This is a genomic window from Bradyrhizobium sp. AUGA SZCCT0222, from assembly GCF_018130205.1.
Lineage (GTDB): Bacteria > Pseudomonadota > Alphaproteobacteria > Rhizobiales > Xanthobacteraceae > Bradyrhizobium.
Window position 1 is genome coordinate 57,672 of record NZ_JAFCLX010000014.1, and the last position, 115,343, is coordinate 173,014.

The following is a 115,343-nucleotide window of genomic DNA, read 5'->3' on the forward strand; positions in this document are numbered from 1 at the left end:
CCCTCGCCTTCCGGATTAGGCCCGCCGGCAAAGCGCTGCGCGTCGATGATGCCACCGAGGAAATTGCGCGGGCTGTGGCACTCCGCGCAATGACCGAGGCTGTTGACGAGATAGGCGCCGCGATTCCATTGCGCCGATTTGCTGGCGTCCGGCACGAACGGCTTGCCGTCCGTGAACAGGAATTTCCACACCCCGACATTGCGGCGGATGTTGAACGGAAACGGCACGTCATGGTCGCGCGTCTTGCCGGCCACCGGCGCCAGTGTCTTCAGATAGGCAAACAGGTCTCTGACGTCTTCGACCTTCGCATGTTCGTAAGACGCGTAGGGAAACGCCGGAAAATAATGGAAGCCCGACGGCGACGTGCCCTTGAGCACGGCGGTGACGAAATCGGCCTCGCTCCATCGCCCGATGCCGTCGTTCGGATCGGGCGAGATATTGGGAACGTTGAAGGTGCCGAACGGCGATGGGATCGGCAATCCACCGCCGAGCTTGAGCCGATCGGGCTGGTTCGGCACGGCGTGGCAGGACGAACATCCGCCGGCATTGAACGCTGTGAGACCGTTGGCGAGGTTAGGCTTGTAGGCTGGCAATGAACTCGCAGCGACCACCGCCGGTATGGTCAGCCACCAGAAAATGCCAAGCCCGGCGACGGCGGCCAAAACGGCCAGAAGGAACAGTCGTTTCAGCATTCACCAATCCGTCATCGGGCGTTTCAGTATGGCACCAGTATGTACGCAATTCCGGCTGGATGCTTCCACGAAATTACGACGACTCAATGCCTTTGCGGCAACAAATCCGCGCGGCACAATCCGCGGCGAGGTGGTGAGTTTCGTACGGCGATGAAGCGGCTTCGAGCTGATGCGCGGCGAAGCGTTCGCACCCGCAAATAAAAAAAGAGGCCAGACACGTCACGCGTCCCGCCCCTTCCTGTCTGGTCCAACCGAAAGCCTAGCTGTTCTTGACGCGGTAGGTCTCGTGGCAACCGCCGCATGCCTTGCCGATCCCGGGGAAGTTCGCCTTCAGCGTATCGGCATCCTTGATCTTGGCCTTGGCCTCGCTCACCGCCTTGGCAAAGTCTGCGATCTTGGCATCGAAGCCGGCCTTGTCTTCCCAGATCTTGGGCGAGGAGCTGTAGTCGCCGTCGGCCTTCAGGCCCTTGGTGCTCACCGGAAACATGGTCGGCAGGTTCTTTGCGGTATCTTCAAGCGTCTTGATCGCCCCATCGACGGCGGCCTGATCATAGGGCTTCTCGCCCTTGAACATCGGCGACAGCACGCCGCCCAGCGCCCGGCCGGTGGCCTTCATGACGTCCTGGTCCTTCTTGACCACGTCCTGCTGTGCCATAACGGCGCCGACACTGAGCAAAAGCGCTCCTGCAACCACCAAAACCCGTTTCATCGCCAGATCCCTTTTTCATGACACAGACCGGGCCGCGGTCTCCGCGGACCGCGCCCAAGCCTGATAACACCATAAACTTAGAATCATTCCAGCTGCGACAAAATATCAGAGGTTATGCCGGCGCTGTGCCTCCCGGATGGCGATCCAGACCCGTTCGGCCGTCGCCGGCATGTCGATGTGGTCGATCTTGTATTCGCGCCACAGCCCCTCGACGATCGCATTGACCACCGCCGGGCAGGAGCCGATCGCCCCGGCCTCACCCGCCCCCTTCACGCCGAGCGGATTGGTGGTGCAGGGAACGTTGTGGGTTTCGAAGTGGAAGGACGGGCCGTCGGCCGCGCGCGGCATCGCATAATCCATGAAGGTGCCGGTGACGAGCTGGCCGTCGCTGCCGAATACCGCCTGCTCCATCAGGGCCTGGCCGATCCCCTGCATCGCGCCGCCATGGACCTGCCCGGCCAGCAGCAGCGGATTGAGCGTCACGCCGAAATCATCGACGATCACGTAGTTGACGATCTTGATGATGCCGGTGGCCGGATCGATCTCGACTTCGGCCAGATGCGTGCCGTTCGGATAGGTGCCGTCGGCCTGGTTGAAGGTCGCGCTCGCATTCAGCTTTGACGGATCGACATCAGGACGTTTGGCCAGATCGGCGAAACTCACCGAACGGTCGGTGCCGGCGATCCGGATTCGGCCGTCGCTGATCTCGAGGTCGGCAGCGCTGGTTTCCAGTGCTTCGGCCGCGATCTCCTTCAGCTTGCCGCCAAGGTCGTGGGCCGCACGCTGCACGCTGACGCCCCCGGTCGGGATCGAGGCCGAACCGCCGGTGCCAAGGCCGGTGGCAACCCTATCGGTGTCGCCCTGCACGATGTGCACGCGCTCGGGCGGCAAGCCGAACTGTTCGGCGATCAACTGCGCGTAGGCGGTCTGATGGCCCTGCCCGCTCGACTGGGTGCCGATCAGGATGGTGACGTCGCCATTGGGATCGAGCGCCACATTGGCGGTCTCATCGCCCATGGTGCCGCAGATCTCGACATAGCTCGCAAGCCCAATGCCGCGCACCAGCCCGGCCTTCTTGGCGGCCTTGGCGCGCTTGGGGAACTCCTTCCAGTTGGCGACTTCCATCGCGCGCTTCATATGCGCAGTGAAATCGCCGGAGTCGTAGACCTTGCCGGTCACGGTCTTGTACGGCAGCGCCTTCGGCGGGATGAAATTCTTGCGCCTGATCGCATCGGGCGTCAGCCCAAGTTTGCGCGCGCAGGCATCCACCAGCCGTTCGATCACGTAAGCCGCCTCGGGGCGGCCCGCGCCGCGATAGGCATCGACCGGCACGGTGTTGGTGAACACGGTGCGGACGCGGCAGTGGAAGATCTGGATATCGTAGAGGCCGGGCAGCATGCCGGCGCCGCCATGCGGAATGTAGGGACCGAAGGTCGACAGATACGCGCCCATGTCGCCCATCAGGTCGACATCCATCGCCAAAAACTTGCCGTCCTCGGCCAGCGCCATCTTCGCCACAGTGACGTTGTCGCGCCCCTGCGCGTCACCCACGAAGTGATCGGAGCGGTCGGCGGTCCATTTGATGGTCTTCTTCAGCCGTTTCGCCGCGACCGAGATCAGCGCATATTCGCGGTACGGAAACAGTTTGGTGCCGAAGCCGCCGCCGACGTCGGGGCAGATCACCCGCATCTTTTCCAGCGGCATCTTGAGCACCATGCCGCCGATGATCTCGCGCAGGCGATGGCTGCCCTGGCTCCCGATCGTCAGCGTCAGATGATCCTTCTTGGCGTCGTATTCGGCGACCGCGGCGCGCGTTTCCATGAAGTTGGTGATGACGCGCGGATTGACGATCGACACTTCGGCGACCGCATGCGCTTTTGCAAACACCGCGTCGGTTGCCGCCTTGTCGCCGATCGGCACGTCGAACAGGACATTGCCGGCGTGATTGGGCCAGACCTGCGGCGCACCTTTCTTGACGGCGTTGACAAGGCCGACCACCGCGGGCAGCGGCGTCCAGTTGACCTCGATCGCCTCGATCGCGTCGCGCGCCTGGTCGATGGTGTCGGCGACCACGAAGGCGATGGAATCGCCGACGTGGCGCACTTCATCCCTGGCGAGGATCGGATACGGAGGTCCGGTGAACGGATCGACTTCGAAATTGAACAGGCACGGCAGGTCGCCGAGATCCTTGACGTCGTCGGCGATCAACACCGCGGCGACACCGGGCATGCCGCGGGCCTTGGTGACGTTGATGGTGAACTTCGCGTGCGCGTGCGGCGAGCGCAGCATCAACGCATGCAGGGAGGGAGACGGCGAGACGTCGTCGGTATAGCGGCCCTTGCCGCGAATGAGCGCATCGTCTTCCTTGCGCCGGACGCTATGACCGACGCCGAACTTGATGGGAGCTGCCATCGTATCTCCAATAGCCTGATTGTTTCGCGCCATATTGGCGTGGTTCGCCGGGAAGCGCAAACGGGTTTAGCCGCGGATCAGCGAGAAAATCCAACCTCTGCCGAACAGGACGAGGATCGAAACACCATAGACAAAGATGCCGCTCACCATAAGTAACAGCAATGCGAGCTCGTCGCGGAACGAGCTCATTTGCGCGAAATAAATGGTGGCGAAACGCGCGGTCAGCCAAAGGGCTATGGCAAGCACGATGCCGGATATCGCGAACTTGGCGAGCGATCTGAGCCACTCGCGGTCGAGCTCGAGAAATCCTCTTCGCACTGCAAAACCGAGTACCAGCAGCAGATTGACCCAGGCGCCGATCGCGGTGGCGAGCGCGAGGCCGATCTGGGCGAGCGTCCCCATCAGCGCGACTTTCAGGGCGACGTTGACGGCAACGCCGGTCAGCGCCGCCTTGACCGGCGTCGCGGTGTCCTTGCGGGCATAGAAGGTGGCGACCGCGCTGCGGATCATCACGAAGGGAATGAGGCCGACGGCATAGGCCGCCAGTGTCGCGCCCGCCGCCGCGGCGTCGGCCTTCGAGAACGCGCCGCGCGCAAACATGGCGCGCATGATCACGTCAGGCACCGTGAGGAACGCGGCGACGAACGGTATCGAAAACAACAGCGTGAAATTGAACGCCCGCCGCTGCGCCTTGGCGGCGCCGGCATGGTCCTGCGCCGTCAGCCGCCGCGACATTTCCGGCAGCAACACCGTGCCGATCGCGATCCCGATCACGCCGATCGGCAACTGGTTGAGGCGGTCGGCGTAATACAGCGCCGACAGCGCGCCGGCGGCGAGAAACGTCGCGATGATGGTGTCGGCGAACAGCGCCACCTGCGTTCCCATCGAGCCGATGGTCGCCGGCCCCAGCGCGCGAAAGAAGGCGCGGACATCGTTATCGAGCCGGGGCATGCTGAACTTCGGCAGGATGCCGTTCTTCGCCGCGTCACCCGCCAGCAGCAGGAATTCGAGGATGCCGGCGATCAGGACGCCCCATGCGGCGGCATAGCCGGCGCCCGGAAAGAACGCGGCCAGCGCCAATGTCGCCATCATCGACAGATTGAGAAAGATCGGCGCCGCCGCAGCAGTGGCAAAGCGATGCATGACGTTGAGCATGCCGCCGTAAAGCGTCACCAGCGTGATCAGCAGGAGATATGGAAAGGTGATCCGCGTCAGCGCAATCGCAAGTTCGCCGCGCGCCGGATCGTCGGAGAATCCCGGCGCCAGGAGGCCGATCACCTGCGGCATGAACAGCCACGCCACCACGAGCAGCACGACCTGGGCGCCGAACAGCAGCGTGAAGATGCGATCGGCGAACAATTTTGCCGAGGTCTGGTTCTGCCCGTGAAGGTGGGCATAGGCCGGCACGAACGCGGCGTTGAAGGCGCCTTCGGCGAAGATGGCGCGAAAATGATTGGGCAGGCGCAGCGCCACGAAGAACGCGTCCGCGACCGGCCCGGCACCGAGGATCGCCGCGAGCATGATGTCGCGCGCAAAACCGGTCACGCGCGAAAGAAGCGTATAGCCGCCGACGGTGAAGATGCGCCCAAGCATGGGCTAGCTTCTAGCGCATATTCGGTTCTGATTGCATCAGAACCGAGAGCTATATTTGTATGGACGCGCCCTCTTCACGTAAACGCTATCGGCTATTTGGACGCGTTTTCTTCGAAAACGCTATGGGCCGAAATCAGGCGGAAAGCGCGCCGCGCACCGCCTGGATGACGCGATCCTGTGTCGCCTCGTCGAGATAGGCGTGCATCGGCAGGCTGATGACGTCCTCCGAAAGGCTTTCGCTCACCGGCAGGCCGCCTTCCGCGACCGGGTAATTGCGATACGCGGTCTGCTGATGCATCGATTTGGTGTAGTAGACCGCGGTCGGAACGCCCTGCGCCATCAGCGCCGCAGCAAAACCGTCGCGGTCGGTGCCTTTGGGCAGGCGGATGGTGTACTGCGCCCACACCGAGGTGCAGCCGGAGGCGAGCCGCGGCACGGTCACGACATTGCCGAGGCCGCGCGCATAACGATCCGCGATCTTGTTGCGCGCCGCGATCTCATCCTCGAAGATCTTCAGCTTCTCGATCAGGACCGCCGCCTGCATGGTGTCGAGACGTCCGGTGAGGCCGAGGCGGACATTGTCGTATTTGTCCGCACCCTGGCCGTGCACGCGGATGCTGCGCAGCGTGTTGGCAAGCTCATCATCGTCGGTGAAGATCGCGCCGCCATCGCCATAGCAGCCGAGCGGCTTGGCCGGGAAGAAGCTGGTCGCGGTGGCGAGCCCGAAGGTGCCGAGCTTGCGGCCCTTGTAGCTGGCGCCAAAGCCCTGCGCGGCATCGTCAAGCACGAACAGCCCCTCGGCCTCCGTGACCGCGCCGATGGCGTCGTGGTCGGCGCTCTGCCCGAACAGATCGACCACGATCACGCCACGCGGTTTCAGCCCGCGCTGCCGGGCGGTCGCGATGCCGCGCTTGAGCGAGGCGGGATCCATGTTGAAGGTCGCTTCATCGACATCGACGAAAACCGGCGTAGCGCCGGTCAGCGCCACGGCTTCACCGGTCGCGCTGAACGTGAACGACGGACACAGCACGGCATCGCCGGGGCCGATGTTTTTGGCCATCAGCACCATCAGCAGCGCATCGGTGCCGCTGGCGCAGCTCACGACATGTTTGGCGCCGCTGAATGCCGCCAGCGCCTTCTCGAGCGCGGTCACTTCCGGACCGTTGATGAACTGGCAGTGGTTGAGCACGCGGGACACGGCATCATCGATCGACTTGCCAAGCCGGCGGCGCTGCGCGGCGATATCGATCAGGGGAATGGATTCTGGACGCATGTGCTGGTTCATGGAGCCTTGCTTCGAATGAGATGGACGGTAATCAGCCGGCGACGCGGCGTGGACCCTTGCGCGCGGAGGAAGCCGCGGGCCGGGCCGGCGCTTCGAGGCAGCGGATCGCGATTTCGAGGCTGGCCACGCCCTCGTCGCCGGTAACCGCCGGCACATTGCCTGACCTGACGGCATCGAGGAACGCGATCAATTCGGCGCGCAGCGGCTCGTCATGGCCGACCGGCAGATGACGCATCGAATAGCTGCCGTCGGGCTTGAAGCCGAAGCACTCCGTCACCTGACGCGTCAAGAGGTCGCCCATCACATATTTGCCGCGGGTCGCGACCGTGACGTTGCGCGCCTTGAACGGCGTCAGCCAGTTGGTGTTGATATGGGCGAGCACGCCCGAGGCGGTGCGGAACTGCAGCAGCGCGATGTCCTCGCGCTCGGCGATCGCGCTGGAGAGCTGCGGCTGCACTTCGACGATGTCGGATTCGGTGAACCAGCGGATCAGGTCGATATCGTGCACGGCCAGATCGATGACGACGCCGACATTCGACATCCGCGGCGGAAACGGCCCGACCCTTGTGATGCCGATGGAAAGGATGTCCTCGCCGGAGATCGCCTGCTTGATCGCCGCGACCGCCGGATTGAAGCGCTCGACATGGCCAACCATCAGCGTGACGCCGGCGCGCTGCGCGGCGTCGACGATATCGCGCCCTTCCTGCACGGTCGGCGCGATCGGCTTCTCGACCAGGATATGGATGTTGCGCGCGATGCAGGCGAGCGCGACCTCATGATGCAGATGGGTCGGAGCCGCGATCGTGACCGCGTCGACGCCCTCGGCCAGCAATTCTTCGAGGCCCTCGAAAGCGCGGCAGCCTGCGAGTTCGGTGGCGCGCGCGCGGTGTTCCGGCAGCGGATCGACGATACCGACCAGCGTGACGCCGGGCAGCCCCGCCAGCACGCGGGCATGGTTGCTGCCCATTACCCCGGCACCGATCACACCTACGCGCAGTTCACGCGCGGCGCCGCTCTTCGCGTCCGATCCGGACCCTATAAAACCCATGTTGTCGACCCCAACAGACTTTCGCCAGTCCCCGGCGGTTCTCTAGCACGCCGCCACAAATGTGGCGAACGCCATCCCCGCTATCCGGACACGTTTTGATTCAAAGAGTTACAGCCCAGGAGGCACTTGGAGAAGCGATCTGGCAGGGCTCATAGGGGGCTTAGGCCACCGCAATATGGAGGAATTAAGTGCTTGGCCGGGGGCTGTGGGAGCCCGTCCTGACTAGAGCCAGTTCCGTTCCGATGGGATCGGAACGGGGCTCTAGATTCTTGTTTTGACGCGTTTTCTTCACGCGAACCGGTGTCCACTTCGCTGGAAAACGCTCTAGCCGCCGGACAGGCTTTCCCGCAGCCGGATGACCTGGGGCCGCAGCTGCTCACAGGCCAGTTCGCGCTCGAATCGAACCACATCCTCGCGTGACTGGCTGGCGCGCAGCTTGGCCAGGGTGGCCCTCTCCTCGTCACAGCTTCGGACCTGAACAATCGGCGCGGGTTGCGCCGGCTTCGTCCCTGATGGCGCGGACTGAGCGGATTGAAGGGTTGGCGGATTGGCCGCAATCGACGGCTCGTCCGGCTTGGCCACTTCCTTCGCAATTTCCTTGGGCAGGCTCTCGCGCAAGCGCACGATTTGCGGGCGCAAGCGCTCGCAGCCGAGGTCACGCTCCAGCGCGGCCAGATCGGCGTGCGAGGGATTGGCGCGGATCCTGGCAAGCCTGGCTTCGTCCTTTTTGCATTCGGGTGCCGGTGCGACAGTCGCAACGGCAACCTTCGGCGGCTCGGGCGGCTTCGGGGCGGCTTCCTGTTTCGGCGCGGCCGGAGGCGGCGGCGCAGGCGCAATAACCAAGGCCGGCGGCGGGGCAATTTTTTCAACGACAGGCTTGATCTGGGCGGCGACGGCCGGCGCCGCATTGGCGACCGCAGAGAGGCTTTCCCGCAACCGCAGGACCTGGGCGCGCAATTTCTCGCAGCTCAGGCTCCGCTCCAATTCGGTGACCGCCTCGATCGACGGGTTGCTGCGCAACTGCGCCAGCATGGCGCTGTCTCGATCACAGGGATCGCCAGGCGCCGGCGCGGCCTCAGTCGGCGGCGGCAGCGTCCGGATGTCGGTCGATATGCCGGCAAGCGACGGACTGGTCGGCTCCTTCCGATCGATCGCGGCGATTTTGGTCCGCGCCTGCTCGGCCAGCAATTGCGCAGCCTCTTCACGCAGCTTGCGCTCCCGCTCGGCCGCGAGCTTCACACGTTGCTCTTCCTGGGCTTTTGCAGCTTCCCGCTCCTTGCGCTCCTTCTCGGCCACGAGCCGCAAGCGCTGCTCTTCCTGCGCCTGGGCAGCCTCGCGCTCCTTGCGGACTTTTTCAGCTGCCGCCTGCGCGCGAAGGGTCTCCTGCTTGCGCAACGCCTCTTCCTGCTCGGCCAGTTTGCGCAGCGCAGCTTCGCGTTCGGCCTTGCGCTGTTCTTCCGCAAGCCTTGCTGCTTCGCGCTGCCGGGCCTCCTGGTTCTGGCGTTCGCGAATGGCGGCCTCGATGCGCTGGATGCGGTTTTGCGCCTCCGGCACGTAGCTCGACGTCGAGAACTTGGCGATGAAGTCCTGCAGCACGGCGGGATCGGGCGAGTCCTTGATCTTGTCGAACGCGATCCGGTCGGTCTGGTTGAGATAGTAATTGCTCAGCAGCGACACGTAGGTTTCCGGGCGCTGGCGGCCGCCGGTCTGGGCGTTGACGTCGGCGGCGACGCGGCGGAACAGTTGTTCGATTTCGAGGCCGGGCTCCTTGAGCCGCTTCAGGAAGGCGCTGGTGAACGGGCTGTTGCGGCCGTCGCCGTCGGCGGCGACTTCATCCGCCGCGGTGGAATAGGCCACCACCATGCCCTGGGCCTTGTCGATCTTGGCGAGCCCGCCGCGCACGGCATCGATGGCGCGGCTGTCGCCGGACTTCTTCTTGCGGCGAAGCGCGTTGACGATCGGATTGTTGCGGCATGCATCGAGGATCACGATCTTGACGCCGTCGCCGCGGTCGAGCGCGGCGCGCACGTCGTCGAGCGGCGTCATCTGGTAGCGGAAGCTGATCTCGTCCTCGACTTCGGCGTCGGTCGGCATCAGGAAGTTGCGGCCCTGATACTGGACGGCATGACCGGCGTAATAGAACAGCGCGGCATCGGCGTCGATCGCAAGGCGCGCGAACTTCGCCATGTTCAAATCGAGATCGCGCTTGTTGGCGTCGATGACCTGCAGCACCTCGAAACCGACGCCGCGGAGTGCCGCGGCAACGTCTGTGGCATCGTTCTTCGGATTGGCCAGGAACAGGCTCGAATGGCTGTAGTTCGAGTTGCCGACAACCAGCGCAACGCGCCGGTCGGCCTTCGCAACGCTGATCGAACAGGTCAGCAGCACGAGACTATACAGAGCTGCAATCCAGATCGGACGACGTGTGCTCATATCAGGCTCCGGAACTGCCCCCCCTTTAGTAATAGCGACGATATTTGCGATACTTCTTTTTTGCAGGCGGACGGCCGCTGGCGGTGACCGTGACCGTGATCGGTTCCGACAACAACGGCGGATCGTGCGGGATGTGGAGCTCGTCGGCCAGCAGCAATCGCAGGGTATGCTTGCCGAGCGGCAGCGTGATCTTGGCTTCGGTCTGGCCGGCGCCGAAATGCAGATGATTGAAGTCGCTCGGTATCGGCAGGTCGAGATTCGGAACGTCGGTATCGATCAACAGATGGTGGTGACCGGTGTTGACCTTCTCGAAGCCGGCGGGTGCAACGCCCATGCCGATCAGGCCGAAACGGATGACCGGCGTCGGCGTGACATAGCCGCGATTCTTCGGAAAGACGAAATATACCTTGGCGCCATCAGGAGATTTTTTGCGGCCCGCGCTGGCGGGGCTTGTCGTGGCGGGCGCCGCCGCAGCAGCCGACGCCGCGGGCATCTGGGCGGCGGCAACCACGCGAATCTTGATCCGCTCGGAGATCAGCGGAATCGTATTGGGAATGTGGTCCTTGTCGCCCAGCACCAGCTGCAGCGTGTGCTCGCCTTCCGGCAAGGTCACTTCGGCCTCGGTTTGCCCGGCGCCAAAATGCAGATGATTGAAATCGCTCGGTATCGGCTGATCGAGCGGCGGCAACTCGGTGTCGATCAGCAAATGGTGGTGTCCGGCATTCGCCTTGTCGGAGCCGGCGGGCGCGACGCCCATGCCCTTGAGGCCGAAATTCACGGTGAAGGTGGTCGGAACGGTCTGACCATCCTTGAGACCAACGAAGTAAACGGCCGCTCCGGGGGGCGACGGATTGGGACCGCCAACCGGCTTTTGCTGTCCGTGGCTCGTTCCGATCGTTCCTGCCAGCATAAAAAGCGAAACAGCAATTCCGGTCGATACTTTCGAGAACACACACACCTCCTAAAATCACGACAGGCGGCTGCCAAAATCTCAAATAACTCAAGAACTGAAATGCGTCTGTGAAATAGTACACTGGATTTAACCCATTGAATATCGTCCCCTGCCGCGGGCGGACCGCACCCTGCGCCCAAGCTCTCGTCGATTTGATGCGATCTAGAGTATTATAATACCTCAAAACTAACTGACGATAGCGACACTGCGACTTTTGATTTTATGGAGTGTTGCGGGCACGATGGACCGACAGGCGGCGCGCGGGACGACCGGCGCAATTAAGGCCGAGGGTATGATGTTCAGATTTTTTGCTTTTTTGATATTTCTGCTTGCTGCCGGACCGGCCGCCGCCCAGTCGACCGCGCCGCCCGAACCCGGCGAGCTGTTCCGCGACTGTCCGGATTGCCCGGAAATGGTGGTGGTGCCCTCAGGCGAATTTGACATGGGCGGCAAGGACAGCCCGTACGAGGGACCGCCGCACCGCGTCTCCATCGCCAAGAACTTCGCAATCGAACGGCGCGAGACCAGTTTCGCCGAGTGGGATGCGTGCGTCTCGGACGGCAAATGCAGGCACCGGCCGGACGATCGCGGCTGGGGTCGCGGCGATCAGCCGGTCATCGACGTGAGCTGGGAGGACGCCAAGGCGTTTGTTCTGTGGCTGACGCAGAAGACCGGCCGTAACTACCGCCTGCCGAGCGAGGCCGAGTGGGAATATGCGGCGCGCGCCGGCACCACCACCACCTACTGGTGGGGCAAAGAGGTCGGCAAGTCGAACGCCAATTGTGACAATTGCGGCGACTCGCTGCGCCGGACGATGCGGACCGGATCATACAGGCCGAACGGCTTCGGGCTCTACGACACATCCGGAAACGTCTACGAATGGGTCGAGGACTGCTGGAACGACAATTACAAGAATGCGCCCAAGGACGGTTCCGCCTGGACGCAGGGACAATGCCGCCAGCGCGTGCTGCGCGGCGGATCGTTCGCCAACAAGGCCAATACGGTCACCTCGGCGGCGCGTTACCGGTACGATCTCGACGTGCGCTATTTCGCCAACGGTTTTCGCGTCGTGCGGGACGTTCAGTAGTCCCGCACCTGAGTCCCGTATTCGGCGTCTTCGAGCGAATAGCAAGCTTAGCTTCGGTTCTGATTCAATCAGAACCGAGATGGCTCACGTGCGCTGATAGTCATCCTCGATGCGGATGATGTCGTCCTCGCCGAAATAGCTGCCGGTCTGAACCTCGATCAGTTCGAGCTGGATCTTGCCGGGATTTTCCAGCCGGTGCACCGCGCCGATCGGGATGTAGATCGATTCGTTTTCGTGCACGGTCTTGACCAGTTCGTTGACGGTGACGCGGGCGGCGCCCCGCACCACGATCCAGTGCTCGGAACGGTGATGGTGCTTCTGCAGCGAGAGCCGGCCGCCCGGCTTGACGATGATGCGCTTGACCTGGTGACGCTCGCCATTGTCGACCGACTGATAGGAGCCCCAGGGCCGGTGCACCTTGATGTGATCCTCGGTCACCTGCGGCGCCACATTCTTCAATGTGGCGACCAGCCGCTTCAATCCGTTGGCGTCCTTTTGCCTGGATACCAGCACCGCGTCCTGCGTTGCGACCACCACGAGGTCATCGACGCCTTCGAGCGCGACCAGCGCGCGGTCGGTCGTCACGTTGCAATTGCGTGAATCCTCGAACACGGCCGCGCCGCGCGCGGCGTTGCCCTGCCCGTCCTTGTCGGACAATTCCCACACCGCATGCCAGGAGCCGACATCGGACCAGCCGCAGGCGACCGGCACCACGGCAGTACGCGAGGTCTTCTCCATCACCGCATAATCGATCGAGATCGACTTGGCGGCTGCGAACGTATCGGTATCGAGCTTGATAAAGCCGAGGTCGCTGCCTGCCTTGGCGACGGAGTCCGCCACCGTCTCAACGCTGCCGGCATCGACCTTGCGATATTCGTCGAGCAGCACCGCGGCGCGGAACATGAAGTTGCCGCTGTTCCAGAGATAGCCCGATTTGACATAGCCCGCCGCCGTTTCCGCGTCGGGCTTCTCGACGAATTTTGCGACCGCGCGAACTTGCCCCGAGATGACATCGCCGGGGCTGATGTAGCCGTATTCGGTGGCCGGACGCTCGGGCTGCACGCCAAAGGTCACGATGTGCCCGGCTTGCGCAGCGTTGAGTCCTTCACGGCAGGCGGCGACGAAGGCTGCGGTATCGCGCACCACGTGATCGGCCGCCAGCGCCAGAATGATCGCATCCTTGTCGCGCGTCTGCGCGAAGGCGGCGCCGGCCGCGATCGCAGGCCCGGAATCGCGCCGCATCGGCTCCAGCAGCACGTCGGCCTCCAGGCCGATCTCCGCCAATTGCTCGAGCACCATGAAGCGATAGGCATTATTGGTGATGATGACAGGACGCTCGAACAGCGCCGCGTCCGATACCCGGATCAGCGTATCCTGAAACGTCGAACGTACCCCGAACAAGGGCAGGAACTGCTTCGGATGGACCTCGCGCGAGGCCGGCCACAGCCGGGTTCCAGCGCCGCCGCACATGATCAATGGAATGATGCGCTTGTTCATTTAAGCCCTGCCGCTAAATCTTGTGATATTCACGATACCACCTGGCAAATCGCATAATACCATCTTCAATCCTGGTCGCAGGACGGAAGCCGATATCTCGCGCCAGGTCTTCGACGTCGGCGTATGTTGCCGGCACGTCACCCGGTTGCATGGGCAACATCTCCTTGGTGGCCGTCCGTCCAAACTCTTTCTCCAGAACCGAGATCACATGCATGAGATCTTCAGGGTTGTTGTTGCCAATGTTGTAGATCTTCCACGGCGCCGCGCTGCTCGAAGGATCGGGCCGGTCGCCGGACCAGTCCGGGTTACCTTGAGGTGGCCGGTCCACCAAGCGAACAATCGCCTCACTAACATCCTCAACAAAGGTGAAATCGCGGCGCATCTTGCCGTGATTGAACAGCTTGATCGGCGTCCCGCTCAGGATCGCTTTTGCGAAAATGAACATCGCCATGTCCGGACGCCCCCACGGACCGTAGACCGTGAAGAATCGCAAACCGGTGGCCGGCACGCGATAAAGATGGCTGTAGGTGTGCGCCATCAGCTCATTGGCCTTTTTCGACGCGGCATAGAGGCTGATGGGATGATCGACATTGTCGTTTACCGAAAACGGCAATTTGGTATTGGCGCCGTAGACCGAGGACGAAGAGGCGAACAGGAGATGCCCGCACCCATTATGCCGGCAACCTTCAAGCACATTGATAAAGCCTTCGATGTTCGCATCGATGTAGGCGTGCGGATTTTCAAGTGAATAGCGAACGCCCGCCTGTGCCGCGAGATGGATAACGGTAGGAAAGCGGTGCTGCGCAAACAGCGATTTGATCGCCGCGCGATCAGCCAGGTCGAGCTTCTCAAAAGCGAAATTTGGATCGCGCTTGAGAATTTCGAGACGAGCCTCCTTGAGTCTCGGATCGTAGTAGCTGTTGACGATATCGAGACCAACAACCTTGCGGCCAGCCGCCAGCAGGCGCTGCACCACGTGAAAGCCAATGAAGCCCGCGGCTCCGGTGACTAGTATCGTATCCGACATCTATCTCTCGACCTTATTCCTAGAGCCGCCACAACTCGATCCCGGCAGGCTGCGAGCCGCGGTCGAGCCTGGTCTTGACGTCGAGAACCAATCCCGCGCCGTCATTCAATAATTTCTGAATCAGCGGCCAACCTCCGTCAGTATAGAGATCATGCGCCACCGCCAATATGACGGCATCAGCCGGCCGAAGAGCGTCGGCATCGACCAGAGTTACACCGTATTCGTGGCGAGCGTCCGCGGCATCCGCCATCGGGTCATGAACCTGAACGGTCAGACCGAACGATTCCAGTTCGCGGATAATATCGATGACACGAGAGTTGCGCGTGTCCGGAACGTTTTCCTTGAAGGTCAGACCGAGCACCGTGACGATTCCGGCCTTGCCCTTTCGGCGCAGCAGCCCGCGAATACACTCGCGCGCAATGCGCTGCCCCATTCCATCATTGATCCGGCGCCCGGCAAGAATGACTTCCGGATGGTAACCTGCCTTTTCGGCCCGATGGGTCAGATAATAGGGATCAACCCCGATGCAGTGGCCGCCAACCAGCCCCGGCTGAAACGGCATGAAATTCCATTTCGTCCGCGCGGCCGCCAACACGTCGCCAGTGTCGATTCCGAGGGATTGGAAGATGAGTGAAAGTTCATTCATGAACGCGATGTTGAGGTCGCGCTGGGTATTCTCGATCACCTTCGCGGCTTCGGCCACTTTGATGGACGGGGCACGGTGGATACCGGCCGTCACAACCGACCCGTAGACGTCCGCAACGATATCCAGCGTTTTGTCGTCCTGCGCCGAGACGACCTTCATGATTGTTTCGAAGCGATGTTCCTTGTCGCCTGGATTGATCCGCTCGGGCGAATAGCCGACCGTAAAATCCACACCCGCCTTGAGGGATGACGCCTGCTCCAGAACGGGAATGCAATCTTCTTCCACCGCACCGGGATAGACCGTCGATTCATAGACGACGATATCATTCTTCTTGAGTACGCTTCCGATCGAACGCGATGCAGAAATCATCGCACCAAGGTCCGGCTTGTGCGCGTCGTCGATCGGTGTCGGTACGGTCACGATAAAGAAGTCAGAGTTTCTGATGTCCGCGAGTTCGTGGCTGAAGGCCAGCGAACCATGTCGGAGGTCATCGGCTTCGACCTCCCGCGTGCGATCATGGCCAGCCTGCAACTCGGAAACTCGGGTACGGTCCACGTCGAAACCCACGACCGGAACACCCGCCCGCGCAAAAGAGACGGCAACAGGCAGTCCCACATATCCCAAGCCGATAACTGCTATGCTACGCCTATGTGTCACTTATGGTTTTCCAGCTGCGTCATACCCCACGACGGGGCCTGTTTACCCGCAGTGCTGCGCCTTCAGCAATAGCCGAAAAGGTCCGTATTGCCTATTCGGCCGTAAACCCATAACAGGGCTAGATAACCCTTCACTTTCTGGTAAATAGCGGTCGGCGCGCAGGGCGTCTTTCACTCCAACTCGACGGCTCGGAATGCGCGGATTTCTGGTTCTTGCTGCTCGTATTCTGGTGTCCGGCGCTCTGCTCTATCTGGCGCTCCGCGGCGTGAATTTTGCCGCGATCCAGTCCCGCCTCAGCGAAAGCAGCCCTGCCTGGATTTTGGGCTGGATGGGACTTTCGGTGCTGGTGACCATCGTCCAGGTTTTCTGTGGCGCTTTGAGATGGCGGGAAATTTCCGGTCCCTGCGGGGCTCCGTTGCGTGCAACGCAAGCCTTCAAGTTCAACATGATCGGAACTTTCTTCAACCAAACGCTTCCGTCAACCATCGGCGGAGACGCCCTGCGTCTTTGGCTGGTCAACCGTACCGGCGCAGGTTGGCGAGCTGCCACCTATTCGGTGCTGGTCGACCGCGCAATCGGACTCATCGCGCTCGCGATCGTCGTGATTGTCAGCCTCCCCTGGAGTTATCAGCTGATCGGGGATTCGCGGGGACGCCTTGCTCTTGTGCTGATTGATCTAGCCGCCATCTCGGGCGGTCTGGGCTTCCTGCTCCTGGGGCGCCTGCCGTGGAAGTGGCTGCGGACGTGGTGGCCAACACACCACATCCACGCCTGCTCACTGATTGCAAATCGAACCCTCTTCGACCGTCACAGCGGACCCAGAATTGCAGTCCTTTCGCTGTGCGTGCACATCCTGACCGTCGTGATCGCATGGTGTGTCGTGCGCGCGATCTCTGCGCCCGCTGACTTCAGCCAGGTGTTCCTCCTCATACCACCGATCATGCTGGTCACGATGCTGCCGATTTCGATTGCCGGCTGGGGTGTGCGGGAGGCGACCATGATGGTCGCCTTCGGCTACGCCGGCCTGGTGCAGACAGATGGCACCATGGTGTCGCTGCTTTTCGGCGCATCCTCCTTCGTCGTAGGCGCCATTGGCGGACTGGTCTGGATCTTCAGCGCGGAGAAAGCTGCAAAGACTCCCGACGCGCTTCCAGAGGCAGGCTGAGGGCGCCGCAATTGGATCCGCTGGACGATGGTCAGGCAGATTTTTTCTGCAGCACGATCATGGTTCGAAACCCGAGCATGCGACCGAGCGCAGACTCGATGCGCTTCTCGAACGCCAGCACCCGCCGCCCCAACGACGCCGGCATCAGCGTCCAGCGCTTGAACCCGCCGGAAAGCGGATAGACCCAGAAAGAGAACCAGGACACCTCGACGAATTCGAGATTTGGAAAGAGCCTCTCGAATTGAAGACGGTCGCGCGTCGCCAGCAGCGTCGGGATCGCTTGATTGGAATCGTAGGGATCACGCTCGGGGTTCGGCAAACCTTCGACAAAAGGAGTTGCCCTCATTCGTACCGGCTCGGGATGAATCAACCGGTAGAAAACCGTGCTTCCGGGGGTGATCGCCGGCTCGATCATCACGCAACGGCCGCCAGCGCGCAAAACACGCTCGGCCTCCCGGAAGAACAGAACCGGGAACTCGATATGATGCAGCACGTCGAGCATGACGATGTTGCTGATGGCGCCGGAACCAAATGGCAAATTCTGTGCATCCGCGACTACGTCGACCATCGGGGAATGCTGGATGTCCGAAGATATGGCCGCGGGAATGAAGTTCTTGAGCTGCCCGATCCCCCCGCCGATCTCGATGGTTTCTCCGGCCACGCAGGCCGCGGCAATCCGGCGGTAATAGTCCTCGTAGACCAATCGCAGGATCGGCTTTGTGGACCAGACGCTGCGATAGGAAGCGTGAGGGTCGCTCTGGATGGTACTGGACATCAATCAACCACCAAATGAATGATCAGATCGCCTTGATCTTGAAGAAGGCAAACACGACCATCTTCAGGAGCAACACGCCGTGGCGGAAGCGCGATATCTGCGTTTCACCATACGATCTCGCGGCATACCGGATCGGCAGATCGACCGACTTCAGGTTCAGTTTCGAGGCACCAAAAATCAGATCGAAATCTCCGAACGGATCGAAATCGCCGAAATACGCCTTACCCTCGCGCAGGCGATAATAGTCGGTCCGCCGCATCACCTTGGTGCCGCACAGCGTGTCGGTATAGCGCTGATTGAGCAGCCACGAAAACAGATACGAAAAACTCTTGTTGGCGATCAGGTTCAGGAACCGCATGGCGTCATCTTCCAGCGGATAAACGAGGCGCGATCCGTTGATGAATTCACCTTTGCCGGACTTAATCGCATCCCAGAATTTCGGGAGCTGCTCTGGCGGCACCGTAAGATCGGCGTCGAGGATGATCAAGACATCGCCGCGCGCAACATCGTAGGCTGTGAACACGGCGTCCGCCTTGCCTTTGCCCGGCTGGACCATGGTCTTGATGTCTTTGTCCGGATAGGCAGCCTTGACCCTCTGCATCTCCTCAAAGGTGCCGTCCTTGCTGTGACCTTCAATGAAGATGATCTCCAGATCCTCGCAAAATTGCGGGATACGCTGGATGGCGGGCTCGATGTTGCCGCGCTCGTTGCGTGCCGGAATGACGACGGTGGCAGAGCGCAACGTATCGTCGGGTTTCAACAGCGAACGGCAGACCACGTAATGACGTAACGCGAACCAACGAAACACCGGAAGAATGCTGATAAAGCGGTTGATGAGACGTCCGATTCCAAACAGCGACATCGGGACGATCATGCGCTGTTCAGTTTTGACGGCGTCAAAGCTGCCTAGTCCGGCCAACGCCTGGACGTCTGCCGGCGACAGGACGTTCTGTGGCGGGTGGGGCATGCGCCCCCCGGCGAATTCAGCCAGCTTCAGCAACGGCATCCACAGATGCGAAAAGTAACCGACGACCAGCCGCGTCTCGCGTGTGCACAATGGATGCAGCCGCTCGAAAAACGCCTGAACGTCGTCGAGCGATCCGATCGTATCCAGCACAACGATGAAATCGAACGGCCCGGGAAGAGACGCAATCACCTCCGGATCTTCGGCATCGCCAACCAGAAATGTCAGACCGGAATGAAGCTTGCGCGCCTGTTCAACCATCGCCGGGCTGAAATCCAGGCCGACACCGAACGACGGTTCGAGGCCTGCAAGCGTATCGCCGGTGCCGCATCCGATTTCCAGAACGCGCGCACCTTTCGGGATCAAGAAGCGCAGATAGTTTTCGTCTTCACGATGAAAAAAATCGGCCTTCTCTCGCCAAGTGGCGCGAGCAGATGCATAGGCCTCTGAATGATTTAGAATAGCGGCTTTGCGCGATGGTCCTGCGACGACTGTCATGACTTCGTGAGCACTTTCGAATATCCCCTGGCGGCGCAGCTATCCGACACGCGTCCAGCGTGAATTTCGAGCTATAAATATCCGCTTTTGGCCATCCTTATGCGCTGGTTGCGTTGGCTTGCCAAGAAGGTATTTTTGGGTAAGAAGTGGTGAAATTCGCCGCAAATCCCCGCAATAACGGCTTCGAACAACGGAATATGGTGCTGGCTGGGATATGTGTGGCATAGCTGGCATCATCGACCCAAATCGGCGCATATCCCCGGACGATCTCACTGGTCTCGCAGATTCGATGGATCGCAGCCTCGAGCATCGCGGGCCGGACGGCCACGACGTCTGGCTTGACCATGATGCCGGGGTCGCGTTGGTCCACCGCCGCCTGGCCATCGTCGACTTGTCTCCCGCCGGGCGCCAGCCCATGCATTCGGCCGACGGGCGTTTCGTCATCAGCTACAATGGCGAAGTCTACAGCCACCTCGAGATTCGAAGGGAACTGGAGGCTGCCGGACAGGGTTTTCGCGGCCATTCCGACACCGAAGTCATTCTTGAATCGGTTGCCCGATACGGCGTCACCGGGACAGTACGCCGGCTGATCGGGATGTTCGCGATCGCAATCTGGGACCGCAGGGACCGCACCCTGACGCTGGTCCGCGACAGGCTCGGGATCAAACCGGTCTACTGGGCGAAGATCGACGGCGTCTTCATGTTCGCATCGGAACTGAAGGCGCTGCGCGAATACCGCGGATGGACACCGCGGATAAGGCCGGAGGCCGTCGCTTCCTACATGCGGCACAATTACATTCCAACACCGCATACCATCTATCAGGGCGTCCACAAGCTTGAGCCCGGAACGATTCTCACGCTGCCGTGGAACGGCGAACCCAGCAGTGAGAAATTCTGGAATGCACGCGAAATTGCTATCGACGGCATTCGCAATCCGCTTCGTGAAGACGATGCAGAGTTGACCGACCGTCTCGAGTCCCTGCTGCTCGATGCGGTGGGAAAACGCATGATGGCGGATGTGCCGCTCGGCGCGTTTCTCTCGGGCGGCATCGATTCATCTCTGGTTGTTGCCTTGATGAAGGCGACGAACTCAGGTCCGGTGAAGACGTTCTCGATCGGCTTCGAACAAAGGGAATTCAACGAAGCCCCCTATGCCGCGGCGATCGCAAAACACCTTGGAACCGAACACACCGAACTGATGGTCAGTTCGAGCGAAGCGCTGGATGTCGTGCCCAAGCTCGCAGAAATGTTCGACGAACCATTCGCCGATTCATCGCAAATTCCAACCTATCTGGTGTCGGCGATGACGCGAAAACACGTCACGGTCGCTCTATCCGGAGACGGCGGCGACGAACTGTTCGCAGGTTACAACCGGTATCAGCTGACTTCGAACATATGGCGGAAGCTGACGCTTCTGCCCGGCTTCATGCGCAAGGGCGCAGCTTCGGGATTGGCTTCCGTCGGCGCCGACCAATGGGACAATATTTTTGCTATTTTGCGAAGATATCGCCCGACGGCCCAACCCGGGCGTAGCCTCCACAAGCTTGCCAGCCTGCTTGAGGTCGACGACTCCACGCAAATTTATCGCCAGTTGGTGAGCCATTGGGATCCCGCCGCCCTGATGCCGGGTGTCTCAGAGACGGTCGGCGTCCTGCAGGACGACACGATTCAACACGACTTCCCCAACCTGCTCGACCGGATGCAGCTGCTCGATCTGACGACCTATCTGCCCGACGACATCCTCACAAAGGTCGATCGCACGAGCATGGCCGTAGCCCTCGAAGCACGCGTTCCCCTCTTGGATCATCGCGTGGTTGAACTCGCCTGGAGGATGCCCCGCTCGGTCAAGATCAGGAACGGAAAAACCAAATGGCTGCTTCGGCAAGTACTCAATCGGCACGTTCCCGCCGAACTCGTTGAGCGGCCCAAGATGGGATTCGGCGTGCCGCTGGCCGATTGGCTTCGCGGTCCGCTCCGGGACTGGGCGGAAAACCTGCTATCGGAAAAACGGCTTGGCGAAGCCGGCCTATTCGATACGGCTTTGGTGCGGCGGTATTGGGAACAGCACCTTTCCAGAAAGAACAACTGGGCGTATCTGCTGTGGGATGTATTGATGTTCGAAGCCTGGCGCGAGCGTTGGGGTTAAACCTCACTGCCAGCGTTGCTGGACGCGCGCACCTCTTCAATATCGCAAACTCGTTTGCCGCCGAGCAGCCCGCGATAAAGGCTCTCATATCCGGCAACGCAAGCATCCAGGGTGAAATTCGACTGCACGCGCGCCTGTGCAGCGCTTCCAAAGCGGGAACGCAAGGCTGGATCGCCGACCAATTGCACGATAGCTCGCGACAATGCGTCGACATCTCGCGGCGGCACGATCACGCCGGTCGTGCGATCGAGTATCGCCTCGGCATTTCCGCCTACGTCGGTCGCGATGACGCATAGGCCTGCCGCCATCTGTTCAATGACCGCGTTGGAAAATCCCTCTTCGTGCGATGGCAGAACACCAAGATCGCTCGCCGCAATCAGGTCCGGAACATCGCTGCGCGAGCCCAGGAACCTGATGTGGTCACCGATTCCCAGCTCCACAGCCAGCGATCCGATTGCAGCGCCTGCCCCGTCGTCTCGACCGACGATCAGAAGCTGCCAATCGCGGGGCAGTGAAGCTGCGGCGCCGCCGAGCGCGCTGATCAGATCCAGATGTCCCTTGTAGGGTATCAAGTTCGCGACGACGATCATGACCAGAGCGTCTGCTGAGATACCCAGCGCGCCGCGCGTCTCGTTACGATCTGCTTTTGAAGTAACACGCTTCAGATCGACGCCGTTGTAGATGAGGCCGAGGCGCCGCTCATCGACCCCTTCTTCCATAAGGTCCCCCAGCACGCGCCGCGAGTTGCCCAGGATTGCAGTCATATGGCCATGCAGACGCCGCTCCAGCATTCGCAGCAAGGGGTATTTCTCCTGGTAATGGTTGAGGCTCCGGCGGCTCATGACCCGGATTCGGATGCCGGCGAGAAATGCCAATGGCGCCGTTGTCAAATAGGCCATCGGAAGAAAGCAGTGCACGATCGCGGGCCGTCTTTGCACCAGCACTGTAAAGAGATGTCCGGACACGATCGAAAACCTGATGAAACGGACGATCATCGGAGCCGGCCGGCCGTCCCGCCTGATCGGTGGGCAAATGATATTCACCCCACTTTCCGTGAGGCTCCGGGCCAGCGGCCCCTCACCCGCCAGACTGTAGATCGAGACGTTCCAGCCTCGCGACACCAGCTCGGCTGCAACCGATGCCAGATGCAACTCGGTGCCCCCGATTTCCAACGTGCCAATGGTGAAGATGACGTCACCCTTGGCCGCATCCGGCTTCACATTCATCCGAAGTCCTGAACTCCGCAAATCGAAAGCGCTCGGAGCCGGCGCCTCATTTTGCAGGAATATCTACAGGTTGGGCGTCAGTCACAAGGAGCCAGTAGATGCTGTTCCCCTCAATCTTCGACCATTCGGCCGTGGTGAACTTCCACGCCTGAACATTCTTATCCAGCATGACATGGGCCGGCACGATGAACTGGTTGTCGCTGGTCCTTCCCGCCTCCATTCTCGGCGCAACAATAAAGCCGAAAGGCAATTGCGGTGTTCGATCTTTGAGAAGCGGCTGATAAATTTCGTTATTGCTCAGCGTGACTATCTTGGCGAACTCACTCAAGTGCAGGCTGGGCACCTCCTTTGGCAACGGCTTGTCATCGGCAACAACAAGAAAGCCGGACACCCGCCTCCCTCCAAATACCAATTGCTGATTCGGAACCACAGTCGCCGCTGCAGCGGGCGGAGCAATGCGGTGAGCGAACCAGGGGACCGACATAAAGAGCACCAGAGCGGTGGCGAGGCTCCCCCACCACTGCCACGCTGGTCGAACTATTTCGTTCACGGGCGGAATGTGCCGGGAAAAAAGTCCGGAGGCTGTGAGCGCTGCTATCAATGGATAGCTTCCCGTCATCACCCTCATTCCGTCGTCGTAATACACGAACGCCGAGGATACCAAAATCGCCAGCATGGTCATAACCCAGAACAACACCTCCGTGCCGCTGGGACGATTGATGGCCAGAATGATCAGGCCGATTACGGAAACCACGAAGAAGATCGAGGTCGGCAACCATTTTGACGCCGGCGCACGCAGGTACCCGTAAGTGATCGTCGGGGGAACGGCGCGGGCAAACAATTCAGCGCTTACAGCCAGTCGGCGAATAATCGTTGCTGGGTCCTTTGCAATATTTTCGATGCCTTTTGAATACAGGAAATCGGTTTGGGCTTTCTCGGTATTGTCTATCCGCTTCATTTCATCCGCATAGCGCACGGGACATGACGACCAGTCCTGTCCGATCGAAAGCCCGCAGAGCGTATAAGCAAAGTTGCTGCCCGAAAGATCGGCGCCCGTTCCATAAAGCTTTTGCAGAGCGAAATTGGCCGACAGGCCGACACCAACGATGCCGATCATGGCCACGAAAATATAGACTTTCTTGCGCCAGCTATCGCCAAAGCAACATACGATCCACAGCATCACGGCGGGCAGCAGAAACATCGCACCCATTCGGGTCATCAGGGCCATGAACGTCAACGCCAGACCCAGCAGCGCGAATTGTAGTGAGCGACGTCCGAACGATTCCATAAAAGCGGCGACGGAAAGGAAACTCCAGACAAATCCAAGCGGTTCGGTGAGAGTGGTCGCCAGAAAAGAGCGGCTGAACATCAAGGAGAGCGCGACAAACGCCAGACATGCCAGCGGACCGCGCCAGACAAGAATGGATCGCGCCGCGATCCAGACCGCGACCGAGACCAGGACAACCTGGATGACCAGCATTTGGGCATAGGCGAACCCGGCCGCCGTCATCAATACGGATCTGAACGCCGCTGCAAACGGCCTGCGCAGGGCCATGCCGTTCCAATAACCGTCCCTCGCCCCATCCTGAGCGGCGGAGAAATAGCCGTTTGCATCCGAGAACGGAATGAGGCCGCCAATGCTCGCACTATTGAAATCGCCGGGACGCGGCAAACCCGCCCATGTTCCGCTCATCGAGAATACAAACAGGCACAGCGTGAGCGGCAGTCCCCAGGTCTTCAGGAATTTATCGAGCGATTGCAGGTCCGGCTCGTACGAGTGAGATCCGGTCAATACGGATAGCCAAATGGCAACGGCGCACAGGCTGGTTATCACCAGCAGGAAATGCGCCGCGTAGTGATCATGCTGGCCCGCGGCGCGGAGCCAATCTGCCCAATGAAAGATGGCTGCGGTCGGAAGCGCGTAGCCGTTGAGAAGAGCCGCAAGGCTGGCGAGCACGTAAGCCAGTGACATCGCCAGTCCGAGCCACATCGCCGCCCGCAACAACAGAAAGGGTATTCTCAAGAGGGTAGGAGCTGTCATAGGGGTGATTTCCTGAAATTCAGCGCACGCCGCAGCCGCGCATGCCGCCGCCGTGCATCTCCGCACATAGCGGCTGATTTGTTCTATTGGCCACGCTCGAAGTCATGATGTTCTAGCTTCGAGCTCATAGACGCCCATGGTTGCCGCGACCATTCGCTCGACAGAGAATCTTTCCTGAACGAGGGCCGGGCCGAGAGACTTGATTCGAGCAAGCGCTTCGGGGCTATCGAGAAACCGCAGCACGGCCTCGGCAAATGCCTGCGGGTCCTCTCCAGCAACGGAAGCTCCCGTAACGCCCTCATTGATGGTTTCCGCACAACCTCCCACCGCGGCGACAACAGCGGGTATGCCGAAATGCTGCGCCTCGATCGATACGTTGGGCAATCCTTCGACGCGCGACGTCAACAGAAACACCGTCATCGACGGCCATACCGTGCTGATGTCGCTGACAAGGCCCAGCAGCGACAGATGCGCGCTGATCCCCAATTGCTCGGCGCGGCGCTCGACGTCTTTGCGCATCGGACCATCGCCCGCCCACACGAAATGGACATCCGGGCGTTTCTTCAGGATGTTGCTTGCAATCTCAAGCCAGAGATATGGACGCTTTTCCTCCGCAATGCGGCCCACAGTGCCGACAACAATTTTGCCCTCTAGCACACGGCTCCTGCCGGCATCCGACGCTGCAGACTTGCCACCTGACGAAAACTCCAGCCCGTTCGGTATCACCTTGATGCGTGCAATCGGCAGCTGGAGCCATTTGGCGTAGTCACGAGCGCCTGCGACACTATTGTTGAGAATGGTGACCTGGGGAAGCTTCGCCAGTTCGCGATAAGCCTGCCACATAAACGGTTGGTAGAACTGAAAATGGAGCGGCGACAACGATCTGCAGCCCAGCACGATTTTCGGAACGCCAGCTATCACCGCCCCTATTCCAGCTGCGATATTTGGTTCGTCCAGCCACGCATGAACGATCGCGGGACGCTCCGTCAAAAACTTGTTCGCGAAAAACAGGATGAGATCCACCAACTGCGGATTTCGACGAAACGCGGACCGTATCGACTGATCGTAGCTTGCAAGGGATTCACCCTGATTCAGCCTTTGCTGAACGCTGACCCGATCCTCGACAACGATGCCTGCGGCTTCGAGTTCGCTTGCAAAGAATCGGTTTCCGCCGGTCAGCGGCGACTGGCAAACAATCGAGACATGACGGCGAGTGCGGGAAGATATTCCCTTGGCAGTCAGCGAAAGCTGCCGTTCCGAGCCGCCCGCTCCAAGTGAGCCGGAGGCATAGACGATCGGACCATCGGCCTGGATGCGATTGACCGGAAAGCTCGACAGTTGCAGTCGGGAAATCGGAGCGCCGACGATTCTTTCAGCAAGCCTTCTAACACCGGCATTTCCGCTCTTCGCCAACAGCTGCAACAATCGGTCCGTAAGACGGAGACGACCGCGAACGTCCCGACCGATGAACTGGAGCGTGGATATTGACTCCGACTTCGGTGGATGGCGAGAAACCTTGACGATCCGAAGCGCGCCGCTTCGCAATACTGCGACGGCCCAGCGCAATCCCGCGAAATCCTCGGACCAGAAGATCAGTGCTGTTCGGAGCCGAAACGCAGAGCCTCCTAGTCTTCGGATGTCTTTTATACCCGGCGATGTCTGCGAAATCACCTGAGTGACACGGGGCTCTTGCTTCAAGCGCTGGAAGAGAGCGTCCGAGACCGAACCGGTCAGCACCAATACCACGGCCCCACTTCGCAACCGGCTGATCTCTTCCGACATACGATCGAGGATTGCCTGCTCCTCCGCGATCAGGGCGGGCGCCTCGCGCGCTTTGTCAGGTCGTGTGACTGGCTGTGCCATCTTCAGGCTGATGTCTGGTGAAATGTTCGGGAACAATGAACGCGTCAGGATGGAATTCCCGAGCGTTCCGCTCAATACCATCTCATCTGTCAGGAGGAAAGGTCAGCAGCCGAGGGCCCCATGGGACAACGGCCATTGCCAAATCGACTTCATGGACGTCGCACCGCGTCGAAAGACGCCTGATGGCCCCCGATGTCCGGCCGCAATTCCGTGCCGGGGCCTTTTGACAGGTTCAACCTCTGCGTGACGGCTTCACTTTGGCTGCAACAGCCTTGCAACGATGTGGTGGTTCGGATGATCGGCGCGCCCGAACTCGCGAAAGCCCTCCTGCCAGAGCCAGGTCTCGATCTCGTGCAGCGGATAGGTGTCGTTGATCCCCGGAGAAGCGGCATCGAACCAGCCTCCGGCGTCGGCGCCCTTGACCTTTTCAATGTAGTCGTACCGCTCTTTCAGATCCATGCCGGCGGTGGCGCGACGCAGCCGTTCGACTTCGACATAATAATCGAATCCACCTGGATCGTTCGAGTTCGGTTCCGCGTACAGCATCAGGAAGATGTAGCCGCCCGGTTTGACCAGCCGGGCAATGTTGCGGAACGATCCATAGGTATCACCGGTATGGTGCAGAACGCCGAACGACCAAACCAGGTCGAAGCTTCGATCAGCGAGGGGGAGAGGTTTGGTCAGATCGTGCTGGAACACCGTTACCTTGTTCGCGAACTCGGAACACGCGGCCTTTGTGTGTTGCACGCCCGCCATCGATTGATCGACGGAGGTAACCGTGCATCCGAGCGATGCCAGAGCCCAGGACCACCGGCCGGATCCGCAACCCGCATCGAGGGCTTGTTTTCCCTGGAACCATTCGTCCGGCAACCGGCTGAACGAGCGAACCGAATTCCGCTCGCGCTCCTTCAGTTCGGGCCGGCTCTTGGTCCAGTCGCCGTCAGGCGTATCGGACCATTGATAATCGAAGCTGTCCCTTGTGTCGCGTTCGATCGGAAATGTGTTGATGCGATCAGCCGCCAGGTGACGCACGATCGAGCGCAACCGGCTTACCTCGAACTGCAAATAATCAATTTCAGATCGGACAGTAGCCGGAACTTGTGCAGGTCCAGCAGGAGCTGCGTTGTCCTTGGCGCCCTGGAGAAGAGTTAATACCCGTCGGCCTATACCCATAACCGTACCAGCTCACCTTGGTTGTTACGATCGCCGCAGGCGATCCGCTCGTCACTCACGCGACCGAGACTATCATGCCGAAAGTAACCTGCTCAGCCGTGGGCAGCCACAGGTGATTGAGAACGACCAGAGCGGCCAGAATGAAACGTGCGGTCCCCAGCATCGGGTCAGAGCCATCGCTCGCGCCAGGCCTGGAACATCAGAATGCACCAGATCGGATATGCCCAGGTTTCCCCTGACAGATGGCGGTTCCACATGGCGCGCACGGCCTTGGCCGCGAAGACACCCTCCTGCTCGAGCCGCCTTTCATCGATGAGCGCCTCCGCCCAGTCGCGCAATGGCCCGCGCAGCCAGTGGTCGATGGGAATGCCAAATCCCATCTTCGGCCGGTCGATGATCCCGCGCGGAACATGTTTGTAAAGCACCTGGCGCAGCGCCCATTTTGCGTCGGCGCCTCGGACCTTCATGTGCTGCGGCAGCCTCCAGGCCATTTCGACGACGCGATGGTCAAGCAGCGGTGCACGGATTTCGAGACTGACGGCCATGCTGGCACGGTCGACCTTGGTCAAGATGTCGTCGGGCAGATACGTCATGAAGTCGATCATCTGGGCGCGCTGTACGGGATCCGCATATTGCGGCGCCAGCGACCCACCCCAGATCGGCGCGAGCTGCTCCTCCGGGCTGACCAGGAACTCCGAAGGCGGCCTGCCTTGAGACGCCAGCGGCAGGTAGCGATGTTCGAAGCTCATGGCGTCCTGGCGCGCCAGCCACGTTTCGCCTCGTGCGGCCCAATTTCCAATCCCCGCCCTTCGCAGCAGCGCGAATGCGCCTGATTGCAGCGTCCTCAAACCATCGGAGGCGGCAGCCCCCAGGAGCGGCGGCATCGGACGCGCCGTCGCCATGGCTTGCGCCTGTGCGTACCGGCCGTAGCCGGCGAAGCTCTCGTCGCCACCATCGCCGGATAGCGCCACGGTAACGTGCTGGCGCGCAAGTTTCGATACGATGTATGTCGGGATCTGCGAGCTGTCGGCGAAAGGCTCGTCGTAGATCTCGGGCAGTTTCGGCACGACCTCGAGCGCCTCTTCGGGAGAGACGTAGAATTCGCGATGCCGCGTACCAAGATGTGCGGCCACGGCCCGGGCGTGCGGTGCCTCGTCGTAGCCGTCGACATCAAAGCCAATCGAGAATGTGTTGACCGGCTCGGATGACTGCGCCTGCATCAGCGCGACGACGAGCGAGGAATCGATCCCACCCGAGAGGAACGCACCAAGCGGAACGTCCGAAACCATGCGCCGCTTGACCGCGTCAGCCAGCAACCGCTCAAGCGCGTCGATCGATTCCTCTTCCGTGGCGGAGCTTGCGGTCCGCATGGCGTCGGCGGCAACATCCTCGACGCGCCAGTAGAAGCCGGTCGTCAACTCGCCTTCGGCATCAAGTCGCGCCCAGCCGCCCGGGTCGAGTTGACGGACCTTGCGGTATATCGAAAGCGGATGGGGAATGTAGCCGAAGCGGGTGAATGCGGCGATCGCCTGTGGATTGAGTTCGGCCTGGAAGTCGGGATGGACGCGCAGCGATCGCAACTCGGAACCGAACATGCAGGTTCGTCCGAACTGTCCGATATAGAGCGGCTTTTTTCCAAGCCGGTCGCGCGCGAACCATGTCATGCGGGTTTGTCGATCATGGACGGCAAGCGCAAACATGCCGATTGCCCGCGAAAGCGTGGGCTCGACGCCAATTCTGGCGATACTCTCGATCAGCACTTCGGTATCGGAATGGCCGCGGAAATTCAGCCCGGGCCGTGCTACGTCCCGCCGCATGTCCTCGGCATTGTAGATTTCACCGTTGAAGACGATCACCCAGCGCCCGCAAGCCGATTGCATGGGCTGATGACCTGCCGGCGTCAGATCGATGATTGCGAGCCGTCGAAAAGCGAGGGCAATGCCGCTCTCCGGATCGGCAAAACAACCGTCATCGTCTGGTCCACGGTGGACCATCTGATCGGCCATCAAGCCTGCGATCCGTCCCAGTTCGTCAGCGCCCCGCGACCGCGAGACATCGACGAATCCAGTGATGCCACACATGTCTCCCCCCAACGACCACGCGACATCAGCGAAACGTCGCATCAAAACGAAGCGGTGCTTTAGCCACCTATTTTGGGCGATCCGATGTATATAGGATTGGGCGTTCCTGCCGCTTGGAACGAAATCGCAATCATGCCCCTGGAATTGAGCAGGTGTTGCGGACAGATAACGAAGTCATCAATATCGGTCAACCGGAACGATCCCGTTGGACGGAGCGGGAATGCCAGCTTTCGCTACCGAAGGCGTCGTTTGATGCCACCGTCCACGGCGTGCCGGAGCGGGGCTTGATCCGCCCTCGACACCTGTGACCGCGTATGATAGCGACCCTCCCTGCAGCAAAGGGGAACTGGCCCTGCAGGGACATCCTTGATGCTTTTGCATGGTTGGCTCGTTACTTGACCGGGACACGACCACGAGCATGAGAGTTAAAGTCATCAATGCCGGGCGACGGTCTTTGCTGCCATCGTTCTCCGAGGTGTACGCCCACCGGGAACTGATCGTCCTTTTCGTCGATCGCCATATCAAGAGCCGCTACCGCCAGATGGCCCTTGGCATAGCCTGGGCATTATTAGAGCCGTTGTTTCAGCTCCTGCTGATGTCGGTTGTTTTCGGCTTCCTGCTGCGCGTAAACACGAACGGCTATCCCTATCCTGTCTATGTCTTCGCCGCGTTGATTCCCTGGCAGCACTTCACGCGAACGGCGATGTCGGTGACCGGTTCGCTGCAGGATAACCTGACTCTGATTTCGAAGGTCTATTTTCCGCGGATTATTCTTCCGATCGCGGCCATGGCCCGCGAAATGTTCGACACCGCGATTCAGCTCGCGATCCTGCTGATCCTGGCAGCCTTCTACGGTTACTATCCATCGCTCAAGCTGGTGCTCCTGGCGCCCGTGGTGCTGATCCTTATCTCGCTTGCTGGCGCCGGCCTGGGTTTGTGGGCTGCCGCAATCGTGGTTCGCTTCCGGGACGTTCGCCCGGCTTTGTCAATCGCGCTGCAGGGCGGGCTCTATCTCACGCCGATTCTCTATGCTGCAAGCGTGGTGCCGCAGAACCTGCGCTTTCTGTACCAGCTAAATCCGATGTACTGGGGTGTGGAGACATTCCGCTGGCTGTTGATCGATCAGTCCCTGGTCTGGGATTGGACGCTTCCCGTCTCGCTGACGCTGACCGCGATCATGGCCGCACTCGGCATCGTCATATTCTCCGTCAACGAGAGAACGACCGTAGATGTCCTCTGAAATCGCAATCCGGTGTCAGGGGCTCGGCAAGCGCTATCTTGTCCCCGCACGTCGACGCGGAAGCACGATGGAAAATCTCGTCGGGCATTTCAAGGAATACACCTCACTGGTCGGGCGCGACGAGGCGGACTATTTCTGGGCTCTTCACGACGTTGGTTTCGAGGTCAAAGCCGGCGAGATTCTGGGCGTTATCGGCCGTAACGGGTCCGGCAAAAGCACGCTGCTGAAAATTCTATCGGGCGTAACTGATCCGACGGAAGGCCGCGCAGAATTACATGGTCGCGTGGGATCGCTGCTCGAGGTTGGCACCGGCTTTCATCCCGACCTGACGGGGCGCGAAAATATCTTCATGGCGGGAGCCTTGCTTGGCCTGAACCGGGCCGAAATCGTCAAACAGCTTGACGAGATCATCGATTTCGCCGGCATCGACCGGTTCATCGACGCTCCGGTGAAAAGGTACTCAAGCGGGATGTACGTGCGGCTCGCATTTTCCGTGGCCTCGCTGCTGCGCTCGGACATCCTGATTCTCGATGAGGTACTGGCCGTCGGTGACAGCGCGTTCAAAGAAAAAAGCGAAAAGAACATCAACAAGATCGCCAACGATGGGCGAACGGTGCTGCTCGTCAGTCACAGTATGCAGGCCATTCGTCACATGTGCGAGCGCGCCATCGTTCTGGACAAAGGACGGCTCGTCGTAGATCAACCAGCCGATGAAGCGGTAAGTCAGTACCTTCGCTCACTGCATCCCGACGAGGGAGCTGACCTGCGAAATTTGTCGCCGCTGGTCGATCTGACGGCGGTCGAGTCCGAGGATTGGCCACGCCCCTTCAAGACGATCAAATCAATTGAGACGGCTACGCCATCTGGACCGACGCGCACTTTCCAAACCGGCGAAACGATGTTGATCCGCATCCGCTACGAGATGCCGAAACTGATCGCACCGTGCTACTTCACTGTTTTCGTCGTAAACGACGTCGGCGAGCGCATGTTCGTCAGTTACAGCTATCATGATCAGGAAAAAACCGAGTTTCCTCAGAGCGGCGTGATCGAGTGCCGCATCGACGCATTGCCCCTGCTCGATGGCATCTTTCATATTGATCTCGATTTTGGCGCAGTTCAGACTCTGGGCGGCCTGCGGTATCTGGACTACATCGATCGCGCGACCACGTTCGCCGTCGAACAGGGGAATTACTTGGGCACCAGGCCGAATCTGAAGAACCAGGGTTTATTTGCCTTGCGCAGCCGGTGGAACGCGTCCGGCTAGCCAGAACTAGAGGTCGCAAAGGACACGTGCCCCTTACCGTCGTTTCAATTTCGGAGATCAAGCCCGGTGACTGGGACAGCGTTGTGCGCAGTTCGCCGGACGGTTGGGTTTTTGGCCTGCGTGGCTGGCAGCAGCTGGTCACCGAGGTCGAGCCCTGGGGATTTCAGGAACTCGGATTTGGATTGGTGGACGGGAACGAATTGGTCGCCGTCATGCCGCTGCACTTCCAGCCATCAAGTCGGATCGCAGCATCGAGCGGCTGGGGGGGAGCGGGCCCGATCGTCGCCGACGGCATAGCACCGGAAAGGTACGCATCCATCGTCGGTGAAGTCCTTGGCGAGGCGATCAAGCGCGCGACGGCCAACGGCGCGATCCGCCTCGACGTCGCATCGTCTCCCGTCACGCGCCGAGCCATCTCGGGAGACAGAGAGGCTGGGCCATACGTCGTCTCGGGATTCGTCGACCGGTCACTGAGATCGCAGATTATCGCGCTCGACCGTAGCGAGCAGGATGTATGGATGGGCCTGTCGAAAACCGCGCGCAATCTCGTCCGTCGGGCAGAAAAGGCAGGTTATCGCGTCGAACAGGTCGACTGGGAGGCCAATCTTGATGCCTACTACGACATGCACACCGAAACCTACATACGGACTGGCGCGACACCGCATCCAAAGGCATACTTCGCAGGCATCGCAAAGCATATCGCGACGGCCGGCTCGGCTCGGTTGTTTGCGATATTGACGCCGGCCGGTGAGCCCATTGCATTTCATAATATGGCAGTGCTGGGCCCGGGCGCCTATTATCACACGGGATGCTCGCGTGAGATCGCGGGAAGCGACGGCGCCGGCTATCTGTTGATGTTTGGAGCCATCAACGCTGCGCGGTCATCCGGTGTAACACGATACGACTGCGGCTGGATTTTTCCCGAAGCCAGCGAGCGAAAGCAAAAGGGCTTGACCTTGTTCAAAACCCGCTTTGGCGGTGAACCGCGCCAGTCGTTCCGGGCCGAATTGTCGTTGGCCCAGCAGAGCAGCGCCGTCCCGCACGATTCTGCACCGCCAAGTCCCATCCGGCGGCTCGGCTCCTGGGTTACGCGGCTGCGACGGAGAGCCGGATCATGAATACTGCGTCAACCGATAAAGCGATCAAGGAAGCTTACGAAGCTGGCAAGATCTATAAAACCAGCACGATTTGCGCACATGCGGACCGCAACTCGCCCGAATATGCGCGCCGGCAATTATGGGAAAAGATCGAGCTGGTGCGCAAACATGCCCGACCGGGCCGTCTGGTTGACCTGTGCTGCGCAACCGGCGTTCACCTGATCGAACTTGCCGACTTGTCGGAAGATGCTGTTGGCATCGATTTCACGGCTGCCTTCATTGAGAAGGCGAAGACGGATGCCGCCACCGCAGGTCTCCATAACCTCCGGTTCATGGAAGGCGACGCCAAGGCAATTCCGCTCGATGACGGCAGCGTCAGCACACTGTATTCGTTCTCCGCTCTCTACGTTATCCCCGATCTGAACAAGGTGATCTCGGAAGTCGGCCGCGTGCTCGAACCCTCGGGGCGCTGTGTTTTGGATCTAGGCAACTCGCGCTCGCTGAACACCTACTGCGTCAGCAAGTACACCGAGCTGCCACCGTCTTTTCACTTGCCGTTGCCGACCATCCTGAAAATGCTTTCCGACAACGGCCTGTCTGTCGTCGAACATCGTGCCTTTCAACTGTTGCCGCTTTGGGCGGACCGACCCGGCTGGCTTTGGCCGCTCCTTCATCCGAAGTGGAAAACGCTGATGGGTCATCGTGTGCGTGATCGAATGATCGATGAATGGATCAGCAATCTGCCGGGACTGAAGAACTTCGCGTTCCGCCACTTGATCGTAGCCGAAAAACGTTCCTAGCGTCGTTGCAATTCTGCGAGCGCCCTGACCTAATGAATAGCCAAGACTCCGTGAAGAGACTTCTCGTTATCGTTCCCGACCGCCTTTCCGACATAGCGGACAAGGGCGAGGTTCAAGCTGCCTATTACAATCCCGGCGAGTTGTTTGATGAAGTTCATATTCTCATGACGAACGACGATCGGCCACCGATCGAACCGCTACAATACATGGTTGGCCGGGCCAAGTTATACATCCACAACTACCCTGATGACCTCAATCTGGTCGCGAAGCACCATCGCCTGCTGACGCCCTTCCGGCTGAAGAAATGGGCCAAGGGCGGCATAGAGATCGCGCGCCGCATCGCACCTAGCATGATCCGGTGTCATGGCGTCGACTGGAACACGTATCTTGCGAGCCGCATCAACAAGGCGCTCGGAATCCCCTACGTCACCTCCATTCACATCAACCTGGACGAAAACCCCAATCGTCGCTTCAAGGGCGGCAATCTCACGCCGGCACAGGAACAACAGAACGCGTTCTATGAATATCTGGAGAGCGAGGCGCTGAAGCGGGCCCATCTGGTCATGCCGGTCTACAAGCCGATCCTGCCCTATCTCGCCCGCAAGGGAATCTCACGGGTCGAGGTTTGCTACAACATTCTCGATGGCGCGAACCTGAAGGAGAAAACCGACTACCGGATCAACGGCCCGGCGCGGCTGCTCTATGTCGGGCGCTTGTTTGCCGAGAAGGATCCCTCCAACATCATTCGTGCCGTCGCCGCGATGCCCGACGTGCACTACACGATCGTCGGCGACGGTCCGCTGCGGCCACAGCTGGAAGAGCTGGTCCGGCAACTGGGCGTCGGCGATCGCGTCACATTCCGGCCGGTCGTCTTCAACGCCGAGCTTTGCCGCATGCTTCCCGAATACGATCTGTTTGTGATCCATACGGAGTATTTCGAGATTGGCAAATCCCTGCTCGAGGGCTTGCTCGCGGGTCTCCCGGTCGTGATGAACGCAAGGCAGGGCCTGCCGGTGCCGGAACTCCAGAACGGCATTGTAAAACTCGTTGCCAACACGGTAGAGGACTACGGCAAGGCTATCCGGGAGCTTCTGGCGAGCGAAGAACGCAGGGCCGCGCTTGGGCGCGGGGCGTATCGCAAGGCACAGGAAGAATACGCGCCCGCGGTAACCGAGCGGAAAGTCGTTGGCATCTACAAATCGATCCTTGAACGCACATGAATGATCCGCTCCAGCGGTTGCGCTGTCCTCACTGCCGCGAAGGCAAGCTCGTTCCCACCGAGGGCGCGCTGCGGTGCGTCGCGTGCACGAAAATTTCCGCCCTCGAGAACGGCGTTGCCGCGCTGGTTGCCGATTTCGGCACACACGCGGCCGAACTCGAGCGCGCGCGAACCATCAACCCGCTCTGGTATGTCGAAGAGCAGCTGCCCGAAGCCACCAGCCCGTGGCGTCACCATTTGAAGAAGCGTCGGCTCTACGTCCAGAAACTGCTCAGCAACGAGCTGAAGCGGCGCGGAACGGACAAAGTACCGGCCCTGCTCGATCTGGGTTGTGGCGACGGCAATCATCTCAAATGGCTTTCGCCCTACGCCGAAGCCAGCTACGGCTGCGACTACAATATGGTGCGGCTTGCCCGCGCCCGCGCACAAAATCCGCAGGCAACGATCTTTCTCGCCGATATTCTGGACTTCCCCGCGTTCGACGGCTCGTTCGATATCATCTTCTTCAACCATGTCATCGAGCACATCAGGGACGACATACGGGCCCTGCAAACGGTAAAGCGGCTGCTTGCGCCCGGCGGCCTCCTCGTTCTCGGAACGCCGAACGAAGGCGCGTGGTGGTGGCAACTCGCCTACAGGCGGGATCCCCAATCGATGGAAACGACCGACCATGTGCACTTTTACACGGCAGAGACGTTGACGGAGCGGATGCGCGCGACCGGACTTGTGATCGAGGAAGTCCACCACATGGGATGGGGTCCGCCGGATTGGCGGCTCGACGGCCGGATTCGCAAATACAAGTTTGTCGACGACGCCTTCGAATGGTTTGGGCGCGCGCTGCTGCCAAGGCAGGCATCGTCACTCTACGTCGCAGCCCGCCCTGCGTCAGTCGCGTGATTGCGCCAAAGGGCGCGGCTAGCTAGAGTTCAATCTATTTCGAAACGCCGGGACCATACACGTGCAAGCCTACAAGAATGCGCAAGAAACGCCGGCTAATCTCGGCCTCGATCAACCGGTCAAGAATGTCCTGGTGATCATTCCCGGTTATGCCGCAGCGACCAGCCGCATTGGCGAGGGAAGCGCGTTGCTCTCGGCAGTCGGCTGGCTCTGGCGCGCCTTGACCACAGGGAATTACAAGTCGTTCGTGCAGCAGTACCGCGATTACTATGCGAACCCGCGCTCAAGCGCCTATATGGCCGGGGCCATCGGTGAACTGATCGGCAAGGCGCTGCCGGACGCGCGGGTGGTTCTGGCATGCCCTGCGCAAGACGATTGCCCCTCGTCCTGGGCGGCCCAGCGGCTCCCCCTCCCCGCCGCACGATCGGATTACAGCGACGTGGTCAAATCGCTTGGAACCGGGGTGACGTTCGATGCCGCTATCCTCGCCCATCATGATGCGTTGGGACTTGGACTCTACCCGGTTGAACAGGCGCTGCTGGCCCAGTTCAGGGACGTATTCGTCATCAACGGGCGACGACGGGTCTACCGGCTCGACCAGCCGGCACAGCAGGCCCATAAGCTCCGCCGCTTCCTGGCGCAGACTCGTTTAGCCGAACTTCTGATGAGCTATCGCATTGATTTATTGACATTTTTTCTGAAATGGAGCAATCAGCCCCGAAAGTCGTAGGGACGGTCACCGCCATTGCGCGAAAACCCAATCTCGCGCAGAAACCCAGTGACCTAGAACCCATCCATATCCGCGGTATCATGGAACAAACCGGCATCAAGGGCAGAATTCGCGACTGGTGGGCAAACGCGCCGATGACCTATGCCGAGCGGCATGGCGACGTTGAGTACACCCGGCCGGACGGCACCAAGGAAAAAGTCGCACTCGGCAGCCGGCGATTTTACGAAGTGGCTGATGAGCGCTTCTACTCCTGGAATACGCAGCTTCATTTGCCGGATCAGCCCTTTGGCCGGATGTTTCCCTACGACCGCTATCGCGGCAAGCGCGTGCTGGAAGTTGGATGCGGCATGGGATGCATGGCTATGAACTGGGCCAGGAACGGCGCGGACATGACCGCCGTCGATCTCAATCCGGTGGCGATCCAGCAGACGCGGCAGCGGTTCGAGCTTTTTGGCCTCAAGGGAGCCATCAACGAGGCCGATGGAGAACTGCTTCCATTTGAAGACGCGACATTCGATTACGTCTACTCATGGGGTGTGTTGCATCACTCGCCCAACACCAAACAATCGATTGCCGAACTGCTTCGGGTTCTGAAGCCCGGCGGACAGGCCGGCGTCATGCTGTACCACCGCAATTCGATCCTGTTCGACTACACGGTGCGCTGGGTCGAAGGCTACATCAACATGGAGAACGAGTTTCTCGACGAGACGGAGCTCGCGAGCCGGTATGGCGACGGCGGCCGCGAGGAAGGCAATCCACATACATGGCCCGTCACCGAAGCTGAGGTCCGCGGCGACCTGTTCGCGCCGTACCAGAACGTCAACATCACCGTTCTCGGTGCCGACGTTCCTCCGATCTTGAACACGTGGCGGCCGAACTTCGCTTCGCGGATGGATCAAGAGAAGCTGGACGCGCTTGCTTCGCGCAAGGGATGGAGCCTTTGGATCACGGGAGACAAACCGTCGTGAGCAGCACAGGCGCATCTGCCATCGGGCGTCTCATGCGGCGGGTGCGGCTCGCGGCTACGCAACCTTCATCCGCGGTCGCGCGACTGAAACAGATCGCTGGCAACGGCCGTACTTCAACGCCAAATGATCTCGCCTCCACGCCAAATGAGCTTGCGGTCTTTGAACGATATGCGAGCCATGCCGCGTCCCTCGGACTAAGCAAGCCGCTGCTGTTTCTGTCCTTCGATTGCGACACCGATCTCGATCCTCCGGCAACCATCGAAGTCATGAAGCTTCTGGACAGCCTTGGGATCAAGGCAACGTTCGCGGTTCCCGGCGTGCAGCTCGAACGTGGCATCGACATCTATCGCGAAGTCGCGGAGCGCGGTTGCGAATTCATGAACCACGGACACCTGCCGCACGCGGAGTGGCGGGACGACCGCTATGTCGGCATCACATTTTACGAGAACATGCCGATCAGCGCGGTCGAAGCCGACATTCGCAAGGGCCACGAAACGGTGACGCGCCTGACCGGTCGGCCGCCGCAAGGATTCAGGGCTCCGCATTTCGGCCATTTCAAGCTGCCAGATCAACTTGCGCTGGTTCATCGGCTGGCGCATGAGCTGGAGTATCGCTATTGCTCGACGACACTGCCCGAATATGCGTTGATCCACGGCCCCGCACCGCTCGTCGATCAGGTTGTCGAGCTGCCGGCATTCGGATCCGTCAGGGCGCCGACCTCCATCCTGGACTCATGGACGCATCTTTCCGACCGCAAGGACTATGCTCTGGCGCCAACCTACGCCGAGTTCATGATTGAAACGGTCGACAAACTACTCACCGAAAAAATGCCTGCGTTGCTGACCTGGTATGCGGACCCGGCGCACGTAGCCGGACAGGAGCCGTTCGAACGGGCGATGAAGCATGTCGCATCGAAGGGCATTCGAAGCCTTTCTGGCAGCGAGGCAGCTGCACTCGGCCGCGTCGGCTGATGACCAGCAAACGAGAATGACCCGCTGATGTGTGGAATCGCCGGCTGGTTCAGCACCACTGCATTGCCCGAGCCTGAAAGTCAGACACGTCTGAAGGCGATGTGCGACGCCATCGCGCATCGCGGCCCCGATGACGACGGCTATTTCGTCGAGGACCACGTCGCGCTCGGCATGCGGCGGCTCTCGATCGTCGATCTGCAGGGCGGACACCAGCCGATGACGAGCGCCGATGGCGCTATTCAGCTCGTCTTCAACGGCGAGATTTTCAACCACGCGCAGCTTCGCCTTTCCCTGCAGGCGCGCGGCGTTCGATTCCACACCAGCAGCGATACCGAGGTCATTCTCAGGCTCTATGAAGAGCGCGGAATGAAAGCCTTCGACGAGCTGAACGGAATGTTCGCCGTGGCCATTTTCGACGCGCGCGACCATTCGCTGCTGCTCGTGCGGGATCGCCTCGGCGTCAAGCCGCTGTACTATTCCTGGGACGGACGGCAATTGATCTTTGCTTCCGAAATCAAGGCGATCATCGCCGCGCTTGAAAAGCCGCCGGCCGTCAACCCTCAGGCAGTCTGGGACTACCTCACCTTCCGCTATGTGCCGGCGCCGCACACCATCTGGAGCGGCATCAGCAAATTGCTGCCGGCCCACCGCCTGAAGATAAGCCGGGGCGCGCCGCGACCATCGATCGAACGGTGGTGGTCGGTGCCGCGTCCGGCCAGGTCCGCGGCGGACGACGCAACGACCGTGGAACGTTTCGCCTCGCTGCTGCAGAATGCCGTGGATATCCGCATGCGAGCCGATGTGCCGGTCGGCATTCTCCTGAGCGGCGGCCTCGATTCAAGCGTCATCGCCGCAATGGCTGCGCCGTCGCATCCAAAGCTGTCGACGTTCTCCGTCGCCTTTGAAGGCGCAGACCACATCGACGAACGCAAGTGGGCCCATCTCGTCGCCACCCAGCTTCAAACCGACCATCAGGATATCGTCATCGGCAGAAAGGAGTTCACCGACTTCCTGCCAGACTTCGTGTATTACACCGACGAGCCTCTCGCCGATCTCGCCTCGATACCGCTCTATTACGTCTGCAAGCTGGCGCGCGGAAACGTCAAGGTCGTGCTGTCGGGTGAAGGAAGCGACGAAGTTCTGGGTGGCTACAGCTTCGATGTCTGGGCGCAGCGTTGGGACGAAGCCGCCAGCGCCAACAATCTCTATCAGCGCGCGCTGAGAGCCGTCGGCGCCCGGTCCAATCACACGTTCGATCAGGGCCTGCTCGATCTGCGACAAGCCGTGCAGCCACTGACCATGACGTCATACATGACCAGCGAAGCAAAGCGTCAGCTTTTGCTTGATCAGGGCGACATGCAGGATAGCCTGGACGGAACTCGGGCGTTGCTGCGCGATTTCGGCCAGGCCTCGCCGCTTTCACAGGCCTTGTTCACCTATTGCCAGGACTGGCTCGTGGAAGACCTCCTGATGAAGGCCGACAAGATGTCGATGGCGAATTCGCTCGAATTGCGGACGCCCTTCCTGGATTATCGCGTGGTGGAAATGGCCTCCCGCCTGCCCGACCATTGGCGCGTCGGCCGCGAATCCGACGGACGCTATTCGACCAAGCGCATCTTGCGGCACGCGGCGGCGAAACTTGTGCCTTCCGAGATCATCACCCGTCCCAAGATGGGCTTTCCGGTCCCGGTCTACGATTGGCTGAGTAACGAGCTCAAGCCTCTTGCGCATGACTGTCTCTGCTCGGAGAGCGCGAAATTGCGGACATGGTTCAAGGCCGATGCCCTTGCCGGGCTGGTAGCGCGTGGCACCGCCATCGATGCAGCAAACGATGATCGTCACAGATTGTGGAACGCCATGATCCTCGAGCTGTGGTTCAGGCGGTGGAAGGCATGAACTCGCTCCTTGCAGTCTCCTGGACGATGCCACCGATCGTGCTGCCCCGATCTATACAGATCGCGCGCACGCTAAAGGCGCTTGGCCCTCTCGGCTGGCAATCGGAAGTGATCAGCACGACCGTGGCCTCCAACGTCGGCGCGAACATCGACGAGGAATTTGCCAAGCTCTACCTCGGCGCCTATCGCCAACATTATATCGAGCACCGCGAGAGTGTGGCCGCCAGTTCAGCCTGGCGCCGGCTCCAAAGGCGCTATCGTCCACCCGCCAATTTGGACGAAGCGAACTGGATCGAGCGATCGACCAGATACATCATCCGGCAACTCAAGCAGCAGAAATGCGATGTCCTCGTCACCTTCGCCCAACCCTGGATCGATCACTCGATCGGGCTGGAGGTGCGGCGGCGCCGCCATGTACCCTGGCTCGCGCATTTCAGCGACCCCTGGGTCGACAGCCTGTACTACGACTCCAGCGTGCCCGAAATTGCCAGCAAACTGGAGGTCTGGCGGGAACAGGAACGCAAGATCATCGAGACGGCTGACATCGTGGTGTTCGTCACGCAGCAAACTGCTGATCTTGTGATGCGGAAATATCCACCGCTCTTGAGCCGCAAGGTACGCGTCGTTCCGCATGGATTCGACCGCGACACGCTGGCTTCTCCTGCTGTTGCCAACCGCTCGACCGAACTGCGGGTCATGTACACCGGCAATATCTATGCAGGTACCCGCCACCCGGTCTACCTGTTCGAGGCCGTGGCAGAAATGAACGCCAGGTCGCCGCTGGCCGGGCGCCTGCGTCTGGATTTCTACGGACACTGTCCGCCTGAGGTCGCCGCCAAGGTGACGGAATTAGGTATCGGATCCATCGTCACTTTTCACGGAACGGTTGGATATCTCGACAGTCTGCGCTACGCCGCCGAAGCTGACCTCCTGCTGTTGATCGACGCACCATCCGATTTGAGCGTCTTCCTGCCCAGCAAGATCGTCGACTATCTCATGCTGAAAAAGCCCATTCTCGCGCTGACGCCGTCCGAGGGCGCGTCAAGAGACGTGCTTTCGCCACTTGGACACTTTGTCGTTGCACCGACCGACAAATCTGCAATGATTGACACGCTGACAGGTATCATTGCCAGACATGACCAGGGCCAGCCGTTGGCAACACTCAAGGACGACGTCGATGCTTTCGATATCAAACAGACGACGCGGCTGTTTGACAAAGCCCTTCGCGACGCGATGGCTGTGAGCAAACAACGATGATAAATGCCCATATCGTCGTCGGGGCGAGACCCAACTTCATGAAAGTCGCGCCGCTTTTCCGCGCGATGTCGCACGAGAACTGGATCAAGCCGGCGCTGATCCACACCGGCCAACACTACTCCGAGAACATGTCGGACGCCTTTTTTTCCGACCTCGGCCTGCCACCGCCCGCCTTCAATCTCGCCGCACGCGGCGAAACCCATGCCCGGTCGACTGCCGCGATCATGGTTGCCTATGAAGACCTGCTCCTCGCCGGCAAACCCGACTGGGTGATCGTCGTGGGCGACGTCAATTCGACCCTGGCAGCCGCGCTTGCCGCAAAGAAGCTGAATCTTCCGGTCGCACATCTGGAAGCCGGGCTGCGCAATTTCGACCGGACGCTGCCGGAAGAGATCAACCGTATCGTCACCGACAGCATCAGCGACCTGTTGTGGGCGCCGTCCGAGGATGCCAGCGACAATCTCAAGCGGGAGGGCATCGACCCCTCCAAGATCGACCTCGTCGGCAATATCATGATCGACAGCTATCTCATGCTGAAAGAGACGATATCACGGGCGGCTTCCGCCAGGTGTATCGGCGTTACCGAAGAGAAATACGTCGTCGTCACGCTGCATCGTCCGGCCAACGTCGACGACACCGTTATGCTGACGCGGATAGCTGAGGCGCTTCAACAACTCGCGCCCTCGACCAATATTGTGTTTCCGGTGCACCCGCGCACCCGCGCGAAACTGGAAGCGGCAGATCTGATCGGGCGACTGCAGCACCCCAACATTCGCCTGATCGAACCCATGGGTTATGTCGACTTTATGAGTCTCGTCTTCAGTTCGGCACTGGTGATCACGGATTCCGGCGGCATCCAGGAAGAGACGTCATTCATCGGTATTCCCTGCCTGACGCTGAGGAGCAACACCGAACGCCCTGTCACGATCACCCACGGCACCAATCAGCTTGTGACTCCCGAGACCCTGCTGGGCGCAGCAACAGCTGCGATGGGCGCGGGGCCACGGCGTCCATCCAACATCCCGCTTTGGGATGGCCATACCGCGTCGCGCGTGGTTGCCAGCCTTGCCCGGCATTGCGGGGTAAAACCGTAGCCGGGGAACGGCGCATCCCGGATGCGACCGCCAGGATGATCTCGTTGGCGCCAGGATATGACTTCATCATCGAACTTGCCGAAAGCGCAAGAAGGGCTGCACAACACTTGAGTTTTCGTATCTCAAATAATTACTGAGACCGCTCCCCATGTTGGTCAACTACAATACACGCCGGTTTACGGAAGTGACGGCGGCAATTGTTACGACGGCGACATTCGCAAAAACGTTCATTCCGTTTTATCTGGTCGGCTCGACACCCATTTTTGCCGCAACATGCGCGATCGGTGCGACGCTCGTCGCCGCCCGCTGGCGCGCACTAGGCGATATGGCAGGTTCGGTCCGTGACCTTCTTCTGATTCTGATAACCTTCTATGGTCTGGTGACCATCAATTTCCTGGTTCAATCCCGGTCGGCCGTTCCGATAACCCACCTGATCGGGATCCTGAGTTTCCATGGACTATTCTTGATTTTTGGCTTCGCAGCCGCGCGCGCCCTGAACGCAGTTCTTTTGATGCTGCTTGGCGCCGCGGCGATATATTTGATGGTGATCGCCCAATACGCCATCCGATCCGGCGACCTCATGCAGGGCGGCGTCATTCATGACGTATTTGGTGTTGGCAGCGCGGATATTTATCTCGCCTTGCACCAGAACATTGGACAAGTACTCGGGGCGGCCGCGATTGCCGCGGTCGGACTGAGCCGTCATCGAACGATACGAATTGTCGCCGTGGTGGCGTTGCCATTTGCCTTGGCTTTCTTGTTTCACATCGCCGCCAGAGGCGCGCTCATTGCGCTCATTTGCAGTCTCGCTTTTCTCGCCGCTGCGGAGTTGTGGGTTCGTTCAAGAAAGCATGCGCTGGTCGGCTTGACGCTGGCGATGATCACCGTCGCGGCGGCATCGGGTTGGTTCTATCAGCGGGCATTTCAAGGCCAGAACGTCGACCCCAAGGCCGGCGACGCGATTTCCCGTACCATTCGGGAAATTCAGGATCCGAATCCGGGCTTCCGCACGCAGATCTGGACACGGACGGCAAACAGCATAGTGGCGGAACCTGATCGGCTGCTGTTCGGTCGCGGGATCGGCATGTTCCCGGTGAATGAAGGAATTGGCGCACCCGATTGGCTGCTGCGCAAGGCTGAAGGATCCAAGCATTACCCGCATAATGTGTACCTCGAAATGCTCTATGAAGCGGGGATTGCCGGCCTGCTGCTCTTCACCATTCTCACCCTGTTGCCGATCGGCATTTCCCTGAAGTTCTGGCGCGCGTTGTCGGTCTCGGAAAAGTCCGCTGTGTCCCTCTATATATTCTGCCTGGTAAGCGCCGCACTTTCCGGCGGCTTCGCGTTCTCCTACGCTTTTCAGTTTTTCCTCGCACTTGTGGTGGGAGTTATCGCCCTGAAACGCATGGACATGGCCTCGGTTTCAGATCGGCCGCCTCCCCGGCAGCAGGCCCATACCTCGGCAATCTGAACGCGTGCGTGGTCAGGGTTGTTCGACCAGCGACGCCTGCGTCATCGAAAATCGCCTGAATTTGTCGCGTCGCCTTCTATCCGATACCCCCTTGAAATTCATATTCTCCTGGCCCGGCTCACCTGCTAGGTCATCGATACCGAAAATCGGACAATCGCCAGTTATGCTCCTATGACCGTCCTTGCACTAACCACATCGCTGGCAATCGCGGCCACGGCCGCGGTGATATGTGCGATGCTGATTGTGGCGCTGCGTCCCCTGCTGCAGCGCTACGCGCTCGCAAGGCCGAATGCGCGATCGTCGCATGTAACGCCGACGCCCCAGGGCGGGGGCTGCGCCGTCATTGCCGCTACCGCCATCGGTGCGGCATTGACAGTTTTGTCTGGCTCGAACGCTTCCGGAACGGCCATTCTGATCGTGCTTGCTGCAGCTTTCTGCCTCGCTGCCGTAGGCATGGTCGACGATCTTCGCCCGATCCCGGTGATTCCCCGCCTGACGCTTCAACTGGCCGTGGTCGTGGTGCTGTTCACGGCCCTTCCGCCACAAATCCGGTTCTTCGAGATCATCCCCGTTGCGATCGAGCGGGCATTCATCGTGCTGGGGATGCTCTGGTTCATCAATCTCGTCAATTTCATGGACGGTCTTGACTGGATGACGGTTGCCGAGATGGCTCCGATCACCGTCGCGCTCGGTGCGATCGCGCTCCTGGGTGAGGCTCCTGCGGACATCCTGCCGATCGCGCTGGCGCTCGCAGGCGCCCTGTTGGGATTCGCGCCATTCAACCGGCCGGTGGCCAAACTGTTCCTCGGCGACGTCGGCAGCCTGCCGATCGGCCTGCTCACCGGCTGGTGCCTGCTTGAGCTGGCATCCCGTCAACACCTCGCCGCGGCCATTTTGCTTCCCCTCTATTATCTGTCCGATGCGACCATCACCTTGTTCTGGCGGCTGGCCAAAGGCGAACGGTTCTGGGACGCTCATCGATCGCACTTCTATCAGCGCGCGACGGATAACGGGTTCAGCGTCACGCAGGTCGTCGGCCGCGTGTTCCTGCTCAACCTCGCCTTGGCTGGCCTGGCGATGACGACGATCGCCGCCTCCTCAAGAAGCATCGATCTGACGATGCTGGCGCTTGGAGCTTTCGGTGTTGCGGCCGTCCTGTTTCAGTTTTCGCAGGCGCGCGTTGCGCAGACAGGCCAGCGCTAGCGGTCAAGCCGCGGTCGATCCGAATTCGGGCACCGCGTCCTTGAGCACCGCCCAGATGGTGGCACGATCATCCCTCGCGATCGCTTCGTCGAGTATTGCGAGCCACTTGCGCAGCACCTGCATCGGCGGCTCGTTGGGCTTGGCGGCCATGATGCCGGCCACACCGATCTCGATGGTCGGCTCCTCGCTGGCGAACAGGATTTCGTTCAGCCGTTCACCCGGCCGCATTCCGCTAAAGACGATTTCGATGTCGTAACCGGGCTGCAGGCCGGACAGCCTTATCATGCGCTCGGCGAGATCGACGATCTTCACCGGTTGTCCCATGTTGAGCACATAGACCGAAACATCGGGACGTGCCGGCGTCATCGCATGCGTCGCGGCCGTGAGCACCAGATCGCAGGCCTCGCGGATGGTCATGAAGTACCTGACCATGTCCGGATGGGTGACCGTGACCGGACCGCCCGCCTCGATCTGCGCCTTGAACTTCGGCACGACAGATCCGTTCGACGCCAGCACGTTGCCGAACCGCACGGAAATCAGCCGCATCCGCGGCTTGCCGTCCGACTGCGTCGCCAGGTCATGGTCCAGCGCCTGGCAGTACATTTCGGCAAAGCGCTTGGTCAGGCCCAGCATCGAGACCGGCTCGATCGCCTTGTCGGTCGAAATCATCACCATCGCCTTGGCGCCGGCGGCCAGCGCCGCGTCGGCAACATTGACCGAGCCGAAGATGTTGGTCTTGACCCCCTCGCTCCAGTCGCGTTCGAGGATCGGCACATGCTTGAGCGCGGCGGCGTGGAACACGATATCCGGCTTGAACTCGCTCATCAGGCGCATGATCCGCTCGCGATCCCGGATATCGGCGATCCGGCCGTCGATCTGCGCAGCGGTCCCGCTCTCGACCAGCGATTCGGTGATCGCATAGAGCGCCGGTTCCGAATGCTCGATCACCAGCAGCCGCGCGGCGCCGAACGTCGTCACGCGTTCGCAAATTTCCGAACCGATCGACCCGCCGCCACCGGTCACGATGACGGATTTGCCCTTCACCAGGGTTTCGAGACGCGCGTAGTCGATGGTCTCGCTCGGACGCAGCAGCAGGTCCTCGACGGCAACCGTGGTCAGCCGCGGCGTTTCTCCGCTTTCCAGCGACGGCAGCCGGCTGACGATCATGCCGAGCCGGCGGGCGCGCATCAGGACCGCCTCGGGCCTCGCTTCCGGCTCGAACGCCGATGGCGCCATCACGAGGCGGGCGATCGGCTTGCCGCGCGCCTCGAAATCGCGAATCACATCCTCGATGTCGTCGATGCCGCCGAGCACGGGAATGTTGCGGATCAACTGCCCGCGATCAGCCGGCGACGGCGACAACACGCCGACCGGCCAGATGCGTTTGACGGCGCCACTCTCGATAGCGCGCAGCAGAATCTCGGCGTCCGCAGCGCGGCCGACCAGAAGTGCCGGCGAAGCGTTCTCGGCCTTCGCATGAAGTCGCGCGCGCGTGTAACGAAAATACCGATAGGCGAACCGCAATCCGCTCAGGAAGAACACCTCGAGAAACCAGTAGAGGATGATGGTGATCTTGCCGATAAAGAACGCACCCGGCACGTTCGGCGCGACCGGCATGCCAAGGACGTTCGGCGCAACGAACACGTAGTCGAGCACCACGAGCGCGAGCGTCAGGATCGTCGCCGCGCGCAGGATGTTCAACGCATCCGGCAGCGAAATGAACCGCCATTTCGTCGTGGTGAGATGGGAGAAGTAGCAAACGACAACGCTGAATACGACGAAAAAAGGCAGTATGCGCAGCAGCAACGGCAGGCGATCGTAGAACATGTCGCCTTCGAACCGGAGATAGAAGCTGGCAAACAACGCTGCGCCGGTCGCAAGCGCATCATGCGTTGCGATCAGCAGGTTCCGCAGCGTTAATTTGGAAAGACGCATCATGCTCTTGATCAACTAAACCTGTCCCGCAACGTCAAACCCCGCTGATAGCTCATCTCGATCACCCAAACCAGCGTTTACGGCCGGTGCCCGATCCCTGAATCGCTGACCTGTCAGCCTGTGGACGCCGGCATCGCGCTTCCGCCCCTGGTATCGACCCTAAGTATCCTTGGCCCTCAGTATCATGCCGCCGGCCACTCCGACACCCAGCACGTACATCCAGCCCTCGTGGAAATCGAACAGATGCGAGTTGAACAATGAGCTGAAGAAGTTCTGCAGGACGACCATGAGGCCGATCCAGGCCACCAGGCCTTCGCCACGAAACAACAGCAGGTGCACCAGCCACATCGCATACAAGAGGACGACCCCGACGGAACCCCATTGGACCGCGACGTTAAGCGTCTGGTTATGCGGATTTCCGATTACCTCGCCCTGGGCAAGTCCCGCGGGACCGGTGGCGGCGGCCTCGAACAGCCTCCGCGTCGATCCGGTCCCGTGTCCAATGATCGGCGCCTCGGCAAAAAACCGCAGCGACTTCTCCCAGAATACCAGCCGCAAGCCGAGCGACGTCGGCTGGTTGAGTTCCTTGTACAACCGGTAATCTCGCGCGAACCTGTCCGTCGTCGCCTGCAACTGGGGCGACGCGATCCACGCCAGCCCGCCCAGCACGATCGTGGTCAGGAACAGGATGACGTTGGTCCGCCATTTCAGGTGCATCAGCGCGAATACCGCGAGCATGACCGGCATGGTGACGAGCGCGGTGCGCGACACGATGACGAACGCCATGTTGGCGAGCAGGCTTGCCGCAATCGAGATCAGCAGCAATGCCTGCCAGAACTTCTTGTCCCGCAACAGTGTGATGACGGGATAAGCGAGTACGACCGCGCACAGTGCAAATTCCTGGCTCTGGTCGATGTAGTTCTTGACGAAAATACCGCGGTCGGCCCCCTCCGGTTTGAGCGTCAGGCCGGGATATATCAGGACCAGCCAGGACATCACCATCAGCAGCGCGCAGGAGACCAGAAAGGCGACCAACACCCACATGCCGCGCGCCGAGCGTTCGAAATGATAGAACAGCAGCGGCAGCACAAGGAGCTTCGTTGCGGGACTGAGGGCGTACCTGCGCACGTCCCATGGCGCGTCGGACCAAAGCGTCCCGACCAGCGCCAGCAGAAACAGCGCGATCGGCAACGCGCAGATCGGCCGCTTCAGCGATTGCAGAAAAAGCCTCAAATCGAGCGTCGGCGCGACCGCCAGCAGCCAGATCACAGCAAAGATGCCGACCAGCGAGGTTGACCAGGGCAGCGAGAACGCGATCAGCACCGCGAAAATATCGGCAGCTTTCACCCACCAGGCGGGATCGCGCCAGACCGGCAGCGCCTGGCCTCCCGGCGAAGTGGCCGTCTTGGCGTTCACGCTGCGCCCCCGCGGGCGCGGTCGACCAGCGAGGTCGTAGAGTGTCCGGGCAGGATATCGATCAGCAGCACCTCGCCGCCGCAGGCCTCGACGACCTCGTAGCCGACGACCTGCTCGCGGGTATAGTCGCCGCCCTTGACCAGCACGCTCGGCTTCACGCGCGTGATCAGGTCGATCGGCGTGTCCTCCTCGAAGATCGCGACGAGATCCACCGCCTCCAGCGCCGCCAGCACTTCGGCGCGCGCGCGTTCGTCCTGCACCGGGCGCCCCTCGCCCTTCAGCCGCTTGACCGAGGCGTCGCTGTTCAGTCCGACGATCAGGCGGTCGCAGGCGCCGCGCGCCGCGGTCAGCACTTTCACGTGGCCGGGATGCAGAATGTCGAAACAGCCATTGGTGAAACCGACGCGCAGGCCCTGTTTGCGCCATTCCGCCAGATGAACATCGAGGTCGCCGCCGGCCGCCACGATTTTTTCCTCGGCCGCCAGCGACGCATGCGGCAGGATCTTTCGCCGCAGTTCGGCCGGGGTGACAGTGGCGGTGCCCTTCTTGCCGACCGCAACGGCGGCCGCGGCATTCGCCATCCGCAGCGCCGTTTCCCAATCGGCGTTGGCGGCGAGCGTCAGCGCCAATACGGCGGCGACCGTGTCGCCGGCGCCGGAGACGTCGCGCACCTTCACCGGAAGCGCCGGCACATGAATCGCCTCTCCGCCGCGAACGACCAGCGTCATGCCGTGTTCGCTTTGCGTCACCAGCATGGCTTCGCAATCGGCCAGGTACATCGCATCCTGGGCCGCAGCGGCAATGCCCTGTTCGGTGTCGGCGCGGCTGCGGGTCGCTTCGGCGAACTCCTTGCGATTGGGCGTCAGCAGCGTCGCACCGCGATAGATCGCCAGATTGGCGCTCTTGGGATCGACGATCACGCGCTTGCCGAGCTTCTTGGCGGCGTCGATGACATTGCGGATCACCCGCGCCGTCAGCACGCCCTTGGCGTAGTCGGACAGCAGCACGATGTCGGCACGGGCGAGCTGCGGCAGGATGGCGTCGATCAGCTTTTGCTCAATGTCGGGCGCCGCCGGCTGCGCCAGCTCCCAATCTGCGCGCAGCATATGGGTCGAAAAATGCTCGGAGACGAAACGCACTTTTCGCGTTGTCGGCCGGTTGGGATCGGACACCAGCACGGCCTCGATCCGGGTCTCACGCGAAAGCTCCGTCCGCAGTTTCGCGCCCGCTTCGTCTTCGCCGATCAATCCCGCAAAGATGCAGCGTGCACCGAGCGAGGCGATATTGCGCGCCACATTGCCGGCGCCGCCGACATTGGTCTCGCTGCGCTGGACCGCAATGACGGGCGCGGGCGCCTCAGGCGAAATCCGCGAGACCTCGCCATATATGAACTCGTCCAGCATGAGATCGCCGACGCACAGCACGGTCCGGCTGGCAATGGCATGCGACAGGGCGTCAAAATCAAACATATGGTCTTACCTGTGGCCCGTCAGCGGAAGCGGTCGGTGCGGTCGAGGAAACCCTTCACGTAGGCGTCGACCGCGTCCTCCAGCGCCGTGAAGCCGCCGTTATAGCCGGCGTGCTGCAGCCGATCGACTTCGCTCTGGGTGAAATATTGATAGCTGCCGCGAATCTGTTCGGGCATGTCGATATACTCAATGTTCGGTTTGGCGCCGAGCGCGGCGTAGGCCGCGAGCATCAGGTCGCGAAAGCTGCGCGCGGTGCCGGTTCCGACGTTGAACAGACCGCTGACACCGGGCGTCGCCAAGAGCCACATCATCACGCGAACGACGTCGTCGACATAGATGAAATCGCGGCGCTGATCGCCGTCCGCAATGCCTTCGCGGTGCGACTTGAACAATTGCACGGGGCGACCGGCCTTGACGTCGTCGAAGCGCCGCGCCAGCACGCTCATCATCGTGCCTTTATGATATTCATTGGGCCCGAACACGTTGAAGAATTTTAGCCCGGCCCATTGCGGCGGCAACCGCTCGCCGTGCGCGGCGCGTTCGGCCACCGCCATGTCGAACAGATGCTTGCTCCAGCCGTACAGATTCATCGGCCGAAGTTTTTTCAGGTTTTCCACGGACTGGTCATCGCGAAAGCCTCGCTCGCCGTCGCCATAGGTCGCCGCTGACGACGCATAGATCAGCGGCGTCGCATTCGCGGTGCACCAGTCGAGCAGCCGCATCGACAGCCGGAAATTGGTTTCGATGACGAGATCGCCGTCGGTCGCGGTCGTCTCGGAAATGGCCCCGAGATGGATCACGGCGTCAAGCCGCCGGCCCTTCAACCACTCCATCAGTTCCGCCGGCGGAACGAAGTCGGCAAGCTGGCGCTTGGCCAGATTACGCCATTTGCCGTCATGGCCGAGGATGTCGCACACGGCCACGTCGGTGCGGCCCGCGTCGTTCAACGCGGCCACGACGTTCGATCCGATAAAACCGGCGCCACCGGTCACCAGTAACATGCCGTCCCCTGCCGTGATTGTGCGGCGCCAGCTTTGCCTCAGACGCGCCCGGCAGGCAACTTGGGTTGTGGGCCTTGGTGAAGACCGCGGGGACGACTTTACCTGCCGGTTAGGAGCGGTTACCTCCGAAGCCGGAAAAAGGCCGGGCGTCAGACACAAGATATGAATATAGATTCACAAATCGGGATCGCGATGGAGGATGCGGCCGACACCAGGCCGATCCTGATCATCCCGTATATGTGGATCGGCGACTTCGTCCGAGGCCATACGGTGGTGCGCGTCCTCAAGCAGCGCTGGCCGAACCGGCCGGTCGATTTGCTGGTGACCTCCCTTTGCGCCCCCCTGGTCGATTACATGCCGGGGGTCCGCGCCGGGATTGTCTGGGACCTGCCGCGCAGCCGGCTGGCGGTGGCCAGGCAGCAGGGTCTGGCCAGGGAATTGCGGTCGCGGGGCTATGCGACCGCCCTGGTCCTGCCCCGGACCTGGAAGGCGGCGATCGCGCCGGCGCTGGCCGGTATCCCGGAACGGGTAGGCTTCTTCGGCGAAGCCCGGTTCGGGCTGATCAACCGGATGCGCTGGGGCGAAAAAGCCCTGCCCCGCTTTATCGACAAGAATGCCGCGCTGGCGCTGCCCGATGGCGCGCCATTGCCGCCGGAATGGCCGGTGCCGCAATTGGCCGTGCCGCCCGAGGATGCCAGCCATTGGCGGCAGGCTAATGGGCTGGGTACGGGGCCTGCGGTGGCGCTGGGGCCGGGTTCTGTCGGTGCGTCCAAGCGCTGGACCTATTTCCCGGAAGCGGCCCGGCTGCTGGCAGAACGCGGCTTTGAGGTCTGGGTGGTCGGCGGTCCCGGCGAAAAGGCGCTGGCGCAGGAGATCGTGGCCGTCGGCGGACCTCGAATCCGCGACCTCACCGGGTCAGACCTGCGCAACGGAATCCTGGCGATGGCGGCGGCCAGCGTCGCCATCTCAAATGATTCCGGCCTGATGCACATTGCGGCCGCGATCGGCACGCCGACCATGGGCATTTTCGGGCCGACCAGCCCCTATCTCTGGGCGCCGCTGAACGGCCTGGCTGCGACGGTCCTGCAAACCAGATCGCAGCTCAGCTGCCAGCCTTGCCAGCGCACGGTCTGCACCATGAACGAGCATCGCTGCATGCGCGACATCCCGGCATCCGACGTGGTCGAGATCGTGCAGCGCGTGCTCGGCGAAGCCCGCGCGCGTGCGCAGCTCCCCCCGTGACCTTGCGCATGGACCGCACGATCAGTACCAAGACTTCCAAGGTAGAACTTGCGCGTTGCAACCCTGACGGTGCATTTTGAGCCAGAATTCGAAAGACCTGATCGCCGCCCACCTGAAAGAGTCGCTCGTCGCGCTCGAACGCGCCAACAGCGACGCGGCACTGCTGGCCGTCGCGCACGCCATTGCAGCCGCGATCATTGCGGCGCTGCGCGCCGGCAACAAGCTTCTGATCATCGGCAATGGCGGCAGCGCCGGCGACGCCCAGCACATCGCCGCCGAAATCGTCGGCCGCTACAAGCAGGACCGGCCCGGCTACGCGGCGATTGCGCTCACGACAGACACGTCGGCGCTGACCTCGATCGGCAATGATTACGGCTATGAACAGATTTTCGCCCGCCAGGTTGAAGGCCTCGGCGTGCGCGGCGACGTGCTGCTCGCGCTCACCACGTCGGGGCGCTCGCCGAACATCCTGACGGCATTGCGCAAGGCGCGCGAGCGCGGTCTTGTCACGGTCGGCTTCACCGGAGGCAAGGGCGCGGCCATGGGCGCGGATTGCGATCATCTGCTGGTGGCGCCGACCGACGACACACCGGTGGTGCAGCAGATCCATCTCGCGATGGGTCACGGCATCTGCGACGAGATCGAGCAGGCCATGATGCGCGAGGCCTCTCCGAAATGAGCGGCGCCGACCTCGCCCGCGCCATCCAGAAGCCCGCCGCCTTCCTCGACCGCGACGGGGTCGTCAACCATGACGACGGCTATGTCGGAACGCGGGAACGGATTCGCTGGATGCCGAATGTGGCAAAGGCGATCCGGCGGCTGAACGATGCCGGCTATTTCGTGTTCTTCTTCACCAACCAGGCCGGTATCGCCCGCGGTTATTTCACCGAAGCCGAACTCAACACGCTGCATGACTGGATGCGCGCCGAGCTCGCGGCGCAAGGCGCCGTCATCGACGATATCAGGTACTGCCCGCACCATCCGGAAGGCACCGTCGCCGGCTATCTCGAGAATCATCATTGGCGCAAGCCAAGCCCCGGCATGATCCATGATCTGATGGCGCACTGGCCGGTGCGTCAGGAGGGCAGCTTTGTCATTGGCGACCGCCCGACCGATATCGAGGCCGGGGCAGCCGTCGGCCTGCCGGGTTTTCTTTTTGCAGGCGGCGACCTCGATGCGTATGTCGCAGATATTCTAAGGCAGGTGTGCGCTGCGTGACTTGCTACCTTCCGAGGCTCCCCTCAGCATCGGATCGTTTCTACGGTAGTACCAAGTGGTATAGGGTCCAAACGCTTCCGGGCGACTGGCCAGTCAACCCAAACGACCATCTCACCAAGTGAGGAGGGTTTCTTGATTCTGCCCTGGACACTAATGTCGAGCGAAATGGTCTTCGACCACCGTTGGTATAAGCTCCGGCGAGACACCGTTAAATTACCTGACGGGCGCGTTGTTGACGATTACTTTGTCTCGCAGCGGCCCAGTGTGGCTATTGCGGTCCCGATCACAACAGAAAACAAGCTTATCCTTGTTCGGCAGTATAAGCATGGCGTGCAGGCAATCACGCTGGAATTCCCGGCCGGCACCTTTCGGTCGGAATCACCGGTGACGGCAGCAGCGCGGGAGCTCGAAGAAGAGACCGGCTATTCGCCGAGCAGCATGATGGACTTGGGAACCTGCTTTGACGATTCAAGCAAGAATTCGAATCTAGTGCATATTTTCCTTGCGAGCGGATGTCAGCTGACAGGAAAGCAACGCCTTGACGAGTTGGAAGCGGCGTCAGGAGTCGAAGTTGTATTAATGTCGCTGCAGGAAGTGATCAAGGCGCTCGAAGACGGAGAAATAAAATCCATGTCTTCAGTTGCCGCGGGCTACAAGGCGCTCCGCGCAATCGGAGCGTAAAGTCACGAAGGCAAGTATCGGCCGCTTGTGGCTAAATGGCCCTTCGCGGCATATTCCGCACGAGCTTGGTCGCTAACGGGGCGAAGCGGACTAGCCTCGCGTCACGCGCAACGGATTTACAGCTACACGGCCTAGCCGAAGAGGAATCGAACATGGCCGATCAACCACGCGGCGTTGGGCCGGAAGAAGCGCGGACGAAAGGCGTCTCGATCGAACATAACGAAATGCCAAACGGCGAATTTCGATTTCGCCTGAAGCACGACGATGGCACGGCCTATATCCGGACCGAGGCGACCGACAGCGGCGGCTGGCAAAAGAGCCACTATCACCGCAACGTTCGCGAAACCTATATCGTCCAGCGGGGCAGAATGGCGCTCGCCGAACTGGTCGAAGGCGCTTTGAAGATCCGCATATTCGGACCGAACGAGATATGCACTACCGAGCCGAACGTTTCGCACAACGTTTACATGTATCGCAATTCGGTCATTCACACCGTCAAGCACGGCGAGGCCGGCGATAGCGCCGACTGGTACTCAAATCCTCTTCTTGATGAGAAAACAGCTCATCTGGATGAATCGGACATCACGCGTTTGGAGACGAAATAGAAAGACCGCGATAAACCTCGGCGATCGCATTGGCTTCAGCTTCGAGACTAAACTTCTCCAGCACGCGCGCTCGCGCCCGCACCCCCATCGCCGCCGCCGAGGCAGGATCGCGCATCAGCGGTTCCAGCGCCGCCACCAAGGCATCAGCGTCGCCGGGCGGCGTCAGCACGCCGGTGACGCCGTCCTCGACCACGAATTCGGCCGCGCCCGCCCGCGACGCCACCAGCGCCGCGCCGGACGACATCGCCTCGATCAGCGTCAATCCAAAGCCTTCGTTGCGCGAGGTGAAGGCGTAGATCGTCAGCCGCTGATACCAGCGCTGCACTTCCTCGATCGCGATCTCGCCGGTAATGATGATTCGTGACTGCAGGCCGGCGGCCTCGATCTGCTTTTTCAGGCCATTCGCAAAGACCTGCTGCTCGGGCACAACAGCACCGACGATGACAGCCGTGAAGTCCGGATAGCGCGGCAGCAGCCGGCACATCGCCTCCACGAAGACGTCGCTGCCCTTTTGCGCGCGGACGCGGCCGAAGCAGCCGACCGCATAACGGCCCGGCAATCCGCTTTGCGCAAACGCCGCCGCGCGATCGGCCGGCGGCGCATAGTTGATAGTATCGACGCCATGCATCACGACCGTTGATTCACGTTTAAGGAAAGAGGCCGAGAGCGCGCTGGTGGCGATGATCGCGTCCATGCGCCGGATCAGCCATCGCGTCAGCGATTTATGATGCCGCTGCGCCGCCGACGTGAACACGAGCTTCAGCGGCCAGCCGAGCGCGCGCAACAACACGCCGGCAATCATTTCGTCGTTGCGCCGCGCGTGCCAGATCAGCGGCGTGCGGCGGCGCCAGAGCTTTGGCAAATCGCCGAACCCCATCCGCGCAATGCCGTCGGGGGCGTGGGAACCGAGCCATGCCGCGCGAAACATCCGGGCGAGTTTCGGCGCCACCATCCGGTTGGTTGCGGTGACGCCGGAATAGCGCCTGTGCAGATTCGGCACGATCAGCTGCAGATCATCGGCTGAATTGTTCTCGATCGGCACGTCCGGCTCCGTTTACGAGGGTTCCTATACGCAACATTAAGCATAGTGGCCAGTTCGCTCATGACGAAACCCACTCTTCACCGCGCCCCGGCTAGCATCGGCGGCAACAACTGGGAGAGAGGGTAAGCCCATGACCGTGCTTGTCACCGGTGGCGCCGGCTATATCGGAAGTCATATGGTTCACGCGCTGGCGGACGCCGGCGAAAGCGTCGTGGTGATCGACAATCTCTCCACCGGATTCTCCGCCTTCCTGCCCGAGGGCGTGCCGCTGTTCATCGGCGACGCCGGCGACGAAAACCTCGTCGAGGGCGTGCTGTCCCAGCACGGCGTCGAGAGCATCATCCATTTCGCCGGCTCCGTGGTGGTGCCGGATTCGATGCGCGATCCCCTGGCTTATTACCGCAACAACACCATGACGACGCGCAGCCTGCTGAACGCGGCCGTCAAGGGCGGCGTCAACCGCTTCATCTTTTCGTCGACCGCCGCCGTCTATGGCAATCCGGATGCTGTGCCGGTGCCCGAGCATGCGCCGACCCGGCCGCTGTCGCCCTACGGTTCTTCCAAGCTGATGACCGAACTGATGCTGCACGACGTCGCCGCGGCGCACGATCTGAAATATGTCGCGCTGCGTTACTTCAATGTCGCCGGCGCCGATCCGAAGGGACGCGTCGGCCTTGCCACCGTCGGTGCGACGCATCTTCTGAAGATCGCCGTCGAAGCCGCCACCGGGCAGCGCGCCAAGATCGACGTGTTCGGGACCGATTATCCGACGCCGGACGGCAGCTGCATCCGCGATTTCATCCATGTCAGCGACCTCGCGCAGGCGCACCTCGCCGCGCTGTCGTACCTGCGCAGCGGCGGCAGTTCGGTCACGCTGAACTGCGGCTATGGCCGCGGCTATTCGGTGCTGGAGACCATCGAGGCGGTGCGCCGCGTCGCGATGCGCAATTTCGCGGTTCAATACGCGCCGCGCCGGCCCGGCGACATCATGACCATGGTCGCCGACACCAGCCGCATCCGCGCCACGCTGGACTGGACGCCGCAATATGATGATCTCGAGACCATCGCCACCCACGCGCTGGCCTGGGAAGAGCGGCTGTTCCACGAGCGCGGCGGCCTCGGCCGGCAAGCGGAATCGGCGTAAAATCAAGCTCTTATTTGGCTTGAAAAACCGTCATTTAGCGGGCAAGCAGTCACCGTAGCAGCCCTGACACGCGGGTAATTCATGCCCTGCGCCGTCAATGGAACGCGGATGACCGAGCTTCCAAGAGAAATTCCGAGAAAAATCACCGACGACCCCTATGGCGCGGCGATCCTGATTCGCCGCCTGGTGGCCGAACAGGGCCTCGCCTATTGGCGGCGCTATCTGCTTGCGTTCGCGCTGATGGGGGTTGCGGCGGCGACGACGGCCGGTTCCGCCTATCTGCTCGGCGAAGTCATCAACAAGGCCTATGTCGACAAGGATGTGCGCGGGATTGCGATCCTGTCGCTGGTCACCATCGTCATCTTCACGCTCAAGGGTGCGGCGACCTACGGCCACACCGTGATCCTGTCGCAGATCGGCAACGCTATCCTGGCCAACAACCAGCGCCAGCTGTTCGCCAAGCTGATGAGCGAAAACATCGCCTTCTTTTCCGAGCGGCATTCCTCGGAATTTCTGGCACGGCTGACCGCCGGCGCCACGTCGGTGACGCAGGTCCTCAATCTCCTGATCAACGCCATCGGCCGCGATCTGCTGTCGCTGATCGCGCTCGTCGTCGTCATGCTGATGACGGACCCGTACATGGCGCTGCTGGGTTTCGGCGTGGCCCCCCCGGCGATGCTGGTGCTGCGCAAGCTCGTCAAGCGCATCAAGGGCCTTGCGCACAACCAGTTTTCCGGCACCGCCGACATCATGGAAACCATGCAGGAATCGCTGCAGGGCATCCGCACCGTGAAAGCCTTCACGCTCGAGCAGGCGATGCGCGAGCGCATCGACGCCAGCATCACCGCCGTCGAGCGCAACGCCAACAAGATGGCGCGGGTCTCCAGCCGCTCGAGCCCCCTGATGGAAACGCTGGGCGGTTTCGCGATCGCCGCGGGGCTGATGTATGGCGGCTATCGCGTGGTCGCGATGGGCGCCTCGCCCGGCCAGTTCTTTTCATTCCTGACCGCGTTCCTCCTGGCCTATGAGCCGGCCAAGCGGCTGGCGCGGCTCAATATCGAGTTGAACAGCAATCTGATCGGCGCGCGCAAGCTGCTGGAAATCGTCGACAGCCCACCCACCGAGCCCGCCGACGACGACAAGCCTGCCCTGAAACTTTCGGACGCGCGGGTCGAGTTTCGCGACGTGACCTTCGGTTACCGGCCGAACGAGCCGGTGCTGCGCCGCATGAGCTTCATCGCCGAACCCGGCAAGACCACCGCTTTGGTCGGCCCGTCCGGCGGCGGCAAATCCACCGTGCTGGCGCTGCTGCTGCGGCTCTATGAGGTGGGCGACGGCGCCATCCTGATCGATGGGCAGGCGATCTCGGGCGTGTCGCGCCATTCGCTGCGCCAGCAGACCGGCTATGTCGGCCAGGACGTCTATCTGTTCCGCGACACCATCGGCGCCAACATCGCCTTCGGCAAGGTCGGCGCCACCAGGGACGAAATCGAGGCCGCCGCCAAGGCCGCCTGTGCCCACGACTTCATCATGGGTTTTCCGCTCGGCTACGACACCCCGGTCGGCGAGCACGGCACGCAACTGTCCGGCGGCCAGCGCCAGCGCATCGCGGTGGCCCGGGCGCTGATCAAGAACGCCCCGATCATCCTGCTGGACGAGGCCACCGCCGCGCTGGATTCGGAGTCCGAGAAAGCCGTACAGGAAGCCATCGAGCATCTGTGCCGGAACCGGACCACGATCGTGATCGCCCACCGCCTGCACACCATCATGCACGCCGACGCCATCCTGGTGGTCGAAGGCGGCGAGATCGTCGAGCGCGGCCAGCATGACGACCTGTTGCGGCGCGGCGGGCGCTACGCCTCGTTCTTCCGCCTGCAACAGCGCAGCCATCCCAGTCTGGCGCCGATCAGCGCAACCGCGTAAAGCTATCGCCGCCGTTCCACCCCAAAACCCGTCCAGAGACCCATTTCATGAACGCCGCATCCTACGTCATTCCCGCTCCCCCGCAGCCTTCGCTTCCCGTCGTCGGAGAGACAAAGTCCTATCCCGTGCGCCGCATCTGGTGCGTCGGGCGCAACTATCTCGAGCACATCCGCGAGATGGGCAATGACGAGCGCGCGCCGCCGTTCTTCTTCGCCAAGCACGCCGACATGCTGGTGGCCGATGGCGCCACCATCCCCTACCCGCCGCTGACCAAGGACCTGCATCACGAGGTCGAACTGGTCGTCGCGATGAAGGGCGGCGGCCTCAATATTCCCGCCGAGAAGGCGCTCGACCATGTCTACGGCTATGCCGTCGGCATCGACCTGACCCGTCGCGACCTGCAGATCGCCTCGCGCAAAAAGGAGCGCCCGTGGGAAGTCGGCAAGTCGTTCGACTATTCCGCGCCCTGCTCGGCGCTGCAGCCGGCCTCGAAGATCGGCCATCCCGCCAAGGGCAAGATCTGGCTTACCGTCAACGGCGCCGAAACCCAGAAGGGCGACCTCACCGAGCTGATCTGGAACGTGCCTGAAATCATCTGGCAGCTCTCGCAGCAGGTCGCGCTCGCCGCCGGCGACATCATCATGACGGGTACGCCGGCCGGCGTCTCCCAGCTCAAGCCGGGCGACAAGATTGAATGCGGCGTTGACGGCGTCGGCACGCTGAAGGTTGCGATCGGCAATCCGGAATAGACAGTCGCGAAACGCATACTGCAAAAAGCAGAGCCCCGGATCTGATCCGGGGCTTTTTCCGGGTGTCTTATGAAGCCGCGAAGCGTCGGATACGGAAAGCACTCTCGCGACTAGACCGTCGTGAGGCCGAACATATCCCAAGCGCTCCAACCGGTGCCATCGAAGGCCCGGACGTACATGGTTTCCGAGCCACCGGCCGTCCCGCCCCTTATCCAGACATTTGCAAGGTCGGAGGCAGCGACGGTAATTTCGGTTTCTGCATTGTTATGATAATTGTTGGGCGTCCAGATATAGGCACTGCTGGCACCGCTGCCGCCATCCCAGAACTGATACTGGGTTGCGGCATTGCCATCGACATCGGAATAATTGACCCAGCTTGATACCTGCGCCCACGTATTCGCATTCACACTGTGATCGTTGATCGTCGCCACCGGCGCCGTGTTCGGGATTGTGGTGAATACGAAGCTGTCCCAGGCGCTCCAACCGGTGCCATCGAAGGCCCGGACGAACATGGTTTCCGAGCCAGCGGCCGTCCCGCCCCTTATCCAGACATTTGCAAGGTCGGAGGCTGCGACGGTAATTTGGGTTCCTGCAGCGTGATGATTATTGTTGGGCGTCCAGAAATAGGCGCTGTTGGCACCGCTGCCGCCATCCCAGAACTGATACTGGGTTGCGGCATTGCCATCGGCATCGGAATAATTCACCCAGCTCGATACCTGCGCCCACGTATTCGCGGTCACACTGTGATCGTTGATCGTCGCCACCGGCGCCGTGTTCGGGATTGTGGTGAATACGAAGCTGTCCCAGGCGCTCCAACCGGTGCCATCGAAGGCCCGGACGAACATGGTTTCCGAGCCAGCGGCCGTCCCGCCCCTTATCCAGACATTTGCAAGGTCGGAGGCAGCGACGGTAATTTCGGCTCCTGCATCGTGATGATAATTGTTGGGCGTCCAGATATAGGCACTGTTGGCACCGCTGCCGCCATCCCAGAACTGATACTGGGTTGCGGCATTGCCATCGGCATCGGAATAATTGACCCAGCTCGATACCTGCACCCACGCGTTGGTCCGGATGCTGTGGTCGGAGGCGACGACCACCGGTGCATGATTTGGAAAATTCGAGCTTGCAAACGTGCCGTCTGCAAAACCGAAATATTCGATCCCACTCGCGGTCTCCGTGCCATCCGGCGTGCCACTGCGCTGATCCGCCAGCGTATAAACCTGCGTCGTAGCGTTGTAGCTGATCAGATAATCGCTTGAACTGCCTGAAAATATCGCCGTGTCGGTCCCGGTCCCGCCGATCAGCGTGTCGTTTCCACCGCCGCCAATCAGCGTATCGTTTCCACCGCCCCCCGTCAGGGTATTCGCGATCACATTGCCGGTGAGAGAGTCGTTACCCGAGCCGCCGATGGCGTTGTCGATATAGGACCGCGCATCATTGTTGTACAAATAGGCGTTGAAGATATTGCCCTGCGCGTAGTACCCGTTTCCGAGATAGGCTATTTGTGTCGTCGCGGTGATCGAAGACGCGCCGGGATTGAGATTGATCGTCACCCCGGTCCCGTAGTTTGACAGGTCGTAGGTATCGATGCCGTTGCCGTCCCATACCGTCTCGAACACGCGATTGGCCGAGCCGCCGACGCCATTGCCGGGCGCCAGCTGCGCGACCCCATTGATGTACTGCTGTCCGGTCGTCGCGTTCCAGGCGTAGACGGTGTTTCCGCTATTGGTCGAATAGTTGGCGCCATACATCGTCTGCAGGGCGAGAATATCGTTCGCCATGTAGGTTTGCGCGTAGCCGTAGGATTCGGCGGTGTAGCCCGTCAGCGGCGCGCCGACGTAGCTGCGGTAGCTCATGACCGTGAACTCGGAAGAGTCATGCGCGGTCGGCACCGCGACATTGGCGACGCCGCCGGTCTCCTGGCTGTGCTTGAGGCCGAGCGAGTGTCCCAGCTCGTGCAGTGCCGTCGCGAAATAATAGTTGCCCAGCTTGGCCTGCGCATAGGGGTAAGCGGTGCCGAACCAGATGTCGCCGCCGGCCGGCACGTTGGCCGGATAATAGGCGTAGGAGGTCGGATTGGCTTCCGGGGATTGCGCCACCATGATGTCGGCGCTGCCGTTTCCGGCATACTGGACCGTGATGTTGGTATAGCTCGAGATCAGTGCAAACGCGTAGACAATGGCTTGCTGCATCGCCGAGGGGGCGATGCCGAACCCTGACGCCGTCGGCTCACCGTAGCCGTAATAGTTGGCCGGATAGTCGCTGGGCGAATCCGGAAAGCTGTAGGTGATCGTGCCGGTCCATCTGGTGCCGCTGAGCAGACCATCGATCTCGGCATTGTTCGTTCGGGACGTAGATGTCGCAGTGGCCAACGCAGCTCTCCAGGCACTTCGCAAAACCTGATTCGGGACTGCTTCGATTCATAAACCACAAGTCGATACGCTTGCCTTAACCTTCGGCGAAAAATTATTGGAGAGCGGCAATACTACATTAACACAGGGTCAGTTCCCTAGCGGGAACGTCCGGCATCCGGGATCGGAAGAGGTACCCCGTATTTTTGCGGACAACTTGTCGTGACGCCAAGGTTCCGTTGCCGAGGGCGGTGGCTTCGTCCGGCAGGGATGGCGATCAGCTCCGCCCCATCGCCTGCAGGCCCTTGAAGGTCAGGCGCTTGGGGTCCGTGACGCCGGCCAGATAGAGCCTGCGGATAAAGGCAACGACCGCGTCGCGGTCGCAATCGGTCAATGCAACCACGGCATCGACGGCAATTCGCTGGGCATCCATGGGCTTCCTCGTGCTGTCAGTTAGCCTCAGGCCAGACAGCGTAGGCGGCACCGGTTAATCCGGTGTTAACCGTTGGGCAGGCTGAACGATTCGTACGGCCCCGCGTATACGCGAAATTACGCAGAAGGCTTTCCGGCTGGCGCCACGGACAGCCCGCGGCGAGGCCGTCACGAATACTGCATCACCCCATCGTCGATCTTGCCGTAGCGCAGCGTGACGATGTCGAGGGCGTAGTTCTGGTAGAGCCGCCACGGTCGCTTCGAGCCCTGCTTGGGCATCTGCGCGATCGCGCGCTGCACGTAGCCGGAGGAGAAATCCAGCGACGGCAGTTCCGATACCGACGGATCGAGGTTATGCGGCACGCATTGCTTGTAGCCGTGCCGGTCCATGTAGTTGATCAGGCGGCAGACATATTCGCAGGTGAGATCGCATTTCAGCGTCCACGACGCGTTGGTGTAGCCGAACGCTGACGCCATGTTCGGCACGTCCGAATACATCATGCCCTTGTAGTTCAGCGTCCGCGCGAAATCGACTTTCCGGCCGTCGACGCTGACTTCGAGGGCGCCGAGCACCTGCAGGTTAAGCCCGGTCGCGGTGACGATGATGTCGGCTTCGAGTTCGCTGCCGTCCTTCAGCTTGATGCCGCTTTTGGTGAAGGTGTCGATGTGATTGGTGACGACGGAGGCGCGCTTGTCCCTGATTGCCTTGAAGAGGTCGCCGTCCGGCACCAGGCACAGCCGCTGCTCCCAGGGATTGTAGCGCGGCGTGAAATGCGTGCCGATGTCGTAGTCGGGGCCGAGCGCCATTTTGACGCCGCCGAGGATCAGCGCCTTGGCGCGGTCCGGCTTGCGCCGGCAGAGCTGGAAGAAATACATGCCGAACAGCACGTTGCGCCAGCGGATCATGTGATAGGCGAGTTTTGCGGACAGATTGCGCCGCAGCTTGTTGGCGAGTGCGTCTTCCGCGGGACGCGCCACCACATAGGTCGGCGAGCGCTGCAGCATGGTGACGTGCGAAGCGGTCTTGGCCATCTCCGGCACCAGCGTTACTGCTGTCGCGCCGGAGCCGATCACCACGACGCGCTTGCCGGCATAGTCAATGTCTTCGGGCCATTTCTGCGGATGCACGATGCGGCCGGCGAAATCCGCTGATCCTGCAAACTCCGGCGTGTAGCCTTCCTCGTATTTGTAATAGCCCGAGCACATGAACAGGAAATTGCAGGTGAAGCGCACGGTCTCGGGTCCACCCTCGCCCGCCTTGCGTTCGGCCTCCACGGTCCAGCGCGCGTCCTGCGACGACCACGACGCGCGTTTGACGCTGTGGTTGAAGCGGATATTCCTGTCGATGCCGTTCTCGAGCGCCGTCTGCCGCACATAGTTGAGAATGTTCGGCCCGTCGGCGATCGCCTTCGGCTCGGTCCACGGCTTGAACGAATAGCCGAGCGTGAACATGTCGCTGTCGGAGCGGACGCCGGGATAGCGGAACAGATCCCAGGTGCCGCCGATGCAGTCGCGGCCCTCGAGGATGGCGTAGCTCTTGCCGGGGCATTTCTGCTGCAGGTGATATCCGGCGCCGATGCCGGAAAGACCGGCGCCGACGATGAGGACGTCGAAATGCTCTGATGTATCCGTCATCGCGCTCTCCCTGCCCACAGGTATGGGCAGGGCCGCGCCCAATTGCAACCGGCTTCAGGTGGCCGCGACGACGACGGCGGCAGAGTCGAAATACTCATAGAACTCGACCGCTTTGCCATCCTTGAAGCGCCAAAAATCCACCTTCGGTGTCTCCACGGCCTTGCCGGTCTTCTTGTTGGTCCACGCCGTCGAGCCACGGGCGCAAACAGCCTCACCCTGTGCGACGTATTCGTCGATCGTGTAGTGTATCATCGCCCAGTCGGCCAGGAGCCCGTCGAAGTAAGTCCGCAACCCCTCGCGGCCATCGTAATGCGTCGCGAATTGAAGCGGTGCCGCGCCCCGCGGCACCGACCCCCAGCTGATCTTTGGATCGGCGATGCTCAGGAACTGCTCGACGCTACCACCGCGCGTTTCGTGCCATTGGTGATAGACTTCTTTGAGGATTGCGACATTTGCTGCTTCGTTCGACATGACTTTCCCTCCGCAATGTTTTCGCGTCTGAAAGTGAAGTCTGGAAAGTGTGCCGCCCGCTTCAATAGTGGCGGGCTTGTCGTTCTTCCACCTCAGATCGTATCAGGGTTGTGCCATGAAAAAAGCCCCGGATCGCTCCGGGGCTCTTTTGTCGCGTAGGCGGATCGATCAATACCGGTAGTGATCCGCCTTGAACGGGCCTTCCGGCTTGACGCCGATGTACTCGGCCTGGTCGGGGCGCAGTTCGGTCAGCTTGACACCGATCTTGGCGAGATGCAGCCGGGCCACCTTCTCGTCCAGCGACTTCGGCAGCACGTAGACTTCCTTCTTGTACTTGCCGTCCTTGTTGTTGGCGAACAGTTCGATCTGCGCCAGCGTCTGGTTGGTGAAGGAGGCCGACATCACGAAGCTCGGATGGCCCATGGCGTTGCCGAGGTTCACCAGGCGGCCTTCCGACAGCAGGATGATGCGGTGGTTGTCGGGGAAGGTGATCTCGTCGACCTGCGGCTTGATGTTGTCCCACTTCAGGTTCTTCAGACCCGCGATCTGGATCTCGTTGTCGAAGTGGCCGATGTTGCAGACGATGGCGCGATCCTTCATCGCGCGCATGTGCTCGATGGTGATGATGTCCTTGTTGCCGGTGGCGGTGACGAAGATGTCGGCGCGGGGTGCCGCGTCTTCCATGGTCACGACCTCGTAGCCTTCCATCGCCGCCTGCAGCGCGCAGATCGGATCGACTTCCGACACCATCACGCGGCAGCCGGCCTGGCGCAATGACGCGGCCGATCCCTTGCCGACGTCGCCGAAGCCCGCGACCATCGCAATCTTGCCGGACATCATGACGTCGGTGCCGCGGCGGATGCCGTCGACCAGCGATTCACGGCAGCCATAGAGGTTGTCGAACTTCGATTTGGTCACGCTGTCGTTGACGTTGATCGCCGGCCACAACAGGGTGCCGGCCTTCTGCATGTCATAGAGACGATGCACGCCCGTGGTGGTCTCTTCGGAAACGCCGTTGATGCTCTTGGCGATCTCGGCGAAATAGCCCTTCGGCTTTTCCTTGAGCTGCTTCTTCAGCAGCGCGAAGAAGACTTCCTCTTCTTCCGAACCCGGCTTGTCCAGGAACTTGGTGTCGCCGTTCTCGGCGCGCAGACCGAGATGGACGTACATGGTGGCGTCGCCGCCGTCGTCAAGGATCATGTTCGGGTGACCGCCACCGTGCCAGTCGAACAGTTTGGCGGTGTAATCCCAGTATTCGGTGAGGCTCTCGCCCTTGACGGCAAACACCGGAATGCCGGCGGCTGCGATCGCCGCCGCCGCGTGATCCTGCGTCGAATAGATGTTGCAGGAGACCCAGCGGATGTCGGCGCCGAGCGCGGCCAGCGTCTCGATCAGCACGCCGGTCTGGATCGTCATGTGCAGGGAGCCCGCAATCCGCGCGCCCTTCAGTGGCTGCTTCGGGCCGTATTCCTCGCGCGTCGCCATCAGGCCGGGCATTTCGGTCTCGGCCAGCGAGAGTTCCTTGCGGCCGAATTCGGCGAGCGAGATGTCCTTGACGATGTAGTCGGTAAAGGCAGGCTTCTTGGCGGCGGCGGTCATGTGTTGATCCCTTGAAAAAGCTTATTCCGAAAAGCGCGAAAGGCTTTCCGGAACGAGCAGGACGATTACGGAGAAAATCAGAACGCACCCTTCAGCGCGGACACCAGATCGGTTTTTTCCCAGGAGAAGCCGCCATCCTTTTCCGGCGCGCGGCCGAAATGGCCATAGGACGCGGTGCGGCGATAGATCGGCCGGTTCAGTTTCAGCGTGCGGCGGATGTTGGTCGGGGTCAGCCGGAACAGTTGCGGCAGCACCTTTTCGAGCTTCTTTTCATCGACCTTGCCGGTGCCGTGGGTTTCCACCAGCAGCGACATCGGATCGGCCACGCCGATCGCATAGGCGACCTGGATGGTGCAGCGATCGGCAAAGCCGGCCGCGACAACGTTCTTGGCGAGATAGCGCGCGGCATAGGCAGCGGAACGATCGACCTTGGTCGGATCCTTGCCGGAGAAGGCGCCGCCGCCATGCGGCGCGTAGCCGCCATAGGTGTCGACGATGATCTTGCGGCCGGTCAGGCCGCAATCGCCGTCGGGGCCGCCGACCACGAAATTGCCGGTCGGGTTGACCAGGAAGTCCGACGACTTCTGCGGCATCCAGCCCTTCGGCAGTGCCGACTCGACTTCATGCGCGATCATGTCCTTGATCAGGCCGGGCGAATACTTCTTGCCGTTGCGGCTCTTCTCGTTGTGCTGGGTCGAGACCACGACCTTGGTGCAGCCGACCGCTTTGCCTTCGACATATTTCACCGTGACCTGGCTCTTGGCGTCGGGCTGCAGGTCAAACAGCTGACCGCTGCGGCGCTTGTCGGACAGCACTTTCAGGATGCGGTGCGCGAAGAAAATCGGCGCGGGCATGAAGCTGCCCTTTTCGTAGATTTCGCTCTCGTTGCAGGCATAGCCGAACATCATGCCCTGGTCGCCGGCGCCTTCTTCTTCGCCGCTCTTCTTTTTCTTGGCGTCGACGCCCATCGCGATGTCGGGCGATTGGCCATGCAGCAGCACCTCAATATCGGCGCCGTGATAGGAGAAGCCGTTCTGGTCGTAGCCGATGTCCTTGACTACGCCGCGGGCGATCTCGGAGATCAGTTCGCGATCGACCACCGAGACGCCGTGAATGTCGCGGAACAGCTGGCCGCGGCCTTCGCCCGCAATCACGATCTTGTTGGTCGTGCACAGCGTCTCGCAGCCGAGGCGGGTATTCACCGCGCTGTCGTCGGCAATGCCGAGCTTGACGTCCTTCTCGAGGAAGGCATCAAGGATCGCATCGGAGATTTGATCCGAAACCTTGTCCGGATGGCCTTCGGAAACCGACTCGCTGGTGAAAAGATAAGACGCGCGCATCAACAACCCCTTGTTTCCGCCGGACCCCGGCGGCTCTGTGTGTCATCAATCCCGGAATGTCAGTCGCGACGGCGCGAAATGACGTAGGATTCGTCGTAAAACCAAAGCCCGTTATGCTTGCGCAGAACCTCTCTGGTGGCATCGAGAGCTCGGCTGTTTCCAGTCATGTCCGCCAACCGGTCATCTTCGATCTGCGCGACATACACCGCCGCATTCCACGCTGCAAAGGCCGTCGAGGTTCCGATCGAGCCGGTGACCTCGTTGGGCAGCGCTTCCATATCATAACGGAAGATGGAACGGTTATCGGCGTAGGCATTAAAATTGAGGTCGCGCCCGGCCGCCCCCAACTCGTATTTCACCGTGCGCAATAGCTCATGACGGCTCACCGCGAAAGGATTTTCTCCGGGCCAAACCGCCTGGATGATTTCGAGGCCCGGATCCTGCCCGTGGGAGTGAATTCCGATCAAGCGGCCGCCAGCTCGCAGCGCCCGCGCCAGTGGCGCGATGATGCGCTTGGCGCGGAAATTCACAGAGGATTTGGCCCTGTATGGCTGGGATGCAATCACGAGGTCGAAATTGGCCTCGGTGCGGCCCGCCCGCGGGATGATCGAATCAAGCAAGAACCGGTGGTCCTCGCGATACACCACCAGCGCCACCGGCCGTTCATAGGTCGGCATGCCCGATTTGGGACCGATATTGGCCCGCCAATTCTGCTCAAGAAATGGGCCCAGCGCAGCGATCTGCGCCTCGAACTCTCCCGATGAGGCCCCCTGCAGCGGCACTTCATGCCAGATCATGCCGGCGGCTGCCGTCGGCGATGTCGGCGTCAGCCAGGGCGCCTCGGCGTAATGCATGTTGGTGAGGACGAAGACGGTCGCCGGATGCTCGAACAGCCGGTCCGGGATCTTGTCGAGCGTCAGCCGGACATCCTCCAGGCTGAGCTCCTTGCCGGCGATATAGAACGGCATATGGGGAAAGCGGCCGTGCATCGCGCGCATCACCCGCGCCAGCACCGTGCCGTCGCCGCTTCCTGCATCGAACACGCGCAGCGCCGGCGGCCGCGGATGCAGGCTCGACAGTTCCAGCGCCACCCGCTCGGCGATCACCCGCTTCTCGCTGCAGGTATGGACGAACAGCAGATATTTCTGTCGGTTCTCGAAGAAGCGGAAATTACCCCTGGGGTCGCGCTTCTCGGGCGGCACTTCGATCCCGCGCGGCGGGGGCAGCCCGCCCGGCGTGGAAGCGGCGATATAGGCCTGGATGCGGTCCAGCGTGTCGATGGTGATGCGCTTGCCCTCGCGCAGCCGGTGCACCAGCTTTCCGTCATTGACCGCCCGCCGCCCAAACGTCGTCTCCGCCATATCGGCCTGGCGGCAGAAGTCCGATATCTGGCTGAGAATGCGGTCGTTTTTCATGTTTGGATGTTGGGAAGGGTCGGTGGGCAGCAGCAGGTGACCAGAATAGCCTAACATCATCTGCCCAACGGGTATACCCCCTCCCCCCAGAAAAAGGCGGTCGGTGTCATTGGAACCCGTTGCACTTGCCAATATACAAGACGGCAAAGTGATACTTCGGGGTGCGGATGCTGAAACGATATTGCGCGGTTGCCTTGCTGCTGTTCGGAACCTCCCCGGCCGTTGCGGGCTATCTGGACGAAAATCCCGACGAAGTCTTTGCCGCAGTCTATGAGCGGCTTGGCGCGCTGCCGGTACGGGCTGCGCGTGATCCCTACGTCTGGCTTCGCCTCGAAGAACTCAAGCGCGAGCCATGCGACCAGAAAAGCATCGGCGATCTCTCGGTTGCGCTCGACAAGGCCGGCTATCGGCGAGAGGCGGCCAACGGTCTCTACAAGTTCGTCCTGAATTGCGGCGCGCCGGTTACGGCCCTGCACCGGTCGATCGACATCTATCTGAGGCTGACCGACTATCCAAAAGCCGTCGAAGTGGCCGACGAATTCATGCGGCGCGCACCATCCAATCGCGAGGCGCACTATCTGCGCGGGGTCGCCCTCGAAGGCACCGGCGACTACCAGCGGGCGCTCGTCGACTTCGCCAACGCCATCGAGTTGTACGGACCGGACAAGAAGACCATTTCAAGCCGGGTGTTCATGCGCATGGCGAGCGCCTACGCGGCGCTCAACCGGTTCTGCGAGGCGACCGCGCCGATCAACATGTGGGTCGCACTCGATCCCGCCGGCCGCGACAACAGCCAGACCCAGAAGATCATTGCCGACTATGAGGCAAAGGGAAATTGCGACACCTCAAAGGAGTTCAAGAAGGAAAGCTATCCGTTGCGCGGGCAAAACGTCGTCACGGTCAAAGCCGAAATCAACGGTGTGCGCGGACTGTTCATTCTCGACACCGGGGCGACCTTTGTCGCGATGAAATCGAACTTCGCTGATCGCGCCAAGATATCGCAAGCCGGAGCCGGCGAAATTACAGTGTCGACCGCCAACGGATTGACCAAGGCGAAGCTGGCGAAGGCCGACAAAGTGACGCTTGGCAAACTGGCCGCAACCAACGTGCCGGTCGCGATCCAGAACACGGACGGAAAGGGCTACGGAGCAGGCGTCGATGGATTGCTCGGGATGAGCTTCCTGTCCCGGTTCGAGGTCCAGTCGGCGAACGGATCGATCGAGGTCCGCACCCGCCAGCCCAGAAAATAGCTGGCATGATAGCCGACGCGGGCGCCTTGAACCGCCCGACCGGAGTTCGCGACAAAACAAGCGGATATTTGCCGCCCAATCGACGACAGTCACCGAGGCCCCATGCGCCGCGCGATCCTGACGCTGACCTTGCTCGCAGCCGCCTTGTGGTCGGCGCCCTCCCTCGCCCAGTCCCGCAAACAACTCGGGCCGCTTTGCACCACCGACACCACGCCGGCCGATCAGATGATCGATGCCTGCAACAAGATCATCGCGCTGAAGGTGTTTTCCGGCGAGAAGCTCGCGGGCATCTATTTCTGGCGCGCGGTCGGCTGGAACAAGAAGGGCGACTACGTCAAGGTCATCGCCGACACCAGCGAGGCGCTCAGGCTCAAGCCTGACATCGCGATCTACAATCTGCGCGGCTCGGCTTACTACGACAAAGGCGAATACGACATCGCGATATCGGACTTCAACGACGCCCTGCGGCTGGGACCACCGAGCGGCATCCTGTTTCACAACCGCGGCAACGCGTGGCGTGGCAAGGGCGAGTACGCCAAGGCGATCGCCGATTATGACGCATCGATCAACGCCGGACGGAAGTCTCCGTTCTCCTACCAGAACCGCGGCATCTCGAAACAGGCGCTCGGCGATCTCGACGGCGCGATGGCCGACATCAACGAAGCGATCCGGCTCGATGCGGCGCTGCCGCAGCCGCTGATCCACCGCGCCGTGCTTTGGCGCGCCAAGGGCGACTTCGAACGCGCCGTCGCCGACGGCACCGAGGCGATCCGCCTCGCCAAGGCGAAGGCGCCGGCCAACATCATGACGCCGCCCGGCAGCGTGCTGATCTCGGCCTACAGCCAGCGCGGCCTCGCCTATGAGGCGAAGGGCGATTTCACCAGCGCGAAGCTGGACTACGCCGCAACCCTCGAAGGCAAGGCGTCGGACGCCGGCAGCAAATCCAATCAGGCCACTGCGAAGGTACGGCTCTCGCTGTTGTCGGACGCAACAACTCCGGCGCCGAGAGATGCGACATCAAACACGACATCGACGCCGGCACCGGCCGGCGCGGCCAGCCCTGCCCCGCTTCCCGCCCCGGTCCAGGGCACCACGCGGCGCGTCGCGCTCTTGATCGGCAACGGCGCCTATACGCACGTCACGCCGCTGCCCAACCCGGTCAACGACGCCCGCTCGATCGCAAGGAGCCTGCGCGACATCGGCTTCGTCGTGAACGAAGGCATCGATCTCGATCGTGTGGCGATGCAGTCGACGATCGGCGAATTCCTGCGCGATGCGGCACGGGCGCAGGTCGCGGTGGTTTACTACGCCGGTCATGGCGTGCAGGTCGAGGGCCGCAACTACCTGGTGCCGATCGACGTGGCGCTGCAAGCCGGCGGCCGAATGACTGATACGATGGTGGAAATGGATACGATCATGGCCGGTCTCGACGATCAGGTGCGCACCAACATCCTGATCATGGACGCCTGCCGCAACAACCCCATGACTCCCCCCGTGGCGACGACGCAAGTGGCTTCCGCGGGCGCCAATCGCGGCATTCAGGCCGGACCGGGCCTCGCCGCACCCGCCAGCCTTGGCGCCGGCTCGACGCTGGGTGCGGGAACGCTGATCGCCTATGCAACCGCGCCCGGACAGGTGGCGCTCGACGGCGAAGGCGTCAACAGCCCTTTCTCGGCAGCGCTGTCGCGCCACATCGGCACGCCCGGGCTCGAAGTGCAGCAGATGCTGACGCGAGTCCGCGCCGAAGTCGTCGCCGCAACTAAATCCAAACAGGTGCCGTGGTCGAATTCATCACTGCTCGGCGAGGTTTACTTGACGGGGAAGTGAGCACGCCGCTCTCGCCCCGTCATTGCGAGCGAAGCGAAGCAATCCATATCGCAGCATAACGGATGGATGGATTGCTTCGTCGCTTCGCTCCCTTGCGCAAACGCTTCGCGTTTGTCGCAGGCAACGACGTGGGGAGGTGACGACGTGCTTGCACGCCCTCAGGCGCTTTACTCCTCCACCCGCTGCGCCACGAAGACGCCATTCGGCTGGTGAAAGACCACCTCGTCGATAACAGCCTCGCCGCGAAATTCGACGACAAATCCCTCCAGTTCGGCGATGCGAAACCTTCTGCCCTGCTCGGGCGCGAGGCGATAGGCCGGCTGGTAGTCGGGCTTCAGCACGAGCCGGTTTTCGCTATCCAGCGTGACGCGATGCGTTATCGAGCCGCTTTTGAAGTGGCCGACGCATCGGGCGCGGAACGCAGGATCCGTGCAATCGCCGGCCGCAAGGCGTGCAAAGACGATATCCTTCACCATTGGCTCCAGCGGCGCCGACAGGCTGACGATGTTGCCGTCGCGGTCGGTCAGGAAGGTAATGGCAAGCCGGTCCGGCTGCAGGCGGTGCGGCTCCTCGGGCAATTCGAACGTCTCGTAATGACGGTGCATCAAGGGCGCGGACATCCCGCGCCACGTCCAGTGCAGTGCGCCGTCCCTTGGCTTCACCGACATCACGCCATAGGCCGGATGCGCGTATTCACCGGCATACGCCGCCAGTTCGTGCGCCGGGCGCGTATCCTTGTGACGCGCCTTTTCACGCGCGTCCTTGTCGACCTGCATGTGGGCGATGAATTCGTCGCGATTCTTGAGGAGACGCGCGCGCCACGCGACCGGTTCGCGGCCGCGCAAACGGTCGATGATGTACCAGGTCAGCGTTGACGTCACAGCGCTCGGGCTGCGGTTGGTCAAGACGGCAATTCCGATGCCCAAATCCGGCATCAGCGTCATCAGCGTTCCCCAACCAACCCAGCCGCCACTATGAGATATCAGCCGGTCACCGCGATAGCTGTTGGTCTGGAAGCCAAGGCCATAATGCGCCTCGCCGAACTCGGCCTGGTCCGACGCCGCAATGAAAGTCCGCGATGCATGCAGTTCATTGATCAACGCCGCCGGCAGCAGGCGCTCGCCGTCGAATTCACCTTTGCCCAGATGCAGCCGCATCCAGTTCGCAAGGCCCGTGACCGACGTGTTGATCGCGCCGGCCGCAATGGTGCGGATCGGCAGGCGCATCGCCGGCAGCCGTGTATCCTCGTGCATCATGTACGGGCGCGCCGCTTCACTTGCGGCTTCAAGGTCGTCGAGGCTGAAGCTGACGGTCATGCCGAGCCGGTCGGTCAGCCGGGTCCGGATGAATGCCTCGAAACTCTGTCCGCTGAGAAGCTCGATCAGCAGACCCGCGACGTTGTAACAGAGGTTGTTATATTGCCAGGCGGTGCGGATATCGCGGCTCAATTCCAGATGTCGCATCAGATCGAGCATTTCGGCGGGCGCCCGATCGCCCGGCATGTGCACCCAGTCATGGCGCGGCAAGCCCGACTGATGGCACAGCAGGTCGCGCACCGTGACCCGCTCGGTCGCGACCGGATCGCTCAGGCGAAACTCGGGCATGTAGTCGCGCACCGGCCTGGTCCAGTCGAGCCGCCCCTCCTGGTGCAACAGCGCGATCGCGGTCGCGGTGAACGATTTGGTGATCGAGCAAATGACGAACTGCGTCGCCGGCGTTACGGGCAGATTTGCCTCGACATCGCGCTGACCATAGGCCCGCGTCAGCGCCACCTTGCCGTTCTGCACCACGGCAAGCGCGACCCCCGGCACCTTCCAGTCGGCCATCACTTCGGCGGCGAGACGATCGAGATCGGAGACGAACGAGGAAACCGGCGTGGTTGGCGCCTCGGCGGATGCGTGGGACATGCAGCTTCTCGGCTCGAACAGCAGCTAGCGCATATCCCGGATCAGGCTGCACCACGCGGCAAGGTTGCGTTGCGGATCATAGCTCGTGGCGAGCCACTCGCGAAGCCTGCCTGACGGAGAAGTGAAGACGCTTCGTTTGGCGCAGTTCGCCCTCGCGACCCTCGAAAGAATGGACTTGCACCGGTTAACGCCTGTGCCGGAGCAGCTTCTCCGCCTCTTCGATTTCGGGGAGATCCTGCGCGGTGTCGAAATCGACGAGGAGCGGCCCGAGCAGTTCGGATACGGGCACCGCTCGATCATTCCTGATGTAGAAGCGCGCCAGGCCAAGCGCGCTGCGCAATTCGAAAGTCTTGGTCTGCTGGCGGCGGGCGATTTCAAGCGCCCTGTTGAAGGCATCTTCGACCATGGAAGCGTTCGGCGGGTCGCAACGGAGCAGCAGCTCTCCCCGGGCACGATGCAGTTCGGCATCGAGCCAATGCTGGCCGGATTGTTCCGTCCAGCCGATCAACTCGCGCACAATTTCCAGCCCGGTCTCGAGTTGCCCCGCTTCTGCGTTCGCCAGGGCAACATGCATCCCCCAGAACGGCTCACAAAGGTAGCAATCATTTTCATGCAGCAGGGTCCAGCCGCGGCGCATTTCGCTCAGTCCCTCCACCTGTTCGCCGGCGCGCCACTTTGCAAGGCCGTTCAGGTAGGTCCCGGCGGCCACATACAGCGGCATCGTATGTTCGCGGGCGAGCGCGAGGGCAAGGATGGTCTCCGTCTGCTGCAACATGCCTCGGCATAGTCCGTCGAAGACGGCCTTGTGAACGAGCGCGTTGGCTTGCGACAGCGCCCGCTTTTCTCCCGGGACACTCACCGCTGCCGCGGCGAGCCGGCGCGCTCGATCGATCTTTCCGATCGGCCAAAGCACCAGGGCGAGAAACCTCATGATGACGAACGGCAGGTCCAGCGTCGACGCCCTGAAGGTCTCGGGGTCAGGCTCGGCGCCGTAGATCGCCAGCGCCCGCTCAAGATGCACTTTCGCATTCAGGTAATCGCCGCCGAACCAGGAGGTCACCCCGCTGGTGCAATGGGCGAGGACTGCCGCCACCGGCGATTCCGGCCGCCGGTCGGCGGCGCTGACGATTGCATCCACCAATTCCCGCATCGGCGCGATCTCGCCGTGAGTGAGGCAGGCATTGAACAGGCCCGAATGGATCGGCGCCAGTTCGACCGGATCATTGATGTCAGCTGCGAACTGCCGGGCGCGCGTCCATGCGGCCACCGTTTCGGGCGCGCTGTGCCCAAGGCTTCCCCGCAGCGCGCGGCTATAGGCAATCTGGAGATCGAGCCGGCTCATGATGCGGTCCGGCGCGTCGGGTACCCCATCGGCGATCGCGACGGCCTTGCCGAGATGGGCGACTCCTTCCGAATATGCCGAGCGTTTCAGCGCCTGCTGGCCGGCCTTGCGCCACCAGCCGATGGCCACCTCGCCGAGCCCGGCTTCGGTGAAGTGGTAGGCCAGCACTTCCGGCTCGGTTTCGGCGATGACCGGAAAGCTGTCGCGCAGGACATCGCCAATATGCTTGTGCAGCTGCAGCCGCCGGCTCTTGAGCAGGCTCTCGTAAGCCGCTTCCTGAACCAGCGCATGCTTGAAGCTGTAGCGTGCTTCCGGCGGCGTGCCACGCCGCATCAGCAGCTCGGCCTGCTCGAGCTGCGCCAGCGCGGCGCTCAATGTCAGATCATCGCGCCCCGCCACACATCGCAGCAGCGTATACGAGAAGTCGCGGCCAATGGCCGCGCCGATCTGCGCCACCTCCTTGACCGGCGCCAGCCGGTCGAGCCGCGCCATCAGCGAGTCCTGCAGCGTCGCGGGAATGGCGAGCGGCGGGAGCGGACTATCGAGCCGATAGCGCCCGGCATCTTCCACCAGCAGTCCGGACTCCAGCACCATCTTGGTCAGTTCCTCGACGAACAGCGGGATGCCATCCGTCCTCTCGATGATCTGCGACATCATTTCGCCTGGCAGCTGCCGACCGACGGTCACCTGCTCGACCAGCGCGCGGGTATCCCGCCGGTCAAGCCGATCGAGCCGCAACAGGCTGACGTTGGGAAGGCCCACCCAGGGTGGTTCGAACTCGGGCCGAAAGGTCAGGAGCATGAGTATCGGCAGTCCCCTGATCCGGTCGACCGTGAGATCGATCAGCTCAAGCGTGGTGGCGTCGGCCCAGTGCATGTCCTCGCAGACAACCAGCACAGGCTGCTGCCGTGCCAAACCCTCGAGCTGATCGAGCAGGGCGACGAATGTCTGTCGCCGCTGCTGCACTGGATTGAGGCCAAGCGGCGGATAGCGCTCGCCGGTGGCGATCGAAAGCAGAGCGGCGATGAGCGGCGTCGCCTTGGCCACCTGCTGCGTTCCGAGCGCGAGCATTGCCTCGATCTTGTCGAGCTTTTGCTCCGGTGTGTCCTGCGACCGGATGCCGGCAGCGCGCTCGAGTTGAGCGATAAAGGGATGCAGCGCACTGTTGATATGGTAGGGCGAGCACTGATAACGCACCCGGCGGTGCGCCCCCAACGCAGGGTTCTCCGAGAGCATCGCGACCATGCGCGACTTGCCGATCCCGGCATCGCCGGAAATCAGCACCACCTGGCCCTGGCCCTGCCACGCCAGCTGCTGGCGCGCGAGCGCGAATTCGATCTCTGCCTTGCGGCCGACAAAGCCGATCGAGCGCACGGTTCGCACCGCCTCGAAGCGGCTCTCCGATGCGGCTCCGCCTTCGACCGCCCAGACCGCGATGGGCTCGTCGATGCCCTTGACCTCGCGGCGGCCGAGGCTGCGAAACGTAAACAGATCGCCAAGCAGTTGGCGCGTCGAAGCCGCAACGACAACCGCCCCCGGCTCCGCGAGGCTCTGCAGCCGCGCAGCGACGTTCGGTGTATCGCCGACCATCGCCTGCTGCTCTGACGCGCCTTCGCTGATGAGGTCGCCCACAACCACAAGTCCGGTCGCGATCGCGATCCGCACCTCAACCCGCTGTATCGCGCGCGTCTCCAGCGGCCCTATTGCGGCGGTGATGTCGAGTCCCGCCCGCACGGCGCGCTCCGCGTCATCCTCGTGCGCAACGGGATAGCCGAAATAGGCAAGTATTCCATCGCCGACGAACCTGGCGATAATGCCGTCGTAAGTGGCAATGACCCTCGCGCAGGCGGCCCGATAGGCGCGGATCACCTCCCACATGTCCTCGGGATCGAGGCGCGCGGAGAGCGCCGTCGAACCGACCAGGTCGCAGAACATGACGGTGAGGTGGCGTCGTTCGGCATCGCGCCGGATAACCGGCTCGGCAATTAGTTCGGCTTGATTGAGTTCGGCAATCGCGCGCAGCATTTTGCGACGATGACCGAGCAGGACTCCCAATCTGTCGTAGTCCTGATCCGTCAGTTCGGGAAGGACACCAAGATCAATCCCGTTCTCGGCAAAACGCAGCGCGTATTGCCCAAGCCCCAGCTTCTCGAGCCAGTCCGCAATCTGCTGCATTGGCACCACCCACGCTCTGGTTGGCGGCCTGCCCAATATTGGACCACGGTAACGAAAAAATTATTGCATATTTTTCCCGGATGGCACGCAATGTTTGCGGCAATTCGGCGGCGGCTGGCCTTCGCTCGTTCTGGAGGATGCGCAGTCAAGATCTCCGCTACTCAAAAGAGTACTGGCAGGATGCAATCGGCTGGATTGCTGGACACGCCCACGTGAGGATAGCGAGGAACCCGTTCGCAGCGTTCAAAAATTCAAACTGATATGGACGTTGCGCCGGATTGAGCGGATCGGTGGGCCGGCGACATAAGACCCGCGGAGATCTGCGCCATATCAACCATCGCCCAACGAATGATCAGGTACCACGTTACTCCGGAAAAAATTTTGATTGAACCTTGGGCGCCGGACGATGACGTAGCCAGCAGGACGGGAGCATCTCGACGATGTGAAGTGTCTCACACAGTGGTGTATTAGCAGGTGCTAGAAGTTCGACCGGTCCCAACGGCTGCTGTCATCAGCGACATCAGATTTTTCCGGGGACCCGAGGGCGCTCAATAGCGCCCACGCGGAAGCGGCGCAGATTCACGGTCCGGCCATGTGGCGGCAACCTGGATTGCGCGAGCGCAGGTCAAGCGCATTCATCCAAACTGCACACGCATCCGGAGTCCACGGATCCGGGTCCGATACGTCGTCAAACGCGTTGATGCAGTCGAGACTACCTCACGCTGGACGATGGCTGCGCCGGGCGCGCGGTGCTCATCGCGTCGTCCCGGCAGGTACCTTTTGGAAAGGCAGCAACATGAAAATGGCCAATGCAAATTTCGACAGGTCATCCGGCACGAAGACGACCGGGTTCGCTCCTGCTGCTCTCATCAAATCGGCGCATCTCATTGAACGAGTAGGACTCGCCGCGATTGGAGGCTCAAGCGGCTTGTATGTCGCCGCAGCCTTGTTGCGCCGGCTAAACGAACTGCCCTTGAGTGTCGGGATCGTCCTGTTGATGATGCTCTTTGGGGCTTTCAGCTTCTATGTCGGCATCGATCTGCCTCGCCGTTCGGCCCGAAGATCAGCCTCGATCCAACGGCAACGATGGAGCCCCGATACCGTGGTTGAGATCCTGAGCGCGGTCGGAATATTTCTTGCCGCGATTGCGACATTTGCGTCTGTCGGCATCATCATCCTCGATGAGACCGTATCTGACGGATGGCTGGCCTTGATCGGAGGCAGCTGGATGACCGGCTCTTCGTTGCAAATCACTGCCGGCATCATCGCCCGCAGCTACGGCACGGCCGAAAATGCCGGCAAGTGATTTCCGATTGCCGTTGGAATGCGCAACGATGTTCGTCCGCGATAGCGGAATGTCAGCGCGATCGACCCGCCAGCGCGCCGCGCGTAGACAGGTCAGCGAAGCGCAACCCGCCGATCAGAAGCCGATCAGAAAGGGACAAGAAGGCGGATTACGCTTCGCTAATCCGCCCTGCTGCAAGTTACGAGTTGCCATTGTAATTCAAGACCGTTCGGTCTATATATACGACTATGGCACGCCAATCCCCCATGCAGTTGCCGCGTGGCCGGCCCCGTGGTTTCGACACGGAAGCCGCCGTCGAGCGCGCCATGGGTGTGTTCTGGTCACGCGGCTATCACGGCACGGCGCTACCAGACCTGCTTCGAGCGACCAAGCTTTCGCGCGGCAGCCTTTATGCCGCCTTCGGGGATAAGCACGCGCTCTTCCTGCGTGCGCTCGATCGCTATATCGCCGACGCCCTGGCGCGGATGGACGTCGAACTCGGTCCGCGCCGACAGCCGGTTGATGGCCTGCGGACCTTCCTTGCTGGTTACGTCGAGCGCACGAGCGGCGCCAGCGGTCGGCGCGGATGCCTGCTGGTGGCCACAGCCATGGAATTGGCCGGCCACGACGGGGATGTCGAAGGTCGCATCGGCGGTTTTTTCAAAGCCATGGAGGCCAGGCTCGCCAGCGCACTCTCGCGCGCGAAGGCAGCGGGCGAACTTGCCGCTGGTGTTGAGCCTGCAAGTGCCGCGCGGATACTGGTCTGCTTCGTCGAGGGACTTCGGGTAGTCGGCAAAGCGGGACCAACGCGCACCACGTCGCAAGCCACTGCTGACGCTCTTCTCGACCGCTTCATCAGGTAGCTCAGCCATGGACGCAGTCCGGGTTACGCGCGCCTATATCTGGACCGATTGGTCTTAAAATGAGGATACCATGTCTGCCATTCAGATCGCCTGCGCGGTGCTGGTGCCTCTCATTTGGGGCTATCAGTTCGTGGCCATCAAAGTGGGCGTGCTGCAGTTTCCGCCACTTTTCTTCCTTGGACTGCGCTTCCTCGCCATAGCGCTGCTGCTCATCCCCTTCGTTGCAAGGCCGACACGTCAAGAGTTCGGCTCAATCGCCGTCATCTCAGTCTTCCTTGGTGGACTGAATTTCGGGTTGTTCTATGTGGGCCTGGGGCTCGGTTCCGGCAGCATGTCTGCCGTCGCCTATCAACTCACGACGCCCTTCACCGTCCTGTTGGCCTGGCCACTGCTTGCGGAGCGGCCGTCGCTGATGACGTCCGCCGGTGTGCTGGTTGCCTTCGGCGGCGTGGTCGTGCTGGCCGCCGGGCCGGGCCTGTCCGCGAATGCGTTACCGATCCTGCTGGTGGTCGGCGCAGCCTTCGCGTTCGCGGTCGCCAACGTCTTGACCAAGCGCCACGGCCCCTTCGATCCCTTGATGTTGACGGGGTGGTCGTCACTTTTCACGGTGCCGCAGGTCATGTTGATGTCGCTGTTCCTCGAACATGGACAACTGGCGACCCTTGTCGCGGCGGACCAACGCGGCTGGATGGCGCTCGCCTACACTATTTTCATCGGAGGAATTGTCGGCTTCGGCCTTTGGTTCTGGCTGATCGCCCGTTGCACCATGGCCCGCGTGGCGCCATTCGCGCTGCTGCTTCCGGTCTTCGCCTTGATTTCGAGCGTGTTGTTCCTTGGCGACCGCGTGACCCCGACATTGGCGATCGGGGCACTACTCGCCATCTCGGGCGTCGCCATTACGCAAGTGCGTAGTGCGTAGGGGCTAGCGAAGCGTAAACCCTCCGATGGGAACCGGACAGGGATAACTAGACTCGGAGGATTGCGCTTCGCTAGTCCGCCCCCGTTCTAGGCAGCTTCGTCTTGATCGGTTCGATCTTGGCGAGGTCCTTGCCCATGTGCCGCTTTGCAATCTGGATGTCGTAATCGGTCTGAAGGTTCAACCAGAACTCTGGCGAGGTGCCGAAGGCCTTCGACAGGCGCAAGGCGGTGTCGGCGGTTATGCCGGTTTCCTCGTTCGACAGCCGTTCAATGCGCGTCCGCGGAACGCCGCAAGCCTTTGCCAACGCTCCTGACGATAGCCCAAGCGGCAGCAAAAACTCTTCCCGAAGAACTTCACCGGGGTGCATGGGAGCAAGTTTCCTGGCCATTTGCAGTTCTCCTTAATGATAGTCCGTCAATTCAACGTCCCGGGGTCCATCCGGAGTCCAAACAAAACAGATCCGGAACTGGTCATTGACGCGGATCGAGTGTTGGCCTGCCCGATCACCCCTAAGCGCCTCCAGCCGATTGCCGGGCGGAACGCGCAAATCGGCAAGAATGTGCGCGGCGTGCAGAAAACGGAGCTTGCGGCGGGCAACCTTGATCAAGTCGGCCGGAAATCCCTTCCGGACAACGCCATTGAACACGTCCTCCGCGAGGGAATTCTTGAATCCCTTGATCATTACTAAATGTATCAATACGTGATACACCATGTCAATGACATTGTATCAAGTAATGATACAGAAAAGGATGTGCGGAATTCGAACATACCGGGTTGCGTCGCCCCTCGCGCAATAGCAAACAGGATGAGCCGGGTGCGACAAATCAACCCGACGGGCAAATCAGTTCTGGTTTACGGAAATCGTGTCAAGCCCCAGAATCAAAAATATTTCTGTTTACCAGAACACAAATCAGGGCATATATTCGCCCATCCCGTCCTACTCAGAAGGGCGTCGGCCGTCGTCACGGACGTTGGACGGGTTGCGGTGGACGCTGGTTTACGCTGAGACGACGGCGTGGATGAGCGTACGGCAAAACCGTGTGGTCCTGGCGCCCGTTGCTGGCGTCAAGCCGTCGGCTAAGCGTGAGCTGAACCGGCGGTGACGGAGTCAACCAAGAACTCGTCTCCGGGGAGAGCACGGCATAAGCCGTAAAGCCATTGCGCAGGGAAGGCCGGGTGTTCTCCGCTGCCCTGTATGCTCGTGTGCACTTTGTTTTGTGCAAACCGCACGCGAGACCGCGGGTGCAGCGCGCACCCGGTCTTCCCTGCGCCCTCTATTTGGAGGGCAAGGAAGTTCTGGCAAAGCTCGGGCGCATTGCGTCGCGAGATCGCGAAGTTGCGTTTGGATGATGGTGCAATGACAAACACTGCCGTCGTCCCGGCCTTGAGCCGGGACCCATACGCCGCGGCCCATCGGTGAGAGCGGTGGCGTTAGAGACCTTCTGCAAACAATGACTGCCGCGGAGTATGGGTCCCGGCGCAAGGCCGGGACGACAAGTGGAGGGACCCGCGAAACGCAGTGACGAAAGCAGATGGAAGCCTACTTCCCCCACACCTCGTTGGCGACATCGACCGCGAGCTTCAGCTTGGCCCACTGCTCTTCCTCGGACAGGATGTTGCCTTCCTCGGTCGAGGCAAAGCCGCATTGCGGCGATACCGCGAGCTGCTCGAGCGGCGCGAATTTTGCCGCCTCCAACAGCCGGCGCTTGATGTCTTCCTTGTTCTCGAGCTCGCCGAACTTCGAGGTAATGACGCCGACCACGACCACCTTGTTGCCCTTCGGCAGATAACGCAGCGGCTCGAAGCCGCCGGCGCGGTCGGAATCATATTCCAGGAAGTAGCCGTCGTAATTGGTGCCGGCCAGCATGGTCTCCGCCACCGGTTCGTAGCCGCCGGAGGAAATCCAGGTGGAGCGGAAATTGCCGCGGCAGACATGGGTGGTGACAATCATGTCGGCCGGCCGCTCGGCCAGCGCGTAGTTGATGACGCGGGCATAGATCTCCTGCAGGCCGTCGGGATTGTCGCCGCGCTCGCGCGCCTTCTGCAACTCGTCCGGCGAGCACAGATAGGCCCACACGGTGTCGTCGAACTGCAGATAGCGGCAGCCGGCGTCGTAGAACGCCTTCACCGCCTTGCGGTAGGTCTTGCCGAGATCCTCGAAGAAGGTTTCCAGATCGGGATAGACGTCCTTGGAGATCGCCTTGCGGCCGCCGCGGAAATGCAGCACCGCGGGCGACGGGATCGTCATCTTCGCGGTGACATGCGCGGTGTCGCAATGCTTCTTCAGGAACTTGAAGTGCTCGAGCATCGGATGGTTGTCGGGGAAGTCGAGCTTGCCGATGACGCGGATGGCGTCATGCCGGGTCTGGACGCCGGCGAACTGGATGCCCTGATCAGGGTGGTACAATTCGCAGCCGGTCAAATGGCTCAGAAAATCGAAATGCCACCAGGAGCGGCGGAACTCGCCGTCGGTCGCGAGCTTGAGGCCGAGCGAGGCCTGCTTGTGCACGACCTTTTCGATTTCCATGTCCTCGGCCTTGCGCAGGTCCTCGGCCGTGATCTCGCCCTTCTCAAGTTTGGCGCGCGCCTCCTTGATGCGCTGCGGCCGCAACAGGCTGCCGACCTCGTCGGCACGGAACGGGGCTTTGGTTCGCTGCATGGTCTTACTCCCAAAGAAAGAAATCTAATGTGCGGCGCCGGCGACGCCGAGATAGCGTTCGAGCACCGCGGGATCGGCCTTCAACGCGCTGGAAGCCGCATCATGCACGATCGCGCCGCGTTCCAATATCACAACCCGGTCGGCCAACCCCAGAATCTTTTGGGCATTCTGCTCGACAATAATCGAGCAGATGCCCCCGGCGCGGGTAATGGTGCCGAGCGCCCGCAGCAGCTCCTCGACGATGATGGGCGCCAGCCCCTCGGTCGGCTCGTCCAGCAGCAGCACCTTCGGATTGAGCGTCAGCGCCCGGCCGATCGCCAGCATCTGCTGCTCGCCGCCGGAGAGCTGGTTGCCGAAATTACTGCGGCGTTCCTTCAGCCGCGGAAACATTTCGTAAACCCTGTCGACGGTCCATGGGCCGGGCTGGGCCACCGCGGTCATGTTCTCTTCCACCGTCAGCGAGCGGAAGATGTTGCGCTCCTGCGGCACCCAGCCGATCCCGGCCCGCGCCCGCTGGTCCGGTCGCATCGGCGTGATATCCAGCCCGCCGAGTGTGACCGTGCCGCCGAAACGGCGCGTGATCCCGACGATCGAATTGATCAGCGTGGTCTTGCCGGTGCCGTTACGCCCCAGCAGTGCCAGCACCTGGCCCTCGCCCAGCGTCAGCGACATGCCCGGCAACACCACCGCCTCGCCGTAGCCGGCGCGCAGGCCGTTGATGGCTAGAAGATCAGACATCGGCGGCCTCGCCGAGATAGACCGCCTTGACCTGGGGGTCGCGTGCCACCTCGTCCGGCGGACCCTCGACCAGCATGGCGCCGTTGACCAGCACCGAAATCCGGTCGGCGAACGAAAACACCAGATCCATGTCGTGCTCGATCAGAAGGACCGTAACGTCGCGCGGCAGGGCGGCGACCGCCGCCAGAATATCGTGGCGCTCGCTCTCGGGCACGCCGGCGGCGGGCTCGTCGAGCAACAGCACCCGCGGCTTGGTCGCGATCGCGACCGCGATCTCGAGCAGGCGCTGCTTGCCGTAGGGCAGCGTCGCGGTGAGTTCGTTCATGACGTCGAGCAGGTGAAAGCGCGACAGCGTCTCGGCGACCTCCTGGTTGACGTCGTCGCGCGTCCCCATCCGCCGCCACCAGTCGCCGCCGCGGCCGAGCCGTTCGGAGACCGCAAGGCCAATGGTCTCCAGCGGCGTCAGATCGGCATAGAGCTGATTGATCTGGAAGGTCCGCGACAGGCCGCGCAGCACCCGCTTGTGGACAGGCAGATCGGTGATGTCGCTGCCTTCGAGCAGGATACGCCCGGCATTGGGGGCAAGCACGCCGGTAAGCAGGTTGATGACCGTGGTCTTGCCGGCACCGTTCGGCCCGATCAGCGCATGGCGGGCGCCCTGCTCGACCCGCAGCGACAGATCGCGCGTGACCCGCAGGCCGCCGAATGATTTTTCCAGTCCTTTGGTTTCCAGCGCGATCGTCATGGCGCGTCACTTTCGGGAACGGCAACGACGGCTTTGCGTCCGGCGATTTTCCGGATCACGAGGTTCGGCAGCCACAACGCCCAGCGATGCATGCGGTCACGGCCGACCAGCACAATCACGACCAGCACGAGGCCGATCCAGAACAGCCAGTATTGCGGCGTGATGGTGGAGAAGAATTCCTGCAGCATCTTGAAGACGACAGCGCCGATCAGGCCGCCATAGAGATAGCCGGTGCCGCCGAGCACCAGCACCAGCATCAGATCGGCCGATTTTTCGAACGCGAACACATCGAGCGAGGCCAGCGCCGTGGTCTGGGTGAACAGCGCGCCGGCAATGCCGGCGTAGAACGCGGCCAGCGTATAGATCGCGATCAGGCGGCGGTTGACCGGCACGCCGATGGCGGACGCCCGCAGCGGATTGTTCTTGATCGCGCGCAGCGACAGGCCGAATGGCGAGTTCACCACCCGGCGCGCGAGCAGGAACAGCAGGAACAGCACGATCAGCGAATAGAAGAAGCCGGTCTTGCCGAACATGTCGAAGGCGAACAGGCCAAGGATCGGCGCCATCTCGATGCCCTGCAGGCCGTCGGTGCCGCCGGTGATGTTGGAGAAACGCTCACCCAGCGCCTCCAGCAGCAACGCGATCCCGAGCGTCACCATCAACCGCGTCAGGTCGACGCCGCGGATCACGAGGAAACTGGTGAGAAAGCCGAGCACCATGGCGACGAGGCCGGCCGCGACCAATGCAATCACCGGTTCGGTGATGATGCCATGGAGCGCCAGCAGCCCGGCGCAATAGGCGCCGACGCCGAAGAAGGCGGCATGACCAAGCGACACGATACCGGCATAGCCAAGGATCAGATCGAGCGACAGCGCGAACAGTGCCAGCCGCAGGATGTCCGTCATGATCAGATAGCGCGACGGAAACAGGAATGCGCAGGCCAGCACCAGAACCCAGAACGCGATTTCGCCTCCGCGCCAGCGGGAGCGAGCCATGGCATGAGACGAGACTTCGGGAAGCGCGTTCATATCGGCTCACCGCGCCGCGGTGCGGCCGAACAGACCGTTCGGGCGCCAGATCAGGATCACGATCATGATGGTGTAGATGACGAATGGCCCCATCTTGGGCACGTAATATTTGCCGGCGACGTCGCCGATGCCGAGCAGCAACGAAGCCAGAAACGGCCCGGTGATGCTGGAGGAGCCACCGACGGTGACCACGATCAAAAAGTAGATCATGAACTTGAGCGGAAAATACGGATCGAGGCCGAGAATTTCGGCGCTGAGCGCGCCGCCCAGACCGGCAAGCCCGCAACCGAAGGCGAAGGTAAAGGCAAACACCTGCGGCACGTTGATGCCGAGGCCGCTGGCGGCACGGGGATCATCGACCGCCGCGCGCAAACGGCTGCCAAACCGGGTTTTCGCCAGGATCAATTGCAGCCCAACCGTGAGCAGACCGCAGATCACGATGATCATCAGCCGGTAGCGGCCGATGCCGACGCCGAAGAAATCGAACTGGCCCTCGAGCGCCGCCGGCAGCTTGATGAAGATGCGCGACGATCCCATGATGTAATCGACCGACGCCACCGACATGAAGGTGAGGCCGATCGTGAACAGCACCTGGTCGAGATGGCTTCGCGTATAGAGATGGCGGTAGAGCGTACGCTCCAGCGCCACGCCGATCACGGCGCTCACGACAAAGGCGAGCGGCAGCGCCGCAAAGAACGGCCAGCCGGAATTGTTGACCAGAACGGCGCAGACATAGCCGCCGGTCATCGCGAACGCGCCATGGGCGAGATTGACGAAGTTCATCAGTCCCAGCGTCACGGCCAGCCCGCAGGCCAGCACGAACAGCAGCATGCCGTAGGCGACGCCGTCGAACAGGATGGTAAAGAGCGTGGTCATCTTGAATTCACTGGTCTAAGTAAGAGCCCCTCACCCGGATCGCTGCGCGATCCGACCTCTCCCCGCAAGTGCGGGGCGAGGTTTAGTGCAGAGCAAGCCGCACGTCCTATCATCGCTTCGGTAGAACGAAGTAGATCCCGCGAATGCCGCTCTGCTCCCTCGCCCCGCTCTTGCGGGGAGAGGGTTGGGGTGAGGGGCAGGCCACGGGCACGAAACTCACTTCTTCGTCTTGCCGGAATCCTTGACCGCCTCGAAGGTCGCGAATTCGACGTTGTAGAGTTCACCGTCGACCTTCTCGACCTTGCGGATGTAGATGTTCTGCACGATGTCGCGGGTTTCCGGATCGATCGAGATCGGGCCGCGCGGGCTCTCCCACTTCATGCCCTTCATCGCCTCGATCAGCGCATCGCCGTCGGTCTTGCCGCCGGTCTTCTTCAGCGCCTCATAGATCAAATGGATGCCGTCATAGCCGCCCACCGCCATGAAGCCCGGGCGCTGGTTATAGGCCTTCTTGTAGGCCGCGACGAAATCCTTGTTCATCGCCGACGGATGCGCGGCGGAATACAGATGCGCGGTGACGGTGCCGAGCGCCGCATCGCCCATGCCGTTGAGCAGATCGTCATCCATCACGTCGCCGGGGCCGATCACCTTGATGCCCGCCTTGTCGAGGCCGCGCTCGGCATACTGCTTCATGAAGTTGCCGCCCTGCCCTGCCGGCACGAACACGAACACGGCATCCGGCTTGGCATCCTTCATGCGCTGCAGGAACGGCGCGAAGTCCGGATTTTGCAGGGGCACCTTGACCTCTTCGACGATCTCGCCGCCGCCGGCGGTGAAGTTCTGCTTGAAGAAGTTCAGCGCATCGTTGCCCGGCGCGTAGTCGGAGGTCAGCGTTGCGACCTTCTTGATGCCGTTCTTGGCGGCCCAATCACCGATGATGGTGGAGGACTGCGCCAGCGTAAAGCTGGTGCGCACGATATAGGGCGACCGCTCGGTGATGATCGAGGTGCCCGCCGCCATCACGATTTCCGGGACCTTGGCCTGGGTCGCCAGTGGCGCCGCGGCAAGGGCTGCCGGCGTCACGCCGAAGCCGGCGATGAAACTGACCTTGTCGTTGACGATCAATTCCTGGGCGAGGCGCTTGGTGTTGTCGGGGACCGCGCCGTCATCCTTCAGAATGACCTCGATCTTCCTGCCGGCGACGGTGTCGCCCTTCTGCTGCATGTAGAGCTTGACGGCGTTGTCGATCTGCTTGCCGGTCGAGGCCTGCCCGCCGGTCATCGGCAGGATCAGGCCGATCTTGACGGCGTCCTGCGCCTTCGCGGGTATAACAGCCAGCACACCGGCGACGGCGCCTGCAGCCAGCAGCAATTGACGACGAATAGACATGAATTTTCTCCCCCTGATCGGTCTTGTGCCTTGGGCCGAGTCCCCGGCCCTTGCCTCACCATAACCCAAATTTTCGGCCGGGTAGCGCCACGACATGGCGTCTCACCGCGGCTTGTTGTCAATCGGACGAAGGGCGCGTTTCCTTGGACGGGCACGTCCCCCGGGGCGCTCCTGCGTCAGGTCGCTGGCAGTACTATAACACCGTCTTTGCTTCGAGACCCACTGGCGGGCCCGACCGTCTCCGGCCTTCGTTTCATTTGTACATTTGTACAAATGAAATGTTGGTGTCAACAAATAAGCGGCAGGTCGTGCCCTGCCGCAAGGCGGCCTCAAATCCATCATCCTTAAAGGTCTAAGTTGTAACCTGCCGCCCATGTCGATCCTTGCCCGCCATATCCTCGTCCTCGTTGCCGTCGCGTTCGCGGCCTGCTCCCTGAGCGGCTGCGGGACCATCAACGAAAAAATTTCGGCCGGGGTCAGCGACGCCATTCCGGCCTGGGCCGGAGGCGTGCCGGCGGACGCGCCACCGCGGCCGGGCACCGCGAAGTACGACGAGTTCATGAGGGAACGCGAACGGAAACGCCTGCTGCCCGCCGCAGAACGCGGCGAGGAAGCAAAGCCTGCTTCATCCTCGCAGGACGCCATTCGCTAACGAGACGATAAAACAGAGCGGCCGTCCGCATCGTAAGGCCGGTCGCATCGTCCTCGTCGACCGCAAAATACCATTTGCGAACCTTGGCAACAATGATGACGTGATCCCTTCAGTTCGAAGCCCGAACGGCGTAGGGTGACTCGGCATTTCGACGCCCACGGCATCGACGTCCATTTCATTGTGGTATCAGCCCAAATGGGTGCGGGACCGTTCTAACAGCAGATCAAACGATGTGAGTTGCATGGCTTTCGCAACGACTACCGCGCGCCCGCGCTTGTTATACGTGGTAAACGAAGACTTCGCGTTTTTGCTCAACCGGCTGCCGATGGCGAGAGCGGCGCGCGCCGCGGGCTATGAAGTGCACGTGGCTACGCGCGTCGATAAAGGCGCAACCGCCATAGAAGCAGAGGGCTTCACGCTTCACAGGATCCCATTCCGCCGGGGCGGATTGTCTCCATTTGCTGCAGTACCGACCATCGCTGCGCTTCGACGGCTTGAAAGCAAGATCAGGCCACAGATCGTTCATCACTCCGGTTTGCAATGCTGCGTGTATGGATCGATTGCAGCTTTGGGAAGAAAAATCCCGCTTGTTAACGCAATTACCGGCCTGGGCTACATCTTTACTTCGGTGACTTGGCGAACACGGCTTCTAAAACGAAGCATGGCTACTCTCCTTCCCTGGCTCTTCAACAAGGAACAAAGCGTTGTTCTCGTCCAGAATCCCGACGATCTGTCCGCCCTCGAAAGCCTTGGAATAGAGCACGGTCGAACCATCCTGATCCCCGGATCCGGTGTCGATACTGATGTGTTGCAGCCACTGCCGGAGCCGAGTGGCCCAATTACGATCGGCTTTGCCGGGCGCTTGCTAACCGACAAAGGAATTCGGGCGCTGGTAGCCGCCCACGGTATTTTGCGAGAACAAGGTCACGATATAAATCTGATCATTGCCGGCAATCCCGATCCAGCCAACCCCGCCTCCGTCCAGATTGAAGAAGCGCAGGAATGGAGCCAACGGCCGGGAATCACCTGGCTTGGGCACATCGACGATATCGTCTCGCTTTGGCAGCGCTGCCATGTTGCCGTCTTGCCGTCGCATCGAGAAGGCCTGCCCATGAGCCTGCTCGAAGCAGCAGCCTGCGGCAGAGCGATGATTGCTACCGACGCTCCCGGCTGCCGCGAAGTTGTCATCCATGATCATACCGGCGTCCTGGTGCCTATCGAGGATCCATCAGCACTTGCTGAGGCGATCCTTGGCCTGGCGAACTCGTTCCAGCTTCGCGACCGTTACGGACAAGCTGCGAGAAAGCTCGTCGTCGACAAGCTGTCAGCCAAAATCATCGGGGCCTCCGTCGTCGAACTCTACGACGGGCTCACGCGAAATCGGCACCAGCATCGGGCGCCAGACAGTTCGATACTGCCGGGCCCCCGGGTGCAGAGCGCTGGGAAAATCCTACTCGTTTCCCAGCACTATGCCCCGTTTCCGAGTACGACCTCGGCCTACATGACTGAGATTGCCGAGGAGTTGGCTCGCGACTGCGAGGTCACCGTTCTGTCGGGCACGCCCGGCTCCAACTCGAAGGCCCCCCCGAAGTCATCCTTCCCCGCGGTTATTGAGATAAAGAGCTGGTGGCCAGGAAAGTCAGCGCTGGTTTCGAGATCACTTGCCGCAGTCCTGTTCGCTTTACAGGTGTTCTTTGCCATCCTGAAGCACGCCCGCCGCGAGGATGCCATCCTTTGCGTTACGACACCTTTCACAGTTCCGTACGCCGTAACTGTAGCAGCGAAGCTCCGCAAAGTCCCCGCGGCACTTATTATTCATGACTTCTATCCGGACACCCTCGTCATGGCCGGCATTCTGCATCCCCGCTCTATAGTAACCAAAATCATGCGTTGGGCTAACACTGTTTTGTTCGACTGGCTCGACGCTGTCGTCACCATCGGGCGCGATATGAATGTGCTGTTGATGGCCTATCCACGCATGCAGCCAAGCAAGATCGTCTTTATCCCGAATTGGCCAACGCTTCCTATTCAACATCGAGTCGTCACCGAAAATTCCTTTCGTAACCGCTGCGGAAGCAAATTTCTGGTGGCCATGTCTGGAAACGCGGGATTCACTCACGACCCCAACTCCGTGTTCGAAGCTGCTCGAATACTGGAACACAATACGGACATTCACTTCCTGTTTTCGGGCGAGGGCGTCGGCTGGACCACATTGAAGAAAAGGCAGGCGGCGACGCCCCTGCGTAACGTCACTTTGATTGAGCGCGTACCCGAAGCGGAGCTGGAAGAATTCCTGTCGGCTGCCGACATTTGGATAATCCCGTATCGTAAAAACAATACCGGCGTGTCTGTACCAAGCCGGATCTACAATCTGCTCGCTGTGGGACGACCGGTTATAATCTGCTCCGAGCCAGATGCGGAGGCTGCTCTTCTCGTGCAGGAACATGACCTGGGCTGGGTGGTACAACCCGAAGATCCAGCCGCAATTGCTCGTACCGTCGAGTTTGCAGCTTCGGCCGCCGGCAATACCCAAGAGAAGGGTCGGCGGGCGACCGAGATTGCCCGTAGCTATGCACGACCAACCGCGTTGAACTCATACCGGCAACTGATGCATCGGCTTCTGAACAAAGACGCTGCTGTGTCCGATGACAGATGAGATCGCTCGCAGCTCGGGACAGATCCCGGAACGCTAACGCCCCCGAAGGCATGACTTTTTAGCTGTTGACTCTCGTAGAGGTTTATTCCTTATCCACAGAGTGCGCTCCAATCAGCCATTCGAAATTTTTCACTCCAAGGCACGCTTGTTATGACTAATGGTCTGGTTTTGGTAACGGGCGGGAATGGATACGTGGGCCGGGAGTTGGTGCGCCAGCTGATCGCCCAGCAAGATTGCGAAGTCCACGTATTGGACAATATGGCCAGCGGTGAACATCGTCTGGCGCAAATGGACGAGCAAGCTTTCGTACTGCACCGGCAGGATATCCGGGATACGGATGCGGTTTCGGAATTGCTCAATAAGATTCGGCCGTCGATCATCTATCATTTGGCGGCCGTTCATTTCATTCCGGCGTGCGAGGCCGAGCCCGGAAATGCGGTCGCAATCAACGTGGCGGGAACCGTCAATCTGCTGAACGCAACCCCGGCCGGGACCAAGTTCGTCTTCGCTTCATCGGCCGCCGTCTACCGACCATTGCCCGACGCGCATCTGGAACGCGATGAAGACCTCGGCCCGGTCGATGTCTACGGCTACACAAAATTGCACGGCGAGCATTTTGTCAGGCATTACCACAACCAAAAAAAGGTCCGCGGCATCATCGTAAGACTTTTCAACGTCGTCGGGCCCGGTGAGACCAACCCGCACCTCGTACCGGCGATCATCAGCCAGCTCGCTTCCGGCAACCACCGACTGGCCTTGGGAAACCTGTTCCCTCACCGGGACTACATCGACGTCAGCGACGTTGGTTACGGATTCCGCGCCCTCGCCAGGCACGATGCTTTCGAGGACGGCCCGCTGATTTCGAATCTTGGCACCGGAAACACGCACTCCGTGGGTGACGTCGTCGCGACGATCGGGACGGCGGCCGGAGTGACAGTCGATATTCAGCAGGACCCACTTCGTGTGCGCGCTGTCGATCGTCCGATGCTGAAGGCGTCAACTCAGAAACTGAAACAAGTTACCGGCTGGGCTCCGTCTATTTCGCTTGCCGAAAGCATGCATCGCGCATGGACAAATCGGATGGAGGATGGACTAACGTGACGGCCACCAAGCTGCGCGTTGGTGCGGTCGTCATCACACCACCGACATTCAAGGCAAGCGGAGGGGTATCGGCGGCGATCCAATTAACCGAGAGAATCGCAAAGCAGATCGACAGCGCGCTGTTGCTGATGGCCGAGGACAACGGCGAAACCGTCGAGAATGGTCTGCACATCGTTCGTCAAAAGGCAGCAAATCCCCTTCTGCCCCTGCGGCGCGTCCTGCCGCGGCAAGCCGTCACTCTCGCATGGCGCGCGAATATCAAGCCATGGCTTCGCCAGGGACAGTTCGATGTGGTTCATTTCCACAATCCGCATCCACCGGGTGCGCTCAAGGCTGCGGCGCGGGCCTGCAGAGAGCTGAAGATCCCCTACGTGATTTCAACGCACGGCTTCATCGAATTCAACGAATTCTCACAAGGCTTTGGTGCCCCTGCCTGGCAGAAGCCATTGCTGGAACTGCTGGTGCGTCGACCGGTCGTACACGTGGCGCAGAACGCAGCGAGAGTCCTGATGCTCTCGCCCCAGGAGGAACCCATTCTATCCGGCATGGGGGTCCATCCTCGCAATCTTCGCGTCGTATCCAATGGCGTGGACCCCTACTTCACGATTCCTGTTTCGGAGGCCGAGCGGCAACAACTGGTCGCACGCTTCGCTCTTCCGGCGGAGCGTCCTCTCATGCTGTATGTGGGTAACCACACGGCAAACAAGGGCCTGGACGTGCTGCTCAGAGCCCTGCCCCTCATGCGCGAAAAGGCTGTGGCTGTCGTCGCCGGTGCTATCCGCTCGCAGAAGGAGCATGCGCAGCTCCTTGCTGACAACGGCATGCCTGCCAGCAGTGAAAAGATTCTATTCACCGATTTCATCACCCGCGAAGAATTGCGCGCCCTCTATCAGAGCGTCGACTTGTTCGTCTTTCCCTCGCGCGCCGATACGCTGCCACTTGTCATCCTGGAAGCCATGGCCAGCGGCCTGCCGGTCGTTTCGACCTTGATTGGCGGAATTCCATTCGAAGTTTCCGCCGACACAGGGATCTTGATGAAGCCCGGCGATCCCGCAGCACTCGCTTCGGCGCTGGATCGGCTGTGTGCCGACCAACCACTCCGCAAAGCGATGGGCGACGCCGGGCGCGCACGTGTCACTCAGCTCTTTAACTGGGAGAGATCGGCAGAACAGGCCGTGGCCATCTACGAGGAAGTCGTTGCCGACAAGACGTCGCAATAGTTTCTCAATGAGAGATGGCCGACACTGGCTTCATTGCTCCGGCTTATATCCCACAAACGAATAGAGTCGACCGGGCCGGTTGTCGAACTGTTCAGCGATCAACAGCATGAACCTGAACATGCGGTCATGACTCAGGAGCGTCCGCCAGCCCGGGACGGGAAGCTTGGCCGAAAGCCGTGAGACGACAGCCGATCGCAAGCTCTCAAATGTGTAAGGAAACAAGTTGATCGGGCTTGTAAGAGGCGGAAGTATCTCGAGCGGCTCAAAGCCGGCAGCGCGCAACGCGCCAACGTACCGATCAAGACGAAAGGCGTTCTCACCGCCATAGAGCCGATGCAGCGGATGCTGGTCCAGAAACTTCGGAAGGTCGGAATCACGACTAATGACATGTTCGCGGGCGGCAACCGCAATGCCACCCGGTTTCAGCACGCGATAGATTTCGCGGCATGCACCTTCCAGATCGGTCGTGTGATGAAGCACCGCTCGCGCAAACACCACATCGACGCTTGCATCAGAAAACGGCAGCCGCTCGGAAACTTCCTCGACGATGTCAATGGCAATTCCGGCATCTTGTGCCAGCATGCGTATCGCCGCTGCGCCAACGATCTTGCTTGGGTCGGGCTCAAGGGCCGTGACTGCGAAACCATCACGGGCCAGTGCGTAGCTGGCGATACCACGGCCAGCTCCGATATCGAGCGCTCGGCCACCGCGACCATGCAATATCCGGGAGACGGCCTGCCACTCCTCCGATGCATGGTAACGCGCCGCAGCGTCCACCAATGGATCATCGTAGTATGCGTCGCGCGCAACTTGCTGCTGCTCGGGTTGATTTCGAAACCAGACGACCGCCTCTTCCCAGGACGACAGCTTGGGATCAGCGCTCATCGGGCGATAGCTCCCTGACAACGACCGCGGGATTTCCCGCTGCGATCGAGAACGCCGGCACATCCCTGGTGACGACCGCCCCGGCCGCAACGATCGCACCTTGCCCGACGGTGACGCCGCGCAGCACAAAGGCACCCGCGCCGATCCATGCGTCGTCGTGAATCGTAACAGGCTGCTCGCCCAACGCCAGCTCCCGCGGATGGCCACGCTCGAATATTTCCCTGGCCTGCTGGTGTCGTTGCGAGGCTTGCAGCGGATGCGTAAGGCTATCGAATATGTTGACGGAATGGGAAATCAAGACGCGATGTCCGATTTCGATCGATACAGCGGACCAAATGCGAGTACCGTCTCCCACATAGCACCAATCGCCCAGCACAATTTTCCCCCCGTGCCCGAACGTCATCAGCTCGCCGCGCACAAATGTATCGCTGCCAATCAGGATACGATCGGAGTCGCCGGCGGCATTTTTGATGCGCGCCGCTTGACTGAGGCGCGACCTGGCACCGACCCTGCAGGTTGCGCGCCCCAGGATCTGCTGGGCTAGACGATGAAGGTTCATGGAGTTCAACTGCGCTATTGGCCGGGAGTAATTAGCACGATCATAACCGCCCGACGAGGTCAACAAAGCTCTTCCATTGCAACGACTTACTGTAGGCCGCGGCGACCCTTTCGCGACCGAGCGAGGCAATCCTCGACGATTCATCCCAGTCCGCAAGCCGCTCCTCGATGAGGGTGAGCGCTTCCTCGGGCGAGCCATAGGTCGCGATTGTGACGCCAGGTTCCATCGCCTCTGGGTACCGGCCGTCATCCGACACCAGCAAGGCACCGCACCCCATGGCCTCGAAGCATCTCATATTGCCGCGATCCGCTCCCGCCATGTCGATCGCCCCGTTGAGCACGATCTTGGATCGCCCGACGAGATCGTAGAGCTGCCGTCCGAAGACCGGCGGTCTGGCAATTTTCGATATGGCGCGAGGTCGGCGATGCTTCTTGAGGGGCGGCAAAAACCCGAGAGCGGTTTCGGCGAGCCGCGTCAGACGCGATGCGTCAAGGCAGAACACCACGTTTCGTCTCTCGGCGAGTGCAGCGACCCGCTCCAGAATGCTCGCACGACGCGAATGGTGCCGGGAGTAACCGCCGACGAACAACACGTCGATAGGTCGATCGCCGCGACCATATTGATCCATCAGCGGATCAATCGCTGGAAAAAACGGCGCAACATTGCAGCCTTTCCGTCGCCAGTCATCAAGAATAGAGGGGAAATTACTGACAACAGCATCGTAGGCCGACAGATCGACGCCACCCGATGGCGCAGCACGCCAGCATACGGCTTTCCTTACACACCCGGGCAGCTTGCGAACGAAGCTGCTGCTGTAGCGGATCGGATCCAGATTGTAGAACACGTCAGCGCGATGATGTTCGATCTGCGCCAGAAGAATGTCCTCCGGCGCGCTCGTCGACGCCATTCCGTGCTCCCGCGCCCAGTACGTCTGCAGCGTCTTGTCATTGGCATTGGTAAAAAATGCATCGGGCGACCGGTCAATGACCGGCTGGAGGAAATGCAACACACCGAACCTGTCGTCCAGGAATACGCGCAGTCGATCGTCGAAGCTAACGGCGCCGGCCGCAAGACCATCAAAATGCTGCAGGTAAGATGGGTAAAGAGCACTATTCTGAAATAACCGCATTCAAGGTCCGCCAAAGGATGCCATGAGATAGCAAACTGCACACGAATAACAACACTCAACGCGCCTGTAGCTCAGACACGCCAACCGACCATTGCTACGCCCACGGTTGACACCCCCATGTGCTGCTGCGAAATAGGCCCGTTTTCGCTTCAGGCGGCGGGTATACGAGACCGGAATAGCGCATGAGCAGCAAGAATACCGTGGGCCACCAGCTCGAAACAGAGTCGATCTACTCCAATGCGGAGTATCTCGCGAACAATCCCACTTGGCATGCGGAGGATTCAGCCTGGAAGGCCGCCAAGATATGCAGCACCCTGCGACGAAACAATCTCAATCCTTCCCGGATTGCAGAAATCGGCTGCGGCGCGGGCGAGATCTTGGTGCAGCTCAAGGCGCTCCTGCCCGAAAGCACTTTCGTCGGCTATGAGATGTCCGGGCAAGCCTTCGAGCTGGCGCGAAAGCGCGAACGTCCCGGCGTACACTATGTCAACACCAACATGCTGGACGAAAACGTCCACTTCGACGCCCTGCTGTGCATTGATGTGTTCGAGCATGTCGACGACTATATCGGATTCATCAAATCGATCCGCAGCTACGCTGATTACAAGATTTTTCATATCCCGCTCGATCTATCGGTCTTCGCGGTGGCGCGGAGAGATACGCTACTGGACGCGCGGCGACGCGTGGGGCACCTGCACTATTTCACCAAGGAAACCGCGATCGAGACGATCAGGTACTGCGGCTACGAGATCATCGACACCGATTTCACCGCGCGCGCAGTTGAACTTGACAGCGGCAGGTTACGCACCAACCTGATGAAGATACCGCGCGCGCTGCTATCAAAAGTCTCGCCGGATCTTGCTGCCCGTATTTTGGGAGGCTGGTCGCTGATGGTGTTGGCAAGGTAGACTTAAGTGCCAATTCCTGCCGGTTTCGCATGCAGCCTCGAGTTCCTATTCATAATCTTTATTACTCCGACAATGCCCGCCGCGACGAGCGGCGCAAGCAACAATCCTCCCGATAGAAATGCGGTGTTGAGTGCGCTCACCAGCAGCGTGAGAACGCCACCGAAGGCCGCGGCCATCATCGCGATGCCGACAGTGGTTTTGCCATTTACCAGGTAGATCAGGTCAATCAGTCGGCAGGCAGCGCCCGCCAGCGCACAAAAGACGATCACACCGCCATATGAAAAATCGACCCAGGCGTCGGCAATGAAGAGCGCATTGCTGGTGGCGTCCTTGGTATTGTGCCAAAGCTGCGAAATGATCGTGTGCGCCGGGACGTAATCGAGTCCCATCATCGCTGCCAGCGGCCTGATATTCGCACCCCAGGTGTGAGGGTACTTGGCCGGAAAAGCGCCAAACGTCTCGAGAACCGACTCGCTCGGCACTTCAAAAATCCGGTAATACAGAAATCCCAAGGCGCCGAAATTGTCATAGACGGATATCGTGAGCCTGACGACGAAGTACAGGATCAGAATGATTGCAGACAGGACGACAAGGGCGCTCCGCCAGGTCAGCTTGTTGCGAAACACAAGCAGGCCAGCCACGATCAACTGAATAAGAAAAAATGCAGGAGGCGCTTTGCTCAGGGTCTCGGATTTTCCGATCAAGACCGCAACAAGAAGCAAGCCCGCCACCAATAGCAGACCCCATGAGCGGTTGACCCAGCCCGACAGCAGTCCCCATACGACCAGCATCGGGGCCACTGCACCTAACGCCATTCGATAAAAATAGTTTGGGCTCCCCCCGTTGTTCAGACGGAACGCAGCCCTTGCTGCCTCGTCTCCGGGAATGGACAAAAACGATCCAATGGTCCCAAGGTGATCCTCGCTAAAAGAGATCCAGGCCAGGAACAAAGTCAGGCAGACTGCGATCACCAGCAACACCCGAGTCCCGCCGACGCTGTCTCTCAGGGTTTGTGAATTCCAGTCGGCTAATGCGATTTTTAAAGACTCAGCCCGGCCCGGAATCAAGCGGTCAACAATTTCGACCCCGGCAACAACGCCAACGAACATCAAGGCAATCGAGATATTCATCGCAACAATGATTGCGCCGAAATCGGATGAGGCTGACTGAATCATGCTGTACATGACCGATCTGCCCCCCTCCGAGCCGGACAATCGAGCGATCAGCATCGCCTTTTCGCCCGATGACAGCAGGAAGCTGAGATATGCCGGTCCATAAATAAGAAGCAATGAGGCCAGCAACATCGTGGTCGCGGTCAGAAAGAGCCGCAGCCTGGCGCACAGATAGACTGCGGCACCGCATATCGCCAAGGCCGTCAACACATAGCTAGCCACGAGCATGGTCACCTCGGCCACTGTCGGCGCTGCATCGAGCGCCGGGGAGTCGATGAAACTTCACAACCAGGAAGCAGCGAGCGGGAGTGAAGGGATTAGAAATAATCTTCTCTTTCAAAACGTCATCACGGCAGGCGAGCCAGTACCCACTTCATGTGGAGATAGGGCCAAATTCGTCCCGCCGACTCCCAATCCCACGACCTGTCACGATTCAGCTTCAAAACTGCTTTCTCGAACGCCGGCTCATCGACCAGTTCCGTGAAGGCCTCAACCTTCTTTGCCAGCAGGGATGCGGTCCAGGAAGAAAGCGGACCGTTCAACCATTCCGGCATCGGCGAATTGAAGCCGATTTTTCGCTTTGCGGTCCGGATTGATTCCGGCATGCAGCCGGCCATGGCCCGACGCGCAATCAACTTCGAGTATCCGTCGGCGTACTTGGCCTCTTCCGGAAGGGCAACCGCATAGGTCACCAGCCGCCAATCCAGAAAAGGCATCCTTACTTCTATCCCGTGCGCCATCGACAGGCGATCGAAGTTGCGCAGGATTGTTGGCAGAACGGTTCCATGGAGCATACGATAGAGCCTGCGATTGAACGAACCCCACTCGGTCGGCAAACGGTCCTCATCGCCAACCACCGCGAACCTCCGTGGAAGCGAGGAAAGCCCGCCCCGCAGAAAGAAATGGCCTCGTCGCTTGAGCAGCGCCGCGCGCGCGAAATCCACCGCGTTTGCCAAAAACGGCCAGCGCTCCATGATTCCAGAAAGAACGTTACGCATCCAAAACGCCGCTGTACCACCCGCCTGCAGATAGCCCCCCATCAATTCATCAGCACCATGGCCATCGAGCGAAACAAGGACTTTTTGGCGACGCAGTTCCCGATAGATCAACCAGACGGCCGTTGGCAGGCCAATGTAGACCTCGTCCATGTCTTCGAGCACGCGATCGAAATCCCGCAAGGCGTCGTCGTCACCGATTTGCAGTATCGTGGGCTCAACACCGGCCCAGGCAGCGGCTTCCTCGGCCTGTGGCCGTTCGTCGTTGGGAGATCCCGGAAACGACGCGACAAAGGCGTGCCGCCAGGCATGATTGCCACGCGGCCCCATTCCCTTCTTCTCGGCTTCGGACATCGCACAAATAATGGCAGAGGAATCGAATCCACCGGACAGGCAAGTGCCAATCGGCACGTCACTGCGCATACGCAAAGCCACGGCATCTCGAAAAATCTGGCCGAAACGTTCGACCCGCTCGGCATCAGTAGCGGGCAACTGAGGCAGATGATCCAGCGTACGCCACCAACGCGTAACGCTGGTACGGCCGCCCCTTATCCAAAGATGGTGCCCTCCCTGCAACCGCCTGATTTCCCGGTGCAGGGTCCGCTCGCTTCCTTCAATGCCAAAGGCATCGACCATGATCCGGCGCGCAGCATCTGCATCAATGTCGGTAGGCACCAATCCGGATCGAACAATGGCGCGCATTTCCGACGCAAACACCAGGCGGCCATCCGAGATCGAATAAAGCAATGGTTTGATGCCGAACCGGTCGCGGGCAAGAAAAACGTCGCCGGATACCTTGTCCGCGATCGCCAGGGCCCACATTCCGTTGAAGCGCAGGAGCATGTCCGGTCCCCACGCCTGCCAGGCGGCGAGGATAACTTCGGTATCGGACTCGGTGCGGAACGGGACGCCCGCAGCTTGCAACTCTGCCCGCAATTCGAGGAAATTGTAGACCTCGCCATTATAGACGATGACAAAACGGCCATCCCCCGAATGCATCGGCTGATCGCCACGGGCGCCGGGGTCGATAATCGCTAAACGCCGATGTCCGAGCGCGATCCGCTTGTCATCGCTGAACCAGAATCCAGCACCATCGGGACCGCGGTGAGCGATCAGGCCGGTAATTTTCTCGATGGCAGATGGAGCGACAGCTTCGCCGCGCAGATCGACGATACCAGCAATACCGCACATGAATCAGAAGCTCCGCGCGGGAAGAAACCGCGTTACGATGCGATACAGATCCCGCCGGCAAATTGCGCCGTAGGGGCCGATGCTGGAAACGGCAATGACAGCCATCAGGATCGCCGCGGCCGAAAGAGCGTAATAGCCGGCAACCTCCCACAAAGCGGCACCTTGATCTATCCCATAGGTCGTAATCCAGACTCGCAACAGGATTGCAGCGACGACCCCTACTCCAATCGGCATCAGGACAAAATGCCAAACCCGCAACCCGATGTCCGGCAAGGCGAAACTCCGCCGCAGCAGCAGCGTCATGAAAACCATCTGGGCCAGTGCGCCGGCACATGCACTCCAACCCGCCGCCGGCCATCCAAAATAGGGAAGCGCCACCGCACTGGTTCCGAGGGTGAATAGCGCGGTGACCAGCGATATCGCGGCGTTTGTGCGTGTCCTGCCCTTCGCCATCAGATAGAACGTGAAAACGTTGGTACCGCTGCCAAGGATGCCTGCCAGGGCCAGCACGATCAGCACGCGCTGGCCTTCGGCAGCAACTTCCGGGCCGGTCCATAGATACAGCACATTACCCGCCACAGGAATGAGAGCTCCGAGCGCCGTTACGGCCAGCACGTTCAGTATCCATGATGCGCGAAAAAACAGGTCGCCGACGCGCTCGTCGCTCTCGCCCTGCAACGCACTGAAAAATGGAAACAGAATCTCGCCGATCTTGAGAACACCAATGTAAATTGCTTCCTCCGCGCGCAGCGCGATCGAATAGTATCCGACGTTCTGCGGCTGCAGAAACATGCCGAGCAGATAGCGTTCCGCCTGTCCGGCGACCAATCCACCGCCCTGCGCCAGCGCCTGCCATTTGCCGATGTGCAGGAGAGATGCCAGTGATCTGGAATGCAGCGCCGGAAACGCCACCACATCTGGGCATAGCAGCCGCGCCAGCAGCATCGACAGCAGCAAATTGACGGCAAAACCGATCATTTGACAGGCCACAAAAGTCGACGCCTGCGGCCAGTGCGGGATCAATAGAAGCATGGAAAGTGTCGACGCCACGCTGCCTGCGACGCTCACCAGAGCCAGCCGTGCGTAATCCTGATGGGCTGTGAATAGCGCCAGGCACACGCCGGCGACGCACTGAAAAAGCCACCCCAGCGCACCGAAAGCGAACGCGGCAAAAAGATCGGCCGCCAGGTCACCGCCCAGATGAAAAACGCGCTGAGCAAAGGCCGGCCCGACCAGCCAGAAAAGGCCTGCAAGTGGAATTCCTACCGCCAGGCTGAGAAACAGCGCTGTTGCAAAAAACTGTCGGGTCTCATGGCGCGCTGCGGCTGCGAGCGTTCGGGCAAATTCGCGCGTCGACATCATGGCGAGAGAGCCGCTGAAAATGAGCGCAGGCGCAATGGTGGCGACGACAAGCCCCGCCATCCCGAAGGACGCAACGCCCAATCTACCGACGACAAACGGCAAGATCAGCAAGTTCAGCCCGACGCTGACGAGGAATGCCATGGCGTTCCAGGTCGAATTTGCCAGCAGTCGGGAACCGCTCTTCATGAGAAATGCGCAACCATTTCATAATCGATATCGCCTGCCCTGCGCAGCACGACTAACCGAAGGCGCGAATGAGATCGACCACGGTCTTCTGTTGCGGCGCCGTGATTTCCGCAAACATCGGCAATGACAAGATCCGGCTTTGGGCCCGATGCGCATTCGGAAACTGCTCTGGACGATGCTCCAATCGTCCATAGGCCTCCAGAAACGGAAGAGCCACCGGGTAGTTGACGGCGGTTTGCACGTTGTTTGCGCTCAGGTAGGCGGCCAGCTTGTCGCGTTCCGGATGCTGGATGGTATAAAGATGATAAACATGGGTGCGGTCAGGAGCCACCTGAGGAACAACAACGTCTTCGATCTGATTGAGGCCGGCATCATAAACCGTTGCCGCCGCCTGCCGAGCCTGCGTCCACCGAGTGAGATGCGGCAACTTTGCCGAAAGGATAGCGGCCTGCATGCCGTCGAGACGACTGTTGATGCCCTCGATACGATGCTGATGTTTGACAAGGCCACCGTGTCGCGCCAACACTGCCATTCGTTCGGCAAGATCCGCGCGACCGGTAACAATTGCGCCAGCGTCTCCCATCGCTCCGAGATTTTTCCCGGGATAGAACGAATAGGTCGCAGCGTCCCCGAACGTGCCGACTTGTTGGTCTCGGTATTCGGCCAGATGAGCCTGAGCGCAGTCTTCGATCACCCACAGTTTGTGTCGACGCGCGATCTGCATGATCGCGTCCATGTCGGCCGACTGACCGTAAAGGTGGACCGGAATGATTCCCACCGTCCGCGGCGTAATGGCATTTTCGATCGCGGCCGGATCGATCGTGTAGGTGCCGGCGTCAGTGTCACAAAAGACGACGTTCGCACCGGCATGCGTAATCATGGCCGATGTGCTGATCCAGGACCACGCGGTCGTAATCACCTCATCGCCGGGCGAAACTCCCAAAGCCCGCATCGCGACGTAAAGAGCGTCCGTTCCGTTTGCACAAGACACGCAATGGGGGGCGCCGACGGCGGCCGCAAACGCAGTTTCGAAATTGTCGACGTATGGACCACGTATGAAGGAGCTGTCACGAATGACGGCGGCGATCGCGGCGTCGATTTCCGACTTGATGCTCTCATATTGCAGATGGAGATCGGCGTATGGCACGGCCATGGGATGGAGCCTCATTTCGAACCAGTAGCTGTCAATGGCGCCGAATTAGACGCGCCGGATTTCCGGCGTAGGATCCGGGCAACGTAATGTCCTTGGTAACGACCGCGCCGGCCCCGATCACGACATCGTCGCAGATTTCAACCGGCAGAATTGATGCCCCCGATCCGATCGATACGCGATTTCCGATTTTCGTATGGCGCCACAACTCTTTGCTACCTCGCGCCGGGCCACCCGTCGAAAACGTGTCGTTGATGAACATCACCCCATGACCAATGAAGCAATCGTCGCCGATCGTGACAAGCTCGCAAACAAACGCATGGGACTGAACGCGCGTTCGCGATCCAATCCGTACTGATTTCTGGATTTCGGTGAAGGGGCCGATAAAGCAATCGTCGCCAATTTCGCAACCGTAAAGATTGCACGGCTCGACGATGACGACACGAGCACCGAATACCACGTCACGCACGCCCACCTGTCGGATTTCGGGCTGGTTCATGGCAGTTCGCCGAGACGGCATAATTGCGGGGCAAACTTTAAAGAGACTTCTTTGCCGGTCTCAATGGATTCATACAACGCAGATATCAATTCAAGGCTCTTTCGACCCTGAAGGCCATCGACAAGCGCGGGACCCTGATCGTTGAGGCATTTGACGACATGTTCGTAATAGGCCTGGTGGCCAAAACCATAGACGTTTGGCGGATTAACCGAGAACCTTTCGACAACCTCTCTGTCTGAATCAAGCTCCTTTGAGAACTGCCAGTGCCGGATCTTGTTCACGGCAAACCCGGCGATCTCAACGGCTCCCCCTTCACCGAGTATTGACAACGAGCCTTCGAGATCCGTTGGCCTGACTGCCGTTGTCGCCTCGATGATTCCGAGCGCACCGTTCTTGAACTTGAGCGTCGCCACTGCAGTGTCTTCGGCTTCGATGTTCACCAGCGCGGTTGCTGCCCGGGCGTGTACGCTGACCACGTCGCCGAAGAACCACTCGAGCATATCAACATGGTGACTTGCCTGGTTGGCCAGAACGCCTCCATCATATGCCCAGGTTCCACGCCACGCATCCTGATCGTAATAGGCCTGATCACGACACCAGCGCACCCTTACGGTTCCCAGGATCAATCGTCCGAAGCGGCCGGCCTCGAGCGCTTCGCGCGCCTTGATCACGGGGACATTGAACCGGTTCTGCTTCACGACGAAAAGCTTGACGGCGGCAGCATCGCAGGCGTTCATCATGGCATCGGCGTCGTCGAGCCGGAGCGCCATCGGCTTTTCGACGATGACATGCTTGCCGGCCTTGGCAGCGGCAATGGCGTGAGCCGGATGCATCCCGCTGGGCGTCAACACCGAAACCGCCTGCATGTCCCTGTGGTTCAGAAATTCATCCATGCTGTAGAAGGCCGGCACGCCAAACCGCGAGGCGATCGTGTCGGCCCGCTCGCGCACGACGTCGCAGACTGCAACCAATTTGGCCCCAGCGATATGGCCGCCGCCAAGAAGATCAGCGTGACGCTTTGCGATACGTCCGCACCCCAGCAAGCCAAATTTGATCACTGATCACCCAATTTGCGGTTCGCCACGAAGAGCTCTCGAAGTCAATTTCGGGGCTATTCGATCCCGTGCGACACGGGCATCGCAAAATCAACTTGCCTACCCCGCCGAACCATTTTCTTCGGATAGCCGAAGCAGCTATGTTTTTCAACAGCTTGCATTACTTTGAGGCTCCTGGTTGCAGAATTGCGGGTCAGGCCAGGCGTGACCGCACCGACATCAATGGTGAAGGACCTGCGACGCAGGGCACCTTTGGCAACCTACCGACGCGCAATGGGGCAATGGCAACAACGGTCCCATTATACCACAACGCAGCGCTCCTGTACGATGGCTCCTATCAACATCCTTAAATTGTATAATCTACAAAAATCTATCGCTGACGCGTTTTCAAGCCTGGATCGCTCCTTCCGCCCTATGCCGCGAAATGTGACCGGTCTATACCGGCTGAAGAGCGGAACAACGGAGATAAGCCTCGACCATCGACCGGTCGCGGGTGCTTGAATTCTGGGAGCGGTATGAGTTTGCTAGGATTGGATGAACCAGCTGAACACAACAAAACTGAGACGAAGAGTCTGGTTATAGGAGCTACCGGCCTTGTCGGCGGCTACATCGTTGAACGCCTGGTCCGTAGCGGTCAACGACCCCTTGCCTTGTCAAGGGCACCGCAAGATGGGACGGGGATCGATTGGTTTTTGGGTGACCTTGAAAAACCTGAAGCTTTCAAATTTCCACCATTTACGACCCTGTTTTGCACGGCGAGTGCTGTGCTGTTGTCCAGCGCTCTGCCATATCTATTGAATCCTTCCCTGAAGCGAATTGTTGTCTTCACCTCAACAAGCGTCCTTACAAAAATTGATAGCGAGATTGCTTCCGAACGAGCAACCTTGACCAGGCTAGCCGAAGCGGAGCGAAACATCGAAAGTATCTGCTCAGAGGCCGGCATTGAATGGACCATATTGCGGCCGACACTCATCTATGCCGAAGGACGGGATCGCAATATTACGCCGCTATCGCGGCTCATTCGGAAATTTGGCTTTATGCCTCTCGTCGGGGGAGCGCAGGGTTTGCGGCAGCCTGTGCATGCGGAGGACTTGGCCATCGGAGCGGTCTCCGCAGCATTCAGTCAAGCCGCTGCAAACAAGATATACTCGTTGCCCGGCGGCGAAACCCTCACCTACCGCGAGATGATCGGTCGAATTTTTGACGGCATGAAGTTGCCGCGACGGACACTCTCAATACCACCAGTCTTGTGGCGGGCAGGATTTGTCGTCGCCAAGCCATTGTTCCCAAGCGCTAACGCCGCAATGGGCATCCGGATGATGAAGGATATGGCCTTCGATTCAACGCCTGCGGTACGCGACTTCGGATGGAAGCCGAGAAATTTCTTTCCGGTCTTCGACTAGGGCCGGATAGCTCGCTCATCAGTCGCCAAATACCACTGTCTTCCGGCCGTTGAGGATCACACGATCTTCGAGGTGATGGCGTATCGCGCGGGCCAGCACGCGGCGCTCGATATCGCGGCCCTTGCGCGAGAGATCTTCCGGCGTATCGCGGTGGCTGATGCGCTCGACGTCCTGGTCGATGATCGGGCCTTCATCGAGGTCGCGCGTCACATAGTGTGCGGTCGCGCCGATCAGTTTGACGCCGCGCTCATGCGCCTGGTGATAGGGCCGAGCGCCTTTGAAGCCCGGCAGGAACGAGTGGTGGATATTGATGCAGCGGCCCGAAAGCGCTTCTGACATCTCATCCGAGAGAATCTGCATATAGCGCGCCAGCACCACGAGGTCGGTGCCGCTGTCCTGCACCAGTTTCAGGACCGCCTGTTCCTGCTCGCGCTTGGTCTCCCTGGTGACCGGCAGATAGTGGAACGGGATCTTGCCGAAATCGAGATTGTCATAGGTCTCACGCGGATGATTGGAGACGATCGCGGTCGGGATCATCTCCAGTTCGCCGGTGCGCCACCGATAGAGGATATCGACCAGGCAATGATCCGATTTGGAAGCCAGCAACATCACCCGGCGGCGGCTGGCGCGATCGCGCATCTGCCATTCCATGCCAAAGCGGTCGGCGATCGCGGTAAAGCCGGTCTGCAACGCCCCCAGTTCGACCGCGAGGTCCGCGGCGGTGAACACCACCCGCATGAAGAATTTTTTGGTTTCGATATCGTCGAACTGCTGTGCGTCCAGAATGTTCTGCCCGTTATGGGCGAGAAAGGTCGACACCGCGGAGACGATGCCGGGGCGATCGGGGCAGGACAGGGTCAGGACGAACTGATGGTCGGGCATGGCGCGGGCTTGATTACAATTCTGGCAGAGACGTGGAACGCTCGTTTGGCGCCCTGCTCTATCACCACCAACCGACTTGCGCCAATCCGGAAACCGGGGTCATGATGAACAAAGCACGACGATTGGCGTTGGAGCGAGGCCATGGCTGACAGACTGAACGGCTACCGTATCCTGATCCTGGAAACGCGCGAGGAAGCGCAGTTTTCCCGACTGCTCACCGAGCAAGGCGCGGACGTGCTGCAATGTCCGATGTTCACCATTCACGACGCGCCCGATCCGGCGCCAATCGAGACCTGGATCAGGCGTTTCGTTGCCGCGCCTTGCGACGATCTGGTGCTGATGACCGGCGAAGGTCTCCGCCGGCTGATGAAAGTCGTGCGCCACATCGGCCTCGAACCGGAATTCGTGGCCGCACTTGGCAAGGCCCGCAAATTCGCGCGCGGCCCCAAACCGGGCCGTGCGCTGCGCGAAATCGGGCTGGAGCCGCAGGTGACGACGGAGAAACCGACCTCCGAAGGCATCGCCGAGATGCTGTCGCGCATCGACCTGCGCGGCCGCCGTCTCGGGCTGCAGCTCTACCCGGACAAGGATCACAGCGTCCTGGTCGGCGCAATCAAGGCGCAGGGCGCCGAGGTCGATACCGTGCTGCCCTATGTCTATGACGCGCAGGCCGCCGACGCCAACATCGTCACCGCCATCGACGAGATGGCCGCCGGCCGCATCGATGCGATCGCGTTGACCAATCTGGGCCAGATTCGCCGCCTCATCGAGGTCGCGCGGGCGCGTGGCTGCGAGGATCGGTTGCGCGATGGGCTTGAACGAACGCCAATCGCCTCGGTCGGACCGGCGGTGTCGAACGAACTCGCGGCCCACGGCTTGCGCACCGACATCTATCCGGCCGATGACGCTTTTTTCATGAGACCATTGATATCGGCGATGGCGACGGCCCTCGGCAAAGCCCCACCGCGCGCTACCGTAGCGAAAGCGCTCTGAGCATTACTCGGCCGCCTGCTGCGATTCGTTCAGAAAGGCCTGATAGGCGAGCTTGAGGCCGTCCTCGAGCGTGGTGCTGGCGCGCCAGCCGAGCTTGGCGAGCCGGCCGCTATCGAGCAATTTGCGCGGCGTCCCGTCCGGCCGCGAAGTATCGTAGCTGATCTCGCCGGCATAGCCGACGGTCGCGGCAACGAGCCGGGCGAATTCGGCGATGGTGATGTCGTCGCCGAGGCCGATGTTGACGAGATCGCCGCTCGAATAGGTTTTCATCAAATGGACGCAGGCGTCGGCAAGATCATCGACATAGAGGAATTCCCGCCGCGGCGTGCCGGTGCCCCAGACCACGATGTTCCTTGCACCCGAAACCTTCGCCTCGTGGAAACGCCGGATCAAGGCAGCGACGACGTGGCTGTATTCGGGATGATAATTGTCGCCGCGGCCGTACAAATTGGTCGGCATCACATTGATAAAGTCGGAGCCATACTGGCTGCGATAGGCTTCGACCATCTTGATCCCCGCGATCTTGGCAATCGCGTAGGGTTCGTTGGTCGGCTCCAGCAGTCCCGTCAGCATGGAATCTTCGTGCAACGGCTGCGGGGCCAGCTTGGGATAGATGCAGGAGGAGCCGAGGAACATCAGTTTCTCGGTCGCGTTGACATGGGCCGCGTGAATGACGTTGGTCGCGATCACCAGATTGTCGTAGAGGAATTCGGCCCGCAGCGTGTTGTTGGCGACGATGCCGCCAACCTTTGCCGCCGCCAGGAACACTGCTTGCGGGCGCTTGGCGGCGAACCATTTGTTGACAGCGGCCTGGTCGCGCAGATCGACTTCGGCGCGCCCGATCGTCAGCAGTTCGACGTCTTCCTGTGCGAGCCGGCGCACCAGCGCCGCCCCGACCATTCCGCGATGCCCGGCGACGAAGACCGTCTTGCCCTTCAGCTCAAACGGAACTCTTGCCATTGGCAACCTCTCGTCTTGCGGCCGCAAGATCGCCTGCGACCATTTCCTTGACCAACTGGGCGAACGGCGTCTTCGGCTTCCAGCCGAGTTTCTCCCGCGCCTTACTGGCATCGCCGATCAGGAGATCGACTTCGGTCGGCCGGAAATACATCGGATCGATGCGCACGACGACCTTGCCGGACTTCTTGTCGATGCCTTGCTCGTCGACCCCCGCGCCGCGCCATTCAATGGTGCGGCCCACTTCCGCGAACGCCAGTTCGACGAATTCGCGCACCGAGCGGGTCTCTCCGGTCGCAAGCACGAAATCGTCGGGTTCATCGATCTGCAATATCCGGTGCATGCCTTCGACGTAATCGCGTGCATGACCCCAGTCACGCTTGGCCTCGAGATTTCCGAGATGCACCACTTCCTCGAGGCCGGCCTCGATCCGGGCCACGCTGCGCGTGATCTTGCGCGTTACGAATGTTTCGCCACGGATTGGGCTTTCATGATTGAACAGGATGCCGTTGCAAGCGAACATGCCATAGGCCTCGCGGTAGTTCACCGTGATCCAGTAGCCATAGAGCTTGGCAACGGCGTAGGGCGAGCGCGGATAGAACGGCGTAGTTTCCTTCTGCGGCACTTGCTGAACCAGGCCGTAGAGCTCCGAAGTCGACGCCTGGTAGAACCGCGTTTCCTTTTCCATGCCGAGGATCCGGATCGCCTCAAGCAGACGCAGAACGCCAATGCCGTCGGCATTGGCGGTATATTCCGGGCTCTCGAAGCTGACGGCGACATGGCTTTGCGCGGCGAGGTTATAGATCTCCGTTGGCCTGATCTGCTGCATCAGCCGGATCAGGTTGGTGGAGTCGGTCATATCGCCGTAATGCATCAGGAACGGCACGTTGCCGGCGTGCGGATCCTGATAGAGATGGTCGACCCGCGCCGTATTGAACGAGGACGAGCGGCGCTTGATGCCATGCACGGTGTAACCGAGGCCAAGCAAATACTCGGCCAGGTAGGCACCGTCCTGGCCGGTGACGCCCGTAATCAGCGCGACGCGCGGCTTCGAATCTTGATCCGCCATTTTCTCTCCAACACCCCGGCGCCGCCTCAAGGCAGCGCGAACGCCACTAGGTTCCCCGGCCGCCGGACACCCAACCCTTCCGGGTACGTCCGCAGGGCCGGCAAAGCCCCTCGGAGCCCCATTCGCCCAGCCGAACCGGACGCGCAAGGGGCTTCAACCACGCGGCGCAGGCCATAGCATCCGGCCCCGGCGGAGTCTAATCCTAAAACCGTTTGGAATCAGACCTTTAGGCGCCCAGTGCGGGCCAGACCGCCGGTAAACCTATTCCAGTTAGAAACACGACCCGCGGTGCGCGGATTTCCGGTGTCATTCGCCATAGCGGCGTAACCGATCGAGATCGATGATGGTCACCCCACCATATTCGAGCCGGAGCAGGCCTTCCTTCTCCAGCCGCTTCAGGCACTGGTTGGCATTTTGCCGGGAGATGCCCGACAGCGCCCCGATTTCCTCCTGCGTGATCTCCAGATGCGGCGTGAGGTCGGGATACAGAATGGGATTGAACAAGGAAGCGATGGACCGCGCCAGGCGCGCGGTCGCGTCCAGCGTGCGGCCGTATTCGAGCAGCCCGATGAACTGCCCCAGACGCTCGTTGAGTTGCCGGACCAGGAAGCGATTGAATCCGACGCTGTTCTCGAACAGCCAGATGAAGGTCGTACGGTTCATCATCGCCAGACGCGTGTCGCGCAACGCCACCACGTCGTAGCGCCGGGGCTCGTTCTTGAGCACGGAGCCTTCTCCGAACCAGGCGCCCGCCGTCAGGCCGGCAAAGCTGGCGGCCTTGCCGCCGCGGGATACGATCCCCATCCGGGCGAGACCCGTGACAACGCCGGTCCAGTATTCGAAGGGGTCGCCGCGCATGAAGATGAATTCATTGGCGCGGTAGGATTTTTCGACGATGCCGGCGCGCGCGATTTCGGTCTCGCGATCGTTCAATTCGCGTGACCAGGATGCGATGCGTTTCAGGGAATCCGGAGCAATCATGATCTCATCGACTATCGCCTGCGACCTCTGCCTTCGTCATATTGCACTGCAACAGCAGCCCGGGGTACCCGTTCCGCGCGATCGGTGGAGGACCGCAAGCACGTTACGCCGTCGAAATTTGCTGGCCAATTGTCAGGCACATGACATTTCAACGTAACGCTTTCCATTATTGAGAGCCACCTCGCGCCAGCCGACTTACGGCCTAACCGGACAAGCTGCTGGCGCACGGGAAACGACGGAGATTGCGGGTGCGGCGTTACCGCGCATGTGATCCCGGCGAGCAGGACGACGAAGGCATCGCGCGGCGCGCGGCATCATTAGTCGGATGGCTTGGCGGTACCCGTCGATGTAGGATCGCGACGACCATTGCGAACGATAGATAAAGAGCGCTGCCTAAGCGCCGTATCTGGAGGAACGAGTGGCTTACACGTTGGAAGTGCGCGGGGTATCACTGCGCTTTGGTGGCGTCCGCGCGCTGACCGAAGTCAGTTTCGGCGTGAACGATGGCGAGTTGTTTTCGATCATCGGCCCGAACGGCGCCGGGAAAACCTCGATCGTCAATTGCATTTCGGGCCGCTACAAGCCGACCGAAGGCCAGTTATTCTATCGCGGCAAGGACATCACCGGCCTCAATCCCAATGCGCGGCCCTCGCTCGGCATCGGCCGCACCTTCCAGAATCTCGCGCTGTTCCACCATATGAGCGTGCTCGACAACATCATGGTCGGGCGGCACCATTTGCTGAAGAACAACTTCATCACGGGATCGCTGTACTGGCTGACCGGCGCGCGGCGCGAGGAACTCGAGCACCGCCGCAAGGTCGAAGAGATCATCGACTTCCTCGACCTTCAGTCGGTGCGCAAGGCGACCGCCGGCACCCTGCCCTACGGCTTGCGCAAGCGCGTCGAACTGGCGCGCGCCATGGCGCTGGAGCCGCAACTCATTTTGCTCGATGAACCCATGGCCGGCATGAACTTCGAAGAGAAGGAAGACATGGCGCGCTACATCGTCGATCTCAACGAAGAGTTCGGCATGACCGTGATGATGATCGAACATGACATGGGCGTAGTGATGGATATCTCCCATCGCGTCATGGTGCTGGATTTCGGCCGCAAGATCGCCGAGGGCGACCCGGCCGCGGTGCTGGCCGATCCCCACGTCAAACGCGCTTATCTCGGTGAAGAGGACGAAGCCCTGGTCGATCCGGACGACACGCCGGCGGAGAGCGCGGCATGATGGATTACGCCGGACGCGCCGCAAAGGCCGACACCTATCCGAAGCTACTCCGCCTCAACGCGAAGGAGCACGGGGGCGAGATCGCGCTACGTGAAAAAGATCACGGCCTGTGGCGCGTCTTCACCTGGAACGACTACCAGACCCGGGTGCATGATTTCGCGCTGGGCATGGTCGAACTCGGGCTCGGCCGCGGCGACGTCATCGGCATCATCGGCGACAACCGGCCGGACTGGATGGCGGCCGAGATCGCCACGCACGCCATCGGCGGCATGAGCCTTGGCCTCTATCGCGACGTGCTCGATGAGGAAGCCGCCTATTTGTTGAGCTATGGCGAAGCCAAACTGGTGTTCGCCGAGGACGAAGAACAGGTCGACAAGCTGCTGGCGCTTGCCGAGCGCGTGCCCAACCTCAAGCACATCGTTTATTCCGATCCGCGCGGCATGCGGAAATACGACGACCCGCGCCTGATGGAAGCGGACAAGTTAGTGGCCATGGGGCGCGACCGCGCCGCGCGCGAGGCCGGCCTCTATAACCGCCTGGTGGACGCCACAAAAGGCGAGGATGTCGCGATCCTCTGCACCACGTCAGGCACCACGGCCAATCCCAAGCTTGCCATGTTGGCCGCCGGGCGCGTGCTCCGCCATTGCGCGACGTATCTCAGCTTCGATCCGAAGGGGCCGGATGACGAATACGTCTCGGTGCTGCCGCTGCCCTGGATCATGGAGCAGGTCTACGCCCTCGGCAAAGGGCTGCTCTGCCGGATGAAGGTCAACTTCGTCGAAGAGCCTGAGACCATGATGCACGATTTCCGCGAGATCGCACCGACCTTCGTACTGTTCGCGCCGCGGGTCTGGGAATCGATCGCCGCCGATGTCCGCGCCGGCGTGATGGACTCCTCGCCGCTCAAGCAAAAGCTCTATGACCTCGGCATGAAGGCGGGCCTGGCGGCGCTGGCGCAAGGCAAGCAGTCCCTGCTCGCCGACCAACTGCTGTTCCGCGCCTTGCGCGACCGCCTCGGTTTCACGCGGCTGCGCTCGGCCGCCACCGGCGGCGCGGCCCTCGGGCCGGATACGTTCAAATTCTTCCAGGCCATGGGCGTGCCGCTGCGCACGCTCTACGGCCAGACCGAATTACTCGGGGCCTACACGCTGCATCCGGCCGGCAAGGTCGATCCGGATACGACGGGCGTGCCGATGGCATCCGACATCGAGATTCGCGTCGACAACCCCGACATCAACGGAGTCGGCGAAATCGTGGTGCGTCACCCCAACATGTATCTCGGCTACTACAAGAATCCGGAAGCCTCCGCCGCCGACATGAAGGACGGCTGGATGCATTCCGGCGACGCCGGCTATTTCAACGACAACCAGCAGCTCGTCGTGATCGACCGCATCAAGGATCTCGCCGAGACTTCGCGCGGCGAACGCTTCTCGCCGCAATATCTGGAGAACAAGCTGAAGTTCTCGCCCTACATCGCCGAGACCGTCGTGCTCGGCGCCGGCCGCGATGCGCTGGCCGCGATGATCTGCATCCGCTACTCGATCATCTCGAAATGGGCGGAGAAGAACCGCATCTCGTTCACGACCTACACCGACCTCTCCTCGCGCCCCGAAGTGTATGAACTGGTGCGCAAGGAGGTCGAATCCGTCAACGCCACGCTGCCGCCGGCGCAGCGCATCTCGCGCTTCCTGCTGCTCTACAAGGAACTCGACGCCGACGATGGCGAGCTCACCCGCACCCGAAAAGTTCGCCGCAGCGTCATCAACGAGAAATATGCCGGGATCATCGACGCGATCTATGGCGGCAAACGCGACATACCCGTCGATACCGTGATCCGCTTCCAGGACGGCACCACCCAGCGCATCCGCACCACGCTGCGGGTGGTCGATCTCGGCACCAACGCGGCACTCGCGGAGGCCGCGGAATGAACGAGGTTTCGCCCAGAACGATGAGGCCTCACCTCTCCCCGCTTGCGGGGAGAGGTCGGATCGCGTTAGCGATCCGGGTGAGAGGGAGCTTCAGCATGCGCGGTCGCGATTGTTTCAAGCACGCCTGCCATGTTCCTCAACACATCGTTGTTCCAGAACCGAAGAACCCGGTAGTTGTGATCGACAAGCCATTTATCGCGGACAACGTCGTGCGGGTTGTCCGCGTGCTGCCCCCCATCCCCCTCAATGATGAGACGACATTCACGGCAGATAAAGTCGACCGTGTAAGGACCGATTCGCTCTTGCCGGACGAACTTATAACCGCCCAGTCTGCGCGAACGCAGCCGATACCAAAGTGCCACCTCCGAATCCGTCGCAGCCTTTCGCAGGCGCCTGGAGCGCTCAGTCTTGATTTCTCTAGCAGCGCGC

At 61.0% G+C, this 115,343-nt stretch carries 93 protein-coding genes (2 of these 93 cut by a window edge); 39 read left to right on the forward strand and 54 right to left on the reverse strand.

All coding sequences use genetic code 11. The annotated features are described in order from the left end of the window. The 8 genes from JQ629_RS14855 to JQ629_RS14890 form a co-directional block, all read right to left on the reverse strand. A protein-coding gene (locus JQ629_RS14855) for a c-type cytochrome (protein ID WP_212413317.1) crosses the window boundary here: on the reverse strand, nt 1-692 show its 5' portion. 235 nt of this gene lie to the left of the window's left edge; 692 of the gene's 927 nt are visible here — the first part of the coding sequence; its start codon is at nt 690-692; its stop codon lies off the left edge, out of view. A 259-nt stretch (nt 693-951) separates the two neighbouring features. Beyond that, nucleotides 952-1,401: a c-type cytochrome gene (locus tag JQ629_RS14860; protein WP_212413318.1), complete on the reverse strand. Its 450-nt coding sequence runs from the start codon at nt 1,399-1,401 to the stop codon at nt 952-954. A gap of 105 nt (nt 1,402-1,506) precedes the next feature. Further along, on the reverse strand, nt 1,507-3,813 hold the full coding sequence (locus JQ629_RS14865; protein WP_212413319.1) for a xanthine dehydrogenase family protein molybdopterin-binding subunit: 2,307 nt from the start codon (nt 3,811-3,813) through the stop codon (nt 1,507-1,509). 66 nt (nt 3,814-3,879) lie between these two features. Further along, entirely contained in the window at nt 3,880-5,406 is a 1,527-nt protein-coding gene (murJ, locus tag JQ629_RS14870; RefSeq protein ID WP_212413320.1) for a murein biosynthesis integral membrane protein MurJ, read from the reverse strand. A gap of 133 nt (nt 5,407-5,539) precedes the next feature. After that, the gene (locus JQ629_RS14875; protein ID WP_212413321.1) at nt 5,540-6,691 is read right to left on the reverse strand and encodes a DegT/DnrJ/EryC1/StrS family aminotransferase; all 1,152 of its coding nucleotides are present in this window, start codon (nt 6,689-6,691) and stop codon (nt 5,540-5,542) included. 31 nt (nt 6,692-6,722) lie between these two features. Then, a complete protein-coding gene (locus tag JQ629_RS14880) occupies nt 6,723-7,739 on the reverse strand; it encodes a Gfo/Idh/MocA family protein (RefSeq protein ID WP_212413322.1) in 1,017 nt (338 codons plus the stop codon). 324 nt (nt 7,740-8,063) lie between these two features. Beyond that, nucleotides 8,064-10,172 (reverse strand): caspase family protein, encoded by a 2,109-nt coding sequence (locus tag JQ629_RS14885; protein ID WP_212413323.1) that lies wholly within the window; start codon nt 10,170-10,172, stop codon nt 8,064-8,066. A gap of 25 nt (nt 10,173-10,197) precedes the next feature. After that, nucleotides 10,198-11,124 (reverse strand): DUF4399 domain-containing protein, encoded by a 927-nt coding sequence (locus JQ629_RS14890; RefSeq protein ID WP_349631270.1) that lies wholly within the window; start codon nt 11,122-11,124, stop codon nt 10,198-10,200. Nucleotides 11,125-11,419: 295 nt separating this feature from the next. On the opposite strand from JQ629_RS14890, the gene JQ629_RS14895 reads away from it, so the two are divergent. Next, nucleotides 11,420-12,211 carry a formylglycine-generating enzyme family protein gene (locus tag JQ629_RS14895; protein WP_249135057.1) on the forward strand — a complete coding sequence of 264 codons (792 nt, stop codon included), beginning with the start codon at nt 11,420-11,422 and terminating at the stop codon, nt 12,209-12,211. 84 nt (nt 12,212-12,295) lie between these two features. Here JQ629_RS14895 and JQ629_RS14900 read toward each other — a convergent pair whose 3' ends face one another. From JQ629_RS14900 to JQ629_RS14910, 3 genes are read right to left on the reverse strand one after another with little or no spacing between them, the layout of a single operon-like run. Then, nucleotides 12,296-13,708, reverse strand: coding sequence for a mannose-1-phosphate guanylyltransferase/mannose-6-phosphate isomerase (locus JQ629_RS14900; protein WP_212413325.1), 1,413 nt, complete (start codon nt 13,706-13,708; stop codon nt 12,296-12,298). 13 nt (nt 13,709-13,721) lie between these two features. Further along, entirely contained in the window at nt 13,722-14,735 is a 1,014-nt protein-coding gene (locus JQ629_RS14905) for an NAD-dependent epimerase (RefSeq protein ID WP_212413326.1), read from the reverse strand. Nucleotides 14,736-14,754: 19 nt separating this feature from the next. Further along, entirely contained in the window at nt 14,755-16,038 is a 1,284-nt protein-coding gene (locus JQ629_RS14910; protein ID WP_212413327.1) for a nucleotide sugar dehydrogenase, read from the reverse strand. Nucleotides 16,039-16,231: 193 nt separating this feature from the next. On the opposite strand from JQ629_RS14910, the gene JQ629_RS14915 reads away from it, so the two are divergent. After that, nucleotides 16,232-17,203: a lysylphosphatidylglycerol synthase transmembrane domain-containing protein gene (locus tag JQ629_RS14915; protein ID WP_212268964.1), complete on the forward strand. Its 972-nt coding sequence runs from the start codon at nt 16,232-16,234 to the stop codon at nt 17,201-17,203. A 31-nt stretch (nt 17,204-17,234) separates the two neighbouring features. Here JQ629_RS14915 and JQ629_RS14920 read toward each other — a convergent pair whose 3' ends face one another. Further along, a complete protein-coding gene (locus JQ629_RS14920) occupies nt 17,235-17,978 on the reverse strand; it encodes a class I SAM-dependent methyltransferase (RefSeq protein WP_212413328.1) in 744 nt (247 codons plus the stop codon). Nucleotides 17,979-18,000: 22 nt separating this feature from the next. Next, nucleotides 18,001-19,440, reverse strand: a complete 1,440-nt coding sequence (locus JQ629_RS14925; RefSeq protein ID WP_212413329.1) for a glycosyltransferase — start codon at nt 19,438-19,440, stop codon at nt 18,001-18,003. 214 nt (nt 19,441-19,654) lie between these two features. Between JQ629_RS14925 and asnB (JQ629_RS14930) the strand changes: the two genes are divergently transcribed. Next, nucleotides 19,655-21,586 carry an asparagine synthase (glutamine-hydrolyzing) gene (asnB, locus tag JQ629_RS14930; protein WP_212413330.1) on the forward strand — a complete coding sequence of 644 codons (1,932 nt, stop codon included), beginning with the start codon at nt 19,655-19,657 and terminating at the stop codon, nt 21,584-21,586. On the opposite strand, the gene JQ629_RS14935 is transcribed toward asnB (JQ629_RS14930), so the two are convergent. The 5 genes from JQ629_RS14935 to asnB (JQ629_RS14955) form a co-directional block, all read right to left on the reverse strand. Next, on the reverse strand, nt 21,583-22,812 hold the full coding sequence (locus tag JQ629_RS14935; protein WP_212413331.1) for a glycosyltransferase: 1,230 nt from the start codon (nt 22,810-22,812) through the stop codon (nt 21,583-21,585). The two genes, asnB (JQ629_RS14930) and JQ629_RS14935, sit on opposite strands and share 4 nt — an antisense overlap. Before the next feature lie 46 nt (nt 22,813-22,858). Next, nucleotides 22,859-24,853, reverse strand: coding sequence for a hypothetical protein (locus tag JQ629_RS14940; RefSeq protein WP_212413332.1), 1,995 nt, complete (start codon nt 24,851-24,853; stop codon nt 22,859-22,861). Nucleotides 24,854-24,955: 102 nt separating this feature from the next. Next, complete coding sequence (locus tag JQ629_RS14945) at nt 24,956-26,791, reverse strand: glycosyltransferase (RefSeq protein WP_212413333.1); 1,836 nt, start codon at nt 26,789-26,791, stop codon at nt 24,956-24,958. A gap of 177 nt (nt 26,792-26,968) precedes the next feature. Beyond that, the gene (locus JQ629_RS14950) at nt 26,969-27,781 is read right to left on the reverse strand and encodes a class I SAM-dependent methyltransferase (RefSeq protein ID WP_212413334.1); all 813 of its coding nucleotides are present in this window, start codon (nt 27,779-27,781) and stop codon (nt 26,969-26,971) included. Nucleotides 27,782-28,056: 275 nt separating this feature from the next. Then, complete coding sequence (gene asnB / locus JQ629_RS14955; RefSeq protein WP_349631271.1) at nt 28,057-30,012, reverse strand: asparagine synthase (glutamine-hydrolyzing); 1,956 nt, start codon at nt 30,010-30,012, stop codon at nt 28,057-28,059. Nucleotides 30,013-30,388: 376 nt separating this feature from the next. Here asnB (JQ629_RS14955) and JQ629_RS14960 point away from each other — a divergent pair, with 376 nt between their 5' ends. The 14 genes from JQ629_RS14960 to JQ629_RS15025 all read left to right on the forward strand — a co-directional run bounded on the left by JQ629_RS14960 (nt 30,389) and on the right by JQ629_RS15025 (nt 46,076). After that, on the forward strand, nt 30,389-31,210 hold the full coding sequence (locus JQ629_RS14960; protein ID WP_212413336.1) for an ABC transporter permease: 822 nt from the start codon (nt 30,389-30,391) through the stop codon (nt 31,208-31,210). Nucleotides 31,211-31,277: 67 nt separating this feature from the next. Beyond that, entirely contained in the window at nt 31,278-32,474 is a 1,197-nt protein-coding gene (locus tag JQ629_RS14965; protein ID WP_212413337.1) for an ABC transporter ATP-binding protein, read from the forward strand. Nucleotides 32,475-32,557: 83 nt separating this feature from the next. After that, the gene (locus JQ629_RS37735; protein ID WP_212413338.1) at nt 32,558-33,592 is read left to right on the forward strand and encodes a lipid II:glycine glycyltransferase FemX; all 1,035 of its coding nucleotides are present in this window, start codon (nt 32,558-32,560) and stop codon (nt 33,590-33,592) included. Further along, a complete protein-coding gene (locus JQ629_RS14975) occupies nt 33,589-34,371 on the forward strand; it encodes a class I SAM-dependent methyltransferase (protein ID WP_212413339.1) in 783 nt (260 codons plus the stop codon). The genes JQ629_RS37735 and JQ629_RS14975 overlap by 4 nt, the downstream gene beginning before the upstream one ends. Before the next feature lie 50 nt (nt 34,372-34,421). Then, the gene (locus JQ629_RS37740; RefSeq protein WP_212413340.1) at nt 34,422-35,591 is read left to right on the forward strand and encodes a glycosyltransferase family 4 protein; all 1,170 of its coding nucleotides are present in this window, start codon (nt 34,422-34,424) and stop codon (nt 35,589-35,591) included. Further along, complete coding sequence (locus JQ629_RS14985) at nt 35,588-36,487, forward strand: class I SAM-dependent methyltransferase (protein ID WP_212413341.1); 900 nt, start codon at nt 35,588-35,590, stop codon at nt 36,485-36,487. The genes JQ629_RS37740 and JQ629_RS14985 overlap by 4 nt, the downstream gene beginning before the upstream one ends. A 61-nt stretch (nt 36,488-36,548) precedes the next feature. Beyond that, a complete protein-coding gene (locus JQ629_RS14990) occupies nt 36,549-37,217 on the forward strand; it encodes a hypothetical protein (RefSeq protein ID WP_212413342.1) in 669 nt (222 codons plus the stop codon). 80 nt (nt 37,218-37,297) lie between these two features. Next, nucleotides 37,298-38,185, forward strand: coding sequence for a class I SAM-dependent methyltransferase (locus tag JQ629_RS14995; protein WP_212413343.1), 888 nt, complete (start codon nt 37,298-37,300; stop codon nt 38,183-38,185). Next, nucleotides 38,083-39,156, forward strand: a complete 1,074-nt coding sequence (locus JQ629_RS15000) for a polysaccharide deacetylase family protein (protein WP_212413344.1) — start codon at nt 38,083-38,085, stop codon at nt 39,154-39,156. Before JQ629_RS14995 ends, JQ629_RS15000 begins: the two co-directional genes overlap by 103 nt. A gap of 27 nt (nt 39,157-39,183) precedes the next feature. Then, a complete protein-coding gene (asnB, locus tag JQ629_RS15005) occupies nt 39,184-41,052 on the forward strand; it encodes an asparagine synthase (glutamine-hydrolyzing) (protein WP_212413345.1) in 1,869 nt (622 codons plus the stop codon). Beyond that, on the forward strand, nt 41,049-42,308 hold the full coding sequence (locus JQ629_RS15010) for a glycosyltransferase (protein ID WP_212413346.1): 1,260 nt from the start codon (nt 41,049-41,051) through the stop codon (nt 42,306-42,308). The genes asnB (JQ629_RS15005) and JQ629_RS15010 overlap by 4 nt, the downstream gene beginning before the upstream one ends. Next, nucleotides 42,305-43,402 (forward strand): non-hydrolyzing UDP-N-acetylglucosamine 2-epimerase, encoded by a 1,098-nt coding sequence (wecB, locus tag JQ629_RS15015; RefSeq protein ID WP_212413347.1) that lies wholly within the window; start codon nt 42,305-42,307, stop codon nt 43,400-43,402. Before JQ629_RS15010 ends, wecB begins: the two co-directional genes overlap by 4 nt. 148 nt (nt 43,403-43,550) lie before the next feature. Then, complete coding sequence (locus JQ629_RS15020) at nt 43,551-44,873, forward strand: O-antigen ligase family protein (protein WP_212413348.1); 1,323 nt, start codon at nt 43,551-43,553, stop codon at nt 44,871-44,873. A 171-nt stretch (nt 44,874-45,044) separates the two neighbouring features. Beyond that, nucleotides 45,045-46,076 carry an MraY family glycosyltransferase gene (locus JQ629_RS15025; RefSeq protein WP_212413349.1) on the forward strand — a complete coding sequence of 344 codons (1,032 nt, stop codon included), beginning with the start codon at nt 45,045-45,047 and terminating at the stop codon, nt 46,074-46,076. A 3-nt stretch (nt 46,077-46,079) separates the two neighbouring features. Here the strand turns inward: JQ629_RS15025 and JQ629_RS15030 are convergent, their stop codons facing one another. The 4 genes from JQ629_RS15030 to rfaD all read right to left on the reverse strand — a co-directional run bounded on the left by JQ629_RS15030 (nt 46,080) and on the right by rfaD (nt 51,897). Continuing rightward, on the reverse strand, nt 46,080-48,014 hold the full coding sequence (locus tag JQ629_RS15030) for an SDR family NAD(P)-dependent oxidoreductase (RefSeq protein WP_212413350.1): 1,935 nt from the start codon (nt 48,012-48,014) through the stop codon (nt 46,080-46,082). A 156-nt stretch (nt 48,015-48,170) separates the two neighbouring features. Beyond that, nucleotides 48,171-49,427 carry an O-antigen ligase family protein gene (locus tag JQ629_RS15035; protein ID WP_212413351.1) on the reverse strand — a complete coding sequence of 419 codons (1,257 nt, stop codon included), beginning with the start codon at nt 49,425-49,427 and terminating at the stop codon, nt 48,171-48,173. Next, nucleotides 49,424-50,896 (reverse strand): D-glycero-beta-D-manno-heptose-7-phosphate kinase, encoded by a 1,473-nt coding sequence (gene rfaE1 / locus JQ629_RS15040; RefSeq protein ID WP_212413352.1) that lies wholly within the window; start codon nt 50,894-50,896, stop codon nt 49,424-49,426. The genes JQ629_RS15035 and rfaE1 overlap by 4 nt, the downstream gene beginning before the upstream one ends. Nucleotides 50,897-50,916: 20 nt before the next feature. Further along, a complete protein-coding gene (gene rfaD / locus JQ629_RS15045; RefSeq protein WP_212413353.1) occupies nt 50,917-51,897 on the reverse strand; it encodes an ADP-glyceromanno-heptose 6-epimerase in 981 nt (326 codons plus the stop codon). A 162-nt stretch (nt 51,898-52,059) separates the two neighbouring features. Between rfaD and waaF the strand changes: the two genes are divergently transcribed. The 5 genes from waaF (at nt 52,060) to JQ629_RS15070 (ending at nt 55,643) form a co-directional block, all read left to right on the forward strand. Next, nucleotides 52,060-53,139, forward strand: coding sequence for a lipopolysaccharide heptosyltransferase II (gene waaF / locus JQ629_RS15050; RefSeq protein ID WP_212413354.1), 1,080 nt, complete (start codon nt 52,060-52,062; stop codon nt 53,137-53,139). 76 nt (nt 53,140-53,215) lie between these two features. Continuing rightward, a complete protein-coding gene (locus JQ629_RS15055; protein ID WP_212413355.1) occupies nt 53,216-53,818 on the forward strand; it encodes a D-sedoheptulose 7-phosphate isomerase in 603 nt (200 codons plus the stop codon). Then, complete coding sequence (locus tag JQ629_RS15060) at nt 53,815-54,357, forward strand: D-glycero-alpha-D-manno-heptose-1,7-bisphosphate 7-phosphatase (RefSeq protein WP_212413357.1); 543 nt, start codon at nt 53,815-53,817, stop codon at nt 54,355-54,357. The genes JQ629_RS15055 and JQ629_RS15060 overlap by 4 nt, the downstream gene beginning before the upstream one ends. Before the next feature lie 132 nt (nt 54,358-54,489). After that, the gene (locus tag JQ629_RS15065) at nt 54,490-55,038 is read left to right on the forward strand and encodes an NUDIX hydrolase (protein ID WP_212413358.1); all 549 of its coding nucleotides are present in this window, start codon (nt 54,490-54,492) and stop codon (nt 55,036-55,038) included. 152 nt (nt 55,039-55,190) lie between these two features. Beyond that, a complete protein-coding gene (locus JQ629_RS15070; protein ID WP_212413359.1) occupies nt 55,191-55,643 on the forward strand; it encodes a cupin domain-containing protein in 453 nt (150 codons plus the stop codon). Here the strand turns inward: JQ629_RS15070 and JQ629_RS15075 are convergent. After that, nucleotides 55,621-56,685, reverse strand: a complete 1,065-nt coding sequence (locus JQ629_RS15075; protein ID WP_212413360.1) for a glycosyltransferase family 4 protein — start codon at nt 56,683-56,685, stop codon at nt 55,621-55,623. The two genes, JQ629_RS15070 and JQ629_RS15075, sit on opposite strands and share 23 nt — an antisense overlap. Before the next feature lie 130 nt (nt 56,686-56,815). Here JQ629_RS15075 and galE point away from each other — a divergent pair, with 130 nt between their 5' ends. From galE to JQ629_RS15090, 3 genes are all read left to right on the forward strand, one after another. After that, nucleotides 56,816-57,829, forward strand: a complete 1,014-nt coding sequence (gene galE / locus JQ629_RS15080; protein ID WP_212268930.1) for a UDP-glucose 4-epimerase GalE — start codon at nt 56,816-56,818, stop codon at nt 57,827-57,829. 108 nt (nt 57,830-57,937) lie between these two features. Beyond that, nucleotides 57,938-59,752 carry an ABC transporter ATP-binding protein gene (locus tag JQ629_RS15085; RefSeq protein WP_212268929.1) on the forward strand — a complete coding sequence of 605 codons (1,815 nt, stop codon included), beginning with the start codon at nt 57,938-57,940 and terminating at the stop codon, nt 59,750-59,752. A 47-nt stretch (nt 59,753-59,799) separates the two neighbouring features. Then, complete coding sequence (locus JQ629_RS15090) at nt 59,800-60,501, forward strand: fumarylacetoacetate hydrolase family protein (RefSeq protein ID WP_212413361.1); 702 nt, start codon at nt 59,800-59,802, stop codon at nt 60,499-60,501. A 110-nt stretch (nt 60,502-60,611) separates the two neighbouring features. Here JQ629_RS15090 and JQ629_RS15095 read toward each other — a convergent pair whose 3' ends face one another. From JQ629_RS15095 to JQ629_RS15125, 7 genes are all read right to left on the reverse strand, one after another. Then, nucleotides 60,612-62,873, reverse strand: a complete 2,262-nt coding sequence (locus tag JQ629_RS15095) for a M10 family metallopeptidase (RefSeq protein ID WP_212413362.1) — start codon at nt 62,871-62,873, stop codon at nt 60,612-60,614. A gap of 256 nt (nt 62,874-63,129) precedes the next feature. After that, nucleotides 63,130-63,285 carry a hypothetical protein gene (locus JQ629_RS15100; protein ID WP_211999004.1) on the reverse strand — a complete coding sequence of 52 codons (156 nt, stop codon included), beginning with the start codon at nt 63,283-63,285 and terminating at the stop codon, nt 63,130-63,132. 167 nt (nt 63,286-63,452) lie between these two features. After that, entirely contained in the window at nt 63,453-64,919 is a 1,467-nt protein-coding gene (locus JQ629_RS15105) for a flavin-containing monooxygenase (protein ID WP_212413363.1), read from the reverse strand. A 54-nt stretch (nt 64,920-64,973) separates the two neighbouring features. Next, nucleotides 64,974-65,390 (reverse strand): nuclear transport factor 2 family protein, encoded by a 417-nt coding sequence (locus JQ629_RS15110; protein WP_212392262.1) that lies wholly within the window; start codon nt 65,388-65,390, stop codon nt 64,974-64,976. Between the two features lie 168 nt (nt 65,391-65,558). Beyond that, nucleotides 65,559-66,989, reverse strand: coding sequence for an adenosylhomocysteinase (gene ahcY / locus JQ629_RS15115; protein ID WP_212413364.1), 1,431 nt, complete (start codon nt 66,987-66,989; stop codon nt 65,559-65,561). A gap of 77 nt (nt 66,990-67,066) precedes the next feature. Beyond that, nucleotides 67,067-68,329 (reverse strand): methionine adenosyltransferase, encoded by a 1,263-nt coding sequence (gene metK / locus JQ629_RS15120; protein ID WP_212210133.1) that lies wholly within the window; start codon nt 68,327-68,329, stop codon nt 67,067-67,069. A gap of 59 nt (nt 68,330-68,388) precedes the next feature. Beyond that, nucleotides 68,389-69,744, reverse strand: a complete 1,356-nt coding sequence (locus JQ629_RS15125) for a hypothetical protein (RefSeq protein WP_212413365.1) — start codon at nt 69,742-69,744, stop codon at nt 68,389-68,391. A 167-nt stretch (nt 69,745-69,911) separates the two neighbouring features. On the opposite strand from JQ629_RS15125, the gene JQ629_RS15130 reads away from it, so the two are divergent. Both JQ629_RS15130 and JQ629_RS15135 read left to right on the forward strand, forming a co-directional pair. Continuing rightward, nucleotides 69,912-70,994, forward strand: a complete 1,083-nt coding sequence (locus JQ629_RS15130) for a TIGR02281 family clan AA aspartic protease (protein ID WP_212413366.1) — start codon at nt 69,912-69,914, stop codon at nt 70,992-70,994. A 102-nt stretch (nt 70,995-71,096) separates the two neighbouring features. Then, nucleotides 71,097-72,821 carry a caspase family protein gene (locus tag JQ629_RS15135; RefSeq protein WP_212413367.1) on the forward strand — a complete coding sequence of 575 codons (1,725 nt, stop codon included), beginning with the start codon at nt 71,097-71,099 and terminating at the stop codon, nt 72,819-72,821. Between the two features lie 167 nt (nt 72,822-72,988). On the opposite strand, the gene JQ629_RS15140 is transcribed toward JQ629_RS15135, so the two are convergent. Further along, nucleotides 72,989-74,728 (reverse strand): serine hydrolase, encoded by a 1,740-nt coding sequence (locus JQ629_RS15140; RefSeq protein WP_212413368.1) that lies wholly within the window; start codon nt 74,726-74,728, stop codon nt 72,989-72,991. Nucleotides 74,729-74,912: 184 nt separating this feature from the next. Further along, nucleotides 74,913-78,245, reverse strand: coding sequence for an adenylate/guanylate cyclase domain-containing protein (locus JQ629_RS15145; protein WP_212413369.1), 3,333 nt, complete (start codon nt 78,243-78,245; stop codon nt 74,913-74,915). Nucleotides 78,246-79,041: 796 nt separating this feature from the next. Here JQ629_RS15145 and JQ629_RS15150 point away from each other — a divergent pair. From JQ629_RS15150 to JQ629_RS15160, 3 genes are all read left to right on the forward strand, one after another. Then, nucleotides 79,042-79,551: a hypothetical protein gene (locus JQ629_RS15150; RefSeq protein WP_249135062.1), complete on the forward strand. Its 510-nt coding sequence runs from the start codon at nt 79,042-79,044 to the stop codon at nt 79,549-79,551. A 245-nt stretch (nt 79,552-79,796) separates the two neighbouring features. Beyond that, complete coding sequence (locus JQ629_RS15155) at nt 79,797-80,393, forward strand: TetR/AcrR family transcriptional regulator (protein ID WP_212413370.1); 597 nt, start codon at nt 79,797-79,799, stop codon at nt 80,391-80,393. A 70-nt stretch (nt 80,394-80,463) separates the two neighbouring features. Continuing rightward, a complete protein-coding gene (locus JQ629_RS15160) occupies nt 80,464-81,312 on the forward strand; it encodes a DMT family transporter (RefSeq protein ID WP_212413371.1) in 849 nt (282 codons plus the stop codon). A gap of 70 nt (nt 81,313-81,382) precedes the next feature. Here JQ629_RS15160 and JQ629_RS15165 read toward each other — a convergent pair whose 3' ends face one another. The 8 genes from JQ629_RS15165 to JQ629_RS15200 all read right to left on the reverse strand — a co-directional run bounded on the left by JQ629_RS15165 (nt 81,383) and on the right by JQ629_RS15200 (nt 88,747). Next, nucleotides 81,383-81,700 carry a HigA family addiction module antitoxin gene (locus tag JQ629_RS15165; RefSeq protein ID WP_212413372.1) on the reverse strand — a complete coding sequence of 106 codons (318 nt, stop codon included), beginning with the start codon at nt 81,698-81,700 and terminating at the stop codon, nt 81,383-81,385. A 12-nt stretch (nt 81,701-81,712) separates the two neighbouring features. Further along, entirely contained in the window at nt 81,713-81,994 is a 282-nt protein-coding gene (locus JQ629_RS15170) for a type II toxin-antitoxin system RelE/ParE family toxin (protein ID WP_212413373.1), read from the reverse strand. 858 nt (nt 81,995-82,852) lie between these two features. Next, nucleotides 82,853-83,971 (reverse strand): cobalamin-independent methionine synthase II family protein, encoded by a 1,119-nt coding sequence (locus tag JQ629_RS15175; RefSeq protein ID WP_212413374.1) that lies wholly within the window; start codon nt 83,969-83,971, stop codon nt 82,853-82,855. Nucleotides 83,972-83,995: 24 nt separating this feature from the next. Further along, entirely contained in the window at nt 83,996-84,709 is a 714-nt protein-coding gene (locus tag JQ629_RS15180; protein ID WP_212413375.1) for an ABC transporter ATP-binding protein, read from the reverse strand. Continuing rightward, complete coding sequence (locus JQ629_RS15185) at nt 84,702-85,454, reverse strand: ABC transporter ATP-binding protein (RefSeq protein WP_212413376.1); 753 nt, start codon at nt 85,452-85,454, stop codon at nt 84,702-84,704. The genes JQ629_RS15180 and JQ629_RS15185 overlap by 8 nt, the downstream gene beginning before the upstream one ends. Beyond that, nucleotides 85,451-86,482, reverse strand: a complete 1,032-nt coding sequence (locus JQ629_RS15190; protein WP_212263989.1) for a branched-chain amino acid ABC transporter permease — start codon at nt 86,480-86,482, stop codon at nt 85,451-85,453. Before JQ629_RS15190 ends, JQ629_RS15185 begins: the two co-directional genes overlap by 4 nt. 6 nt (nt 86,483-86,488) lie before the next feature. After that, nucleotides 86,489-87,358, reverse strand: coding sequence for a branched-chain amino acid ABC transporter permease (locus JQ629_RS15195; RefSeq protein WP_212210124.1), 870 nt, complete (start codon nt 87,356-87,358; stop codon nt 86,489-86,491). Between the two features lie 216 nt (nt 87,359-87,574). Next, the gene (locus JQ629_RS15200; protein ID WP_192737856.1) at nt 87,575-88,747 is read right to left on the reverse strand and encodes an ABC transporter substrate-binding protein; all 1,173 of its coding nucleotides are present in this window, start codon (nt 88,745-88,747) and stop codon (nt 87,575-87,577) included. 373 nt (nt 88,748-89,120) lie between these two features. On the opposite strand from JQ629_RS15200, the gene JQ629_RS15205 reads away from it, so the two are divergent. The 4 genes from JQ629_RS15205 (at nt 89,121) to JQ629_RS15225 (ending at nt 94,376) form a co-directional block, all read left to right on the forward strand. After that, the gene (locus JQ629_RS15205) at nt 89,121-89,399 is read left to right on the forward strand and encodes a hypothetical protein (RefSeq protein WP_212413377.1); all 279 of its coding nucleotides are present in this window, start codon (nt 89,121-89,123) and stop codon (nt 89,397-89,399) included. A gap of 241 nt (nt 89,400-89,640) precedes the next feature. After that, on the forward strand, nt 89,641-92,055 hold the full coding sequence (locus tag JQ629_RS37900; RefSeq protein ID WP_502752997.1) for a glycosyltransferase: 2,415 nt from the start codon (nt 89,641-89,643) through the stop codon (nt 92,053-92,055). 150 nt (nt 92,056-92,205) lie between these two features. Next, nucleotides 92,206-93,156 carry an NAD-dependent epimerase/dehydratase family protein gene (locus JQ629_RS15220; protein WP_212413378.1) on the forward strand — a complete coding sequence of 317 codons (951 nt, stop codon included), beginning with the start codon at nt 92,206-92,208 and terminating at the stop codon, nt 93,154-93,156. Next, nucleotides 93,153-94,376, forward strand: a complete 1,224-nt coding sequence (locus tag JQ629_RS15225) for a glycosyltransferase family 4 protein (protein WP_212413379.1) — start codon at nt 93,153-93,155, stop codon at nt 94,374-94,376. Before JQ629_RS15220 ends, JQ629_RS15225 begins: the two co-directional genes overlap by 4 nt. 30 nt (nt 94,377-94,406) lie before the next feature. On the opposite strand, the gene JQ629_RS15230 is transcribed toward JQ629_RS15225, so the two are convergent. Genes JQ629_RS15230 through JQ629_RS15240 form a run of 3 tightly spaced genes read right to left on the reverse strand, consistent with a single transcriptional unit; the run spans nt 94,407 to nt 96,949 of the window. Further along, a complete protein-coding gene (locus tag JQ629_RS15230; protein WP_212413380.1) occupies nt 94,407-95,261 on the reverse strand; it encodes a class I SAM-dependent methyltransferase in 855 nt (284 codons plus the stop codon). Next, nucleotides 95,251-95,820 carry an acyltransferase gene (locus JQ629_RS15235; RefSeq protein ID WP_212413381.1) on the reverse strand — a complete coding sequence of 190 codons (570 nt, stop codon included), beginning with the start codon at nt 95,818-95,820 and terminating at the stop codon, nt 95,251-95,253. Before JQ629_RS15235 ends, JQ629_RS15230 begins: the two co-directional genes overlap by 11 nt. A gap of 40 nt (nt 95,821-95,860) precedes the next feature. Then, nucleotides 95,861-96,949 (reverse strand): glycosyltransferase family protein, encoded by a 1,089-nt coding sequence (locus JQ629_RS15240; protein ID WP_212413382.1) that lies wholly within the window; start codon nt 96,947-96,949, stop codon nt 95,861-95,863. A gap of 200 nt (nt 96,950-97,149) precedes the next feature. Between JQ629_RS15240 and JQ629_RS15245 the strand changes: the two genes are divergently transcribed. After that, nucleotides 97,150-97,857 (forward strand): class I SAM-dependent methyltransferase, encoded by a 708-nt coding sequence (locus JQ629_RS15245; protein ID WP_349631272.1) that lies wholly within the window; start codon nt 97,150-97,152, stop codon nt 97,855-97,857. A gap of 2 nt (nt 97,858-97,859) precedes the next feature. Here JQ629_RS15245 and JQ629_RS15250 read toward each other — a convergent pair whose 3' ends face one another. From JQ629_RS15250 to JQ629_RS15275, 6 genes are all read right to left on the reverse strand, one after another. Next, nucleotides 97,860-99,272 (reverse strand): hypothetical protein, encoded by a 1,413-nt coding sequence (locus JQ629_RS15250; protein ID WP_212413384.1) that lies wholly within the window; start codon nt 99,270-99,272, stop codon nt 97,860-97,862. Nucleotides 99,273-99,376: 104 nt separating this feature from the next. After that, nucleotides 99,377-101,215, reverse strand: coding sequence for an asparagine synthase (glutamine-hydrolyzing) (gene asnB, locus JQ629_RS15255; protein ID WP_212413385.1), 1,839 nt, complete (start codon nt 101,213-101,215; stop codon nt 99,377-99,379). Nucleotides 101,216-101,218: 3 nt separating this feature from the next. Then, entirely contained in the window at nt 101,219-102,763 is a 1,545-nt protein-coding gene (locus JQ629_RS15260) for a lipopolysaccharide biosynthesis protein (protein ID WP_212413386.1), read from the reverse strand. 52 nt (nt 102,764-102,815) lie between these two features. Beyond that, nucleotides 102,816-103,916 carry a DegT/DnrJ/EryC1/StrS family aminotransferase gene (locus JQ629_RS15265; RefSeq protein ID WP_212413387.1) on the reverse strand — a complete coding sequence of 367 codons (1,101 nt, stop codon included), beginning with the start codon at nt 103,914-103,916 and terminating at the stop codon, nt 102,816-102,818. 31 nt (nt 103,917-103,947) lie between these two features. Beyond that, the gene (locus tag JQ629_RS15270; RefSeq protein ID WP_212413388.1) at nt 103,948-104,412 is read right to left on the reverse strand and encodes an acyltransferase; all 465 of its coding nucleotides are present in this window, start codon (nt 104,410-104,412) and stop codon (nt 103,948-103,950) included. Beyond that, on the reverse strand, nt 104,409-105,470 hold the full coding sequence (locus JQ629_RS15275) for a Gfo/Idh/MocA family protein (RefSeq protein WP_212413389.1): 1,062 nt from the start codon (nt 105,468-105,470) through the stop codon (nt 104,409-104,411). The genes JQ629_RS15270 and JQ629_RS15275 overlap by 4 nt, the downstream gene beginning before the upstream one ends. Before the next feature lie 527 nt (nt 105,471-105,997). On the opposite strand from JQ629_RS15275, the gene JQ629_RS15280 reads away from it, so the two are divergent. After that, entirely contained in the window at nt 105,998-106,870 is an 873-nt protein-coding gene (locus tag JQ629_RS15280; RefSeq protein WP_249135064.1) for an SDR family oxidoreductase, read from the forward strand. 18 nt (nt 106,871-106,888) lie between these two features. On the opposite strand, the gene purU is transcribed toward JQ629_RS15280, so the two are convergent. Continuing rightward, a complete protein-coding gene (gene purU, locus JQ629_RS15285; RefSeq protein ID WP_212413391.1) occupies nt 106,889-107,752 on the reverse strand; it encodes a formyltetrahydrofolate deformylase in 864 nt (287 codons plus the stop codon). A 141-nt stretch (nt 107,753-107,893) separates the two neighbouring features. Between purU and JQ629_RS15290 the strand changes: the two genes are divergently transcribed. Next, nucleotides 107,894-108,745 carry a uroporphyrinogen-III synthase gene (locus tag JQ629_RS15290; RefSeq protein ID WP_212413392.1) on the forward strand — a complete coding sequence of 284 codons (852 nt, stop codon included), beginning with the start codon at nt 107,894-107,896 and terminating at the stop codon, nt 108,743-108,745. 3 nt (nt 108,746-108,748) lie between these two features. Here JQ629_RS15290 and fcl read toward each other — a convergent pair whose 3' ends face one another. The 3 genes from fcl to JQ629_RS15305 form a co-directional block, all read right to left on the reverse strand. Continuing rightward, nucleotides 108,749-109,705: a GDP-L-fucose synthase gene (fcl, locus tag JQ629_RS15295; RefSeq protein WP_283815931.1), complete on the reverse strand. Its 957-nt coding sequence runs from the start codon at nt 109,703-109,705 to the stop codon at nt 108,749-108,751. Then, nucleotides 109,686-110,771 carry a GDP-mannose 4,6-dehydratase gene (gene gmd, locus JQ629_RS15300; protein WP_212413393.1) on the reverse strand — a complete coding sequence of 362 codons (1,086 nt, stop codon included), beginning with the start codon at nt 110,769-110,771 and terminating at the stop codon, nt 109,686-109,688. The genes fcl and gmd overlap by 20 nt, the downstream gene beginning before the upstream one ends. Before the next feature lie 306 nt (nt 110,772-111,077). Then, entirely contained in the window at nt 111,078-111,752 is a 675-nt protein-coding gene (locus tag JQ629_RS15305; RefSeq protein ID WP_212413394.1) for a Crp/Fnr family transcriptional regulator, read from the reverse strand. A 418-nt stretch (nt 111,753-112,170) separates the two neighbouring features. Here JQ629_RS15305 and JQ629_RS15310 point away from each other — a divergent pair, with 418 nt between their 5' ends. Then, nucleotides 112,171-112,986 carry an ABC transporter ATP-binding protein gene (locus tag JQ629_RS15310; RefSeq protein WP_212263970.1) on the forward strand — a complete coding sequence of 272 codons (816 nt, stop codon included), beginning with the start codon at nt 112,171-112,173 and terminating at the stop codon, nt 112,984-112,986. After that, complete coding sequence (locus tag JQ629_RS15315; protein WP_212413395.1) at nt 112,983-114,914, forward strand: long-chain fatty acid--CoA ligase; 1,932 nt, start codon at nt 112,983-112,985, stop codon at nt 114,912-114,914. Before JQ629_RS15310 ends, JQ629_RS15315 begins: the two co-directional genes overlap by 4 nt. A gap of 65 nt (nt 114,915-114,979) precedes the next feature. Here JQ629_RS15315 and JQ629_RS15320 read toward each other — a convergent pair whose 3' ends face one another. Beyond that, nucleotides 114,980-115,343 carry the 3' portion of an endonuclease domain-containing protein gene (locus JQ629_RS15320; RefSeq protein ID WP_212413396.1) on the reverse strand. It continues 2 nt past the right edge of the window, so 364 of the gene's 366 nt are visible here — the last part of the coding sequence; the start codon is cut by the window's right edge — 1 of its three bases falls inside, at nt 115,343; it ends in the stop codon at nt 114,980-114,982.

Bases quoted from the DNA above. Each gene is read 5' to 3' on its own strand.
- JQ629_RS14925 (WP_212413329.1), bottom strand. From the start codon at position 19,440: ATGACAGTCGTCGCAGGACCATCGCGCAAAGCCGCTATTCTAAATCAT.
- JQ629_RS14915 (WP_212268964.1), top strand. From the start codon at position 16,232: ATGCGCGGATTTCTGGTTCTTGCTGCTCGTATTCTGGTGTCCGGCGCT.
- JQ629_RS15170 (WP_212413373.1), bottom strand. From the start codon at position 81,994: ATGATCAAGGGATTCAAGAATTCCCTCGCGGAGGACGTGTTCAATGGC.
- JQ629_RS15200 (WP_192737856.1), bottom strand. From the start codon at position 88,747: ATGTCTATTCGTCGTCAATTGCTGCTGGCTGCAGGCGCCGTCGCCGGT.
- JQ629_RS14880 (WP_212413322.1), bottom strand. From the start codon at position 7,739: ATGGGTTTTATAGGGTCCGGATCGGACGCGAAGAGCGGCGCCGCGCGT.
- JQ629_RS14940 (WP_212413332.1), bottom strand. From the start codon at position 24,853: ATGACAGCTCCTACCCTCTTGAGAATACCCTTTCTGTTGTTGCGGGCG.
- JQ629_RS15160 (WP_212413371.1), top strand. From the start codon at position 80,464: ATGTCTGCCATTCAGATCGCCTGCGCGGTGCTGGTGCCTCTCATTTGG.
- JQ629_RS15140 (WP_212413368.1), bottom strand. From the start codon at position 74,728: ATGTCCCACGCATCCGCCGAGGCGCCAACCACGCCGGTTTCCTCGTTC.
- waaF (WP_212413354.1), top strand. From the start codon at position 52,060: ATGAATATAGATTCACAAATCGGGATCGCGATGGAGGATGCGGCCGAC.
- galE (WP_212268930.1), top strand. From the start codon at position 56,816: ATGACCGTGCTTGTCACCGGTGGCGCCGGCTATATCGGAAGTCATATG.
- JQ629_RS15150 (WP_249135062.1), top strand. From the start codon at position 79,042: ATGAAAATGGCCAATGCAAATTTCGACAGGTCATCCGGCACGAAGACG.
- JQ629_RS15025 (WP_212413349.1), top strand. From the start codon at position 45,045: ATGACCGTCCTTGCACTAACCACATCGCTGGCAATCGCGGCCACGGCC.
- murJ (WP_212413320.1), bottom strand. From the start codon at position 5,406: ATGCTTGGGCGCATCTTCACCGTCGGCGGCTATACGCTTCTTTCGCGC.
- JQ629_RS15260 (WP_212413386.1), bottom strand. From the start codon at position 102,763: ATGAAGAGCGGTTCCCGACTGCTGGCAAATTCGACCTGGAACGCCATG.
- JQ629_RS37900 (WP_502752997.1), top strand. From the start codon at position 89,641: ATGGCTTTCGCAACGACTACCGCGCGCCCGCGCTTGTTATACGTGGTA.
- JQ629_RS15240 (WP_212413382.1), bottom strand. From the start codon at position 96,949: ATGCGGTTATTTCAGAATAGTGCTCTTTACCCATCTTACCTGCAGCAT.
- JQ629_RS15235 (WP_212413381.1), bottom strand. From the start codon at position 95,820: ATGAACCTTCATCGTCTAGCCCAGCAGATCCTGGGGCGCGCAACCTGC.
- asnB (WP_349631271.1), bottom strand. From the start codon at position 30,012: ATGCGACGTTTCGCTGATGTCGCGTGGTCGTTGGGGGGAGACATGTGT.
- JQ629_RS15270 (WP_212413388.1), bottom strand. From the start codon at position 104,412: ATGAACCAGCCCGAAATCCGACAGGTGGGCGTGCGTGACGTGGTATTC.
- JQ629_RS15090 (WP_212413361.1), top strand. From the start codon at position 59,800: ATGAACGCCGCATCCTACGTCATTCCCGCTCCCCCGCAGCCTTCGCTT.
- ahcY (WP_212413364.1), bottom strand. From the start codon at position 66,989: ATGACCGCCGCCGCCAAGAAGCCTGCCTTTACCGACTACATCGTCAAG.
- JQ629_RS15125 (WP_212413365.1), bottom strand. From the start codon at position 69,744: ATGAAAAACGACCGCATTCTCAGCCAGATATCGGACTTCTGCCGCCAG.
- JQ629_RS14995 (WP_212413343.1), top strand. From the start codon at position 37,298: ATGGAACAAACCGGCATCAAGGGCAGAATTCGCGACTGGTGGGCAAAC.
- JQ629_RS15230 (WP_212413380.1), bottom strand. From the start codon at position 95,261: ATGAGCGCTGATCCCAAGCTGTCGTCCTGGGAAGAGGCGGTCGTCTGG.
- JQ629_RS15205 (WP_212413377.1), top strand. From the start codon at position 89,121: ATGTCGATCCTTGCCCGCCATATCCTCGTCCTCGTTGCCGTCGCGTTC.
- JQ629_RS15155 (WP_212413370.1), top strand. From the start codon at position 79,797: ATGCAGTTGCCGCGTGGCCGGCCCCGTGGTTTCGACACGGAAGCCGCC.
- gmd (WP_212413393.1), bottom strand. From the start codon at position 110,771: ATGGCGGATCAAGATTCGAAGCCGCGCGTCGCGCTGATTACGGGCGTC.
- JQ629_RS15060 (WP_212413357.1), top strand. From the start codon at position 53,815: ATGAGCGGCGCCGACCTCGCCCGCGCCATCCAGAAGCCCGCCGCCTTC.
- JQ629_RS15010 (WP_212413346.1), top strand. From the start codon at position 41,049: ATGAACTCGCTCCTTGCAGTCTCCTGGACGATGCCACCGATCGTGCTG.
- JQ629_RS15290 (WP_212413392.1), top strand. From the start codon at position 107,894: ATGGCTGACAGACTGAACGGCTACCGTATCCTGATCCTGGAAACGCGC.
- JQ629_RS14920 (WP_212413328.1), bottom strand. From the start codon at position 17,978: ATGTCCAGTACCATCCAGAGCGACCCTCACGCTTCCTATCGCAGCGTC.
- JQ629_RS14875 (WP_212413321.1), bottom strand. From the start codon at position 6,691: ATGAACCAGCACATGCGTCCAGAATCCATTCCCCTGATCGATATCGCC.
- JQ629_RS15305 (WP_212413394.1), bottom strand. From the start codon at position 111,752: ATGATTGCTCCGGATTCCCTGAAACGCATCGCATCCTGGTCACGCGAA.
- metK (WP_212210133.1), bottom strand. From the start codon at position 68,329: ATGCGCGCGTCTTATCTTTTCACCAGCGAGTCGGTTTCCGAAGGCCAT.
- JQ629_RS15085 (WP_212268929.1), top strand. From the start codon at position 57,938: ATGACCGAGCTTCCAAGAGAAATTCCGAGAAAAATCACCGACGACCCC.
- fcl (WP_283815931.1), bottom strand. From the start codon at position 109,705: ATGGCAAGAGTTCCGTTTGAGCTGAAGGGCAAGACGGTCTTCGTCGCC.
- JQ629_RS15195 (WP_212210124.1), bottom strand. From the start codon at position 87,358: ATGACCACGCTCTTTACCATCCTGTTCGACGGCGTCGCCTACGGCATG.
- JQ629_RS15070 (WP_212413359.1), top strand. From the start codon at position 55,191: ATGGCCGATCAACCACGCGGCGTTGGGCCGGAAGAAGCGCGGACGAAA.
- JQ629_RS14895 (WP_249135057.1), top strand. From the start codon at position 11,420: ATGTTCAGATTTTTTGCTTTTTTGATATTTCTGCTTGCTGCCGGACCG.
- JQ629_RS15030 (WP_212413350.1), bottom strand. From the start codon at position 48,014: ATGATGCGTCTTTCCAAATTAACGCTGCGGAACCTGCTGATCGCAACG.
- JQ629_RS15220 (WP_212413378.1), top strand. From the start codon at position 92,206: ATGACTAATGGTCTGGTTTTGGTAACGGGCGGGAATGGATACGTGGGC.
- purU (WP_212413391.1), bottom strand. From the start codon at position 107,752: ATGCCCGACCATCAGTTCGTCCTGACCCTGTCCTGCCCCGATCGCCCC.
- JQ629_RS15190 (WP_212263989.1), bottom strand. From the start codon at position 86,482: ATGAACGCGCTTCCCGAAGTCTCGTCTCATGCCATGGCTCGCTCCCGC.
- asnB (WP_212413385.1), bottom strand. From the start codon at position 101,215: ATGTGCGGTATTGCTGGTATCGTCGATCTGCGCGGCGAAGCTGTCGCT.
- JQ629_RS15020 (WP_212413348.1), top strand. From the start codon at position 43,551: ATGTTGGTCAACTACAATACACGCCGGTTTACGGAAGTGACGGCGGCA.
- rfaD (WP_212413353.1), bottom strand. From the start codon at position 51,897: ATGTTACTGGTGACCGGTGGCGCCGGTTTTATCGGATCGAACGTCGTG.
- JQ629_RS14960 (WP_212413336.1), top strand. From the start codon at position 30,389: ATGAGAGTTAAAGTCATCAATGCCGGGCGACGGTCTTTGCTGCCATCG.
- JQ629_RS15135 (WP_212413367.1), top strand. From the start codon at position 71,097: ATGCGCCGCGCGATCCTGACGCTGACCTTGCTCGCAGCCGCCTTGTGG.
- JQ629_RS15110 (WP_212392262.1), bottom strand. From the start codon at position 65,390: ATGTCGAACGAAGCAGCAAATGTCGCAATCCTCAAAGAAGTCTATCAC.
- JQ629_RS15185 (WP_212413376.1), bottom strand. From the start codon at position 85,454: ATGACGATCGCGCTGGAAACCAAAGGACTGGAAAAATCATTCGGCGGC.
- JQ629_RS15145 (WP_212413369.1), bottom strand. From the start codon at position 78,245: ATGCAGCAGATTGCGGACTGGCTCGAGAAGCTGGGGCTTGGGCAATAC.
- JQ629_RS14885 (WP_212413323.1), bottom strand. From the start codon at position 10,172: ATGAGCACACGTCGTCCGATCTGGATTGCAGCTCTGTATAGTCTCGTG.
- JQ629_RS15130 (WP_212413366.1), top strand. From the start codon at position 69,912: ATGCTGAAACGATATTGCGCGGTTGCCTTGCTGCTGTTCGGAACCTCC.
- JQ629_RS15165 (WP_212413372.1), bottom strand. From the start codon at position 81,700: ATGGCCAGGAAACTTGCTCCCATGCACCCCGGTGAAGTTCTTCGGGAA.
- JQ629_RS15100 (WP_211999004.1), bottom strand. From the start codon at position 63,285: ATGGATGCCCAGCGAATTGCCGTCGATGCCGTGGTTGCATTGACCGAT.
- JQ629_RS14975 (WP_212413339.1), top strand. From the start codon at position 33,589: ATGAATACTGCGTCAACCGATAAAGCGATCAAGGAAGCTTACGAAGCT.
- JQ629_RS15105 (WP_212413363.1), bottom strand. From the start codon at position 64,919: ATGACGGATACATCAGAGCATTTCGACGTCCTCATCGTCGGCGCCGGT.
- asnB (WP_212413345.1), top strand. From the start codon at position 39,184: ATGTGTGGAATCGCCGGCTGGTTCAGCACCACTGCATTGCCCGAGCCT.
- JQ629_RS14935 (WP_212413331.1), bottom strand. From the start codon at position 22,812: ATGAATGTGAAGCCGGATGCGGCCAAGGGTGACGTCATCTTCACCATT.
- JQ629_RS15265 (WP_212413387.1), bottom strand. From the start codon at position 103,916: ATGGCCGTGCCATACGCCGATCTCCATCTGCAATATGAGAGCATCAAG.
- JQ629_RS14865 (WP_212413319.1), bottom strand. From the start codon at position 3,813: ATGGCAGCTCCCATCAAGTTCGGCGTCGGTCATAGCGTCCGGCGCAAG.
- JQ629_RS15180 (WP_212413375.1), bottom strand. From the start codon at position 84,709: ATGTCTGATCTTCTAGCCATCAACGGCCTGCGCGCCGGCTACGGCGAG.
- JQ629_RS14905 (WP_212413326.1), bottom strand. From the start codon at position 14,735: ATGTCGGATACGATACTAGTCACCGGAGCCGCGGGCTTCATTGGCTTT.
- JQ629_RS14985 (WP_212413341.1), top strand. From the start codon at position 35,588: ATGAATGATCCGCTCCAGCGGTTGCGCTGTCCTCACTGCCGCGAAGGC.
- JQ629_RS15315 (WP_212413395.1), top strand. From the start codon at position 112,983: ATGATGGATTACGCCGGACGCGCCGCAAAGGCCGACACCTATCCGAAG.
- JQ629_RS14860 (WP_212413318.1), bottom strand. From the start codon at position 1,401: ATGAAACGGGTTTTGGTGGTTGCAGGAGCGCTTTTGCTCAGTGTCGGC.
- wecB (WP_212413347.1), top strand. From the start codon at position 42,305: ATGATAAATGCCCATATCGTCGTCGGGGCGAGACCCAACTTCATGAAA.
- JQ629_RS15175 (WP_212413374.1), bottom strand. From the start codon at position 83,971: ATGCAGCGAACCAAAGCCCCGTTCCGTGCCGACGAGGTCGGCAGCCTG.
- JQ629_RS14965 (WP_212413337.1), top strand. From the start codon at position 31,278: ATGGAAAATCTCGTCGGGCATTTCAAGGAATACACCTCACTGGTCGGG.
- rfaE1 (WP_212413352.1), bottom strand. From the start codon at position 50,896: ATGTTTGATTTTGACGCCCTGTCGCATGCCATTGCCAGCCGGACCGTG.
- JQ629_RS14900 (WP_212413325.1), bottom strand. From the start codon at position 13,708: ATGAACAAGCGCATCATTCCATTGATCATGTGCGGCGGCGCTGGAACC.
- asnB (WP_212413330.1), top strand. From the start codon at position 19,655: ATGTGTGGCATAGCTGGCATCATCGACCCAAATCGGCGCATATCCCCG.